Raw genomic sequence first — 111,823 nt, forward strand, 5'->3', positions numbered from 1 at the left:
GGCCTTGGTCGCGGGCTTGGTGGGCTGCAGCAGCGTGGCCTCCAGCGTGGCCGCCACCAGCGTCTCCAGGTTGCGCCGGCCGATCTCCGGGTTGGCATATTTGGAGGCGATCACCTCGCCCTGCTCGGTCAGGCGGATCTGTCCGCGCACCGTGCCCGGGGGCTGCGCCAGGATGGCCTGGTAGCTCGGGCCGCCGCCTCGCCCCACCGTGCCGCCGCGCCCGTGGAAAAGCCGCAGGCGAATGCGGTGGCGCGCCTCCAGCGCGTCGAACAGTTCCACCAGGGCGATCTCCGCGCGGTAGAGCTCCCAGTTGCTGGTGAAGATGCCGCCGTCCTTGTTGCTGTCGGAGTAGCCCAGCATGATGTCCTGCTCGGCCCCGCCGCGCTGCACCATGGCCGCGAAGCCCGGCACCTCGTAGAGCTCGCGCATGATGGGCTGGGCGTTGCGCAGGTCGCCGATGGTCTCGAAGAGCGGCACCACGATCAGGTCGGCGCGCGCATCGGCCCCGTCCAGCGTGCCGCGCATCAGGCCCACCTCTTTCTGCAGCAACAGCACTTCCAGCAGATCGCTCACCGTCTCGGTGTGGCTGATGATGTAGTGCCGGATGGCCTGGGCGCCGTAGCGGTCGCGCATGCGCCGCGCCGTCTCGAAGATGGCGATCTCGCCGCGCGTGTGCTCCGAATACTCCGCTCCCACCACGCGCAGCGGACGGGCATCGCACAGCAGGCGCACCAGCAGCGCCTGGCGCGCGTCCTCCGGCAGGGCCGCGTAATCGGCCTCGATCCGCGCCGTGGCCAGCAGTTCCGCCACCACGCGCTCGTGCTGGTCGGAGCTCTGCCGCAGGTCCACCGTGGCCAGGTGGAAGCCGAACACCTCCACGGCCCGTACCAGCGGATGCAGCCGCTGCGCCGCCAGCGGCGCCCCGCGGTGCGACCGCAGCGAGGCCTCGATGACGCGCAGGTCCGCAAGGAATTCCGAGGCGTCGCCGTACGGGTTCTGGGGCGCCACGGCATGGCGCGCCGCCTCGCCGCCCGTCAATTCGCGCAGCGTCGCCGCCAGCCGCGCATAGATGCCGGTGAGCGCGCGGCGGTAGGGCTCGTCCTGCCGGTGCTCGCTGGTGTCGGGCGAGCGCTCGGCGAGCTGCTGCATCTCGGGGGAGACCTGCACCAGACGGGCCGACAGCGACAACTCGCCCCCCAGGTAATGCACCTCGGTCAGGTAGTGGCGCAGGGCCACCTCGGCCTGGCGGCGCAGCGCCAGCTCCAGCGTCTCGGCACTCACGTTGGGGTTGCCGTCGCGGTCGCCACCGATCCACTGGCCCATGCGCAGGAAGCTCGCCACCGGCTGGCTGCCCAGCGCCCGCTCCAGGTCCTCGTACAGGCGCGGGATCTCGCGCAGGAAGGTCGATTCGTAATAGGAAAGCGCGTTCTCGATCTCGTCGGCCACCGTGAGCTTGGTGTAACGCAGCAGCCGGGTCTGCCAGAGCTGCGCGACGCGGGCGCGCAGCCGCGCCTCGTTGGCCGCCAGCTCGCGCGGCGTGAGCGCATCGCGCGCGGACTTGTAGAACAGCCCCCGCGCCTGGATCTCGTCGCGCTCGGCCAGCAGTTCGGCGATGTCGCGCTCCGCGTCCAGGATGCTCTTGCGCTGCACCTCCGTGGGGTGCGCGGTCAGCACCGGCGACACGTAGCTGCGCGCCAGCGTCTGCGCCACGGCGCGCGGCGCGATGCCCGCCCAGCGCAGCCGGGCCAGCGCCACCTCGATGCTGCCTTCCTGCGTGCTGCCGGCCCGCTCGTGCACGGTGCGGCGGCGGATGTGGTGCCGGTCCTCGGCGAGGTTCGCCAGGTGGCTGAAATACGTGAAGGCGCGGATCACGCTCACCGTCTGGTCACCCGACAGGCCCTTGAGCAGCTTCTTGAGCGCCTTGTCCGCCTCCTGGTCCGCATCGCGGCGGAATGCCACCGACAACTTGCGCACCTGCTCCACCAGGTCATAGGCGGCTACGCCCTCCTGCTCGCGGATCACATCGCCCAGGATGCGCCCGAGCAGGCGGATGTCCTGGATCAGCGGCTGGTCCTTGTCGGCACGTCGTCCGGGCGATGGGGCGGCCTGCGGCTCGGACACGGGATCGGTCTTGCGGGAAGGCGTCGCATTCATGCGGAAAAGTCTCCTGGAGGCGCCCCGGCGGAAGGACGGGTGCTGCGGCGCAGCATGCTAGCATCCCCGCCAGGTCCGCCGAGCCTTCCGCCCGTCCGGCCTGGAACACCCCCGATGCATCCCTCCTCCCCGCCCACGACCTCCGCCGCCTCCGGCCTTCCCCCCATCGTCATCGCCACGCGTGAAAGCCGCCTCGCGCTGTGGCAGGCCGAGCATGTGCAGGCCCTGCTGCGCGCGCGCGGCCACGCCGTCGAACTGCTCGGCATGACCACCCAGGGCGACCAGATCCTCGACCGCACCCTGTCCAAGGTGGGCGGCAAGGGCCTCTTCGTGAAGGAACTGGAAGTCGCCCTGGAAGAAGGCCGCGCCCACGTAGCCGTGCATTCGCTCAAGGACGTGCCCATGGAGCTGCCCGAAGGCTTCGAGCTGGCCTGCGTGATGGAACGCGAGGATCCGCGCGACGCCTTCGTCTCGCCCCGCCATGCCTGCCTCGCCGACCTGCCCGAGGGCGCCGTGGTCGGCACTTCCAGCCTGCGCCGCCAGGTGCTGTTGCAGGCGCTGCGCCCCGACCTCGTCATCCAGCCGCTGCGCGGCAACCTCGACACCCGCCTGCGCAAGCTCGACGAAGGCCAGTACGACGCCATCGTGCTGGCGGCCGCGGGCCTCAAGCGCCTGGGGCTGGAAGGCCGCATCCGCGCCCTGTTCGAGCCCGACGACATGCTGCCGGCCGCCGGCCAGGGCGCGCTGGGCCTGGAGATACGCTCCGAACGCCATGACCTGCTGCAGGCGGTGGCGCCGCTCGCCCACCAGGCCACCTGGCTGTGCGTGGCCGCCGAACGCGCCGTGAGCCGCGCCCTGGGCGGCAGCTGCTCCGTGCCGCTGGCGGCCCACGGCCGGTGGACGGACGCCGGCACGCTCCGCCTGGACGGTGCCTGGGGCGATCCCGAGGGCATCCGCCCCCTGGTGCGCGTGCAGATATCCGCGCCGGTCGCCTCCCTGCCCGAAGCCGAAGCGCTCGGCTCCGCCGTCGCGGCGCGGCTGCGCGCGGACGGCGCGCAGATCCCGGCCTGACCGCCGCGCCCGCCCACAGAGCCCCATCCACCCCGTGCACCGCGCCCCCCCGCCTTCGGCCCCGCGCCGCGCCATCGTCACCCGCCCGGAGCGCGACGCCACGCAATGGGTCGTGCACCTGCATGCGCGCGGCATCGACGCCGTGGCCCTGCCCCTCATCGCCATCCGCGGGTGCGCCCATCCCGAGGCCCGCGCGGCACTGCAGGCAGCCCGCGAGGCGTGGCCCCGCTGGCGCGCGGTCATGTTCGTGAGCAGCAACGCGGCCCACTATTTCTTCGATCCGCCAGGAACGGGCGCCGCGCTGTTCGCCGGCGATCCGGCCGCGCTGCCGCGGATCTGGGCGCCGGGCCCCGGCACCGCCCAGGCGCTGCGGCAGGCCGGCGTGCCCGCGGAGTCCATCGACCGGCCCGCGCCCGACGCCGCGCAGTTCGACTCCGAATCCCTGTGGGCCCAGGTAGCGCCGCAGGTGCGGCACGGCGACCGCATCCTCGTCGTGCGCGGCGCGCAAGCCGACGCCGACGCCGACGGCGCGGACACCGTCGCGGGCACGGGCCGCGAATGGCTCGCGCAGCAGATCGCCGCGGCCGGCGGGCAGGCCGAATTCGTCGCGGCCTACGAACGCGGCGCCCCCGACTTCAGCGCAGAGCAGCTGGCCCTCGCCCGCGCCGCGGCCACGGACGGCTCGCTCTGGCTCTTCAGCAGTTCCGAGGCGGTGGCGCACCTGGATGCAGCGCTGCCCGGACAGAACTGGTCCGGTGCGCGCGCGCTCGCCACCCATCCCCGCATCGCGCAGGCCGCGCAGGACGCCGGCTTCGGAGCCGTGCGCCAGTGCCGCCCGGCCCTGAACGACGTGGTCGCATCGATAGAATCCCACCCATGAGTTCCGAGCCCCACCACGCACCTTCCGCGCCTCCCGCAACCCCGGCGCCCCAGGCTTCCGGCGTGCAGCGCGCCGTGCTGACGCTGCTCGGCGTCGTGGCCGTCGCCGGCCTCGCGACCAGCGTCATGCTGTGGCAGCGCCTCGGCAGCATCCAGGAACAGCTCGCACGCCAGTCGGCCGATGCGGGCGCGCAGTCCATCGAGGCCCGCACCCTCGCCAACCAGGCACTGGACATGGCGCGCGACGTCTCGGCGCGCATCGCGGTGAACGAAACCCGCGTGAGCGAAGTCGCCCTGCAGCGCAGCCAGCTCGAGGAACTCATGCAGAGCCTCTCGCGTTCGCGCGACGAGAACCTCGTGGTGGACATCGAATCCGCGCTGCGCCTCGCGCAGCAGCAGGCCCAGCTCACCGGCAGCCTGGAGCCCGTCATGGCCGCGCTCAAGAGCGCCAGCCAGCGCATCGAGCGGGCCGCGCAGCCGCGCCTGGCCCCCGTGGCGCGCGCCATCGGCCGCGACCTCGACCGCGTGGGCTCGGCACAGGTCACCGACACGGCCGGCCTGCTGGCCCGCCTGGACGACCTCATGCGCCAGGTGGACGAACTGCCCCTGCAGAACGCCGTCGCGCAGGCCGCGGCCACGCGGCGCATGAATGCCGCCGCCCGCCCGTCCGAGGGCCCGGCCGCGCCCGGTGCCGACGGCCCCCTGCCCTGGTGGCAAGCCACGCTGCAGCGCGGCTGGGAAGTCGTGCGCGACGAGGCCCGCCAGCTGCTGCGCGTCACCCGCATCGACCGTCCGGAGGCCATCCTCATCGCCCCCGACCAGGCCTTCTTCCTGCGCGAGAACCTCAAGCTCCAGCTGATGAACGCCCGCCTCGCGCTGCTCGCGCGCCAGTACGAATCGGCACGCGCCGACCTCTCCGCCGCGAACAACGCCCTGGGCCGGTACTTCGATCCCGCATCGCGCCGCACGCAGACGGCCGCCACGGTGCTGCAGCAGGCACAGGTCCACCTCAAGGGCGCGGCCCTGCCCACGCTGGACGAAACCTTCGCCGCGCTGGCCACCGCCGCCGCCGGCCGCTGAACCGCGCAGGAGACCACCGACCCATGCGCGCAGCACTCTGGTTCCTGGTACTTTTCGGCACGGCCGTGGCGGCCGCCCTGTTCGCGGGCAACAACCAGGGCACCGTGACCCTGTTCTGGCCACCCTACCGCGTGGACCTGTCGCTCAACTTCGTGCTGCTGCTGTTCTTCGGCGGCTTCGCGATCCTCTATGCCGCGCTGCGTGCCCTGTCGGCCCTGCTCGAGCTGCCGGGCCAGGCACGGCGCTGGCGCGTGCAGCAGAAGGAGCGCTCCATGCACGCGGCCCTGCTCGACGCGCTCTCGCAGCTGCTGGCCGGGCGCTTCCTGCGCTCGCGCAAGGCCGCCATGGCCGCCCTCGCCCAGGAAAACGCCCTGGAAGCCGCCGGAGAAACCGTGCCGCACGGGCGCCAGCTGCGCACGCTGGCCCACCTCGTCGCCGCCGAAAGCTCCCACGCCCTGCAGGACCGCGCCACCCGCGAGGCCCACCTGCGCAACGCCCTGGACAACATCCCGGCCCGCGCGCCCGTGAGCGAACTGGAACTGCGCGAAGGCGCCCAGCTGCGCGCCGCCCGCTGGTCGCTCGACGAACGCGACGCGGCCACCGCCCTGGAGCACCTCGCCGCCCTGCCCCAGGGTGCGGCCCGGCGCACGCTGGCCCTGCGGGCGCGCCTCAAGGCCACGCGCCTCTCGCACCAGACCCAGGAGGCACTGGAGACCGCCCGCCTGCTCGGCAAGCACCGCGCCTTCTCTCCCGCCGCGGCGCAGAGCATCGTGCGCGGGCTCGCCATCGAACTGCTCAACGGCGCGCACGACCCCGCCCAGCTGCAGCACACCTGGATGTCGTTCGAGCCGGCGGAGCGCGCCATGCCCGAACTGGCGATCCATGCCGCGCAGCGCCTCACCGAACTCGGTGGCGACCACGGCCAGGTCCGCACCTGGCTGCTGCCCGCGTGGGAGCGCATGGTGGACGCCGCCAACCCGCTGCCCGACGCCCACGCACTCAAGCTCGTGCGCGTGCTGGAAAGCAACCTCGACGCGCTCGACGCCGCCTGGCTGGCTCGCATCGAATCCGCCCAGCAGGCCAATCCGCGCGACGCGCGCCTGCAATACCTGTCCGGCATGGCCTGCCTGCGCCGCCAGCTCTGGGGCAAGGCCCAGCAGCTGTTCACCCAGGCCGCCCAGCAGCTCGACGAAGGTCCGCTGCGCTGCCGTGCCTGGCGCCACCTCGCGGAGCTCGCGGAACAGCGCGGCGACACGGAAGCGGCCGCCACGGCCTGGAAGCACGCCGCGCTGGCCTCCTGAGCCGCCTCGCCCTGCTCAGCCCGGCGGCTCCAGCGGTCCATCGAGGTTCCAGCCCCCGCCCTCCCAGGTCCAGGCCACCTGCGGCACCAGCGCCTGCAGGAAATGCCGGTCATGCGACACCACCACCATCGCCCCGGTGAACGACGACAGCGCCTCCTGCAGCGCCTCTACCGCGCGGGCATCCAGATGATTGGAAGGCTCGTCCAACAGCAGCAGCTGCGCAGGCGCGCCACCCCAGAGGGCACAGGCCAGCGCCGCCCGCACCCGCTCGCCTCCGCTGAGGCGGCCGGACGGGCACAGCACGCGGTCCGCATCCAGGCCGAGCTGCGCCAGGCGCGTGCGCAGTTCCGCCGTGGGCAGCGGCGACTCCGCCAGCGCGAGCACCTCCATCACGCTGCGCTCCGGCGGCAGCAGCGCCCGGGCATCCTGGTCCAGCCAGACCGGACGCACCGGGCAGACAACGCGGCCGGCCGCGGGCGCCAGGTGCCCCGCCAGCATGCGCAGCAGGGTGCTCTTGCCGCAGCCATTGGGTCCGGTCACGGCGATGCGCACCGGGCCGCTCCAGAGCCCGTCGAGCGGCGTCTTCGGTCCGAACGGTGGCACCACCCCCTCCAGCCGCAGCACCGGCTTGCCTGCCGGAACGGCACTGGCAGGCAGCGGCAGCGCCACGGCCGCCTCCGGCCCCACCCTGGCGAACGCGTCGCGCACGGTCTCCTCGATCCGGTCACGCACCTGCTGCCGGCGCATGCTCTCCCGTCCCGCGTGCGCTTCGGCCTGGTCCTTCATGCGGTCCAGCACCAGGGGCGACTGGTTCGCGTCCCGGCGTGATGCACTCCCGCGCGCGGTGCGCCGGGCCTGGGCCTGCTGCTGGCGGCGCAGTTCGCGCAACGCCCCATCGCGCTGCGCACGCGCCTGCCGCAGCGCCTCGTGCGCGGCCCGGGTTTCGGCAGCCTTCTGGGCCGCATACGCGCTCCAGCCGCCACCATACAGCCGCAGGCCGCGCGGCGACAGTTCAGCGATGCGGTCCGCACCCTCCAGCAGCGCCCGGTCATGGCTCGCCACCAGCACGGCACCCGGGCCGCCACGCACGCCATCCAGCGCCTGCTGCAGCCAGCGCCGTGCTTCGCCATCCAGGTGGTTGGTGGGCTCGTCCAGCAGCAGCACATCGGCCTGCGAAAAAAAGGCCCCGGCGAGGGCCACTCGCACACGCTCTCCTCCGCTGAGGCGGCTCGCATCGGCATCGCGGTGCAGGTGGCCGAGCCCGGCGCGTTCCAGCGCCTGCCGCCAGCGCGCAGGCCAGTCCCAGCGGCCGTCCGCCAGAAGCAGGTCCTCGGCACCGCCCAGGCCGCACTCCAGCCTCTGCAATGCCTCCAGTTCGCGGTCGAGGCCCGCCAGCGCGGCCAGGGTCGCGCCGGGCGGATGCTGGCCCACGGCCCGCAACGTTCCCGTGCACAGCACATTGCCGGAAGACGGCAGCAACGCGCCGGCCGCGATCGACAGCAGCACGCTCTTGCCCACGCCGTTGTCGCCCACCAGGCCGGTGGTGCCGGGCGGCAGGCTCAACGTCGACGGCTCCCCCCACAGCGGTTCGCCGCCGGGAGGACACCACTGCACTAGGCGCAGCTGCAGCCGGGAGGCCGCCCCCTCGGCGCCATGGGAGGGCAACGTGTGATCGGAAAAGGAAGAAGCAGCGCGCGGTGCGCCGCGGGAAGAAAGCGGACGGATGTCCGCGTTGAAGGTCGCCATGCCGGGCCACTCCAAGCCATCGTGATCGGCCACCCCGCAACAAAAAGGGTGGAACGGATGGGAGGGGGCTCACAGGCGCATCGGCGGATACCTCGAAGAAAAAGTGGGGGGGACGACAGATGGCCAGGAAAGGCCTCGGTGCCGACTATACGTCCGCTCCAGGGGCTTCCGCAAGTTGCTCTATATGAAATTGATTACGGATAGTACAATCACCCCATCCATCCCCAGGAGACAACCATGAGCGCACTGCCCCGCCCCGACCTGGCCACCCTGCCCGCACCCGCCGCCGTGCAGCAACTGCACCACTACGCCTACCGCGCACGCGACGCCGAAGAAACGCGGCACTTCTACGAAGACATCCTCGGCCTGCCGCTCTACCACATCATCCAGAGCGACTACGTGCCCAGCACCGGCGAATACTGCCCCTACACGCACTTCTTCTTCCGCCTGCGGGACGGCTCCTTCATCGCCTTCTTCGACCTGGGCGACGACGTGAAGCCCGAACCCTCGCCCAACACCCCGCAGTGGGTCAACCACATCGCCTTCCGCGTCGATACGGTCGAGGAACTCGAGAACACCAAGGCCCGCCTGCAGGCGCACGGCATCGAGGTGCTCGGCGTGACCGACCACCACATCTTCAAGAGCATCTATTTCTTCGACCCCAACGGCATCCGGCTCGAACTGGCCGCCCAGCTGGCCGACGAGGAGCACATGGCCAAGGACAGCCAGGTGGCCCACCAGCGCCTCGCCGAATGGACGGCCCGCAAGGAGCAATGGCGCCGCGAGCGCGCCGAAGGCAGGTCGGCCGCCCCGCTCAAGCCCCAGGCCAACGACCGGCCGGAGTACGTGCCGGGTACTCCCGACTGAGACAGGTAACCAGGCTGTCCGACCTGCCTGGCGCAGGTCCGGAAGCGGCAGCCGGGCTCAGCCCCCGGCCTGGTGCATGCGCATCACCTGGTGGCGCTGCCAATAGGCATTCACCACGGCCTTGAACCGGTCCTTCTCCGACCGCATGCCTGCCAGCGCGATCCTGGTGGTGCGGTGCCGCAGCATTTGCTTTTCCGGATGGGTGACCACCAGCGCGTTCGTGAACGCGCTCTCGCTGAACTGCAGCGCCTTCACGGCGTCCCAGGGCACGTGCTGGTCACCCCGAGTGGCCCGGATGCCGTCGATGCCCACCTCCACCGCATGGCCACCCTTGACCTCGAACGACTGCGGGGGAAAGTACTGCAGCACGATTGCCCGCTCAGCGTCATTCGCGGGCTCGTAACGGTAGGCCAAGCTGCGCTCGTGGTTCTCCGCGAAAGCCGCCTCGTATTCCGACCACAGCCGCGACTCGATCGCCCCGGCCGTGAGGATGTCCTGCGCCCAGGTGGATGCCGGCGCGCGGCGCACGATGGCACCATAGTCGGCTTCGGCCAGCGACACACCCACGCGCCCGATGCGCTCGGGCATGGGCGGGTGCGAATCGAAGGGATGCGGCACGTGGGCCGAGCGCATGGCTTCGGCGAAACCGGGCGACTCCGCATAGGGCCCGAGCCCCTGCGCGATGAAGCCCGCGATGCCCAGCGCCTGGCCGTGGCGCTGGTCCCGGCCGAACAGGTCTTCCTCGATGCGGTGCCGGTACTGCGCGTAGGCGGCGATCTTCACGAGCGACCGGGCGATGCCCTCGGGCGACACCGCCTCCGCGGCCGTGCGGTCGGCCCGGAATTCGCGCTCGCGGCTGTCCCGCGCGAGGGCGATCTCGAAGATGGTGCGGTAGAGCGTGAGCAGCGGCGACGCCAGCGCCGACAGGCCACCCTCGCGCACCGCATGCAGGTAGTGGTCGAACTGCACCAGCTTCGGGCCCAGGCGGGCGCTGCTGCGCGTATCGCCGCCGCCCAGGTGGGCCAGTTCGTGCGCCAGCACCGCGTCGGCCTCGTGCTGGTCCAGCACCCGCAGCAGCGGGAGGCTGACGAACAGCGTGCGGCCCGTGAGTTCGCGCCCCTGCACGGTCAGCGGCGCCTCGGTGACGAAGAAATTGGCATCGATGCCGCCCACGATATGGCGCGGAGGCTCCGTGCCCAGGCGTGCGGCCAGGGCGCGCACCCGCTGCCAGAGCTGCGGTGCGTCGGCTTCCGCGATGGTCTCGCCCGTCACCGCGTTGTCCCGTGGCAGCCTGCGGAAGATCGCCGCCACGGCCAGGACCACGGCCACGGCCATGCCCAGCGCCACCACCAGGATGAGCTTGGGCGAGTACCGGTGGAAGAAGAACGCCGGCACCCAGAACGCGAGCCACGTCAGCATGGCTCCCTGCACGACCAGCGAGATCGCGCTCGCCCAGGTGGTGATCCGCCATCCCGCCACGAAGCTCGCGTACTGCAGCGGCCGGTTCACGAACGCCAGCGCCCCCAGCCCGAGCACCGAGAGCAGCAGCGCGGCGCCGCCCAGGAGCGTCGCGGCCGACAGCCGGTGGGCCAGGTCGAACTGCCACGCGGGCGAGAAACGGCCGCACAGGCGCTCGCGCACCGCGGCGACGCGTGGATGCGTGTCCTGGCAGGCGCCGGACGGTGGATGGCTGCGGAAGAACGCGCGCTGGGCCTCTTTCTCGGCCGCGGGCATCGACGGCTCGGCATCGATGCGGCGCTCGATGTCCGCCAGGAAGCGGGCATCTTCCGTGCCCTGCACGTGCCGCGCGAACAGCATCGTCGCGGCGGGGACCAGAAAAAGGGAAACCAGGGTGAGCAAGGCCACTCTCAGGAGGCCCTTGCGGAATTCGGAAGATGCGTTCATCGGCACTGCGCCTTGTTGGAATGGTTTTTCATCACCGGCGCGGCCTGCCCCCTCCGGGCGGCCCGCGGTGGCGGAGCCGCGAATTATTCGCAGCCGGCGCAGCGCGGTCCACCACCGGTACGTAACAAAACGAGACACCGCCTGCGGCATGCCCCCCGGAGCCGCGCCCGTAGAATCCCCCGTTCAGCCCATTTCCCACGCGACAGCGCCTCTTTGCGGAGGCGCCGCACCTGCCCGTTTCCACGCCCATGAGCTCGCCCCTGCACCAGCCCGGCCTTGAAAGCCTGTCCAAGTCCTTCGAACCCTCCGCCCTGGAAGCCCACTGGGGCCCCGAGTGGGAGCGCCGGGGCTACGGCGCGGCGGGCTACCGCGGCACCGGCGCGCCGGATGCCGGCGCCGCCGCGCGCGGCGAGAACTTCGCCATCCAGCTGCCGCCGCCCAACGTGACCGGCACGCTGCACATGGGCCATGCGTTCAACCAGACCATCATGGACAGCCTCGCGCGCTACCACCGCATGCGGGGCCACAACACGCTGTGGGTGCCCGGCACCGACCACGCCGGCATCGCCACGCAGATCGTGGTGGAGCGCCAACTGCAGGAACAGGGCGTGAGCCGCCACGACCTGGGCCGCGAGGCGTTCACCCGCAAGGTCTGGGAATGGAAGGAAAAGAGCGGCAACACCATCACCACGCAGATGCGCCGCCTGGGCGACAGCGTGGACTGGAGCCGCGAATACTTCACCATGGACGACAAGCTCTCGAAGGTCGTCACCGACACCTTCGTGCGCCTCTACGAGCAGGGCCTGATCTACCGCGGCAAGCGCCTCGTGAACTGGGACCCGGTGCTGCAGTCCGCCGTGTCCGACCTGGAAGTGGAAAGCGAGGAGAAGGACGGCTCGCTCTGGCACATCGCCTATCCGCTCACCGATGGTTCCGGCAGCCTCACGGTGGCCACCACGCGGCCCGAGACCATGCTGGGCGACGTGGCCGTGATGGTCCACCCCGAGGACGAGCGCTACACGGCCCTGGTCGGCAAGACCGTCACCCTGCCCCTGGTGGGCCGCGAGATCCCCATCATCGCCGACGCCTACGTCGACAAGGAATTCGGCACCGGCGTCGTCAAGGTCACGCCCGCGCACGACCCCAACGACTACCAGGTGGGCCAGCGCCACGGCCTGCCCATGATCGTGGTGCTGACCCTGCAGGCCACCATCAACGAGAACGCCCCCGAGAAATACCGCGGCATGGACCGCTTCGTGGCCCGCAAGGCCATCGTGGCCGACCTGGAGGCCGCCGGCGCATTGGTCGAGACCAAGAAGCACAAGCTCATGGTCCCCATCTGCACCCGCACCGGCCAGGTGGTCGAGCCCATGCTGACCGACCAGTGGTTCGTCGCCATGAGCGAAGTGGGCAAGGGCGACCCGACGGGCAAGTCGATCGCGCAGAAGGCCATCGACGCCGTGGCCTCCGGCCAGGTGCAGTTCGTGCCCGAGAACTGGGTCAACACCTACAACCAGTGGATGAACAACATCCAGGACTGGTGCATCAGCCGCCAGCTCTGGTGGGGCCACCAGATTCCCGCCTGGTACGACGAGGCCGGCAAGGTCTATGTGGCCCGCAGCGAGGCCGATGCCCAGGCCCAGGCCGGTGCGGGCGCCAAGCTCACGCGCGACGCCGACGTGCTGGACACCTGGTATTCCTCCGCGCTCGTGCCCTTCTCGTCGCTGGGCTGGCCCGAAGCGCTGGAAGATGCTTCGTCCACCAAGGACTACGACCTCTACCTGCCCTCCTCCGTGCTGGTCACGGGCTACGACATCATCTTCTTCTGGGTGGCCCGGATGATCATGATGAGCACCCACTTCACGGGCCGCGTGCCGTTCAGGCACGTGTACATGCACGGCCTCGTGCGCGACGCCCAGGGCAAGAAGATGTCCAAGTCCGAAGGCAACGTGCTCGACCCGGTGGACCTGATCGACGGCATCGCGCTCGAGCCCCTGCTGGAAAAGCGCACCACCGGCCTGCGCCGCCCCGAAACCGCGCCCCAGGTGCGCAAAAACACGCAGAAGGAATTCCCCGAAGGCATTCCCGCCTACGGCGCCGACGCGCTGCGCTTCACCTTCGCCGCGCTCGCCAGCCTGGGCCGCAGCATCAACTTCGACAGCAAGCGCTGCGAGGGCTACCGCAATTTCTGCAACAAGCTCTGGAACGCCAGCCGCTTCGTGCTCATGAACTGCGAAGGCCACGACTGCGGCCTCTCGGACCACACCCAGGCCGACTGCGACGGCGGCTACCTCCAGTTCAGCCAGCCCGACCGATGGATCGTCTCCGCCCTGCAGAAGGTGGAGGCGGAAGTCGCCAGGGGCTTCGAGGACTACCGCCTCGACCACGTCGCCCAGGCCATCTACGAATTCGTCTGGAACGAGTTCTGCGACTGGTACCTGGAAATCGCCAAGGTGCAGATCCAGACCGGCGGCGAAGCGCAGCAGCGCGCCACGCGCCGCACGCTGATCCGCACGCTGGAAACCATCCTGCGCCTCGCGCACCCGCTGATCCCGTTCATCACCGAAGAGCTCTGGCAGAAGGTCGCCCCGGTGGCCGGCCGCGAGGGCGCGTCGGTCAGCGTCGCCCCCTATCCGCAGGCCCAGCCCGAACGCATCGACGAGGCCGCCATCGCCCATGTCGGCCGCCTCAAGGCCCTGGTCGATGCCTGCCGCACGCTGCGCGGCGAAATGAACGTCTCCCCCGCCACCCGGCTGCCGCTCTACGCCGTCGGCGACGCCGACTTCATGCGCGCGGCCGCGCCGGCCCTGCAGGCCCTGGCCAAGCTCAGCGAAGTCAAGGTGTTCGACGACGAAGCCACCTGGGCCGCCGCCGCGCATGCCGCGCCCGTGGCCGTGGTCGGCGAGGCCCGCCTGTGCCTGCACATGGAAATCGACGTGGCCGCCGAGAAGGCCCGCCTCGCCAAGGAGATCGGCCGCATCGAGGGCGAGATCGCCAAGGCGCGCGGCAAGCTCGCGAACGAGGCTTTCGTCGCCAAGGCGCCGCCGGCCGTCATCGAGCAGGAGCAGAAGCGCGTCGCGGACTTCGGCGCCACGCTCGAGCGCCTGCGCGACCAGTTGGCGCGGCTGGGGTGAACCACCCTCAGGGGTGTAACCAGGTGCAGTTTCAGTTGAAGGCCTACGGTGGTGCCCCCACCCTCCTTCGACAATGATCCAACTCAGAACCGAGGAATCTTCAATGAGCGACAACTCCGCGATCCGCAAAGCCGTCTTCCCCGTGGCCGGCCTGGGCACCCGCTTCCTGCCCGCCACGAAGGCATCCCCCAAGGAGATGCTGCCGGTGGTGGACAAGCCGCTGATCCAGTACGCCGTCGAAGAGGCCTACGCGGCCGGCATCCGCCACATGATCTTCGTCACCGGCCGCAGCAAGCGCGCCATCGAGGACCATTTCGACACTGCCTACGAACTGGAAAACGAACTGGAAGCCGCCGGCAAGAACGACCTGCTGCAGCTCGTGCGCTCGGTCGCGCCCAACGACATGGACTGCGCCTTCGTGCGCCAGCCGCGCTCCCTGGGCCTCGGCCATGCCGTGCTCTGCGCCGAGCCGCTCGTGGGCCGCGAACCCTTCGCCGTGCTGCTCGCCGACGACCTCATGGTGGGCCCCCCCGGCGGGCAACCCGTCATGGCCCAGATGGCAGCCGCCTTCCGCAAGCAGGGCCGCTCGCTGCTGGCCGTGCAGGAAGTGCCGCAGGACCAGGTGCGCCGCTACGGCATCGTGGCCGGCGAACCTGCCGGCGGCCCGCTGATCCGCATCGAGCGCATCGTCGAGAAGCCGGCGCCCGAAGACGCCCCCTCGCGCATGGGCGTGGCCGGCCGCTACATCCTCACGCCGGGCGTGTTCGACGAGATCCGCAACCAGCCCCAGGGCGTGGGCGGCGAGATCCAGCTCACCGACGCCATCGCCCGCCTCATGGCCCGCGAAGCCGTCTATGCCTTCCGCTACGAAGGCAAGCGCTACGACTGCGGCAGCAAGGAAGGCTTCCTGGAAGCCACCGTGGAACTGGCCCTGCAGCATCCCCAGGTGGGCGCCGCCTTCCGCGAATATCTCAAGACCGTGGAAATCTGATCTGCATATTCGGCAAGCACCCGCTGCCATCGAAAAAAGGCGCTCCCCGGGAGCGCCTTTTTGCTGGCCTCGCCCCGTCCGCGGAGCATGGCAGCATGCCTGTGCGGCCGGGGCCTAGCGCCGCCGCAGCACGTGGGTGTATTCCTCGCCCGCCGTGCTCTGGTCCAGCAGTTCGTTGCCGGTCTGCTTCGCGAACGCCTGGAAGTCGCGCAGCGAGCCGTTGTCGGTGGACACCACCTTGAGCACCTCGCCGCTGGCCATGGCGGCGAGCGCCTTCTTGGCCTTCAGGATGGGCAGCGGGCAGTTGAGCCCGCGGGTGTCGATTTCCTTGTGGATGTGCATCGTCGTCGGCTTCCTGGCGAAGAGAGAAAGAATTCTAGAGCGGCCCGGGCCGCGCCAGCCCTGCTGCCGGGTCTGCAGTGGCGCCTGCCTGCCCCGGGGCAACGGGTGCGGGCGCCTCGCTGCGCTGGCCCGGCCACTCCATGAACGTGGGTTCGATGCCGCGGCCGCGCAGCCAGTCGGCCAGCGCCTGCCCCGTGCCGGCGGGCCAGCACCGCAGGTTTTCCGGCGAGATCAGCCGGTAGTCCACCAGTTCGGGCGACAGCTGCACCGTGCCGTGCGCCACCGCATGGTAGGCCACGATGACCTGGTTCATGCGCTGGAAGTCGTACACCCCGATCAGCGACAGCGCGCTTACGTCGAGGTTCGTCTCTTCCTTCACCTCGCGCACGATGCCTTCCTGCGGCGTCTCGCCCGCCTCCATGAAGCCCGTGATGAGCGCGAAGGCCTTGTGCTCCCACGCCGCGTTGCGCGCCAGCAGCACGCGTCCGTCCAGCTCGACGACCGCGGCCAGCACGGGCGTGGGATTGTTCCAGTGCGTCCAGCCGCAGGCCGGGCAGCGCAGGCGCTGCCGCTCGCCGCCGTCTTCCAGGGCCGTGACCCATGCCAGCGGCGTGGCGCACTGGGTGCAGAAACGCGGTTCGGAATGCATCGTGCCGCTGCCAGCCCCGCCGCTCAGGCGGGAAACACCCCGGTGGACAGGTAGCGGTCGCCCCGGTCGCACACGACGAAGACGATGGTCGCATCCCGCTCGCGCCGCGCGATCTCCTGCGCAGCCCAGCAGGCGCCGGCGGCGGAGATGCCCGCGAAGATGCCCTCTTCGCGCGCGAGGCGGCGGCACATGTCCTCGGCATCGTCCTGGCCGACATTGATCGTCTCGTCCACCGCGCGCGGATCGTAGATCTTGGGCAGGTACTCCTGCGGCCACTTGCGGATGCCCGGAATGCGCGACCCGTCCTTGGGCTGCGCACCGATGATCTGGATGGCGGGATTCTTTTCCTTCAGGAAGCGCGACACGCCGGTGATCGTGCCGGTCGTGCCCATGGCGCTCACGAAATGCGTGATGCGCCCGCCCGTCTGCTCCCACAGCTCGGGCCCGGTGGTCTCGTAGTGGATGCGCGGATTGTCCGGGTTGGCGAACTGGTCGAGCACCACGCCCTTGCCCTGTCGCACCATGGTCTCGGCCAGGTCGCGCGCGTACTCCATGCCGCCGCTCTTGGGCGTGAGGATCAGTTCCGCGCCGAAGGCCTTCATCGTCTGCGCCCGCTCCACCGACAGGTCTTCCGGCATCACCAGCACCATCCGGTAGCCCTTGATCGCCGCCGCCATCGCGAGCGCGATACCGGTATTGCCCGACGTCGCCTCGATCAGCGTGTCACCCGGCTTGATCTCCCCACGCTCCTCCGCGCGCCGGATCATCGACAGTGCGGGCCGGTCCTTCACGGAGCCCGCCGGGTTGTTGCCCTCCAGCTTGCCCAGCACGACCGTGCCGCGCTCGGCGTTCTCCCGCGCGCCGATGCGCTGCAGGGCGACCAGCGGCGTGCGGCCGATCGCGTCTTCGATGGTGGGATACGTGGGGGAAGGGGTGGTAGCCATAGCCCCCTACTGTGCCATAATCCCGGGCTTCCTTCTTCGCGTCGCCCGGGTGGTGAAATTGGTAGACGCAGGGGACTCAAAATCCCCCGCCGCAAGGCGTGCCGGTTCGATTCCGGCCCCGGGCACCATGGCTGCAACGCCATGGTTTAGGAATAATTTCCTCATCGTTTCCTCGGCCGGTTCCGCAAGGACGCCCAGAGAAGCGCATGGTTTCCGCCCTGTCTGGCAAGAATCCCCATAGGCGCAAGAGCGACGCGACGGTCCACTATCCAATAGCGGAAGCAGCGGGATGCCAAGTTCCCCGCGCCATCAGTACCTGGACACGCCTCCGGTATTCAACAGGTCCTGGCGCACGATCAGCGCGGCCGAGGTGACTGCGGTTGTTGCACCAATGGCAGGCCCCCCGCAATATTGACAGGGTGATCAGGCCCGGCATCAATGCATCATTGCCACCGTTTTCACAACGAGGCAACCTCATGCATTTGTTTTGCTTACGGGGCTTTACTCCGACCGCCGCTTGCCTCCTCGGCTTGGCGGGATGCGCCACATCGCCGTACATGTCACCGACCAGCGGCCCCACGGCAACGATCCAAGTTGCCTCTGTACACGGCGCAGACATCGGCACCCGCAGCGCCACGGGCGCCTGCGAACGCCAAAGCTTCCGAGCAGACCGTGGAGAACGACATGCGAATCTGGCCCTGATACCGGCGTCCCGGCCTGTTTGGCTGGGCATGGGGAGCACTAATGGTGCATGGGCCTGTACTGCGTCCTTCAGTTTTATGCCCGAGCCGGGAGGGCACTACAGTGCCGCTTTCGCGATCACTCCGATAGGCGACAGCCGCTGCGTCCTCTCGGTGACGCAACGGCTGCCATCCGGGGAGGAGGTGCGCGTCAAAACCAGGAAGACCAGCTGGAATAGCTTCTGCCAAGGCGCAGACCAGGGACCTTGAGCATGTGACCGTTGGCGCTCCATGGCATCGACATGCTGCTGTAGAACGCAAACAGGACTATGCGATGTGCGCCACCCGCGCAGCAGCCAGGTGCCACAAGATCACTGGATTGAAGCAGCGCTCACCGCGACCACTTCCGCTCGGCTTTCGGCTCCACCGTGATGTCCACGTGCTTCTGCACTTCGGGCCGGCCGGTACGGGGATTGGTGTCCACCACATCCTCCAGCGTGATCTTGCTCACCTCGGCCTGGGTGTCTGCCTCCAGATCCTCCAGCACCTCGCCCACCCGCTTCTCTGCGGCATCCACCTGTTGCTGCGTGGCGGGAGACGGGGTGGTGCGGGACAGCATGGCGGAGTTCCTTGGAGGAGTGGCGGAAGGGATCGAGGCCGTCAGGGCCGGGCCCGTGCAATGGCCAGACAGCCCGGCAGCCCCGCGCAATGGGGAGGCATATCGGCCGGCTCCGGCGGAGGCGCCGGAACATCGGGCTCGACGGGCTGGTCGCCCTTGTCGGCGGGGGAACGGTGCGGGGAAGGCATGGGGAGCGGGAATGAGGGAGAGCGGCGGCGCAGGGGCCTGGCTCAGAAGCCGCTCATGACGGATGCGGCGAAGTAGGCAATACCCAGGCTGGAAAAAAGCACGAATCCGGCCACGACAGTCAGCATTTCTTTCATGTTCGTCCTTCAATGGGGAACATTGCCCGGCCGGGGTCGATGCGCAACGCATCGAAAATGGCGCCACGGCCGGCGCGGAATTCCTGGAAAACAGCCGGGGGCCACGCCGCCCGGACCACCTTCACGAGAGCCCGCCGCGGGACGATCCGTCACCGGGCCTGGCCACTTGTTTTCAATCCTCGGGCACCTGCCGGAGGAGGGGAACAATTCCCGTCTCCTGCAGGCGCAGCCGCTACTGTATGAAATCCCCGAATTCCGCGGTGTAGGACGAATGCCGGACCGGTGTCGGACGGTCGGGCGGCGGAAAATAAAAAGCCGGGGCGCAACCCCGGCCTGGCGCGCGGCGGCGGGTCAGCCTTCCTGGCGGCGGATGACGGCGCGGCCGCTGTCCGTGATGACCAGGTCGCCGGTGGCGTTCTTCGCGATGTAGCCACGCTCGTAGAGGCGGCCCGACAGGTGGTGGCGCAGGGCCTCCGGCACGCTGATGGCGCGGCCGATTTCCAGTTGCTTGAGGGCTTCGAGTTCATCGACCGTGGGATCGAAGTGGGGGGCGTGGTAGGTGCCGCTCGTGTGGTTTTGCATGTGCCGGTACTCCTTGTTGTGACGATAGGCAGGGAAACAGAGCCTGCAAGCGCCTGCTCTACAGCAGGTAGGTACAGCCTAGCCCCGGGTGGCGGCCGATGCAACCGGACAGGGCGCCGTCACGGTCAAGACGCGGCCATGTCCTGCAGCCAGGCAGCGAAGGCCGCGACGACCGGCGGCTGGGACTGCGCGGGGGTGACGAAGTAGTAGCCCCGCCCTCCCCGCGGGGGAAGGTCGCAGGCCGGCACCAGTTCGCCCCGTGCGCGCTCGGGCTCGATCAGCATCAGCGGCACCAGCGCCACGCCCAGGCCGTGGGCGGCCGCCACGGCGGACATGGAAAAGAGTTCGTAGCGCGGGCCGTCCAGGGCATGCTGGGGGGCATGCACCCCCATGGACTCGAACCACTGGCGCCAGGCCAGCGGCCGCGTCGTCTGCTGCAGCAGCGGCAGTTCAGCCAGCGCTTCCGGCGGCAGGGGCTGACCCTCCGGCAGCAGCGCGGGGCTGCAGACCGGCGCCACGTCCTCCTGCATCAACCGCAGGGCCTGGGTGCCGGGCCAATTGGCCACCTGCTCCGGCGTGCCGGCGTAGAGGGCCGCATCGAAGCCCGCGTCCGCGAAAAGGAAGGGCCGCACCTGGGTCTCGATGTGGACGACGATGTCGGGATGCCGCTCGGCCAGACGGGGCAGGCGGGGCACCAGCCAGCGGGTGGCGAATGTGGGCACGGCGGCGAGGCGGATGGAGCCGCCCTGCCCCTGGTGGGCCATGACGTCGAGCGTGTCGCGCTCCAGGCCTTCGAGCCAGCGCCCGACCTGGGCGGCGTAGTGCGTGCCGGCAGGCGTCAGGGCCACGCCGTGGCGGGTGCGGCGGAACAGGGCCACGCCCAGGAATTCCTCCAGCGCCATGATCTGCCGCGACACGGCGCTTTGCGTAAGGAACAGTTCCTGGGCGGCGCGGGTGTAGCTTTCGTGGCGGGCGGCGGCTTCGAAGCAGGCCAGGGCCTGGGTGGACGGCAGGGTGCGGCGCATGGGAAGATGCTACACAGGTATTCCAGAACCTCATTTCTGGATGCAACTTCATCGCTTGCCGATGCCCTTCCGCAAGGCATAGCATCCACGCATCCCGAGTGACATGCCGAAGCGGCAAATCACATCTTCCGCCCGATTTTCAGGAGACACACCATGGCCCGCCCTGCCGCCTTCCACTGGGAAGACCCCTTCCTGCTCGACCAGCAGCTCAGCGACGACGAGCGCATGGTGCGCGATGCCGCTGCGGCCTACTGCCGCGACCGGCTGGCGACCCGCGTGCTGGAGCAGTTCCGCCACGAGAAGACCGATACGGCCATCTTCCGCGAGATGGGCGAACTGGGCCTGCTGGGCCCCACCATTCCAGAGCAGTACGGCGGCCCGGGGCTGAACTACGTAGCCTACGGCCTGATCGCCCGCGAGATCGAGCGCATCGATTCGGGCTACCGCTCCATGGCCAGCGTGCAGAGTTCGCTGGTCATGGTGCCGATCTTCGAGTTCGGCACCGAGGCGCAGAAGCAGAAGTACCTGCCGAAGCTGGCGAGCGGCGAGTGGATCGGCTGCTTCGGCCTGACCGAGCCCGACCACGGCTCCGACCCCGGCAGCATGGCCACGCGCGCCTACAAGACCGCGGGCGGCTACAAGCTCAAGGGCAGCAAGATGTGGATCACCAACAGCCCCATCGCCGACGTGTTCGTCGTGTGGGCCAAGGAGGTGAGCGAGGCCGGCGCCGTGGGCCCGATCCGCGGATTCGTGCTGGAAAAGGGCATGCAGGGCCTCACGGCGCCGGCCATCCACGGCAAGGTGGGCCTGCGTGCCTCCATCACCGGCGAGATCGTGATGGACGACGTGTTCGTGCCCGAGGAAAACGCGTTCCCCGAGGTGCAGGGCCTGAAGGGCCCGTTCACCTGCCTGAACAGCGCGCGCTACGGCATCGCCTGGGGCGCGCTGGGCGCGGCCGAGTTCTGCTGGCACACGGCACGCCAGTACACGCTGGACCGCAAGCAGTTCGGCCGGCCGCTCGCCGCCAACCAGCTCATCCAGAAGAAACTGGCCGACATGCAGACCGAGATCGCCATCGGCCTGCAGGCCTGCCTGCGCCTGGGCCGCATGAAGGACGAGGGCACGGCCGCCGTGGAGGCCACCTCCATCATCAAGCGCAACAGCTGCGGCAAGGCGCTGGACATCGCCCGCATGGCGCGCGACATGATGGGCGGCAACGGCATCAGCGACGAGTTCGGCGTGGCGCGCCACCTGGTGAACCTGGAGGTGGTCAACACCTACGAGGGCACCCACGACGTGCATGCGCTCATCCTGGGCCGCGCCCAGACGGGCATCGCCGCGTTCGCGAACTGACGGCGCCATGGACGCGGCTCTCCCGCCCTCTCCCTCGCCCTCCCATCCAGCCTCTGCCGCGCCCGGCGCGCTCGCCGGCATCCGGGTGCTCGACCTCTCGCGCGTGCTGGCCGGGCCGTGGTGCACCCAGGTGCTGGCCGACCTGGGCGCCGACGTGGTCAAGGTCGAGCGCCCCGGCCTGGGCGACGACACCCGCCAGTGGGGCCCTCCGTTCCTGAAGGATGCCGAGGGCCGCGAGACGGACCAGGCGGCCTACTTCACGGCCTGCAACCGCAACAAGCGCTCCATCACCATCGACATGGCCCACCCGGGAGGCCAGGCGCTGATCCGGGACATGGCGCTCCGGGCGGACGTGGTGGTGGAGAACTTCAAGGTGGGCGGACTGAAGCAGTATGGCCTGGACCACGAGAGCCTGCGGGCCCTGAACCCGCGGCTCATCTACTGCTCGGTGACGGGCTTCGGGCAGGACGGCCCCTATGCGGCGCGGGCCGGCTACGACCTGATGGTGCAGGCCATGACCGGGCTCATGGACATCACCGGCCGGGCGGACGGCGAACCGGGCGGCGGACCGCTGCGGGTGGGCGTGGCGGTGATCGACCTGTTCACGGGCCTGTATGCCAGCAACGCCATACTGGCAGCGCTGCATGCCCGGGACAACGCCGCCACGGGCACCGGCCAGGGCCAGCACATCGACATGGCGCTGCTGGACGTGGGCATGGCCGTGCTGGCCAACCAGGCCGCGGGTTTCCTGGCCACCGGGGAATCGCCGCGGCGCCAGGGCAACAGCCACCCGAGCCTGGTGCCCTACCAGGACTTTCCCACGGCCGACGGCGCCATGCTGCTGGCCATCGGCAACGACGGCCAGTTCGCGCGCTTCTGCACGGCCGCCGGACAGGCTGCATGGGCATCGGATCCACGGTTCAGCACCAATACGCTGCGCGTGCGGCACCGAGCGGAACTGGTGCCGCTCGTGGAGGCCGTGACCCGCACGCGCACCACCGCGCAGTGGGTCGCGTTGCTGGAAGACAAGGCCGTGCCCTGCGGGCCGATCAACAGCATTGCGCAGGCCTTCGACGATCCCCAGGTACGAGCACGGGGCCTGGCAGTGGAACTGCCGCGCCGGCCCGACGGCAGTGCGGGTGCCGACGGCATCGCCACCGTGCGCGGCGTGGCCAGCCCGATGCGGCTGTCGGCCACGCCGCCAGTGCTGCGCAATGCGCCGCCCGCCCTGGGGCAGCACACCGAAGAGATCCTGGAGGACCTGGGGCTGGACGCGGCGGCCGTGGCACGGTTGCGCCTGGCGGGGGTGGTGTAACCTGGGCGGGTGGCGTCGGCCTGGGCACCCGGTGGATCGGGGCCCGCGCCGACAGACAGCGCGGCGGCAGGTCAACCAAAATGCAGGCTGACGCGTCATTTTGCTGTCATCCTTCGCCCGGCCGGCGGTCTGCCGGCCAGGCGCCCTTTCACCGCGGACCGGCCCGCCCCCGGGCTCCGGAGCCGCACCTCCAGCGAGAGCCCATGCGCCTGCCCGCCCTCCTCCTCAAATCCCTGGCCGCCACCGCCGTGTGCGCCATGGCTGCGGGTTGCGCCGTGCCGGGCGACCCGTACTACGACTACGGCTACGCCTCCGGCCCGACCTACGGCAACACCTATCCCGCCAGCCCGTCCTACCCCTACGGCGGTGCGGTCACGGTGTACGAACAACCCACCTACGTGGTGCCCCGGCCCGGCTATCCCGTGGTCGTGCCGGCTCCCGGCTATGCCGTGCGGCCCAATCCCTGGGACGACGGCTGGCGCGATCGCCGGGACCGAGACGACCGGGATCGCGCATGGCGTGAGCGGCGCGACCGCGAGGCCTGGGAGGCACGCGAGCGTGAACGGCAGCGTGAACGTGACCGGGACCGGGACCGCGCCCAGCCGCCGGGACCATCGCTGAGCGGCACCCTGCAGCAGGAATCCCGTCGCAAGGCGGACGAGCAGCGCTGGCGGGACGAAATGCGCTCCCAGGGCCGTCTGCCTCCGCAGGAGGGCCCCGGTCGCCTCTTCCAGAGGCCCTGAACCTGCCGCATGAAAGGCCCCCTTCCATGACCGGGTTGACCTCCCATGCGCGCGCCTTGAGGGGCCCGCAGGCGGGGCTTCTGCGCAGCGCCGCCTGCGTGGCCGTGCTGTGCCTGGCGGGCACGTTCGCCCAAGCCCAGGTCGTGCGCTGCACGGACCCCTCGACCGGCCAGGTGACCTATACGGACGGACGCTGCGACCGGGGAGCATCGGTGCGGGAGGTCGAACCCCGCAGGACCCCGGAAGAGATCGCGCAGGAACGCGAGCAGGCGCGCGAGGCGCTGGAAGCGAAGCGCCAGCGCCAGCAGGCCGAAGCGCAGGCAGAGCAGCAGCAGGCCCGGCGGGAAGCCCAGGAGTCACGTGCCCGGGGCCGGGAAATCTCCACCGATCCGGCGCGTTCGCCGGAGTGCGCGCGGTCCCGCCGGCAGCTCGACCGCGTGGCCGCCGAGAGCGGCCAGGGCAGCTACGAGGCCCAGGCCCGCCTGGCAGCGGCGCAACGGCAGATGGAACTGGACTGCCTGGGCTCCGCGGGCTATGCGCAGGTGGAGCGCTCGCGCGGCGGAGGTACCACCTACGGGACGCAGGACGTCTATGTGCCGCCCGTGGTGGTGGTGCCGCGGCATCCCGTGGTGGTACAGCCGGCCGTGCCGGTGCCCAGGCCTCCGGGCACGCAGTGCAACGTGTTCCGGTGCTATGACGGCAACGGGAACGTCTATCCGCGGTGACAGCCTGCGAGGCCCCTCAGAGGCTGCGCAACCCTTCGGCCACCGTCGGATAACGCAGCCGCACGCGCAACTCCTGCGCGAGCCGGGTGGCATCGAGCCGGCGCGATTCGCCCATGAAGCTCAGCAGCATGGGCGATAGCTCTTCGCGGGCCTGCTCCCGCGTGATCCTGCGCGGGCGGGGCAGCCCGTACAGGTCGGCGGCGAGGTCGAAGTAGTCGCCCATCTTCAGGCCGCTCGCGTCGCTCACGTGGTAGATGCGCTGCGCCCGCCCCCGCCAGAGGGCGGCGATGCAGGCGCGCGCGAGGTCGTCGGCGTGGATGTGGTTGGTATGCACATCGTCCCCGGGCACCAGCGCGGGCGTGCCGCGGCGCAGCCGCGCCTCGGGCGTGCCGCCCTCGCGGTCGGGCGCATAGATGCCGGGAATGCGCAGCACGCTCGCACGCACGCCGGCCCGGCCCAGCTGGCGCACGGTACGTTCGGCATCGATGCGCCTGCGGGCGCGCGGCGTGGCCGGCGCGACCGGCCGGGTTTCCGGCACGAGGGCACCGGCGCAGTCGCCATAGACCCCGCTGGTCGAGCCGTACACCAGCGCGCGCGGCAGGCTGCGCAGCCTCAGCACGCGCGCCAGGCCCGCCGTGCGCGGGTCGGCCCACCAGGCAGCGCCGACGTCGCGCTCCCCGGGCGGCGGGGCCAGGTGCAGGACGCGCGTGGCCAGTCCCGCGAGGCGGCGCAGCGTGCGCGCATCGTCCAGGGTGCCCTGCAGCGGCACGATGCCGGCCGCGCGCAATGCCGCGACGCGCCCGGGGCTCGAGGTGAGCGCCAGCACGCGCGGGCGCGGCGATCCCTGCGCGGCCCGCAGGGCGCCCACCGCGCGCAGGCCCACGTCGCCGCAGCCGACGACCAGCACACGTTCACGGCGGAAACGCGCTGGCAGCGCGCCGAGGGGGGTCAGGTTTGAGGGCAAAATCCAGATCCGGCAACGAAGAGACACGCAAGGATAACGACCCCATGAACACCGCAGCGACGGCCGCAGCCTCCCACCAGATCACCGTGCAGCCCAGCGGCCGCGCCTTCACCGCCCAGGCCGGCGAAACCCTGCTGGGCGCCGCCATCCGCAGCGGCGTGGGCCTGCCCTACGGCTGCAAGGACGGCGCCTGCGGCTCCTGCAAGTGCCGCAAGCTGAGCGGCTCGGTCGTGCACGGCGAGCACCAGTCCAAGGCCCTGACGCCCGAGGAGGCCGACGCGGGCTTCGTGCTCACCTGCTGCGCGCAGCCGCTCACCGACGTGGTGCTGGAGTCGCGCCAGGTGACCGACGAGAGCGCCTATCCCGTCAAGAAGATGCCGGTGCGCGTTTCCACGCTCACGCGCGCCTCGCACGACGTGATGGTGGTTCGCCTGCAACTGCCCGCGGCCGACACGTTCCGCTACCACGCGGGCCAGTACGTGGAGTTCATCCTCAAGGACGGTGCGCGCCGTGCCTATTCCATGGCCAGTGCGCCGCACACGCAGGAGGGCAACCCGGGCGTCGAGTTGCACATCCGGCACATGCCGGGCGGCCGCTTCACCGACCACGTCTTCGGCGCCATGAAGGAAAAGGAGATTCTTCGCGTGGAGGGGCCTTTCGGCAGCTTCTTCCTGCGCGAGGACAGCGCCAAACCCATCATCCTGCTCGCATCGGGCACGGGTTTCGCGCCGGTGAAGGCCCTCATCGAGCACCTGCGCTTCAAGGGAATCGACCGGCCGGCCACGCTCTACTGGGGCGGCCGCCGCCCGGCGGACCTGTACATGGACGCCTGGGTGCGCGAACGCCTGGCGGACATGCCCCAGCTGCGCTACGTGCCGGTGGTGTCGAACGCGCTGCCGGAAGACGGATGGACGGGCCGCACGGGCTTCGTGCACCAGGCCGTGATGGACGACCATGCCGACCTGTCGGGCCACCAGGTGTATGCCTGCGGAGCGCCTGTGGTGGTGGAGTCGGCGCGCAAGGCCTACAGCGCAGAATGCGGCCTGCCGCCGGAGGAGTTCTATGCCGACGCCTTCACGTCGGAGGCCGACAAGCACGGCGATACCGTCGCCGCGTAACGGGACCGGCCTCCCTGCCCCGCTGCCGGCGGCGGGCCGTCAGTCAGGCCATCGCCCGGCACAGTTCCGCGCAGCGGCGGCACATGGCCTCGCAGGCCTGGCAGTGCGCCATGTCGTGCCGGCCGCATTCATTCGCACAGGCATCGCACAGGCGGGCGCAGAGCGCGCAGATCTCGTAGGCGTGGGCGCTCTCGCGCGCCATCGCCGCCGCGGCCGTGCGGCAGATGTCCGCACAGTCCATGTCGAGCGCAATGCAGCGCACCATGTGCCGCGGGTCCGGCTCGCGCAGGCAGGCGGCGGCGCAGTAGTTGCACGCATCCGCGCAGTCGTTGCAGGCGCTGATGCAATCCGCATAGCGGGAAGGGGGAAGCGTGTCCTGGGAAGTCTGCATGGGGAAGTCCTTGACGAAGGGGGCGGGCTCCGGGCGGAGCGGGCTTTGCCAAGGCGCCGCGGAGACATGGTTTTGTTTATAGAAATCACCGCTCCGTGACGCTGTAGGACATCACAGCGAAGCCTGGCCGATGCGTTGCCATGTTTTTTTTGCACAATGGCGGACATGACGCATCGCAGACATTTCCTCCTTTCGGCGGCCGCGGCCGCAGCGGCCTGTGCTTCGCCCCTGGCACAGGCCCAGGACAGCACCATCCGGCTCATCGTTCCCTACGCCCCCGGAGGTCCGCTGGACGTCACCTCCCGCGTGCTCGCCGAGCGCGTGCGCGATGCGCTGGGCACGGTCATCATCGACAACAAGGCCGGCGCAGGCGGCAACATCGGTGCGGACGCCGTGGCCAAGGCGGCCCCGGACGGCCTGACCATCGGCCTGGCGGCCACCGCCACGCATGCCGTGAACCCGTGGCTCTACACCCGCATGCCCTACGACGCCGCGAAGGATTTCGCGGGCATCACGCAGATGGTGCGCGTGCCCAACGTGCTGGTGATGAACGCGGCCAAGGCCGAGCAGCTCAAGATCCACACCGTGGCCGACCTCATCGCCTACGCCAAGGCCAATCCGGCCAAGCTGAACTACGGCAGCGGCGGCAACGGCAGCGCGGGCCACCTGGCCGGCGAAATGTTCAAGCAGCGCGCGGGCATCTACGCGCTGCACATTCCCTACCGCGGCGCCAGCCCCGCCCAGCTCGCGCTGCTGGCCGGCGAAGTGGATTTCAACATCGACAATCTCGCCGCCGCCGCGCCCAACATCCGTGCCGGCAAGGTGAAGGCGCTGGCCGTGACCTCGCTGCAGGCCTCGCCGATGCTGCCCGGCGTGCCGCCGCTCTCGGATACGTTCAAGGGTTTCTCGATCGACACCTGGTGGGGCCTCGTCGCTCCGGCAGGCACGCCGAAGCCCGTGATCGCCAAGCTCAACAAGGCCTTCGTGGCGGCGCTGAACGCCCCCGAGACCCGGACGCGCTTCACCGCCCTCATGGCCGAGCCGGTGTCCTCCACGCCCGAGCAGTTCGACGCCTTCATGGCATCCGAGCGCGCCAAGTACCAGCAGGTGGTCAAGGCGTCCGGCGCGAAGGTGGACTAAAAGCGCTCCAGCCGGGGCCGGCGGCCACTTCCACGCGCTGGCCGGCCACGCTTTCGAGTGCGGCGGCCGGCACCCGCTGCGGCGCCACCTCCGCCAGGGGCCGCAGCACGAAGGCCCGCTCGTCCGCACGCGGATGCGGCACCAGCAGGCGCGGCGAAGCGATGCGCGCGCCGCCATAGAACAGCAGGTCGAGATCCAGAGTGCGCGGCGCGTTGCGGTAGGGGCGCTCACGCCCCGCGCCGGCCTCGATGGCCAGGAGCGCATCCAGCAGGGCCGGGGCTGTCAGCCCGGTGGACACCAGCACCACGGCATTCAGGTAGTCCGGGCCCTGTGCGTCCACCGGAGCGCTGGCATACAGGGACGACACCGCCTGCAGCTGCGTGGACGGCAGCCCGGCCAGAGCGGCCACGGCCCCCGACAGCGCGGCCCGGGCATCCCCGAGGTTGGCGCCCAGCCCGATGCCGGCCAGTACCGGCTCCCGGGGCAGGACCATGGCCGTCCCGCGCATCAGGCGTCGGGGGCGCCCTGCGGGGCGCCGTCGCCTCCGCCTGCAGGCTTGCGGCGGCGGCGGCGGCGCTTCTTCACGGCACCGGAATCGCCGGCACCGCCTTCGGCGCCATCGGCGTCGGCGGGCGCCTGCGGCGCGTCATCGGCAGCGGCCGCGCCGTCCTGCGGGACCGGCTTGGGCACGCGGCGCACCACGGGCTGGTTCTTGCGCTGCCGCTGCTTCTGCTCCTCGCGCACCTGGTCGATCATGTCCTCCCGGCGGGCCTCGTCGGCCAGCTGGAACTCCTGCCACCAGTCGGCCAGGGCCTCGTCGATCTCGCCCACATCGGCGCGCAGCCGCAGGAAGTCGAAGCCCGCCCGGAAGCGCAGGTGCGTGACCATGCTGAACGGCGTGGTGCCCACGCGCTTTTCGAAGCGCGGCTGCATGACCCAGATCTCGCGCATGTCGGCGGCCAGCTTGCCGCGGCCGGACACATCGCCGATGCGCTGGTCGAACACGTCGTCGATCGCCCCCTGCAGCGCCGGGAACGGATGCTCGCGCTGCGCGAGGCGGCGGTCCCATTGCGTCTTCACGTCCTGCCAGAGCACGCAGGCGAGCAGGAAGCTCGGCGCGACCGGCTTGCCCTCGCCCACGCGGCGGTCGGTGTCGGCCAGCGCGGCGCTCACGAAGGAGGTACCGGCCCGCTCCACCACCACGTCCAGCAGCGGGTAGATGCCGGTGGCGAGGCCCAGCTTCTTGAGCTGCTCGATCGTGGCGATGGCATGGCCCGTCTGGAGCAGCTTGAGCATCTCGTCGAACATGCGGCTCTGCGGCACGTCGGCCAGTAGCGCCTGCGACTCCACCAGGGGCGCCGCGGTCTTGGGCTCGATCGTGAAGCCGACACCTGCGAGCTTGGCCGCGAAGCGCACCGCGCGGATGATGCGCACCGGATCCTCGCGGTAGCGCGTGGCCGGGTCGCCGATCATGCGGATCACCTTCTTGCGCGCGTCCTGGATGCCCTTGTGGTAGTCCACCACCACCTGCGTTGCCGGGTCGTAGTACATCGCGTTGATGGTGAAATCGCGGCGCGTGGCGTCCTCGTCCTGCGGGCCCCAGACGTTGTCGCGCAGCACGCGGCCGCTGGCGTCCACGGCGTGCTGCATGCCCGCCAGCGCGGCCCTGGAGGTCTTCTCGTTGCCGCTGACCTGCTCGGCCGCGGCATTGTCGAGGTAGGCGCGGAAGGTGGAGACCTCGATCACCTCGTGCTCGCGGCCGCGGCCGTGCACCACGTGCACGATGCGGAAGCGCTTGCCGATGATGAAGGCCCGGCGGAACAGGCCCTTGACCTGTTCCGGCGTGGCGTTCGTGGCCACGTCGAAGTCCTTGGGCTTGAGGCCCAGCAGCAGGTCGCGCACGGCGCCGCCGACGATGTAGGCCTCGTAGCCGGCCTGCTGCAGCGTGCGCACCACCTCGGTGGCGCGGCGGTCCACGAGTTCCGGGTCGATGCCGTGCACGGAGGCAGGCACGTCCTCGCGCTTGCCGAAGCGGTGTTTTCCACGGCCCGTGCCCGGAGCGGCCTTGCCGAGCAGCTTGTCGATGAACTTCTTGATCATGGTGTTGGCGTAGAAAACAGGTCCAGGATGCGCCAGCCGCGCTGCTGCGCCAGTGCGCGCAGGCGGGGGTCGGGGTTGGTGGCGACGGGATGGTCGACTTTTTCGAGCAGGGGCACGTCGTTCATGGAGTCGCTGTAGAAAGTGCTTTCCACGTCGCTCCAGGTCCAGCCGCGGGCGGACAGCCATTGTTCCATGCGCAGCACCTTGCCTTCGCGCATGGAGGGCACGCCGCGGATGCCGCCGGTGATCCAGCCACCCTCGTCGCGCTCGAGCTCCACGGCCAGCAGCTGCTCCACGCCCAGGGCCCGCGCGATCGGTGCGGTGACGAACTCGTTGGTAGCCGTGATGATGACGACCTCGTCGCCTGCGCCCTGGTGGGCGCGCAGCAGGTCGAGTGCCTGCGGCAGGATGGCCGGGCCGATGACCTCGTCCATGAACCGTGCATGCGCCGCCGCGGCCGCCTCGGGCCCGCGCCGGCGCGCCGCGTCCACCGCGAAGCGCACATAGTCGTGCACATTCAGCGTGCCGGCCACGTAGTGGTCGTAGAACTCCTTGTTGCGGCGCCCGAATTCGGTGCGGTCGGTCCAGCCGATGCGGATGGTGAACTCGCCCCATTCGTAGTCGGAGTCGAGCGGCAGCAGCGTGTGGTCCAGGTCGAAGAGCGCGAGCCGTGGGCGGGAGGCCGGAAGGTCGGAGGTCATGCGGATGTGCGTGCGGTTCGGGAAAGGCGGTTCGGCAGCGGCAACCCCGCTATTCGGACTCCAGCATGGTCTTGAGCAGGGGAATCGTGATGGCCCGCTGCGTGCGCAGCGCGAAGCTGTCGAGCTGGTCGAGCAGTTGCATGAGGCTGCCCAGGTCGCGCGAGAAGCGGCCCAGCATGTAGTTCATGACATCGTCGCCCAGGGCGATGCCGCGGGCGTCGGCCTCCTGCCGCAGCACCGCGCGGCGCTCGGTCTCGTCCAGCAGGTGCAGCTGGAATATGTGGCCCCAACCCAGGCGCGTGCGCAGGTCGTCGCGCAGCGGCAGGTCCGCTGGCGGCAGTTCGCCGGCAGCCAGCACCCAGCGCGGCGCGCCCACGGCGGGGCTGATGGCGTTGATGAACCAGTTGAACGCCGCGGCCTGCTGGGCGGTGGAATACAGGTGCACTTCGTCGAGCAGCACGGCAGACCAGCGCTCGTCGAAGGCCGTGGGCAGCATCACCGACGCGTCGAGCCAGCCCACCGTGCAGCCCTGTTCGCGCAGCGCCTCGCGCACGGCTTCGAGCAGGTGGGTCTTGCCGCTGCCCGACTCACCCCAGAGGTAGGTGGGAACCGGCGAGCGCACCGGCGCCGCGCCCGAGGCCGCGTCCCCCTCCCCCACCGCGATGCGCAGGTGCTGCAATGCCTGGGCGTTGGCTCCGGGAAAGAACCGCGCCAGCGTAGGGCCGGTGGACAGGCCGATGTCGAGCGCGAGCTGCTTCATGGAAGCCCTTGCGTACCGCCGGACTCGGACACCGGAGCGCGGCGATCCGGCGGCACGGGTGCGTGCACGGCGGTGGCGCGGAACGGGGAAAGCGGCAGCGGCATGGATGGAAAACGGACGAGGATCAGGGGCGGCAGGGGTGCATGGCCGGCGGCCGTGCACACGCCGCAGGCCGTCCCGGCGACGCGCGCCGGGGAAAGCGGCGAGGCCCGGGCAGCCCAGGCAACCCGCGATTTTAGTCTGCTGAAGGGGCTGGCGCCGCCACACTCCGGCCATCCGCGGCGTGCACGGCCGAGGGGGCATTGGGCCGCGATGCCTGCGCGGCCTTAGAATCCGCGCGATCCGGCCCGCCCCGCGGCCCCCGCACCACACCATCGAGCCCATGAGTTCCTCCGCTTCCTCCACCCCCATTTCGTACAAAGACGCCGGCGTCGACATCGACGCGGGCGACGCGCTGGTCGAGCGCATCAAGCCGCTGGCGAAGAAGACGATGCGCGAAGGCGTGCTGGCCGGGATCGGCGGCTTCGGCGCACTCTTCGAGGTACCCAAGCGCTACAAGGAGCCGGTACTGGTCTCCGGCACCGACGGCGTGGGCACCAAGCTCAAGCTGGCCTTCGAGTGGAACATGCATGACACGGTCGGCATCGACCTCGTGGCCATGAGCGTGAACGACGTGCTGGTGCAGGGCGCCGAGCCGCTCTTCTTCCTGGATTACTTCGCCTGCGGCAAGCTCCATGTGGACACCGCCGCCGCCGTGGTGGGCGGCATCGCCCGCGGCTGCGAGCTGTCGGGCTGCGCGCTGATCGGGGGCGAGACCGCCGAGATGCCCGGCATGTACCCCGACGGCGAATACGACCTCGCAGGCTTCGCGGTGGGCGCGGTCGAGAAGTCGAAGATCCTCACCGGCCGCGAAGTGGCCGCGGGCGACGTGGTGCTGGGCCTGGCCTCCGCCGGCGTGCACTCCAACGGATTCAGCCTGGTGCGCAAGTGCATCGAGCGCGCCGGAGACTCCGCTCCCGCCACGCTGGACGGCAAGCCCTTCAGGCAGGCCATCATGGAACCCACGCGCCTGTACGTGAAGAACGTGCTCGCCGCGCTGGCGCAGCACCCCGCCGACGCCGGCGGCATCAAGGCCCTGGCCCACATCACGGGCGGCGGCCTGCTGGAGAACATCCCGCGCGTGCTGCCCGAGGGCCTCGCCGCCCATCTCAAGGCCGGCAGCTGGCCGCAGACCGAACTCTTCGCCTGGCTGCAGAAGACGGCCGGCATCGACGACATCGAGATGAACCGCACCTTCAACAACGGCATCGGCATGGTGGTGGTGGTGTCCGCCGCGCAGGCCGAAGCCGTTGCCGCCACGCTGCGCGCGCAGGGCGAATCCGTGCACACCATCGGCGTGATCGCCGAGCGCGGCACGGGCGCACCGGTCGTGGTGGCCTGATCCGCCAGCACGCTTCACGACGCGCTAGCGCCACCCCATGGAGCCGCTTCCGACGGCCGACCTGCCCCCCGCAGCGCCGACGCGCGGCGTGCGTACGGCCAGCTACCTGCTGATGGGCGGCGCCCTGCTGCTCGTGATGTGGCAGGGCCTGCTGCCCGGCCTGATCTGCGCGTGCCTCGGCTTCCTGCTCACCCGCTGGCTCGCGCCGCGGCTGGCGGGCGTGCTGCCGCGCAGTTGGCAGGCCGGTGGCCGCGCCATGCGCACGGGACAGGTGGCGGCCGCCACGCTGGTGGGCATCGCGCCGCTGGCGCTGCTGGCGCTCGCGGCCACGCATTCGCGCACCTACGTGGTGGAAGCGCCGCAGCAGTACCGCGAACTGCTCGATTTCCTGGCCCGGACGGTGCTGGAGCTGCGGCTCAAGCTGCCGCCGGACATCGGCGCGCACCTGCCCGAGGGCGCGGCGGAGATTCAGCGCACCATCGCCGGCTACCTGGGCGCCAAGGCCGGGGCGCTGGCCATGGCCGGCCGGGCATGGCTCGGCGGGCTGCTGCATGCCTACGTGGGCCTGCTCATCGGCGCGCTGGCCGCCGTGCGGGCGACCGGCGGGCTGCGCGGGCCGCTGGCCGTGGCGCTGGCCGACCGCATCACCTACCTGGGCGAGGCGTTCCGCCAGATCGTGGCGGCGCAGTTCTGGATCGCCACGTTCAACACCCTGCTCACCGCGCTGTTCCTGCTGGCCATCCTGCCGCTGTGGGACCTGCGCCTGCCCTACACCCCGGCCCTCATCACGCTGACCTTCCTCGCGGGGCTGGTGCCGATCGTGGGCAACCTGCTGTGCAACGCGGTCATCACCATCGTGGGCCTGTCGGTTTCGCCGACGGCCGCCATCGCGTGCCTGGCCTTCCTGGTGCTGATCCACAAGGCCGAATACGTCATCAATGCCAAGGTGGTGGGCCAGCGCACGCACATGGGGGTGTGGGAACTGCTTTCGGTGATGTTCGTGGCCGAGGCGGTGTTCGGCCCCGCGGGCCTGGTGGCGGCCCCGCTCTTCTACGCCTACCTGAAGAAAGAGCTGGAAGCCGTGCGGCTGGTGTGACGGCCGCATCCACGGCACTTGTCCGGAATTGATCGATGCAGGTCCGCCCACGGCCGGACTTTCCTTCGCCCCGGCGGCAACATCAAGGCAATCCAACCACCCACCCGCCCAAGGGAGATTGCCATGAAAACCTGTCTGTTAGTGATCGACGTGCAGGAGTCGTTCCGCCACCGCCCCTTTTTCTCGGAAAGCGGCCTGCCCGCCTACCTCGCGGCGCAGAACGCGCTCGTCGAGGGCTGCGAGGCCCGCGGCATTCCCGTCGTGCGGATACTGCACAGCGACGGCCCCGAAGAGGCATCGAACCCCTTCGCGCTCGCATCCGGGCATGTACGCCCCCTGGCCGGTCTGGCCGGGTTCACGCCCGCGGCGGAATTCACCAAGCATCGCCACAGCGCCCTGGTGGGCACCGGCCTGGATGTCTGGCTCACGCGCCAGGGCATCGGCCGGCTGATCGTGAGCGGCATCCGCACCGAGCAATGCTGCGAGACCACCACCCGCCACGCCAGCGACCTGGGCTGGGAAGTGGACTATGTGGGCGAGGCCACGCTGACCTGGGACATGCGCCATCCCGACGGCCGGCTGCTGACGGCAGCGGACATCCGCACCCGCACGGAGACGGTGCTCACGGGCCGCTTCGCCACCCTGTGCACGGTCGACGAGGCGCTGTCCCGCGCCACCGCGGCCGCGGCAACGGCGCAGGCCCTGGAGGCCGCATGAGCGCCGCGGCCTTCCGCGTGGACATCCTGGCGTTCGACGACGTGGAGGCGCTGGACCTGGCCGGCCCCTACGAAGTCTTCACCACCGCCGCACGCATGCAGGCGCGCCAGCAACCCGGCACACCACCGCTGTTCGACGTGCGCTGCGTGGCCCGCCCGGCCGCAGGCGGAGCCGTCGTGCGGGCGCGCGCCGGGCTGCGCATCGTGCCGGACGGCGATTTCAGCGGCGCGGCCCTGCCGGATGTGCTGATCGTGCCGGGCGGCGTGGTGGACGGCGCGATGGGCTGCCCCGACACCCTGGCCTGGATCGCGCGCGCCGCCGCGGCCGCCCGGGTGACGGCCTCGGTCTGCACGGGCGCCTTCCTGCTCGCGGCCGCGGGTGTGGTGCGCGAGGGTGCGGTCACCACGCACTGGGAGGATGTGGACGACCTGCGCAGGCAGTTCCCGAAGCTCGACGTGCGCACGGGCGTGCGCTGGGTTCAGCACGGCGATGCGGGCCGGCTGTTCACCTCGGCAGGCATCAGCGCCGGCATCGACCTGTCGCTGCACCTCGTGGAACGCCTTGCGGGGCGCGCGCTCGCCGAACGCACGGCCCGCCAGATGGACACCCCCTGGCATCCCGATCCGCAAGGGGTACCGCCCGCATGAACGGCGACCGGCCCGGCCCGATCCACGTCGTCTTCGCCTTGCTGCCCCACAGCCTGGTGCTGGACTGGGCCGGGCCCGCGGAAGCGCTGCGCATCGCCAACCAGTGCCTGCGCGCACAGGGGCTGCCCGAGCGCTTCGTGCTGCGCTTCGCGAGCCCCACGCCGCAGTCGGTCACATCGGTCGGCGCAGTGCTCAGCGGGCTGGAGCCCCTGCCCACGGCATGGCCTGCCGCCGCCTGGGTGGTGCTGATCGGCCTGCCCGGCGCGGCGATCGACGTGGCGACCGCAGAGGCCCGCGCGCTGCTGCACTGGCTGCGCGGCCTGCGGCCGGAACGCGGGCGGCTCGAGCTGCTGACCATCTGCGCGGGTTCGGTGCTCGCGGCCCATGCCGGGCTGCTCGCGGGCCGGCGCGCCACCACGCACCACCAGCACCTCGCTGAGCTGCAGCAGGTGGAACCGCGCTGCGACGTGGTGGCCAACCGGGTCTTCGTGCCGGACGCCCCGCTCTACAGCAGTGCGGGCGTCACCACCGGCATCGATCTCGTGCTGCACCGCATCGCGGACGAATGCGGCCCGGCCATCGCCGCGCAGGTGGCGCAGACCATGGTGGTGGCACTGCGGCGCGGCCCCCACGACCCGGAGTTCTCGCCATTTCTCGCCCATCGCGACCACCTGCACCCGGCGCTCCACCGTGTGCAGGACGCGGTGTCGCAGCATCCGGCCGGCGACTGGAGCGTTCCGACCATGGCCGAGGTCGCGCATGCCTCGCCCCGCCATCTCACCCGCCTGTTCATCGACCACGCGGGCATCGCTCCACTGGCCTGGCTGCGCACCATCCGGCTGGCCACGGCCGAGGCGGCATTGAACACCGGCCACACGGTGACGCAGGCGGCGGCCCTGGCCGGCTTCAGCTCGGACACCCAGTTGCGGCGGGCATGGCACCGGTTCGGGCGCGGCGGCACGCCGTCCGGGGCGGCGCGCGCCTGATCCGCAGGCATCGCGGCAGCGCCGTCAGTCGTCGAAGAGCCGCCCCGTCTCCGGCATGCGGGCCGCCGCCTCGGCCTCGCGCGCCTCCTCTTCCGTGAGCAGGTTGCCCACGCGCACGCCGAGCAGCCGCAGTCGCTTGTCCAGCGGCACGCGCTTGAGGCATTCGCCCGCCGCGCGCCGGATGGCAGCGGCGTCCCGCGTGTGGGCGGCGATGGTCTGGTCGCGCGTGGCGATCTTGAAGTCGTCGTAGCGCAGCTTGATGCCGATGGTCTTGCCCACGTAGCCCTTGCGGCGCAGGTCCTCGGCCACGCGCTCGCACAGGTCGGTGAAGATGCGGCCGAGTTCCGCGCGGTCGCGCACGGCATGCAGGTCGCGGTCGAAGGTGGTCTCGCGGCTCATGGAGACAGGCTCGCTCTCGGTCACCACGGCCCGGTCGTCGCGCCCCCAGGCGGCCTCGTGCAGCCAGGCGCCATAGGCCTTGCCGAAAGTCTGCACCAGCCAGCCGCGCGGCCTGGCCGCGAGGTCGCCGATGGTGCGGATGCCGTACGACTGCAGCTTCGCATCCGCCTTCGGGCCGATGCCGTTGATCTTGCGGCAGGCCAGCGGCCAGATGGCATCCTGCAGGTCGCCCTCGTGCACGATCGAGATGCCGTTGGGCTTGTTGAATTCGCTCGCCATCTTGGCGATGAGCTTGTTGGGCGCGACACCGATCGAGCAGGTCAGGCCCGTGGCGTCGAAGATGCTTTTCTGGATGAGCCGCGCGAGCACCCGCCCGCCTTCGCGCTGGCCGCCGGGCACCGCGGTGAAGTCGATGTACACCTCGTCCACGCCGCGGTCTTCCATGACGGGGGCGATGGAGAGGATCATGTCCTTGAACATGCGCGAGAAGCGCCGGTAGGACGCGAAATCCACCGGCAGCAGGATGGCCTGCGGGCACAGCCGTGCCGCCTTCATCAGGCCCATGGCCGAGCCCACGCCGAACTGCCGGGCCGGGTAGGTCGCGGTGGTGATCACGCCGCGGCCCACGTAGTCGCGCAGCAGCGGGAAGGCCTCCACGGGGATTTCGGATTCACGCCCGGCATAGGCCCGGGCGAGCGCGTCGTCCTCGCTGCGGCGGCCACCGCCGATGACGGCCGGCAGGCCCTTGAGCTGCGGATAGCGCAGCAGCTCGACCGAGGCGTAGAAGGCATCCATGTCCAGGTGCGCGATGCGGCGCGGCAGGGGCGCCGCGCTGCTGGCAGGGGCCGCGGCCTGCGGCTGCGCTGACGTGTCAGGGGATGCGCTCACGGGATGCATTGTGCCGCGCGCGCCCGGCGCCTGCAGCGCACCGCGGCGTGCCCCGCCGCGGCCCGGGCATTCGTTCAGCGGACGGTGATGATGTCGCGGTGCATGGGGGCCAGGAGCGCCAGCAGCCGGCTCTGCTGCGCGAAGGCAATGCCCTCGGCATCCATGGCGTCCTGCAGCAGTTCCACCAGCACGTTGAAATCGCTCCGGCGGATGCGCAGGTCGGCATGGGCGTCCTTCATGCTCACGCCTTCGTATTCGCAGGGGCCGCCGGCCACCACGCACAGCTGCGCGGCAATGCTGTCCTTGAGCGCCCGCGGGCGAACCCCCTTGAAGATCGGGCCGATCTGCGGATGCACGATGGCGGCATCGATGAGCCGGTCCACCACACGGGCGATGCGCTCGCGCCCGCCCAGCGCTTCGTAGAGGCCGGCGGGCGCCGGCAGCACCGAGGTATCGACCGGCTGGCGCGGGACCGGTGGCGGAATGAGGCGGGCCTGGGTGGGCGGCGCATCCTGCGCATGGGCCGGCACCAAGGCGCCCGGCAGGCCGCCGCAGGCGAGAAAGGCCGCACCGGCGGCCACGGCGTACCGGAGGAAGGTCATGGGGTGGCTCCTGCCGCGCATCTCAGTAGGCCGCCTGCAGCGACAGGTAGGCCCCGCGCTGGCGCCGGTAGGCGGTCACGCCGGGCACGACGCGGCCCAGATCGACATAGGCCAGCGTGACGGAGAGATGCTTGCTGGGCACCCAGACCACGAAGATGTCGCGCCAGTCATCCTCGCGCAGCGCATCGCCGAGCCCCGCGGCGCGGCCCAGCGCCCGCAGGTTGTCGGGCTTGAAGCGCCATTCCGCGCCCACCGCCAGGTCGCGGCGCAGCAGATACGCCACGGAGAACTCCGGCTGCAGCGAGCGCCCCGACCTGGCCGGCCCGCGGCCACCGAAACCCAGCAGGCCGTTCTGGTTGGCGTTGGTGGAGCGCAGCGTGGCGTGCACCAGCAGGTTGCGGTCGAGCAGCAGCTTGGTGGCGCTCACATAGACATCCGTGCCCTCGGTGTCCGCGCCGAGGAACTGGATCACGCTGCCCGCGGACGCCGGGTGCAGCCGCTTGTGCTCCACTCCCACGGAAATCTGCGGCATGGGCGAATCGGTGTCGAGGATGGCGTCGCCGGCCAGGCGCACCTTGGCACCGATGATGTCCATCTTGAGGTGCAGGTCGGGCTCCACGCCGAACGGCGCGACCGCATTGAGCGCGGAGGCGGGCGCCGCGCCGAAATCCTGGCGCGCCACGGACAGCTCCACCCGGTCGTACAGGCCGAGCGCGAGGCCCGTGCTGGTCAGGCCGTAGTCCCGCGTGCGCAACCGCGTGGCGAAGGCGCTCACGCCGATCTCGCCGTCCGTCGCGTTGGTGCCGATCACGGCCCAGGGCGTGAGCCCTCCGCCTGCGGCGCCGGAGATGGAACTCACGCCGCCGGTGAGCGGCAGCTTGCCTGTGTCCGCACCGCCGGGGGCGGACAGCGCCATGCCGAGCATGGCCAGCACGGGCGCGCGGAATGTCCGCATCGCAAGCCTGCGACGAAACCTCATGGGACCCACCTCCTGGAGCCGCAGTATGCCAGCGCCTCCCTCGGCGCGGTACCCCCGGATCCTCCCGTCCCATCACTACGGGAAATCCCGAAGTAGCGAATCCATCCGCGCGGGCCGAACGTACAGGCGGCAGCTTTCCAAAAACCAGAACTCCAGTCCGGGAAAGCCGTCCGGTCCGCAGGATCTTCCAGTGCGCGCATCCCGCCGCGCCCCTGCCCTTTCCCATCACCACCAAGGAGTGTTCCCATGCGAATCCATCTTCCCCTCGCGATCGTCGCCACCCTGGGCCTGGCGGCCTGCAGCCACATGGGAGGCTCCCCCATGGCAACGTTCTCCCAGGCGTCCCTGCCCGCGGCGGTGCAGGTGCCCGCCGGCCACAAGGTCGCCCTGGAAACCGTGGGCAAGGGAGAAATCACGTACGAATGCCGCGCCAAAAAGGACATGCCAGGCGACTTCGAATGGGCGTTTGTCGGCCCGGACGCGAAGCTCTGGGACCGCAAGGGCGCGACGGTGGGACGCTACTGGGGCCCGCCCGCCACCTGGGAAAGCAGCGACGGCTCCAAGGTGACCGCCACGCAGGTGGCCGTGGCGCCCGCCGGCACCGGCAACATCCCGCTGCAACTGGTCAAGGCGAACCCCGCCACGGGCATGGGGGCGATGCAAGGCGTGGCCTACATCCAGCGCGTGGCGACCCAGGGCGGCGTGGCGCCGGCCATGCCCTGCGCGGCGGGCAACGCCGGGCAGAAGCAGATCGTGAAGTACCAGGCCGACTACATCTTCTGGCGCGCCGCCTGAGGCGCCCCGGCCCGGCGCGGCCGGATGAAGAAAGGCCCCGGGCATCGCGGCACCGGGGCCTTTGGCTGAGCGACGATCAGGCTCCGGCGTTCAGCCGGAACATGGCCACGGTATCGACCAGTTGCTGGGCCTGCGACTTGAGGCTGCTCGCGGCCGCGGCACTTTCCTCCACCAGCGCCGCGTTCTGCTGGGTGGCGTTGTCCATCTGGCTCACGGCCTCGCCCACCTGGGCCACGCCCTCGCTCTGCTCCACGGTGGCGGAAGTGATCTCTCCCACGATGTCGCTCACCTTGCGGATCGAATCCACGATCTCGGTCATGGTGGATCCGGCCTGATCCACCAGCGCCGTGCCGCTCTGCACCTGGGCGACGCTGGCCGTGATCAGTTCCTTGATCTCCTTGGCGGCGCTGGCGCTGCGCTGCGCGAGGCTGCGCACCTCGCCCGCGACCACCGCGAAGCCGCGGCCCTGCTCACCCGCACGCGCCGCCTCCACCGCCGCGTTCAGCGCCAGGATGTTGGTCTGGAACGCGATGCCGTCGATCACGCCGATGATGTCGCCGATGCGCGCCGAGCTGGTATGGATGCCGCGCATCGTCTCCACCACCTGCTGGACCACGGTACCGCCCTGCGCGGCCACGCCGGCCGCGCTGCGCGCGAGCTGGTCCGCCTGCCGCGCGTTGTCCGCATTCTGCCGGACGGTGGAGCCCAGCTCTTCCATGGACGCGGCCGTCTCCTCCAGTGAGCTGGCCTGGCTTTCGGTGCGCTGGCTCAGGTCGGTGTTGCCCTGCGCGATCTGCACGCTGGCGCTGGCGACGTTCTCGGCATTGAGCCGCACCGTGCCCACCACCGTGCCGAGCTTGCGGGTCATGGCGGCCAGCGCGTGCAGCAGCCGGGCCACCTCGTCGCGGCCCTGGGGCTCGACCTGCGTGGTCAGGTCGCCGTCCGCCACGGCCTCGGCGATCCGCACGGCCTCGCCGATGGACCGCGTGGTGGCGCGGGTGACCATGGCCATGATCCAGAGCGCCGCCGCCGCCAGCGCCGCCAGCACCACGCCCAGCACCAGCATGTTCTCGCGCATCTGCGCGATCTGGTCGTCCAGCGATTGTTCCAGCACGTCGAACGACGCGGCCACCAGTTCGAACTGGGTGTCGATGATGCGGGTCATGCGTGCGACCCAGTCGGTGGACGGCATGCTCAGCACGTCGGCCTTCACGATGCTGTCGTCGGCCAGCTTGAACCCTTCCTGGGCCGCGGCCAGCGCCGCGTCCCGGGCCTTTTCGACGGAGGGCGGGAGGCTGCCGCCGGCCGCCAGTTCGAGCGCCTTGCGGGCATCGCCGTAGTACTTGCGCACGCGGTCGGAAAGGGACTCGATGCGTGCCCGCTCTTCCGGGGCCACTTCGCCACGGGCCAGCACCAGCGCGCCGCGCGCCCGCATCTGGCCCAGCGACTCCGTCAGCTGCGGCAGCTGCCCGAGGACGGCCTTCTGCAGGTAGTGGGTGCGGATGTCGGTGTCGCGGGCGAGTCCGGAGCTGTTGGCCACGTCGTCGATGAGCCCGAGCACCCGCTCGATGAGCGCCACGTGCAGCCGGTTGCTGTCCGCGCCGCGCAGGGTCTTGCCCGCCACGCCGGAAGCCAGCGTGTTCCAGTCGCCCTGGATGCTGTCGAGCCGCTGGCCCAGGGTGTTGTCGCCCAGCCCCGCGAGGGTCTGCTTCGCGCGGCCGAAGGAAGCCTCGACCTCCGCCTGCTTGGCCTGCCGCGGCGCAGCGGCCGATTCCGTACCGCCGAGCATGGAGGCGGACAGTCCCCGGTGCTGCTGCGTCAGCTGCAGCAGCTTGAGGAGTTCCCGCGCCGGGGCGAGGCCCCTGCGCTCCTGCAGGGCCGTCTGGACATCGGCCAGGGTACTGCGCATCAGCAGGGTGGTGGGCAGCAGGAACATCGCGAAGGCGATGCAGCCGATCAGCACGAACTTGCGTGAGAACTTCAGGTTGCCGATCCAGTGGGTCATGTTTTTGAAACTTTTAGTAATTGGCTGGGCTTTTGCCGTAGGCGGCAAAAATAGAACGCAGTTAAGTTGCATTCCCCAAAAAAGTGAAAAAGCGCCCCACAACGGAGCGCTCATGCACCAATTTTAAGCGTTTCTAGAAAAAAAACGCTGTAGGTCAATTACTCAATCCAAAAACATCAAATTCATGAAGATACTTTTTGTTTCATATTAATTATTTTTCCAACTTAGAGAATTTTCATTGGCAACATCAATCCGGCCTGCTCAACCGGGCAGCGTGCCCGGCAGCAGGATCGACCGGTCCACCCGGTGGATGTCGGTATGGCCGCAGAAGGCCATGGTGATGTCCAGTTCCTTGTGGATGATCTGCAGCGCCCGGGTGACGCCGGCCTCGCCGAAGGCGCCGAGCCCATACAGGAAGCTGCGCCCGATCAGCGTTCCACGTGCCCCCAGTGCCCAGGCCTTGAGCACGTCCTGCCCGCCGCGGATGCCGCCGTCCATCCACACCTCGATGTCCCTGCCCACGGCATCGACGATGGGTGGCAGCGCATGGATGGACGATGGGGCTCCGTCGAGCTGCCTTCCGCCGTGGTTGCTGACTACGATGGCGTCCGCGCCCGTCTCCACCGCGAGCCGCGCGTCGTCCGCATCCATGATGCCCTTGAGAATGAGCTTTCCGCCCCAGCGCTTCTTGATCCACTCGATGTCGCGCCAGTTCAGCCGGGGATCGAACTGCTCGGCCGTCCACGACGACAGCGACGAAAGATCGCCCACGCCCTTGGCGTGGCCCACGATGTTGCCGAAACTGCGCCGCTTCGTGCCGAGCATGCCGGCGCACCAGCGCGGCTTGGTCGCCAGGTCGAGCAGGTTGGCCAGCGTGGGCCGCGGCGGCGTGGACAGGCCGTTCTTGATGTCCTTGTGGCGCTGCCCGAGGATCTGCAGGTCCAGCGTGACCTGCAGCGCCGACACGCCTGCCGCCTTGGCGCGGTCGATGAGGCGCTCGACGAAATCGCGGTCGCGCATCACATAGACCTGGAACCAGAAGCCCGGCCCGGCGTGCTCGGCCACGTCCTCGATGGAGCAGATGCTCATCGTGGACAGGGTGAACGGCACGCCGAAAGCCCGCGCTGCGCGTGCGCCCAGGATTTCGCCGTCCGCATGCTGCATGCCGGTCAGGCCCGTGGGCGCGATCGCCACCGGCATGGCCACGTCCTGGCCCACCATTGTCGTGCGGGTGGTGCGGTTCTCCATGTTTACGGCCACGCGCTGCCGCAGCCTGATCCTCTGGAAATCCTCGGAATTGGCGCGGTAGGTGCTCTCGGTGTAGGAGCCGGAATCGGCGTAGTCGTAGAACATGCGCGGCACGCGCCGGCGGGCGACGGTGCGCAGGTCTTCGATGCATGTCATGCGGGAGAGATGGGCCACGGTGGATGCTCCTGGTCATTGTTGTTCTGCCGCGTGGCGGCCGCTGGCCACCGGAATGCGGATGCAGGGGGCATCGTACCGGCGCATGCACCCCGGCGGCGCTGAAGTTTTCTGTGCGGGGTTGAAGCTTTTTCCGTGCATCGCGGGGGCTCGTGCCGCCATGGGCAAGCGTTTCGCGGCAATCAGCAGGCCTTCGCACCGCGGCAGGAGTCCGGCACCGCCCAGCCGTAGATTCAACCCGTGAGAAGCAGGGAGGGATTCCGCCTGGCTTTTTGCGCGCCTTCTTTCCACTCACTCGATGTCATAACGCAATGCAAACCACCCGTCTTCCGAAAAAGCTGCTCTCCGTCGCACTGGCCGCACTGGCGGTCTTCGCTGCCGCGCCGGTATCCCAGGCCCAGGCTGGCGTGCTGGGCCAGGTCAGCTTCATGTTCACGTTCCAGGCCGGCCACCAGCCTTCCCAGCAAGAGGTGTTCAATGCCACCTGGAACACCGCATGGGCCGCCTGCCGCCAGCGGTCCTCGCGCACCCGCTCCCTGAGCCTGATCGGCACCAGCGGAGCCTGGCTGCAGAACCGCCAGGGCCTCACGACGGAAGTCGCCTGGAACTGCCACGACAATCCCTGAGCCCGGGCGGCCCCTACCGCCGCGCCAGCGCCACGCCCGCGATGGCCACGGCGAATCCCACCACCTGCAGGGCCGTGAGCGTCTCGCCGAAGATGGCCCACGCCTGCAGGGCCGAGAGTGGCGGCACCGCGAGCACCAGCGCCGCCGTGCGCGTGGCCTCGCCATGGCGCATCAGCCAGATCAGCAGCGTGGCACCGCCGATCGACAGCACCAGCACCGAATAGGCCAGATAGCCCCAGAGCAGCGGGGAGCCGTCCCAGCGCGCCTCGCCCAGGCACAGCGCCATCAGCACCAGCACCGCGATGGAACCCAGGTTCTGCACCGCGCTGGCACTGCGCAGATCGCCGGCGGCCAGGGGCGACTTCTGCGCCATGGACCCCACGGTGAGCGCGAGGATGCTGCCCGCCGCAGCCAGCAGCACAGGCAGCGGGAGCGCGGCCACACCGGCGCTGGCCGACAGCCGCGGCCAGAGCACCATGGCCACCCCGCCGAAACCCAGCGCCAGCCCCACCCAGGTGGACGGCCCCAGCCGGCGGCGCAGCACGGCCACGGCGATGAGGGCCGTGAACAGGGGCTGCAGCGCCCCGATGAGCGCCATCACCCCGGCCGGCAGGCCGCGCGACATGGCCCACCAGCTCGGCCCCACGTAGAGACCGTTCATGAGCGCCCCCGCGGCGAGATGCAGGGCGATGCGGCGCGGCCCGCGCGGCCATTCGACACGCGCCCACCAGGCCGCGGCGCCGAACAGCACGGCCACGGCCACGAAACGCGCGGCCAGGAACCAGAACGGATCGGCATGCGCAGACACGCCCCGCCCCACCAGGAAGCCCGTGGACCAGATCACGACGAAAAGCAGCGGAGCGATGGCATGCATGCCGGTTCCTTCCTCAAGGGGACGCAGTATCCCTGGAACCGGGGGCGGCCGGGCGCGGCAGTTGCCACGCGCGGGCCACCGCCACAGGGACTCGCGTCAGCGGCGGGGCCCTTTCACCACGCCCGCTCCGCGCACCTCGATGCGGATCTCGTCCACCACCTGCCCTCCGGCATCCACCAGCTCCACCCGGTGGCGTCCGGGCCAGGGCAGCCAGGCCCATTCCGCCCCCCGGCCCTGTACCTGGCCATCGATGCGCCAGCGCAGATTTCCCGGCACGCCGCCGCCCGCCGCCGCGAACTGCAGGCGCTGATGGGCGGGAGGGATGTCGGGATCCAGCGCCACGATGGTGCCCGGGGCGGGCGACACGATGCGCGGCTGCGGGGCCTGCAGGCCGTCCGGCACGCCGCCCTCGCCCGCCGCCGGCTCCGGCGCTCCGCGCCCCCGCCGGACGGCACCGGGGCCTGCATCCACGGCGAAGAGCGGCTGCTGCGTGCCGGCGAGGAACCATTCCTGGCGCGCGCTTTCCAGCAGGCGCGTGCCGCCCGGTTCCGGGCCGAAGCGCACGGCGGCGCGGACCAGCCCGGGCGGTGGCTCGGGCGGGCGGCTGCGCACGCCCCGTCCGTGCAGCCAGCCCATGATCTCGGCCCACACGGGCGCCGCGCCGCTGGTGCCGCTCACGTCGTGCATGGGCGCGCCGCCCGCATTGCCCACCCACACGCCCACGGTGTAGCGCTGCGACCAGCCCAGCGCCCAGTTGTCGCGCATGTCCTTGCTGGTGCCGGTCTTCACCGCGCTCCAGAACCGCGTGGCCAGCACGCTGTCGGTGCCGAAAGTGCGCGCGCGTGCGTTGCCGTCCGAAAGGATGTCGCCCACGATGAAGGCCGCGCGCGGATCGACCGCGGGCGGCGCCTCCGCCGCAGCGGCCGGGGCCGCCTTGTGGCCCGTGCGCCGCGTGCCCGCGGCAGCAGGGCGGAACACGGCGGGACCGGCCCGTCCGCCATTGGCGAGCGCGCGGTAGGCATTGGCCAGGTGGAGCAGCGGCACCTCGGCGCTGCCCAGCGCGAGGCTGTAGCCGTAGTAGTCGCCCGTCTCCCGCAGCGGCAGGCCCAGGGCCAGCAACTGGCGGAAGAACGCATCCGGGGTAACCATGGCGATGGTCCGCACCGCCGGCACGTTGAGCGAGGCCGCCAGGGCGGTGCGCACGGACACCCAGCCCTTGAACTGCCGGTCGTAGTTCTGCGGTATGTAGAGCCCCGAGGCGGTGGGTATGTAGGCGGGCGAATCCTCGATCAGCGACGCGGCGGTGATGCGGCGCTGCGCGATCGCCTGGGCGTAGAGGAACGGCTTGAGCGTGGACCCCGGCTGGCGCGCGGCCAGCACCCCGTCCACTTCGCCCGCCTGGCTCAGCATGCCGGACGATCCCACCCAGGCCAGCACCTCGCCAGTGGCGTTGTCGAGCACGACCACGGCCCCATCCTCCACGTTGCGGCCGTGCAGTTCGCGCAGGTGCTGGTGCAAGGACTGCACGGCCACGCGCTGCAGCGGCGCGCTGAGGCTGGACACCACGGACGCAGGAGCCGGCCCCTCCATGCGGGCGAGCAGCTGGCGCGCGAAATGCGGCGCGAGGCCTTCGCTGGCCGCGTAATCCCGGCGCTGCAGCGCGGCCGTGGTGAACAGGTCCAGTGCATCGCAGTCGGCTGCCGGCCCGGCACCCTCCGCGCGCGGCCCGGCCATGGAACGCAGCACGCCGCAGGCACGCTGCGCCACCAGGGCGGGCCGCGCGTTCGGAGCCCGCACCAGCGCCGCGGCGACCGCGGCCTCGCGGTCGTCCAGTCCGTGTGGCGCCTTGCCGAAGAGCGTGCGGGACAGTGCGTCGATGCCTACCAATTCGCCCCGGAACGGCACGAGGTTGAGGTAGGCCTCCAGGATCTGGTCCTTGCGCCAGCGCCGCTCCAGCACCTGCGCGGCCACGGTCTGCCCGAGCTTCTGGGCCACCGACCGGCCGCCGGGCCCCTGGCGCCAGTCGCCGTCCAGCAGGCCGGCGAGCTGCATGGTCAGGGTGGAAGCGCCGCGCGTGCGCTGGTTCCAGAGATTGCCCCAGGCGGCGGCAGAGACGGCACGCCAGTCCACGCCGCTGTGCTCGTAGAAACGCCGGTCCTCGCTGAGCACCAGCGCCTCCCGCAGCGCGGGCGATATGTCGTCCAGCCCCGTCCACTGGCCGCGCCGCACGGTGGCATCGGTCCGCAGCCGCTGCACCACCTCCCCTTCGCGCGAGAGCACCAGGGTTTCGGACGAACGGTAGTCCGCGCGCACCTCGGCGTAGGCCGGCAAGGCTGTCGCGGACAGCGGCGCCCAGAGCGCGAGGCACAGCGGCAGGACAGTCAGTGCTTCAGTGCCGGGACGGCGCGCCCGGTGGCGCAGGAAAGCGAGGGAAGGCATGGGAAAGCCGCCGGGGGAAGCACCCCGGCGGCGCGAAGAGGGCTGGAGGCCCCGATTCTGGCGCAGCGGCGACCAGCCGCCGCAGGGGTGCGCTCAGAAAGACTCCCAATCGCCCTGCCCGCCCTGTCCCGCCATGGCGGGAACCGCCATGAGGCCGGCGCCCGCGACAGCAGGCCGCAGGGAAGGTGCGCGGGCAGGAGACGGCATCTTGGCCGGAGACTTTCTGCGGACGGGCCCGGACGTCCGCGGCGCCGCAACCGCGGCAGACGGCGATGGAGCAGCGGGTGCAACCCTCACCGCGGCGGGAGCCCTCGCCTCGACGGGCTCGGCACGCGGGGCATCCGACGCCAGCCGGAACACGCTGACGGCCTGCACCAGGTCCTGCGCCTGGGACCGGAGGCTGGAGGCCGCTGCCGCCATCTCCTCCACCAGGGCGGCGTTCTGCTGCGTGGTCTGGTCCATCTGGGTGACGGCCTCGCCCACCTGTGCGACGCCCGCACTCTGCTCGCTGCTCGCCGCGCTGATCTCGCCCATGATGTCGGTCACGCGGCGGATGCTGCCCACCACCTCGGTCATGGTGCTGCCGGCCCGGTCGGCCAGTTGCGCGCCGCTTTCCACCCGCTCGACGCTGGCGGTGATGAGTTCCTTGATTTCCTTCGCCGCGCCGGCGCTGCGCTGCGCCAGGCTGCGCACCTCGCCCGCCACCACGGCGAAACCACGTCCCTGCTCGCCGGCACGCGCGGCTTCCACGGCGGCATTCAGGGCCAGGATGTTGGTCTGGAAGGCGATGCCGTCGATGACGTTGATGATGTCGGAGATGCGCCGCGAGCTTTCCGAGATGCCCTTCATGGTGTCCACCACCTGCGACACCACCGTGCCGCCCTGCTCCGCCACGCCGCTCGCGGCCTGGGCCAGCTGGTTGGCCTGGCGTGCGTTGTCCGCGTTCTGCGCCACCGTGGAGCCCAGTTCCTCCATGGAGGCGGCGGTTTCCTCCAGCGCGCTGGCCTGGCTTTCCGTGCGGGACGAGAGGTCGGAATTGCCCTGCGCGATCTGCATGCTGGCCGAGGCGACCGATTCGCTGCCCTGGCGCACGCGGGACACGACGGTGGCGAGCGCCGTGTTCATGTCGCGCAGGCTTTCCAGCAGCAGGCCGACTTCGTCGCGGGCATGGATCTCGATGCGCCGGGTCAGGTCGCCCGCAGCCACCGCCCGGGCCACATCCACCGCCCGGGCGATGGGACGGGTGATGGAGCGGGTCACCCACAGGCCGAGCAGCACGGCCACCACCACGGCCAGCGTGGTCCCGCCGACCTCCACCGCCAGGGCCGTGGCACGGGCGTCTTCCGCCTCGGCCTGGCGTACATCGAGCAGGTCGCGTTCGGCCTTGGAGAACTCGGCCTGCATGTTCCGGAAGCCGTCCATCGCGGCTTTGTCGCGTGCCTTGCCGAACTCGCTGACGAAGGCCTCCATCGGGATCTTGCCGGCATCCACATCGCGGCGCATGTCCTGCAGCGACTGCATCACGGCGGCGAAGTCCGCCTGGCGGGCACGCAGCACGTCGAGCCGTTTCTGCTGCTCCGGGTTGTCCGCGGTGAGCGTGCGCAGCGATTGCCAGGCGGAGTCGAAAGTCTCGCGTCCCTGGTTCCACGGGCCGAGGAAGCCCGTGCTGCCCGACAGCAGGTAACCGCGGGCGCCGGTCTCCATGTTGACCACGCCCAGCAGCATCCGCTGGGCCTCCTCCAGCACCTTGTAGGTGTGGATGTTCATGCTGGTGGCGGCCTTGATGTGGTTCTGGCTCTGGATGGCCACGCCGATCACCACCAGGAAAATCGCGATGACGCCGCCGAATGCCAGCGCGAGCCGTCGGCCCAGGGGCCAGTGGGAAATGTTCATGGAAGTACCGCTTTCGTGCAGGAACGCCGCGCCATGCAGGAAGGGCCGGCCCCGGCCCTCGCCACGCGACATCCGTGGCCAACATCCGTCATGGGAGCACGATCGGGATACTAAAGTTACAAATTAACGCGATTTGTAGGCATTCGGCGTACGTCACTGTCGCGTTCAGACGCACAGAAGGCGTACGCCGATGGCCCTTCTCTTCAGTTCTTCGTGGCCGCGTCCCAGTGTTCGGCGATCTGTCCGTCCTGGATGCGGAACATGTCGAACCATGTGGTCGTATAGGTCTGCCCCGCGTTCTGGGGATCGGGCAGGCTGCGGGCGAAGACCAGGGTGACCATGTCGCCCTCGGCGAGGATGCGCACCAGCGGGGCCCTCACCCGGGGCTGGATGGGCGAGCGCGGCGTGACCTGCGCCAGGAATTGCTTGAAGGGCTCGCGGCCCGTGGCCACCAGCGGGTTGTGCTGGATGTAGTCCTCCTTCATGTAGCGGTCGGCCAGCTCCACCTGGCCGGACTCGAACACTTCCCGCCAGAAGTCGTACACCAGCCGCTTGTTGTGCGCGAGGATCGGGTTATGGGACCACAGCAGCTTGTCGTGGTTCGGTTCTTCCGCCACGGGTACCTGGGCGTGGGCGGAAAGGCACACGGCGGCCGCGCAGGCCAGCGCGGCGCGGGAGAGCAGCAGTCTCACGGTCATCTCATCTCCTGTCGGGTTGAAACGGCCGGGTTATACGGAACATTCCTCCTAACGGAAAGATGATGTCTGCAAACCATGTCAGCAGGTGTGCCGGCTTGATGCAGGGCAAGGCACGTTCCGGCCGGAGGAGCAGACTGCCCCGGTACCTCTCCATCGACCATGGCCCGGAAATTTCCCGAACATCCCGCCCGCCCGGAACGCATCTGCTGGGGCTGCGATCGCTACTGCCCGGCCGAGGCGCTGGCGTGCGGCAACGGCTCGGAGCGCACGCCGCACCCTGCGGAGCTGTTCGGCGAAGACTGGCTCGCATGGTCGCCTGCGGGCGTGCCGCCGGACGGCGATGCCACGCCGGACCCGGGCCAGGCACCGGTGCGATCGCCAGAGACTCACGAATAGCGGGGCCGTTGCGCTGGAACCAGCGCACCGGCCCGCCCCTGCCCGTCAGCGCGCCGCTTCCACCTTCATGCGGGGGTTCGGCGTTTCTCCGAACATCTCGGGCGCGTACATGGCCTCCACCCGCGTGGGCGGGAGCGCGAACTCGCCGACGTTGTTCAGCCGCACGGTGTACTCGGCGGTGAGCGATCCCTTGGACACGTACTCGTAGTAGCCGCGCCAGGCCTCGAAGCTGCGCTCCTCGTAGGCCAGCCAGCCGCTGCCACGCTTCTCGCCCTGCGTCGCGATCTCGGAGTCGCGCCCCAGGCCGTTGCCCAGGATGGTGGCGCCGCCGGGCACCGGGTCGGTGAGCACCACCCAGGTCATGTCGGCAGTGGAGGTCACCTCGAGTTTCACGCGCAGCACGTCGCCGCGGGTGTACCGGCCGGCCACCGCCTGCTCCACGGGCGTGATGGTCTTCTTGACGGTGTAGCCGGCGGAGAACGGCGCCTTCAGCTGCACCGCGGCCACCGACTGCAGCGTGAGCCAGGGCTTGCCGGTGCCTTGCTGCGTCACGGTGAGCGTCTCCTTGCCGCCCGAGGTGCTCCAGGGCAGGAACATGCCGTTGTTGGTCAGGTTGCCGGGCGACGCGGGGGCACCGAACCACGTGGTCTGGTGCGGGGCGCCCGCGGCATCGGCGGTGGAGACGCGGCCTACCTTGCTCCAGTCCACGCTGGCGGTGTTGCCGCCCATCGCCGCGCGGGTGAACCCGGTGACCGGCGTGGCCTCGAACTTCGCGCTGAATTTCTCCAGCGCCAGGCCGCCCCAGAGGTTGGCCGTGGTGGTGTGCCAGGCACCGCCCTGCTGCCGCGCGATGAAGCCGTTGGCCAGGCGGCCCATGTCGTCCTTCCAGGCCGGATCGTCCATCACGGCCAGCATGAGCCGCGCCGTGTTCACGTCACCGTTCTGCATGAGCCACCACCAGTAGTCGTCCTGCTCGGAGCTGAAGATCAGCTTGGTGCCCTGGTAGGACAGGCGGGACTTGAGGATCTGGGTGGCCTCCGCCATGCGCTGCTCGCGCTGCGGTGCATCGGTCACGCGCCGCAGTATGTTCAGCCAGTCGATCACGCTGTGCGTGGGCCACTGGTTGGGCGCCACGGTGATGGACGACAGCATGCGGCCCGTGGCCTTGCCGTAGCGCGACAGCGCCTCGATCGCGGCGAGCTTGCGCATGTCCAGGTCCTTGCGCGGGCTCCAGAAGTCGCGCTGGATGCGGCCTTCCACGAAGGCGATCAGGCCGCGTTCCATCGGCGCACGCACTTCCGGAGAGAGCGCGAAGGCCGGGTCGATGGACGAGGCCTCGTGCGTGGCCGCGAGCAGGTAGGCGGTGAGCGTGTCGCTGCCGCGGTTGCCGCTGCCCGCCTGCGGCGGGAAGTAGCTGGCGAGCCCGTCGCCGTCCAGGTAGGTGGGCAACTGGCCCACCACGGTCTGCCACAGCTTGCCGTCGCGCAGGCCCACGGCCTTGCTGGTCTTCTGCTCCAGGCAGAGGAACGGGTAGTTGGCGAACCAGTCGCGCACGCCCGGCAGGCCCTCGGCGAGCTTGGGCTGCACGGACATCTTCAGCCCCCCGCGGCCGGGGATGGCGTCGGCGGGCGGCTTCACGTCGATGCCGAAGCTGCCGTCCACCTGCACGAGGGTGGCCTGCTGCACCGTCAGCGGCACGGCCGGCACGAGCCGCTGCGTGGCCTTGAGCGCATCGCGCGCGCCGGCGGCGCCGGGCGTGGTGTCGCGCGCCTCGATCTCCCACAGGATCGCCTCGGCCCGCGTGCGGGCGAGCTGCGCGGGCGCGGTCACGTTCCAGGCCACCTCGCGGGATTCGCCGGCCGGGATGTCCACGGTCTGCTTGTCCAGCGAGAGCAGCGTGGCGCGCGGTGCCACCTCGACCTTCATGGCCGCCTTGGTGGTGTTGCGCAGCGTGAACTGGGCGCGGAACTGGTCGTCCTCGCGCACCAGCGGCGGCAGGCCGCTGATGATCTGCAGATCCTGCGTGGCCCGTATGCTGGTGGAGCCGGTGCCGAACTGGCCCGTGCCCGCATCCGCCACCGCGACGATCTTGAAGGTGGTGAGGGCATCGTTCAGCGGCACGGTGACCTGCGCGCGGCCATTGGCGTCCAGGCGCACCGCAGGCTGCCAGAGCAGCAGGGTATCGAGCAGCTCGCGCGTCTGCGCGCGCCCGCCACCGCCGCCTGCCGGCACGGCCTTCTTGCCGTAGTGGCGCCGCCCGATGATCTCCATCTGGGCAGTGGAGGTTTCCACGCCCCAGGCACGCCGCTGCAGCATGGCGTCCAGCAGGTTCCAGCTGGTGTTGGGCATCAGTTCCAGCAGGGCCTGGTCCACCGCGGCCACGGCCACCTCGGCGTTCGCCGCGGGCTTGCCGTCGGGCAGCGTGGCGGCGATGGTGACCAGCGCCTTGCCGCGCACCGGGTAGCTCTCCTTGTCGGCCGTCACCTTCACCTCGATGCGGTGCGCCTTGGCGCCCACCTTGATCTCGGCCAGCCCCAGCCGGTAGGCGGGCTTGGACAGGTCCACCATGGCCGTGGGCGCGACGTATTCCTTGCCCTCGTACCAGAAGGCCGTCCACCACTCGCGCGGCGCCTTGAAGCCCCACGTGAAGAAGCTGTACCAGGGCACCTCGCGCAGCCGTCCGCGCAGCGCGAGCACGCTCACATAGACGTTCGGGCCCCAGCCTTCCTCGATCTTGAGCTGCACCGTCGGATCCTGGCCATTGAGCTGCACCACGCGCATGTCGATGATGCCCTCGCGCTCCACGCTCACCAGCGCCGTAGCCTGGCGGAACGGCATGCGCACCTGCAGCCGGGCGGTCTCGCCGGGCTGGTAGCTCTTCTTCTCGGGCAGCAGGTCGATGCGGTCGTGGTCTTCGCCGCCGAACCACAGCTCGCCCTGCCGCGTCACCCAGACCGATGCGGCCGCCTCGGACTGGTTGCCGTCCTTGTCGCGCGCGGTGGCCACCAGTTCGACCTCCCCGGCCTCATCGAGCCTGGCCTCGCACAGCACCAGCCCGCGGCTGTCGCTCTTGCCGGTGCACACCGTTCCCAGGTCCTTGGTCTCGGTCTTGTTGTCGTAGCTGTAGAAGCCGCCCACCATGCGCTTGCGGCTCGTGGTGGTGATGCGGGCCACGGCCTGCACCTGCACGGGCACGCCCTCCTGCACCTTGCCGTCCAGGCCGAGCGCCAGGGCCTGGAAGCGGATCTTCTGCGCGGCGGACACCCAGCCCTCGGTCTTGATGCCGGCCACCACCGCGGCCGGCCAGACCGTCTGCGTGCTGCGCAGGGTCTGCACTTCGCCGTTGGGGTCGGAATACGTGGCTTCGAGCACGAGGTCCTGCGCGCGGCGGGAATTGGGAATGTTGTCGATCGCCACCTTGCCCGCGCCGTTGCGGTCGAGCGTCACGGCCAGCTTGTCGGCGATCACGCGCGCATCATCGGCCGAGGCGGGCTCCTCGTCGTCGCCGCTGTTTCCGCCCTGGGGCTGCGCGCCCTTGCGGCGCGGCGGCTCGAAGCTGAAGGCGTCGAAATCGGGGAACTGCAGCGGCTTGCCGCGCACCATTGCCGATACGCGCACGGGCAGGTTGGCCGCGCCGCCACCGGACACGTAGTTCACCTGCACGTCCGTGGGCACCGAACGGGGGCGCACCAGCGGCTTCTTGTCGGCCGGCGCGATGCGGCCTTCCAGCACGGGCAGGCGGAACTCCTCCACGCGGAACTCGCCGGAGGTGAAGCTGCGGCCACGGCGGACGTCGTCCCCGCGCAGTTCCACGCTGTACACGCCCAGCTTGGCCGCGGGCGGCAGCGCGAAGGTGCTCTCGGCGCTCAAGCCCCCCGTGGGCGTGCGGCGCCACTGCAGCGGCTGGGTGAATTGCTGGCCGCTGCCCACGTGGGTGATGGCCAGCGTGTGCGGCTCGGCATCAGGCAGGCCGAAGCCCTGGCGGTTCTGCGTGCGCAGGATGTGCTTCATCGACACTGTCTCGCCCGCACGCAGCAGCGTGCGGTCGAAGATGGTGTGCGCTATCTGGTCCGGCTCGGGCTGGCTGCTCGTGGGCACGTTGAAGCGCCATGGCTCGATGCCGCGCTGCCAGTCGCTCCAGGTGAAGGCCATGTCCTGCACGCCGTCGGCGCCCTGGGCGCGCGCGCTCACGAAGTAGGCATTCATGCCCTCCAGGCCGTCACGGCCCGTGCACGAGGGCGGCTGGGGCGACAGGCCGTCGAAGCGCGCGATGCCCTGGGCATCGGTGGTCGCGGTGGCCAGTTCGCGGCCGTCGCAGCCCGACACGCGCACCACCGCACCCGGCACCACCTGTCCCTTGTCGAGCGTGGTGACCCAGGCCGCGGCATTCTCGCGCCCCAGCTTGAAGTGCACGCCCAGGTTGGTCACGAGCGCGGAGGTGCGCACGTACATCGTGCGCCCCGCACCGTGGCGCTCGTCCAGCAGCGAGCGGCCCAGCATCGGCGAGGCGATCTCCACCACGTGGAAGCCCGGCGGCAGCGGAATGCCGACCACCTCGAACGGGCGGGGATCGCCGCTCGCCGGGCGCGGCAGGTCCAGCACCTTGGCACGGGGCTGGCCGCCGAGCAGCGACACCATGCGCGACTGCACCGTGTCCTTGCCCTCGTCCTGCAGCACCTGGGGCAGCGGTCCGCGCACGTCACGGCTCGCCTCCCGGCGCGTCACCAGGTAGTCGTCGTACCGGCGCACCCGGCGGTACCACGCGATGATGTCCGCATCGGCCGTGGGCTGGAAGGTGCTCACCTTGCCCGCTGGCGCCGGCGCGGCCGCGGGTGCGGAGGCGCCGGGGGCGGCTCCGGCCGCCAGGCCCTGCACGCGCAGGTCCGCCTCGACATTGCGCAGGGTGACGGGCAGCAGGGCCGGCCCCTTGTCCCCTTCCGCGAAGCGCTCGACCACGCCGAACGGCGAAGCAGCGAACTTCGCCAGCGGCGGCATGGGGCCCGTGGACACGGCCAGCGGGAAGCTGTCTGCATTGCGCAGCGGCCGGCCCGACGCATCCTTGAAGTCCTTGGGCAGCTCCAGCCGCATGGCGGTCTGCGGCGCGAAAGGCGGCATGAACTGCACGCTGTTGACCACCGTGTCGCCGTCGCCCTCGCCGTCCAGGCGCGGCTTGAGGGTTTCCTTGTCGGACTTCAGCCGGATCGCCTCGGCGAGCTTGCGCGGCACGGGCGCGTTGAACGACAGGCGCATCGGCCGGATCGGCAGACAGGCCGCCTGCGCGTTCTCGCGCTCGCAACCGAACTCGGCGCTGAAGGGCTCGCGCACGGTGTAGCCGTAGCGGCGCTCCACGGTGTTGGGCACCCCGTTGGGGGTGGCCACGCCCTGGCCGTACACCAGCTGCACTTTGGAGCCCGACGTGAGCCGGCGGTTGCAGGCCAGCGACGCATAGCGCAGGGGAGCCTGCTTAGCCGCGTTCTCCAGGCCCAGCGAAGTCAGCAGCGCGGCGCGCTCCGTGCCTTCGATGAGGCGCACCGGGATGCGCTCGCCCACGTCCTCGGCCACGCACCAGACGTTGGCCTTCACGCTCTCCAGGGTGGCCGGGCCGCTCAGCTGCAGCAGGAAGAACTGCTCCTCGTCGATGGGCTGGTAGGTACCGGGGCGCACGCTTTGCACGAAGGGGCCGCCGGTATTGAACTGGTAGCGCACCGTGCCCGACAGGGCGGAACCGCTGGCGGACTTGAAGCCGGCGCGGGCCGTGGCCGTGCAGCGCGTGCCGGGCGGCAGGTCCGCAGCGAAGTCATACACCCACTCGCGCTCGCCGGTCCAGCGGCCCGTGCCCTTGGACGCATCGCCGCCGCAATCCACGGAGAACGGCGCGGGAGCCTTCGGATCGCCGAAATTCACGGCGGCGGCGTCGAACTTCACCACCACCTGCCGCACGCGGGCCACCTCGCCCTGCGGCGAAAAGCTGGAGACGGACAGGGCCTGCGCGGCCCCGGCCGAGGCCAGGCCCAGGAACGCGGCCAGCGCCGCGCGGACGAAATGCGTCGTTGTTGTCATGGATATGCGAGCAATGGCGCGGCCCCGGGGGCGCAGCGGCCCCCAAACGGCGGCTGCGGGAGCGGCAAACCCCGGGAGGTTAGCCCATCGCCGGGGGACGGGGCACGCTGCCGTCCGCTGAGTTGTAAACGGCCTACACACCCCGTCCGCGGGATGCCCGCACAATGGCGCGGCGCCCGGAGCGCCCTCCACTCCATGCCCGAAACCTCCACTTCCCGCCGCTGGGAGATCGATGCCGTCCGGGGACTCATGCTGGTCCTCATGACGGTCACCCATCTGCCCACCCGGCTCACGATGCCGCTCGGCCAGCCCTTCGGCTTCGTCTCTGCGGCCGAGGGGTTCGTGCTGCTGTCCGCCTACATGGCAGGCATGGTGTACGGACGCACCGCCGCGCGCCGCGGCATCCCGGCCATGCGGCAGGCCTTCCTCCGCCGGGCCACCAAGATCTACGCCTGCCAGGCCACCACCCTGCTCTTCCTGTTCACCGTGATCACCTTCATCGGCATCCGGGTGGACGAGCCGGCCATCAAGGGCCTCATCACCTTCTACCTGGCCAAGCCGCTCGAGGCACTCGTGGGCGGCCTGCTGCTGGTGTACGAGCCCCCGCTGCTCGACATCCTGCCCATCTACGTCCTCTTCATGCTCGCGAGCCCCTGGGTGATGTCGGTCGGGCTGCGGCGCGGCTGGGCACCGGTGCTGGCCGTGAGCACCGGGCTGTGGTTCCTGGCGCAGTTCGGGCTCTCGAAATGGTTCTACGACGCCATCGATGCGGTGGTGCGCAACCCCATACCCTTCCACGAGACGGGTACCTTCTCGATGTGGGGATGGCAGTTCCTCTGGGTACTGGGCCTGTGGATGGGCGCGTCGCGCAACGACCCCGAGGCACCGCCCTTCGTCTTCCCGCGCCGGGCAGTGTGGGCGGCGGCGGGCATCGCCGTGGTGGGCTTCTGCTGGCGCCACGCGATCGGGCAGGTCCCCTTCGGCGACGGCCTGCCCGAATGGAACCTGGTTTTCGACAAGTGGCAGCTGGGGCCGCTGCGGGTGCTGAACCTGTTCGCGCTGCTCGTGCTGGCGATCCGGTTCGGCCCGCCCCTGGCGGCGCGCATGCCCCGGCCCCGCTGGCTGGAAACCCTGGGAGCGGCCTCCCTGCCGGTGTTCTGTGCGCACCTCGTGGTGGTGCTGCTCGCCATCAGCCTGATGGGAGCTCGCTACGACCGGCCCTGGTGGCAGGACATCGCCCTGCTGGCCGTCTGCTTCGCGGCCCTGCACGCCGTGGCGCGGATCAGCCTGTGGTGGGACAAGGGGCCGGACGAGGATGCGCCGGGCACCCCGCGCAAGCTGCTGCGCCTGCGGCGGCCGCTGCCCCCGGCGCTGTAGCGCGGGGAAAAGTCAGGGCCGGGCGCTGGCCCGGATGAGCCCGTCCGTACCCGGCTGGGCGGCCGTGGCGCTGCTCGCGGGCACGGCGCCGTCGCCCACGTAGCTGCCGATGATGGTGCGCCAGAGGTCGTAGCCCGCATCGTTCATGTGCAGGTGGTCGGCCCCGAACAGTTCGGTGCGCGGCAGGCCCTGCGCATCCAGCATGGGCGTGAAGATGTCGATGAAATCGCTGTTGGGCACCGTGCGCACGTATTGCGCCAGCAGGGCGTTGGCCTCGCGCATGCGCGGCAGCAGCGACAGGCGCAGCGGGCTGGGCTTGATGGAGATGTAGCTGATGCGCGTCTCGGGCAGCGCCTCGCGCACCGAGCGCACGAAGGACTGGAAGCTCTCGAGCACCTGCTCGGGCGTGCGCCCTTCCGCCAGGTCGTTGTCGCCCGCATACACCATCACATGGCGGGGCTGGTACTGCAACACGAGGTTCTTCACGAAGTACTGGCAGTCGGCCATGGTCGAGCCGCCGAAACCGCGGTTGATGACCACGGGCAACTGCCGGAAATCCTCGCGCAGATCGGTCCACAGGCGAATGGTCGAGCTGCCGACGAAGAGCACGCCACCCGTCTTCGGCAGGCCTGCCTTGTCCGCCGCCGCGAAGGCGTCCATGCTCGACTGCCAGCGCGCGTAGGGCGCCGGGAGCGCGGCGGCGGCCGAAGGGGCCGCCGTGGGCGCGGCCCAGGCGGCACCGGCCGGCAGAAGCGCTGCGCACAGCACGGCCGCAGCAACACGACCAGGACGGAAACGGCGGGAAAGGCTCAGGGACATGAACGGGTCACTCCGAGAAAACAGCAGCGTGTGATCGATTGTCCGCCGCAGCATTCCCCGCAGAACACAATTTTTACAATTTGAACCTTATTCGTTACAAATTACCAAGCCATTTCCGCATCGCGGTCCGGCCGGGGCTTCGCCAGGCCGCCGGATGTGCCAGGCAGCTTATCCGTGGGCCCATGCCGTCGGCCGTACCGTGGCCGCCCTGCCCAGCGCCGCCGCAGCCGCGAGGCCCGCCAGCGCGATGCCACCGGTCAGGCCCGCCACGGCCGGCCAGCCGCCGTGCTGCCAGAACCAGCCGCCCACGGAGCCGGTCACGCTGGAGCCGAGGTAGTAGAAGAGCAGGTAGAGCGACGCCGCATGGCCCTTGGCCTCGCCCGCTTGCGGCCCGACGGAACCGCTCGCCACGGCATGGCCGATGAAAAAGCCGGTGGTGACCAGCGCGATGCCGGCCACGACGGCGGCCAGCGGCGCGAACAGCGTCAGGCCCACGCCCGCGAGCATGAGGGCAAACCCGGCGGCCAGCAGCCGGTGGCGGCCGAAACGGTCGGCCAGGGCGCCTGCGACCGACGAGGACACGATGCCGAAACCGAAGGCCAGGAAGATCAGGCTGGCCTGCGTCTGGCCCAGGTGGTAGGGCGCGCCAGACACCCGGAAGGTGGCGTAGTTGAACACCGTGACGAAGACGCTGGTGAGCAGGAAGCCGATGGCATAGATGCGCAGCAGCCCCGGATTGCGCAGGTGCCCGGCCCAGGCGCGCAGGTGGAACCGCGCGTTGATGCCGGGCCGGCGCACGAAGCGACGCGACGGCGGAAGCAGCCGCAGGAAGCCTGCCGCCGCGGCCAGGCACAGCAGGCCGAGCCCGCCGAGCGCCAGGCGCCACGAGGTGAACTCGGTGACCAGCCCCATGCCCACGCGGCCCACCATGCCGCCGAAAGCCGTGCCGCCCACATAGAGGCCCATGGTGCGTGCAAGGGCCGCGGGCTCGATCTCCTCGGCCAGCCAGGCCATGGCCACGGCGGGCACGCCGCCCAGCACCAGCCCTTCCAGCGCCCGGGCCACGAGCAGGCCGTGCCACGTGGGCGCGAGGGCCGCGCCGATCTGCAGCAGCGCCGCGAGCGCCATGGATGCGCACATCAGCCCGCGGCGGCCCAGGGCCTGCGAGAACGCGCCGGCCAGCACGATGGCGAAGGCCAGCCAGCCCGTGGTGAGCGACAGCGCGAGCGAACTCTCCGCCGGGCTGACGCCGAAACCCGACGCGAACGCCGGCAGCAGGGGCTGCACCGAATAGATCAGTGAAAAGCTGGCCAGGCCGAGCAGGAACATCGCCAGGCCGGCGCGGCGGTACTCCGGCGTGCCGCGGCGCACCCAGTCGGATTCCGGCGCACTGCCTTGCGGGAGGGAGGAGGACTCAGCGGAAGAAGGAGAGGAGGAAGCCATGGACGGTGAACAGTGACGCAAGTCAATGTAGGACGCACGGCTCCATCTGTCCAATATATGACACGCCATGAAGCCATATGCCCTATAAATGGCAGCATGGAATTGCGACACATCCGCTACTTTCTCGCCGTGGCCGAGGAAGGCAACTTCACCCGGGCCGCGGCACGCCTGGGCATCGGGCAGCCCCCGCTGAGCCTGCAGATCCGCGACCTGGAAGCCGAAGTCGGCGCCCCGCTCTTCCACCGTGTCCCCCATGGCGCCGAACTGACGGAGGCCGGCAGGGCCTTCCAGGAAAGGGTGCAGCCACTGCCGGTGCAGGCCGCCCAGGCATTGCAGGCAGCCCGGCGGGCGGCCCGCGGCGAGACCGGTCAACTGCAGCTGGGCTTCACCGGAACCGCGGCATTCAATCCCCTGGTTCCGGCCTGCATCCGGGCGTTCCGCCATGCCTTCCCCCAGGTGGAGCTGCGCCTGGTGGAAGCGAATTCGGTGGCGCTCGCCACCGCACTGCTGGAAGGCCGCCTCGATGCCGCCGTGCTACGCCCTTCCCTCTCCGATCCGGCCGCGCTCGCGGTGCAACCGCTGGTGGACGAGCCGCTCGTGGCCGCATTGCCTGCCGACCACGCCTGCGCCCGCGGGCGCGGCGGACTGGCACTGCAGGCATTGCGGGACGACCCGTTCATCCTCACCCCGCGCGCGGTGGGCATCAGCCTGCACGACGCCGTGCTGGACGCCTGCCGCGCCGCCGGCTTCGAACCCGCGCAGGGCCAGCCCGCGCCGCAGATCGCATCCATCCTGTCGCTGGTGTCAGCGGAAGTGGGGGTTTCGCTGGTGCCCGCCTGCATGCGCCAGCTCAGCGTGCGCGGCGTGGCCTTCCGCACGCTGCGCGCTCCCGCGCCGCGCGTGGGCCTGGCCGTGGCGCACCGTGCCGCGCGGCCGCCGCAGCCGGCCCTGCAGTTCGCGGCCGTCGCCCGGCGCGTGGCGGCAGGGCCGGGGCGCCCGGAATGAGGCACGCCAGCGGAGGCACCCTGCCCCGCGCCGCGCTCATTGCGGCTGGAAGCCGCTCTCGCGGATGATGCGCGTCCAGGCCTGGGTGTAGGCGCGCTCGCGCGCCGTGAGCTGCTGCGGGGTCATCGGCGTGACCGTGAGGCCCATGGCCACCAGTTGCTCCCGCACGTCGGCACGGGCCAGCACCCTGGCAAGAGCGTCGGAGAACTGCTGCACCGCCTTCGCGGGCGTGCCGGCCGGTGCGTAGAAGCCGTAGTAGGGAAGGTCCTCGAAGCCCTTCAGTCCCAGTTCGCCGAAGGTGGGTACATCCGGCAGCGCGGCCTGCCGCCGGTCGCCCAGCACGGCCACGACGCGGATCTTGCCGGCCTTGTGGTTTTCCAGGAAGTCCGGCACCGATCCGACGCCCGCCGCGATCTGGTTGCCGAGCATGTCGCCCATCATGGGCGCGCTGCCCCGGTAAGGAGCGGACACCAGGTCGAGCCGGTAGCGCTCGCCGAGCAGCTTCACCAGGAACTCGGGCGTGGAGGCCGGCGCGGGAATGCCCACCGCGCTCTTGCCGCCCTGCGATTTCACCCAGGCCACGTACTCGTCGAAGCTGCGGGCCGGCGTGCCGCCCGATACGGCGAAGGCGTTGACGAAGGTGGCCACGCCGCCCACGGCGATGAAGTCGTGCACAGGGTCGAAACCCGGGTGCTTCACCACCTGCGGCAGGATGGAGATGGTGTGGTCGTGCGTGAGGAAGACGGTGCTGCCGTCGAGCGGGGACGTCTTGAGCACCTGCGCGGCGATCTGGCCGCCCGCGCCGGGCCGGTTCTCCACCACCACCGGCACGCCGAGCACGTCCTTGAGCTTGTCGGCCAGCAGCCGCGCGATCGCGTCCGAGCCGCCGCCGGGCGGGAAGCCCACCAGGATGCGCAGCGTCCTGCCGGCCTGCGCCCGGGCCGCGAGGGGAAGGCCCGCTGCCAGCGCGGCGCCGGCAAGGGAGGCATGGGAGAGCAGGCGGCGGCGGGACAGGGTCATGGCGGGGCTCCGGTCAGGAAGAAAACGACGTGTTCAGCCCAGGCGCGCGCGGTGGCACGCCAGCTGGCTGCGCACCTGGGCCGGCGCCGTGCCGCCCAGCGTGTTGCGGGCGTTCAGCGATCCGCGCAGGCTCAGGGCGTCGAACACGTCCTTCCCGATGGCCGGATGGAAGCCCTGCAGCACCGTGAGCGGCAGCTCCGACAGGTCCACGCCGTGCGATGTGGCGGCCTTCACGGCGTGGGCCACGGTTTCGTGGGCATCGCGGAACGGCAGGCCCTTCTTGACGAGGTAGTCGGCCAGGTCGGTGGCCGTGGCGTAGCCCTTCTGCGCGGCCTGCTCCATGGCCTGCGGGTTGACGGTGATGCCGCCCTCCTTCCTGCCGGTGGCCGGATCGGGCTGGCCACCGACCATCTCGGCGAAGATGCGCAGCGTGTCCTTGAGCGTATCGACGGTGTCGAACAGCGGCTCCTTGTCTTCCTGGTTGTCCTTGTTGTAGGCCAGGGGCTGGCCCTTCATCAGCGTGATGAGGCCCATCAGGTGGCCCACCACCCGCCCGGTCTTGCCGCGCGCCAGTTCGGGCACGTCGGGGTTCTTCTTCTGCGGCATGATCGACGAGCCGGTGGTGAACCGGTCGGCGATGCGGATGAAGCCGAAGTTCTGGCTCATCCAGATGATGAGTTCCTCGGACAGGCGGCTCACGTGCACCATGCACAGGCTGGCAGCGGCCGTGAATTCGATGGCGAAGTCGCGGTCGCTCACGGCGTCCAGGCTGTTCTGGCAGACACCTTCCATGCCCAGCGTGCGGGCCACGCGCTCGCGGTCCAGCGGGTAGGTGGTGCCGGCCAGCGCGGCGCTGCCCAGCGGCAGCACGTTCACGCGGCGGCGCACGTCCTGCATGCGCTCGGCGTCGCGGGCGAACATTTCCACGTAGGCCAGCATGTGGTGGGCGAAGCTCACGGGCTGGGCCACCTGCAGGTGGGTGAAGCCGGGCAGGATCACGTCCACGTTCTGTTCGGCCACGTCCACGAGGGAACGCTGCAGTTCCCTGAGCAGGTCGGCGATCAGGTCGATCTCGCCGCGCAGCCAGAGGCGCACGTCGGTGGCGACCTGGTCGTTGCGGCTGCGGCCGGTATGCAGGCGCTTGCCGGCATCGCCGACCAGCTGGGTCAGGCGGGCCTCGATGTTCAGGTGCACGTCTTCCAGGTCGAGCTTCCACTCGAAGGCGCCGGACTCGATTTCCTGGGTGATCGTGGCCATGCCGCGCTGGATGGCGGCGTGGTCCTGCGAGCCGATGATGCCCTGGGCCGCCAGCATGTCGGCATGCGCCAGGCTGCCGGCGATGTCGGCCTGCCAGAGCCGCTTGTCGAAGAACACGCTCGACGTGTAGCGCTTGACCAGATCGCTCATGGGTTCGGAAAACAGGGCCGACCAGGCCTGGGCCTTGGTGGCGAGCTGGTCTTGGGAAGGTTGCGCGGAAGGGCTGGAGGACATGGAGGGCAATAATCCGGAGGTTTCGGCCACCCGGAACGCCCGGATGCCGCAATGCAAGAGACGCAAATTTTATCGACCCGGCCCCAGCCCCTGGCAGAGCCCCCTCCGGAGGGGCTCGGCGGGCGTGCGCTCGTCTTCGACGCATGCCACGTCGGCGTGGTGCTGCGCGCCGTGCTGTTCGTGGAGATCGTGCTCGGCGTGGGCGCGATGTACGGGGCCGACGGCCCGGCCGCCTGGCTGGCCCGGCTGTCGCTGCTGACCGGGGGCGCGCTGCCGGCCACCCTGGCCTGGCTGGTCACGGCCTGCAGCCTCAAAACCCTGCTGCAGCGCCTGCCCGTGGCGCTGCAATCCGCGGCCGGCGTGGGGCTGGGGGCGCTGGCCGGCCTCTACGCCTGCGGCATGCTGGTGCTGGTCGGCGTGCCCGTGGAGGCACCGTGGCTGGCCAGCGCCGCGAGCGGGGCGCTGCTGTCGGCACTGCTCGTGGCGGCGCTGGTGCTGCGCGCCCGGGCGCGCACGCCGGCCGCCACCACCGCCCGGCTCAGCGAACTGCAGGCCCGCATCCGGCCGCACTTCCTCTTCAACACCCTCAACAGCGCCATCGCGCTGGTGCGCGACGAGCCGGCCAAGGCCGAGGCGCTGCTGGAAGACCTGAGCGACCTGTTCCGCCATGCCCTGGTGGAACAGGGCGACTCCGCGACGCTGGGCGAGGAGATCGTGCTGGCGCGGCGCTATCTCGCCATCGAGGAAGTGCGCTTCGGGGACCGCCTGCGCGTGCAATGGCTGCTCGACCCGCGCACCGACAGCGCCCGGCTGCCGCCCCTGCTGCTGCAGCCGCTGGTGGAAAACGCCGTCAAGCACGGCGTGGAGCCCTCCGCCCAGGGCGGCAAGCTGCGCGTGACGACCGAGCTGCGCGGCAGCCGCGCCGTGGTCACCATCACCAACACCGTGCCGCCCGGCGGGACCCGCGCGGAAGACGACGCCCCCCGCGGCCATGGCATCGCCCTGGCCAATGTGCGCGACCGGCTGCGCCTGCTGCACGATGTGCAGTGCGATTTCTCGGCGGGCATGCACAATGGCTTCTACCGGGTGCGCATCTCCCTGCCGGCGCATGCCTGACGCCCGCCACCGCGACCGACACCACCTCCTTGCGGCTCCCATGCACATCCTCATCGTGGACGACGAAGCCCTCGCCCGCAGCCGCCTGCGCACGCTGCTGTCCGACAGCGGCGGACACACCCTGGCCGAGGCCGCGAATGCCGCCGAAGCGCTGCAGTTGCTGCGCGCGCCGGGCGGGCGGCCCTTCGACACCGTGCTGCTCGACATCCACATGCCCGGCCAGGACGGGCTCTCCCTCGCGCATGCGCTGCGCGCTTTGGCCAACGCTCCCGCCATCGTCTTCGTGACGGCGCATGCCGACCATGCCGTGAGCGCCTTCGAACTGGACGCGGCGGACTACCTCACCAAGCCCGTACGCGCCGAGCGCCTGCAGCAGGCGCTGGCCAAGGCCCGGCGCGCCGCCGCCCAGCCCCCGGCCGCCCCCCCTGCCCCGCAGGACGCGGAGGCGCTGCTGATCCAGGACCGGGGCCGCACCGAGCGCGTGCCGCTGGACGAGGTGGTCTATGTCAAGGCCGAACTGAAGTACCTCACCGTCCGCACGGGCACGCGCAGCTACATCCTGGACGGCGCGCTGAGCGAGCTGGAAGCGCGCTACCCGTCCCGCCTCCTGCGCGTGCACCGCAACGCGCTGGTCGCCCGGCGCGCGCTGCGCTCCATCGAGAAGCACTACGACCCGGTGGAAGGCGAAGGCTGGGCCGTGCGCATGCATGGCCTGCCGGAACTCCTGTCCGTGTCGCGCCGCCAGGTGTCCGCGGTCCGCGAGGCGCTCGCAGGCTAAGCCCGTCCCATCAGAAATACACAGGAGACAAGCATGACGATTCCACGAGGACACCCTCGGAAGCCACCGCGGGTGCGCGCCGCACTGCACGCCCTCGCCTGCGCCGCCGCGCTCTGCGCGGGCACCACGGCGGCAGCGCAAACCACCGCACCGCAGGCCGGGGCGCCTGCACCGGCAACGGCAACGGCAACGGCTTCCAGCCCACCGTCCGCAGCCCCGGCCCGGCCGGCCGCGGCCCCGCCCCGCGATGAGTTCTTCTGGCTCGGCGAGATCAACAAGGCATCGGCCGTCATCAACATCGACCAGGGTTTGCTCGACAGGTCCCTCGCGCCGCTGGTCCACGGCGGCATCAGCAAGGTGCTGGCCGACGGCAACCGGCCCGGCGGCAAGCGGCCCCGGCTGGTGATCACCTTCGAGCCCCTGCTCATCGAAGCCGCGGGCCCGCAGATCACGCTGCTGCACGCCGGCCGCTCCAGCCAGGACATGCTTTCCACCGTGCGCGCGGCCATGCTGCGCGACCAGATGCTGCAGCTGGCCGAAGCACTGAACCAGACGACGGTCACCATGGTCCGGCTGGCCGACAGGCACCAGGCCACCGTGGTGCCCAACTACACGAACGGCGTGGCCGCGCAGCCCAACAGCTACGGCCACTACCTGCTGGGCCTGGCCAGCGGCCTGGACCGCGATGCCCAGCGCATCCGCGAGGCCTACGCCCGCATCGACCGCTCGCCCATGGGCACGACGGTGCTCAACGGCACGAGCTGGCCGCTCGACCGCCAGCGCATGGCGGATTACCTGGGCTTTTCCGCCACGGTGGACAACGCCTACGACGCGGCGCAGGTCTCGGCCGTGGACCAGCCGGTGGAGGCCGGCGCCATCGTCATGGCGATCGCCCTGCACGCCGGCACCTTCATCGAGGACGTGATGACGCAGTACGCGCAGCCCCGCCCGTGGATCCTGCTGCAGGAAGGCGGCGGCAACACCTACGTGTCGAGCGCGATGCCGCAGAAGCGCAATCCCGGCCTGCTCAACGCCACGCGCCGCGACGCCTCGCAGGCCCTGACGCTGGGCATGGGAGCGGCCATCCAGGCGCACAACATCCCGCCCGGCATGCAGGACCCCAAGGAAGAACGCAACAACACCGCCATGGTGCAGAGCGCGATCGACGTGCTGCGCCAGTGGGACCGGATCCTGGGCGCGCTGGTCATCGACCCGCAGCGCGCGCTCGAGGAATTGAACAGCGACTGGACCGCCTCGCAGGAGCTGGCCGACGTGCTGATGCGCAAGTACCGGCTGCCCTTCCGCGTGGGCCACCATTTCGCATCGGAGGTGGTCGGCTACGCCAAGGCCAAGGACATCAAGCCGCTGGACTTTCCCTACGCCGAGGCCCGCCGCATCTATGCGGAATCGGTGCACGGCTCGGAATTCCCCGCGCAACTGCCCATGGACGAGGCCGAGTTCCGCGCCACGCTGGACCCGGTGGCCATCGTCCGCAACCGCGCGACGGCGGGCGGCCCCCAGCCAGCGGAAATGGCCCGCATGCTCAAGGCCGCCCAGGGCCGCGTCGAGCAGCAATCGGCCTGGATAGCCGCACAGCGCGCCCGCATCGGCGGCAGCCTCGCCCGCCTGGACCGCGACTTCGACCGCCTGGCCCCCCGCTGACCGACGAGCAAAGCCGCCGGCCCATGCCATGTCGCGGCCCAGGCCAGCAGCAGCCAAGCAAGGGCCGCCCCGCAGCGAGGGCTGCGTCCCTCCCCCACCCGCCATGCGCAGCATGGCGAGAGAGGGGAGGGAAGCGGCGAAGCCGCTCAGGGAGGGCTCTCCTCTAGTGCGCGTGCGCCATCCCGCTCACCAGCGTGACCACCACCATGCCCGCCAGCAGCCAGGCGATCTGCGCCAGGGTCTGTTTGGCCGTCAGGCGCTTCTGCAGCTGGGGGATGAGGTCGGCCAGGGCCACATAGACGAAGCTGCTGGACGCGATGGCCAGGAAATACGGCAGCCAGTCCTGCAGCTCCCCCACCAGGAAGTAGCCCACCACGCCCCCGAGCGCGGTGACCGCGCCGGCCAGCGACACCTTGACCAGGGCCGCGCGCCGGTCGCCGCTGGACTGGCGCAGCACCACCAGGTCGCCCATGTGGTGCGGCACTTCGTGGGCCAGGACGGCCAGCGCGGCGATGGCGCCCAGGCGCAGGTCGGCCAGGAAGGCGGAGGCGATCAGGACACCGTCGCCGAAGCAGTGGACGCTGTCGCCGGTGAGCAGGGCCCAGCCGCCGGAGCCGCGATGGGAGTGGGAATGGGCATGCCCGCCGCCGCCATGTGCGTGGGCATGGTGCCCGTGGCCGTGCCCATCATGGGTGTGTCCATGGGCGTGCGCGTGCCCTCCTCCGGCGCCCGGCTCGTCGTTGGCCGGCCCCACGCCGTGCTCGTGGCCGTGGTGCCAGAGTTCCGCCTTGTCCAGCAGGAAGAAGAAGACCAGTCCCACCAGCAGCGTGGCGAAGAGTTCGTGCGCGCCGGCCTGGCTTTCGAACGCCTCCGGCAGCAGGTGCATGAAGGCCGTGGCCAGCAGCGCGCCGGCCGCGAAGCTCAGCAGGTGCCGCGGGCCGATGCCCGAGCGGCCGTCCCCCCAGCCGGCCCGCATGAGCAGGGCCGCCACCCACACGCTGCCGATACCCGCGGCCAGGGTGGCCAGGATGATTGCGATCAAAGTCATAGCTGTACGCGCTCGATTCTCGAAAACGAAAAAAGCCCCGAAGGGCTTTGCTGCGGAACGCGGCGCCCGGCGGGGCGGCGCGTCAGCCCACGCCGTGCGCCTTGAACCACGCCAGCGCGCGCTTCCATCCGTCCTCGGCGGCTTCCTTGCGGTAGCTGGGCCGGTAGTCGGCATGGAACGCATGCGGCGCGTCAGGGTACACCACGAACTCCGACGCCTTGGCGGCGGCGGACCCGTTCTTGAGGGCCGCTTTCATCTTATCAATCGTGTCAAGAGGGATTCCGGTATCTTTTTCGCCATAGAGGCCGAGCACCGGCGCCTTGAGGATGGGAGCGATGTCCACCGGGTGCTTGGGCGTGAGCTCGCTCGCCTGGCCCACCAGCCGGCCGTACCACGCCACGCCGGCCTTGACCGGACCGTGCGCCGCATAGAGCCAGGTGATGCGCCCGCCCCAGCAGAAGCCCGTGATGCCCACCTTCGAGAGATCGCCGCCGTGGTCGCCGGCCCACTTCACGGTCGCGTCGAGGTCGGCCAGCACCTGGGCATCGGGCACCTTGGAGACGACCTCGCTCATGAGCCTGGAGATTTCGGTGTACTGCGAGGGATCGCCCTGGCGCACGAACATTTCCGGTGCGATGGCGAGATAGCCCGCCTTCGCGAAGCGGCGGCAGGTGTCGGCGATGTACTCGTGCACGCCGAAGATCTCCTGGATCACCAGCACCACGGGCAGCCCCGTCTTGCCGGCGGGAGCGGCACGGTAGGCCGGCACCTTGAAGCCATTGACGTCGATCTCGACCTTGCCTGCCAGCAGCCCGTCGGAGGGCGTGTGGACAGCCGTCTGCGCCATCACCGGCATGGCCCCGGCGGCGTAGCCTACGCCGAAGCCCGCACCCAGCGCCACGCGCATGGCGGTGCGGCGGCTGGCGCCGGCTTCGCTGGACTGGCCGGGCAGCAGGGCATCGAAATCTTTCCTGAGGTCGTCATGCAGCATGGAAGCTCCTGTGAAAAGAGGAAATGGAGGAACGCAGGGTAAGGAAGACTGGGCAGTCTATGTGAGGGCGCGGATGGTTGCACGGGCAGGGTTACGGGATGGGTGATGGCCTTCTAATTTCTGTATTGACAGAAATTACCGAAGCAATAGACTCACGACCATGCAACTGACCGACACCGCCCGCCGCTTCATCGTCCACTGGGGCGAAATGGGCACCGCCTGGGGCGTCAACCGCACCGTCGCCCAGATCCACGCCCTGCTCTTCTTCCATGGACGTCCCTTGCACGCGGAAGACATCTGCGAAACCCTCGGCGTCGCCCGGTCCAACGCGAGCAACAGCCTCAAGGAACTGCTCAACTGGCACCTGATCCGCGTCACCCATGTCCTGGGCGACCGGCGCGACTATTTCGAGACCTCCACCGACGTCTGGGAGCTGTTCCGCACCATCGTGCGCGAGCGCAAGGAGCGCGAGTTCGAGCCGACGGTGCGCATGCTGCGCGAACTGGCGAGCCGTCCCGAGATGGCGGACGAAGCCCCCGATGCACAGGACCGCGTCCGGGAAACCCTGCGCCTGATGGAATCGCTGGACCTCTGGACGGAGGAGATGCTCCGCCTCACCCCTTCCACCCTCGAGAAGGTGCTGCGCCTGGGTGCCAGCGTGCAGAAATTCGTGCGCGGCGACGACGCCGCGTCCCGTGGCAAGCGTTCCCCCGCCGGCACGCCGCCTCCGGACAAGCCCGCGGCCTGAGTGCGCCACGCCATCGGCTCCCGCACCCCTTTGCGCCCCGTCATTTCGTTTCGTACAGAAATTTAAAAATCAGAGAAAACCCAACGGCAGCCAACCATTTCCAAGGAGCCCGCCATGACCACCGATCCGCAAGCCCTCTATCCCCTGACCCTCTACTTCGATTCCCGCTGCCAGCTCTGCCAGGCGGAGATGACCAACCTGCGGCTGCGCGACCGGGCCGGGCTGCTGCGGTTCGCGGACGTCTGGGCACCCGGCTTCGAAGGCCCGCCGGGTACCACGCACGAGGAATTGCTGACGCTGATCCATGCCCGTACCGCGGATGGACGGGTGCTGCGCGGCGTGGAGGTGTTCCGCCGCGCGTACGAAGCCGTGGGCCTGGGCTGGGTCATGGCAGCCACGCGCCTGCCCGTGCTGGGGCCGCTCGCGGACCGCCTGTACCCGGTGCTGGCGCGCAACCGCTACCGCCTGCCGCGCTGGCTGGTGGGCGGCCTGTTCGAACGCGCGAGCCGGCGCGCGGCCCTGCGGCGGTGCACCCCCGGCGACCGTTGCGACCTGTGAGGAGATCCACCATGCAAGTCCTCGTCACCGGCGCGACCGGTTTCATCGGCCGGCACGTCGCCGCCCGGCTGCGTGCGGACGGCCACACCGTCCACGAAGGCGTTTCCCCGCGCCACGGCCGGCGCGATGCCGGGCAGGTGCCCATGGATTTCGCGCACGACACCGACCCGGGCGCCTGGCTGCCCCGCCTCGCGGGCATCGACGCGGTGGTCAACGCCGTGGGCGTGCTGCGCGACAGCCCCGGCCGCCCCATCGACGCCCTGCACCGCGATGCCCCGATCGCGCTGTTCCAGGCCTGCGCCCAGGCCGGCGTGCGGCGCGTGGTGCAGGTCTCCGCGCTCGGCGTGGACCGCAGCGAGACCCGCTATGCCCGCACCAAGCGCGGCGCGGACACGTTCCTGCTGGGCCTGGCGCAGGGCGCGGCCCCGGTGCCTTCCACCTGCGTGCTGCGGCCCAGCATCGTGTTCGGCCGCGGCGGCGCGAGCAGCGCGCTGTTCATGAACCTGGCGCGGCTGCCCGTGGTGGTCCTGCCGCGCCCCGTGCTGCAGGCCCGCGTGCAGCCCGTGGCCGTACATGACCTCGCCGATGCCGTGGCCGCGCTGCTGGGCCCGGCCCACGACCGCCAGGGCATCATCGAATGCGCGGGCCCGGAGGCCGTGCCGATGGCCGGGCTGGTGGCCAGCCTGCGGGCCCAGTGCGGACACGGGCCGGCCCATGTGGCGACGCTGCCGGACGCGCTCAGCCGCCTGAGCGCACGCCTCGGAGACCGCGTGCCGGCCTCGCCCTGGTGCAGCGAGAGCCTGGCGCTGCTGGGCAGCGACAACACCGCCGATCCCGCGCCGCTGCGCAGCCTCCTGGGCCGCGAGGCCGTGCACTACCGCGATCTGGTCGCCCGCGCCTGGAGGCAGCCATGACAGGGCGCGCACCGCCATCGTCCGCAGGACCGCGCGAACGGGGCTGGCTGCGCGCGAGCCTCGTGGCCGTCTGGCTGGGCACCGCGGTCGCCAGCGCGGCGGAGTTCCACGGCCAGAGCCGCGATCTGCTGGTGGCCGCCGGGATGCAGAACACCCTGCTCATGCAGGCCATCATCGCCGCCGGCATCGCGGCCGACCTGGCCGTCGGCGCCTGGCTGTGGTGGCGGCCGGGCCGTCCCGCCTATGCCGCGGCCCTGCTGCTCATGGGCGCGATGACCGTGATCGCCACCCTCCTGCTGCCCGGACTGTGGCTCGACCCGCTGGGCCGGCTGCTCAAGAACATTCCCATCGCGGCCATCCTGCTCGTGCTCTGGCATACCGAAGAAAGGCGCCCATGAACTCGTACCTGGTCCTCAAGTGGGTGCACATCCTCTCCAGCGTGCTGCTGGTGGGCACGGGATTCGGCTCGGCCTTCTACCTGTTCTTCGCCAACCGCAGCGGCAGCGTGCAGGCCCAGGCCGTGGTGGCGCGCCTCGTGGTGCGCGCGGACACCTGGTTCACCACGCCCGCCGGCATCGTGCAGCCGGTCAGCGGCGTGGCGCTGGCCCACATGGCCGGCTGGCCGCTGTCCACGCCGTGGATCGCCGCCTCGCTGGGGCTGTACGTGGTCGCGGGCCTGTGCTGGCTGCCCGTGCTGTGGCTGCAGTGGCGCATGGCCGCCATGGCGCGCGACGCGGCGGAGCGCGGCGCCGCGCTGCCGGAAGACTACCGCCGCCATGCGCGCTGGTGGGAGGCGCTGGGCTACCCGGCTTTCATCGCCATGCTCGCGATCTACTACATGATGGTGGCCAAGCCTGCGCTCTGGCGCTGAGAACGGTTCAAGGACGATTGCCGTCGATCGGCTCCGGATACGCTTCGCGGGCCAGCGCGCCGGCCAGCACGCGGGCCGGGTCCAGCAGCGCGCTGCCCGCGCCGGCCTCGTCCAGGGCCAGCGGGATTTCCGTGCAGCCCATCACGAGCACCTCGGCGCCGCCGGCATCGCGCAATGCCTGCGCCACCTCGCGGAAGCACTCCCGCGCCAGCGCCATGTCGCCGGCCTTCACGCCCTCGTAGATGCCCTGCATGAGCCGCTCGCGGCCGCCCTCTTCCGGTTCCACGCAGTCGATGCCGGCCTGATCCAGCGCCCGCCGGTACAGACCGCTGCGGTAAGTGCCCTGGGTGGCCAGCAGGCCCACGCGCCGGAGGCCCTGGGCGTGCAGCAGCGCCGCCACTTCGCGCGGCATGTGCAGCACGGCGAGCTGCGGGAACCGCTCCTGCAGCAGGCCATGCCAGGCGTGCGCGGTGTTGCAGGCGATCGCCACCGCCCGGGCGCCCAGCGCGGCCAGACGGCCGGTGGCCTGCAGCAGGGCGTCGCCCGGCTGGTGGGCGCCGGGCCGCGGGTCGTCCAGCGCCGCCGTGCGGTCCGGCACCGGCACCTGGGCCAGCCAGTGCTCCGGATAGGCCTGGTCGCGCACGGCAATGCCCAGCGCCTGCATGCGCGCCGTGCAGGCCTCGACGAACAGGCGCGCGAAGTCCGCGCCGGCCGCCGGTCCCATGCCGCCCAGGATGCCGACGGTGCGCGGCGGCTCCATGTCCGCCGCCAGCCCTGCCGGCTGCGTCATACCGCGGGCTTGTCGCTCTGCGCCGTGAGGTTGTCGCGCAGTTCCTTCGACATGGGCAGGCCCAGCGCCTGGCCCTTGGGCGGAATCGGCGAGAGGAACCACTTGTTGTAGAGCTTCTCGAATTCGCCGGACTTCATCATGCCGCCGATCACGCCGTTCACGAGGGCCTGGAACTGCGGGTCGTCCTTGCGCAGCATGCAGGCATAGGGCTCGACCTGCAGCGCATCGCCGACCACGTCCCATTCGGCCGGGTTGGTGGCGTTGGCCTTCAGCCCGAAGAGCAGGATGTCGTCCATGGCGAAGGCCAGCGCGCGGCCCGTGTCCACCAGCAGCATGGAGTCGTTGTGGTCCTTGCCCAGCACGATGTCCATGTCGAGGTTGTTGTCCCGGTTGTACTTGCGGATCACCTGCGCGTTCGTGGTGCCGGTGGTGCTGGCGACGGTCTTCTTCGCGAGGTCGGCGTAGTTCTTGATGCCGGAGGATTTTTTCACCAGCAGCCGCGTGCCCGTGTAGAAGTAGTTGACGGCGAACTGCACGTCCTTGGCGCGGGCGGTGTTGTTGGTGGTGGAGCCGCACTCCAGGTCCACCGTGCCGTTGGTCACCAGCGGGATGCGGTTCTGCGAGGTGACGGCCTGCAGCTCGACCTTGATGTCGGGCTTGTTCAGCTTTTTCTTCACCGCTTCCACCACCGCGTTGGAGATGTCCACCGAGAACCCGATGGGTGCGCCTGCGCCGGCCAGGTAGCTGAAGGGCACCGACGATTCGCGGTAGGCGAGCGTGATCTTGCCGCTGTCCGCGATCTTCTTCAGGGTGTCGGCCTGCGCGGCGGCGCCGGCCATCAGGCCGCAGGCCAGCAGCGCGGCGGAGCAGAGGGTGGTTTTCATGGGAACTCCTTCTCGGATAGCGGATGGGTAAAGGGCTGCACGCCCCCGCACGGTGCGGCGGTGCAAGCACTGTAGGAAGGCGGCGGCGCATTGAACAATTCATTCCACGCGCCATGCCATGCCTGAAAGTTATGCCCGCGTAGGGGTCAACCCGGATAAGAAGCAAGAGCCGCGCCCGCTCTCCCGGCCCGGCCGGCTCCGTTCCGGTGCATAACCTGGCGGCATGGGCGGCCATCCGATCGGCATTGTCCAAGCAGCTTGGGCGCTTCTACAGTGCCCGCGGATGGAACGGAACAGATCGGAATCGATATGCATGCATGTGTGATGGGTGCCGGCATCGCGGGCCTGGCCACGGCCTATGCGCTGGAGCGGCAGGGGTGGCAGGTGACGGTGATCGACCAGGGCCCCGTGGGTGGCGGCGCCAGCGGCGGCAACGGTGCGCAGCTGAGCTACAGCTATGTGCAGCCCCTGGCCGACGCATCGGTCTGGGGCCAGCTGCCCAAGCTGCTCTTCTCGCCCGATTCACCGCTCAAGCTGCGGCCGCAGTGGAGCCTGCGCCAGTGGCGCTGGGGCGCGGCGTTTCTCGCGGCCTGCAACGACGCGACATCCCGCCGCACCACCGGCACGCTGCTGGAACTGGCCGCGCGCAGCCGGCGGGCCTTCGAGCACATGCGCGAGCGCGAGGGCCTGGATTGCGATTTCAGCCGCACGGGCAAGCTCGTGGTGTACCGGTCGCGCGAGGCGCTGGCCGGCGGTGAACGGCAGATGGCGCTGCAACGCTCCTGGGGCTGCGAGCAGGAGTCGGTGTCCGCCGCCCGCTGCGTGGAGCTGGAGCCCGCCCTGGCCCACGACGCGGACCGCATCGCCGGCGCCATCCACACGCCCAGCGAATGCGCCGCCGACTGCCAGAAGGTCTGCGACGGCCTGCACACGCTGCTTGCCGCGCGCGGCGTGCGCTTCCTGCTGGGCGCGCGGGTGGCGGGATTCACGCGCGGCGCGGACGGCGCCGTCACCGCAGTGCATGTGCGCTCCGGCGCATCGGACGCGGAAACCCCGGTGGCCGCGGACCAGTTCGTGCTGGCCCTGGGCAGCGCGAGCGCGGCCTGGGCAGCCCGCCTGGGCATCCACGTGCCGGTCTATCCGCTCAAGGGCTACAGCATCACGGTGGACGCGCCCGAGACCGCGGCATGGGCACCGCGGGTGAACGTGACCGACGCGGCCCGCAAGGTGGTGTTCGCGCGGCTGGGGAACCGGCTGCGCGTGGCCGGCATGGCGGAACTCGTGGGCGACGACCGGAGCATTCCCGCAGACCGCATCGAGCGCCTGCGCGCCACCGTGGCCGCGGTGCTGGGCCACGATCCCGGCGCCGGCCTGCGTCCCTGGACCGGCATGCGGCCCGCCACCCCCACCGGCCTGCCGGTCGTGGGCCGCAAGCCCGGCGGTCCGCGCAACCTGTGGCTGCACACCGGGCACGGGGCACTGGGCTTCACCCTGTCCTTCGGTACGGCGGAACAGCTGGCGCAGGCCATGGCCGGCGAGCGCCAGGCCGCACAGGCCGTGCGAAGCGCCTGAAGCCGTCAGGTGCCGGGCGCCGGGGCCGGCAACCCTCCCGCCCTGCCCTGCAGCGTTTCCACGGCGGCATCCCGCATGCAGCGCACCATCGCGTCAGCCAGGAGGGATGCCGGGCGGTGGGGCATGCGCAGCGCCTTGACCGGCACGGCGATGCGCGGCAGCAACTCCAGCACATCCACCCGCCCCGGGTCGGCGGAAGCGGCGGTGCAGGCATCCACCAGCGCCACACCCAGCCCGTGGTGCGCGAGCGCCAGCGCGGCATGGTAGGTCTGCACCGTGATGGCGGAAGCCAGCCCCACTTCCGCCTCCCGGCACGCGTGGTTCACCATGGCGCCCAGCGGATCGTTCAGCCCCAGCCGCACCACCGGCACGCCGGCCAGATCGGCCAGGTGCACCGAACCCCGTGCCACGAGCGCCGCGTCGAGCAGGCCGCGCGGCGCGATGCACACCATGCAGCCCTCGGCCAGGGTCTCCTGCTCCAGCGAGGGATGCGACAGCGCGGAGAACACGAAGCCCACGTCGGCCTCCTGCAACACCAGGGCGGAGACGATCTGTGGCGAATGCAGGGACTCGATCGTCACCTGCACGCCGGGATGCAGGGCATGGAAGGCGCGCAGGGCCCGCGGCATCACCTCGTGGCTCAGCGCCAGCACGCTGAGGATGTGCAGTTCGCCCTCGCGCTGCCGGCCGCGCAGGCTGCCCGCGAGGCGCTGCACTTCGTCGAGCTGCGTGAACAGGCGCTCGATGTGCGGGAAAAGCGTCTGCGCCTCCCGCGTGGGAACCAGCCGCCCCTTGTGGCGGTGGAAGAGCGCGAAGCCCAGCTGCAGTTCCGCATGGGAGAGGATGCGGCTCACCGCCGGCTGCGTGACGTTGATGAGGCGCGCGGCAGCGCTCACGCTGCCCGTGAGCATGACGGCGTTGAAGACTTCGATATGGCGCAGGCGCATGGACGGGGATGGGAACAGACGGGAACGCCCGGAGGGCGGTCGAGGCGCGCATATTGCATCAAAAGGTATCCCGGCGGCGCATTTCGCAGCAACTGCGCGGCAATTGGAAACAACCCTGCGCGGCCCCTGTGCCCCAGCCGATAGAGTGGCGCGCCCGTCTCTTCACCCGGATGCCCCGGTCCCACGATGGCCTGCGAATCACTGCCTGCACCGCACCACGCCGTGCGCCCCACCTTTCTGTGCTGCGTCGCGCTGGCCTGGGGCCTGGCGCATGCACAACCGCCCCGCCGCGGGGACACCACCGGAGTTCCGGTCTCGCCCCTCGCCGCGCGGGTCGCCGTACTGGATGCACGCTCTCCCGCAACCGCCCGCCTCGCCACGATGGATGCAGCGGATCCGACGGTCCCGCCCGGCGATGGTGCGCCCCTTCCGGAACTGCGCTTTCTGCGCCTGTCTCCGGCCACGGAGTCATCCACGGAATGCTGCGTGCAGCCCCTGGCCCCCGTCGATCCGCAGGAAGCGTCCACCCTGCGCTATGAAGGGGAGTCTCCCCAGCCGGCCGCTGAACGCGAAGCCCGTTTCACGCCTGCCCCGCGGGAGGGCTTTGTCGGACTGGCGCTGGAGGGCCGTCCTGCCGTGACGCGGATGCCGGGCCGCCGGATCCTCCTGCAATGGCCGGACCGCAAGGCATCGCTGCGCGTGGAACATTGCCTGTCGGCGGAAGGCCTGCACCTGAAGATCTCCGAAGGCACCGGCGCTGGCCGCTGGAAGCCCGCGGCCCACTACTACCTTCCCCTGGCCACCGATGTACAACCTGACTGCCTGCAGGACCGGTAGGCAGCAAGCCGGCCGCCCGCCACGCGAAAAACGGGCCGCAGCGGTATGCACATCTTTACGGGAACGCCCGGAACTCCGCCCATACTTCGCCCCTCAGCCTTCCGGTGGTGCGCGCTGCGCGCACCTGGCACCGCCCGGCTCTTTCCCTTTTCCCGACGATGGCCACTGAACGACGACACCGATCCCCTTTCCGTACCGGCACCCTCTTCTTCCTGGCTTTCTCCCTGGCGCTTGCCTGCGGCGAGGCGCCCGCGAAGCCCAAGGCCGCAAGCAAGCCGCGGGCTGCCGCCAAGGCCCGCAAAGCCACCAAACCCCGCACGCCGGCGCCTGCCGCAGCCTCGCAGGGCGAGCCCCTGTCCTCGCGCGTCGGCGTGGTGGACGCCGGCACCCCCAGCGCCGTGCGGCTCGCGCTGTCATCGGACACCTTGGCGGTGCCTTCCGGAGGCTTGCACTACCTGCCCCTGGCCCCCGCCGCGAAAGCCCCCGAGTGCTGCGTCCGCCCCCAGGCCGCCGTGCCGCCCCGGGATGTCGCCATCCTGCGCTTCGATGGCGACAATTCGCAGCTGGCAGCCGAACACACGGCCCAGTTCACGCAGGCGCCGGGTGAACCCTTGATGGGGCTGGCGCTGCTGGGCAAGGCCACGGTCACCCGGGCTTCCGACCAGCGGCTGTTCCTGCAATGGCCGGACCGCAAGGTGTCGGTGCGCGTGGACCACTGCGTTTCCGGGGAGGCCATGCATGTGCGCGTCGCCGACAGCGCAGGCCCCGGCCAATGGCAGCCCGCCGCGTACTACTACCTGCCGCTCGCGGTGCCGGCCCAGCCGGACTGCCCGGTGGACGAGGCGCCCTGAGGCCGCGGTATCTCAGCCCGCCTCCTGGAAGCACCCCACTCCGCCAACTGCCGGTTGAGCCACATGGACTCCTGCAGGGGCGTGGCCTTGCGCAGGGAAGCGCACGCCGCCATGGACATGGTCCGCCCCTGCCGCGCGTCCGCTACCCTGCGGCGCGGCGCGATGCATGCCAGGAAGGACTCCCGCGCTGCCGCCGGCAGGGACGGAGCGGTGGCCAGATACGCCTCCGCCCCCTGGTAGCGGTCGCGCCGCTGCCAGGCCACCATGTAGGCCGAGCTGTTCGACAGCTGCAAGGCCTGCCTGTCCGGCAGGTGCATCACGAGCGGGGCGATCGGCGCCAGCGCCGGCCACACGTCGTTCACGTAGAACTCCGCCCCCCAGTAGGCCTGGCCGATCCGCACGAAATGCTCCAGGCTGGAAATGTTCACCAGCCCGGAATCCGCCATCGGCAGGATTTCGATCGAAGGCTTGCGCACGTCCACCGTGTCGTTGGAGACATCCACGTACAGGCTGCCGAACTGGAACGCGTTCTGGAAGTAGCGCTCGCGCAGCGCGCCCCAGACGGAGCCCACGTAACCGCCCTCGCCCATGAAGGCCCGGATGGCGTCCAGCCCGGGCAGCGCGGTGTCCGAGGCCACCGCCGCGCGGAGCTTCTTCTCGAACGCCTCCGAGATCTCCAGGCAGCAGCCGTAGGGATAGGGCTTGCGGTACGCGGGAATGCAACCTGGCAGCTCCTGGTCGATTTCACGGCGCACCGCATACAGGTAGTGCTCCACCTCGGCCAGCCGGCCCTGCAGGTGGCGCTCGGTCAGGCGTTGCTGCGCCTGGTCGGCAGGGCGGATTTCCTGGGGGAGAAAGACGGAACGGGACACGGCGGCAGATGCCCCCGGCGCTGCCAGGGCATGACATTACAAAAACTTACATTCTAGCCGCCACGGCCCCGGTCAGTGCGCCTTCTCCCAGTTCGGCCCGGTGCCCACCTCGGCCAGCAGGGGGACCTTGAGTTCAGCCACGCCCGCCATGAGCCGCGGGATTTCCGTGCGCAGCCAGCCCGCCTCGTCCTCGGGCAGTTCGAAGACCAGTTCGTCGTGCACCTGCATGATCATCAGCACCTGCGGCTTGTCCGCATCCAGCACCGCCTGCACGGCCACCATCGCCTTTTTGATGAGGTCGGCCGCCGTGCCCTGCATGGGCGCGTTGATGGCGGCGCGCTCGGCCGCGCCGCGCCGCGGGCCGTTGGGCGAATTGATCTCCGGCAGGTAGAGCCGGCGGCCGAACACCGTCTCGACGTAGCCGCGCGCCTTGGCCGAGGCCTTGGTCTCGTCCATGTACTGCTTCACGCCGGGGTAGCGCTGGAAATAGCGGTCGATGTAGGCCGCGGCGGCCTTGTTGTCGATGCCCAGGTTGCGCGCGAGGCCGAAGCTGCTCATGCCGTAGATGAGCCCGAAATTGATCACCTTGGCATAGCGGCGCTGCTCGCTGCTCACCTGGTCCACCGCCACGCCGAACACCTCGGCCGCGGTGGCGCGGTGCACGTCCAGCCCCTCGGTGAAGGCGCGCAGCAGCGCGTCGTCGCCGCTCAGGTGGGCCATGATGCGCAGTTCGATCTGGCTGTAGTCGGCGCTGGCGATCACGCGGCCCGGCGGTGCCACGAAGGCCTCGCGCACGCGCCGGCCCTCGGCCGTGCGGATGGGGATGTTCTGCAGGTTGGGCTCGTTGCTCGACAGCCGCCCCGTCACCGCCACGGCCTGCGCGTAGTGCGTGTGCACGCGGCCCGTGCGCGGATCGGCCAGCTGGCCCAGCTTGTCGGTGTAGGTGCCCTTGAGCTTGGAGAGGCTGCGGTGCTCCAGGATCTTGGCGGGCAGCGGATAGTCCTCCGCGAGCTTTTCCAGCACCTCCTCATCGGTGCTGCGCGCGCCGGTGGCGGTCTTCTTCACCACCGGCAGGCCGAGCTTGTCGAAGAAGATCTCGCCGAGCTGCTTGGGACTGCCGAGGTTGAAGGGCTGGCCGGCGATGTCGTAGGCCTCCTGCTCGAGCTTGAGGATGCGCTGACCCAGGTCGTGGCTCTGCTGCTGCAACGTGGCCGGGTCGATCAGCACGCCGTTGCGCTCGATGCGGAACAGCACCTCGCTGCTCTCCATTTCGAGGGCGTAGATGCCACGCAGCTTCTCGTCGGCCTCGATCAGCGGCCAGAGCACGCGGTGCACATCGAGCGTCTGGTCCGAGTCCTCGCAGGAATAGGCGGCGGCCTGGTCCACCGGCACCTGCGCGAACGGAATCTGCTTCGCCCCCTTGCCGCAGAGGTCTTCGTAGCTGATGCCGGTGCGGCCCGTGTGGCGCTCGGCCAGGCTCGCGAGGTTGTGCGGGCGATGCACTTCCAGCACGTAGCTCTGCAGCATGGTGTCGTGCGCATAGCCGTGCACGTCGATGCCGTGGTTGGCAAACACGTGGCGGTCGTACTTGACATGCTGGCCCAGCTTCGGGCTCGAGGCATCCTCCAGCCAGGGCTTGAGGCGCTCCAGCACGGCGTCCAGCGGCAGTTGCTCGGGCGCGTCGGGGCCGGAATGCGCGAGCGGAATGTAGGCGGCGGCACCGGGCTCCACGCTGAAGCTCAGTCCCACGATCTGGGCGCGCAGCTCATCGAGCGAGTTGGTCTCGGTATCCAGCGCGACCAGGTCGGCTGCCTGGATGCGGGCGAACCAGCGGTCGAACTCCTCCCACGTGAGGATCGTGTCGTAGGCCACCTCGCGCCCCTGCGCGGCCTCGGCCACGAAGGTCGGGCCGCTGTCGGCGAACAGGTCGCCGCTCGCGCCGGGCAGCGTGGCCGTGGCATTGGCGGGCGTGGTGTCTTCCAGCGCGCGGGCCAGCCCCTTGAAGCCGAACTTTTCGTAGAACTCGCGCAGCTGCGCCGTCTCCAGCGCGCCGGCCGTGATGCCGTCCAGCGCCGGCAGGCCTTCCACGTGGCCGGCCAGGTCGCAATCGGTGCGGATGGTCACCAGTTCGCGGCCCTTGGGCAGCCAGTCGAGCGCGTTGCGCAGGTTCTCGCCCGCCACGCCCTTGATCTCGCCCGCCCGTGCCAGCAGCGCGTCGAGCGAACCGTACTCGTTCAGCCACTTGGCGGCCGTCTTGGGCCCCACCTTGGGCACGCCGGGCACGTTGTCCACCGCGTCCCCCACCAGCGTCTGGTAATCGACCATGAGCGTGGGCGGAACACCGAACTCGGCCGTGACGCCCGCCACGTCGCGGCGCTTGCCGCTCATGGTGTCGATGATGGTGATGTGCTCGTCCACCAGTTGCGACAGGTCCTTGTCGCCGCTGGAGACGATGACCTCGATGCCCTGGCGCGCCGCGCAGGCCGCGAGGGTGCCGATCACATCGTCGGCCTCGACGCCGGGGACGCAGACCACCGGCCAGCCCAGCAGGCGCACGACCTCGTGGATGGGCTCGATCTGCGCGCGCAGGTCGTCGGGCATGGGCGCGCGGTGCGCCTTGTATTCGGGGTAGAGCGTGTCGCGGAAGGTCGGTCCGCTCGCATCGAAGACGCAGGCGGCGTAATCGGCGGGATAGTCCCTGCGCAGCGCCTGCAGCATGTTGATCATGCCGCGGATGGCCCCCGTGGCGGGGCTGGCCGGGTCGCCGGGCACGGCGCGCAGGTCCGGCATGGCATGGAAGGCGCGGTAGAGATAGCTGGAGCCGTCCACCAGCACCAGGGTCTTGGGTTTGCTCATGGTCCGGGATTGTGCCCGCGGGCGGGTGCGCGCGCCCGCGCGGGCCTACAATCCGCCCATGCGCGCCGCCACCACCCTCCTCCTTCTGGCGCTGGCCTCCGGGCCGGCCCTTGCCCAGACTACCGCCCCCTCGCCCGCTCCGCAGGCCGCGCCCGCGGCCGACGCGCAGCCCGGTGCCGCGGCGGATGCCGAGCCGGGCCGGCGCAACCAGCGCGTGGAGCGCATCCGCATCGAGGACGAAGGCAGCCGCGTGGACGAACTGCGCGTGGGCGGGCAGACGCAGAGCATCACGGTGCAGCCCAAGGCCGGCACCACCATGCCCGAATACGAAGTGCAGCCGCCCGACGGCGTGCGTGCGCGGCCTGGCAGCCGCAACGGTGCGGAAACCATCACCAGCCCGCGGGTCTGGAACGTCATGAAGTTCTGAACCCCGGCCCGGGCGCATGTGCCCGGGCCCCCGGCGCCCGCGGCGGGCACGGCGTCCGCCCCGCAGGGCGTCTGCCGCGCCATTCCGCCCGGCTGACCGCCCGCCCCCTTTTTCCTTCCGTCTTCCTGTTCTTCTCCCGCCAAGCGATGGCCGTTTTCACCGAAGTCTCCAAGAAAGAGGCGCGCGACCTGCTGCGCCGTTTGCAGCTCGGCACCCTGGAGTCGCTGCGCGGCATCGAAGGCGGCATCGAGAACACGAACTACTTCCTCACCAGCGACCAGGGCGAGTACGTGCTCACGCTGTTCGAGCGCCTGACCGCCGAGCAGTTGCCGTTCTACCTGCACCTGATGAAGCACCTCGCGCAGGCGGGGATCCCCGTGCCGGACCCGCGCGGCGACCGCCATGGCGGTATCCTGCACTCCGTCGCGGGCAAGCCCGCCGCCGTGGTGAACAAGCTGTCCGGCAGGAGCCAGCTCGCGCCCGAACCGGTGCACTGCGCGGCAGTGGGCGGCATGCTGGCGCGCATGCACCTGGCCGGGCGGGACTACGAGCGGCAGCAGCCCAACCTGCGCGGCCTGGCCTGGTGGAACGAGACGGTGCCCGTGGTGCTGCCGCACATCGGCGAGGCCCAGCGCACCCTGCTGCGCTCCGAGCTGGCCTACCAGAACCATGTCGCCGCATCCGCCGGCTACGCCGCCTTGCCGCGCGGCCCGGTCCATGCCGACCTGTTCCGCGACAACGCCATGTTCGACGGCGAGGCCCTGACCGGCTTCTTCGACTTCTATTTCGCGGGCGTGGACACCTGGCTGTTCGACCTGGCGGTGTGCCTGAACGACTGGTGCATCGACTGGCCGACCGGCATCCACGAGCCCGGGCGCGCCACGGCCATGCTGGATGCGTACCAGGCGGTGCGGCCGCTGTCGGCCGACGAGCGGACCCTGCTGCCGGCGATGCTGCGCGCGGGCGCACTGCGCTTCTGGATCTCCCGCCTGTGGGATTTCCACCTGCCGCGCGAGGCCAGCCTGCTCACGCCGCACGACCCCACCCACTTCGAGCGGGTGCTGCGCGGCCGCATCGCCCGGCCGCTGCATGCGCGCGCAGGCGGCGGATTCGAGGAGTGAGCCCCCCGGCCGACGGCCACCGTGGCGGCGCGGCCACATGCAACCCGCCGGCGCGCCCGGAAACCCGTGCCGCACCGGCCCGTTCGTCCCTTCGGCGCGACAATCCTCCTGAACCACGCGCCGCGGCATGCCCTGGAGCCATGCCCGACGGAGCGACCGCGCCTCCCGCGAAGCGCCCAGCCACTGCCCGACGGGCGTAACACGCACACTGCACCGCCATGAAACTGCACATCGTCCCTGCCCGCGCCGGCCTGGAATGGGTCCGCCTGGGCATCCGCATCTTCTGGCGCCAGCCGATGGCGCTGGCGGCCCTGTTCTTCCTGACCATGGCGGCGATGTCCATCGCCACGCTGCTGCCGCTCGTCGGGCCAGCCGTGGCCCTGGCTCTGCTGCCCTCCGCCACGCTGGCCATGATGGTGGCCGCCGGCGACGCCACGCAGGGCCGCTTTCCCACCCCGGCCCTGCTGCTGGTGGCCTTCCGCACCGGCCGGCAACGCCTGCGCTCCATGCTCGTGCTCGGTGCGCTCTACGCCGTGGGCTTCCTCGCCGTCATGGCCATCTCCGCCCTGCTGGACGGCGGACAGTTCGCGCGCGTGTACCTGGGCGGCGAGGAGCTCACGCGCGAAATGGCCGAACTGCCGCAGTTCCAGGCAGCGATGTGGCTCGCGCTGGCGCTCTACGTGCCGCTGTCGCTGCTGTTCTGGCACGCGCCCGGCCTGGTGCACTGGCACGGCGTGCCACCGGTGAAGGCGCTGTTCTTCAGCATCGTCGCCTGCCTGCGCAACATCGGGGCGTTCACCGTGTACGGCCTGGCGTGGACGGGGGTCTTCCTCGGCGCGGGCATCGCCGCCAGCGTGTTCGTGACGCTGCTGGCCCTCATGGGCCTGGGCAGCGCGATCGCGGCGGGCATCATGGTCGGCACGGCCATGCTGCTGGCGGCGATGTTCTTCACCTCCGTGGTGTTCTCCTTCCGCGACTGCTTCGAGCCGCCGGAACGCCCGGCCGCGCTGCCCGAGAGCCCTGCCGCCGCCTGAGGCCCCTGCGGTCACGCTCTCGTCACGAAAGCGTCAAATCCCCGTCATCTCGGATTCCTAGCATCCCGGTCCGGAGACAGGCCCGGGTACGCCCGGCCTGCCCATCGAAAGGCCCGCTGCACGCTCACGCGACGGCGGCGCCCATACAGCAGACCGACCCATCCGGAATCCAAGATGTCCCACACCCCGATGCCCTCCCGCCGCAAGGCCCTGCAATTCCTGGCCGGCATGCCCCTGCTGCCCCTGGGCGCCACTGCATCCGCCACCTCCGTGCTGGCCGCCTGCGGCGGCGGCAGCGGCGGCATCACGCCCCCGAACTTCGCGTCCGCCAGCTTCACGTCGATGGCCGCGCCCACGCTCGCCACGCCCGCCGCCATGGCGACGACCACCGTCGGCTCGACGCTGAACGTGAAGTTCAGCGACGACTCCACCCAAAGCTACCAGCTGGCCTACCAGCCGTTCTTCATCACGGGCGACCGCGTGTCCGACGGCAAGGGCGGCACGATCCTGGCCGGCGGCTACGTGAACATCAACAACCAGCCCATCATCGACACGACCGTGGCCGGCAAGGAACGCCAGTTCTTCTCCGATTCGCCCGACGGCACCTCGCTGCTCACCGTGCCCAACGCCAAGGTGGACGGCGTGAAGGGCAACCCCGTGTTCGCGGTGGTGCAGTTCGAATACACCACCTGGGCGCAGGACGGCAAGACCGACATGTACGGCAAGCTGCCCTCGCCCATCGCCGTGCTCTCGCTGGACCAGGACCCCGCCACCGGCAAGCTCACCCTCGTGAAGTACCACAACGTGGACACCTCCAAGGTGCACGGCCTGTGGATCACCTGCGGCGCGAGCCTCTCGCCCTGGGGCACGCACCTCTCCAGCGAGGAGTACGAGCCCGATGCGTTCACCGCTGCCTCGAACGCGCAGTTCAAGGCCTACAGCAAGAACCTCTACGGCAGCGAGACGGCCGCCAATCCGTACCACTACGGCCACATGCCCGAAGTGACGGTGAATGCCGACGGCACCGCTTCCATCAAGAAGCACTTCTGCATGGGCCGCATCTCCCATGAGCTGGTGCAGGTGATGCCCGACCAGCGCACCGCCCTGATGGGCGACGACGCCACCAACAGCGGCTATTTCGTCTTCGTGGCCGACAAGGAGAAGGACCTGTCCTCCGGCACGCTGTACGCGGCCAAGGTGGGCTCCGGCTTCTCGATCGACCCGGCCGCGAACTCCGCTGCCCCGCTCACCTGGATCAAGCTCGGCTCGGCCACCAGCGCTGAAATCGAGAAGCTCGCCAGCTCGCTCAAGCCCACCGACATCATGTCCGTGACCTCCACCGACCCGAAGGACGCGAGCTACACGAAGATCGTCGCCAACGGCAAGACCGAGTGGATCAAGATCAACCCCGGCATGGAAAAGGCCGCCGCCTTCCTCGAAACCCACCGCTACGCCGCATTCGTCGGTGCGAGCCTGGGCTTCACCAAGATGGAAGGCACGACGGTCAACGCCAAGGACAAGATCGCCTACTCGGCGCTGCAGAACGTGCAATCCTCGATGGTGGCCGGCAACGCCGCCAACGTGCCAGGCAACGGCATCTCGGTGCCCAAGCAGCTCGTCGCCGGCGCGGTGATGGCGCTCAACCTGCGCGGCGGCCAGAAGGACACCCAGGGCAACACCATCAACAGCGACTGGATGCCGGTGGACACCAAGGCCCTGCTGGCCGGCGAGGACATCGCCGCCGATGCGCTGGGCAACACCGCCAACCCCAACAACATCGCCAACCCGGACAACCTGAAGTTCTCCGAGAAACTGCGCACCCTCTTCATCGGCGAGGACAGCAGCCAGCACGTGAACAACTTCCTGTGGGCCTACAACGTGGACACGAAGCAGCTCTCGCGCATCATGTCGGTGCCGGCGGGCGGCGAATCCACCGGTCTGCATGCGGTGGACGAGATCAACGGCTTCACCTACATCATGAGCAACTTCCAGCACGCCGGTGACTGGGGCAGCATCCACTCCAAGGTGAAGGACCAGCTCGACCCGATGATCCGCGCCAACTACAAGGACAAGTTCGGCTCCGCCGTGGGCTACCTGACCGGCACGCCCCGGCAGATGAAGCTGGGCGCCTGACCCGCGCCGTCCGCGGGGCGCGCGCCGCGGATTTCTCCCTGACAGCGGGGCCCTTCCGGGCCCCGCTTTTTTTCGGCCGCGGCATGCGGCCCCTGCGCGGTCCGAAGCCCCGAACCGCCTCCCGGAGCGGTTGCCCCTGCGGGACGATTTGCTATTTTTACAATAGCGCCAAACCACCAACAGATTTGATGCTCCGGGCATCTTCAGCGTCCATTCATGGGCGCATTGGCATCGCCCGGAGATGATAATTAATCTCATTCCTATAATGCCAGCGCCCGCCGTGCTGCACCGCGGCGCGGACCGGGAGGGGTCTGCGCTGCCGGAAAGCGCAGGGGGTACGCCCGGGCGACTCCATGTCCCCGGCCTCACCGGGTTCCGTACGCCGCGGCGCGCCATGCGCCAGGCCGACCGCACGGACGCCGTGGATACCTCGCTGTATCCGCCCCGCCTTTTTCCCATCGTTTCAGGAGATGCCATGACAACCGCTTCGTTCCAAACCACTGTTCTCTCCGGGCTGCTGGCCATCGCCTCGCTCGGCTCCACGGGGGTGGTCCTGGCACAGGCGGCTCCGCACGGCACGGGCGCGCCCGCTGCGGCGCCTTCGGCGGCGGCGGTCACTCCCGCCACGGTGGCGGCGCACTACGCCGTGCTGGTGCACGCGAACTACGAGGACACGCTGAACGCCGCCAGGACCATGCAAACCGCCATCAAGGCCTTCACCGCCAGGCCGTCCGTGGAGACGCTGGCCGGGGCGCGCAAGACCTGGCTGGCCGCGCGCGAGTTCTACGGGCAGACCGAGGCGTTCCGCTTCTACGGCGGCCCCATCGACGACGACAAGGGCCCCGAAGGCCAGCTCAACGCCTGGCCCATGGACGAATCCTATGTGGACAGCGTGGAAGGCAAGCCCGATTCAGGCCTGGTGAACGACCGCAAGTTCGCCATCACCAAGAAGAACCTGGCTGCGCAGAACGAGCGCGGCGGCGAGGAGAACGTCGCCACGGGCTGGCATGCCATCGAATTCTTCCTGTGGGGACAGGACCTGTCCGAGACGGGCCCGGGGGACCGCAATTTCGAGGACTTCGTGGACGGCAAGGGCAAGAATGCCGACCGCCGCCGCCAGTACCTGAACGTGGTCACGGACCTGCTCATCGACGACCTGGCTTCGCTCGTCAAGGCCTGGGACCCGAAAACACCGAACAACTACCGCGCGAAATTCGTGAAGGGCGGCCAGGAATCGGTGCGCAAGATGCTGGTGGGCCTGGGCTCTCTGTCCCGTGGCGAACTGGCCGGCGAGCGGCTGGAAGTGGCCCTCAACAGCCAGGACCAGGAGGACGAACACTCCTGCTTCTCCGACAACACCCACCGCGACGCCGTGACCAATGCCCTGGGCATCCGTAACGTCTGGCTCGGCGAATACCGGCGCGCCGACGGCAGCCTGGTGCAGGGTGCCTCGCTGCGCGACCTGGTCGCCGCGAAGGACGCCGCGCTGGCCGAACGGACCACGCAGCAGATCGCCGCCTCCGTGAAGGCCGCCGAAGGCATCCAGGCGCCCTTCGACCGCGAGATCATCGGCGGCAAGGACGCCCCGGGCCGCCTGCGCATCCAGAAGACCATCGACAGCCTCACGCAGCAGAGCAAAGACCTCGTGGAGGCCGCCAACGCCATCGGCATCACCAAGCTGACCCTCGTGCAACCGTGAGGGCGATGCGCGACATGACCTCTTCGCGAAACGCGCGGCGGCGCGGCGCGCTGTGGCCTGCCGCGGCCCTGGCAGGCACCGGCCTGGCCGCCGCGGGCGCCCTGCTCCTGGCCGGCGGCGCCGCGGCCGGCGACCCGCCCGACCCGCTCGGGGAGAAGACCGGCGGCGACACCACGGTCTATGCCACCGGCCGCAATGCCTTCTCGTTCCCCGCGGCCAACCTCGAGGACGCGGAACGCACGCGCTTCGTGATCGGCAACTCGTTCTTCAAGCGCAACTGGGTGGAAGCCGGCGCCTCGACCAAGGCGCGCGACGGCCTGGGCCCGCATTTCATCGCCCGCTCCTGCGGCGGCTGCCACGTGCAGGACGGCCGCGGCGAGCCGCCGGAGATCTTCAACCGCCTGGGCGAAACCCGCGACCCGATCGTCTCGCTGCTCATCCGCCTGTCGATCCCCGGCACCGATCCGCACGGCGGGCCCAACCCGGAACCGGTGTACGGCGACCAGCTCAACACGGCGGCCGTGCAGGGCGTGAAACCGGAGGGCACGGTCACGCTGCGCTACGAGACGGTCGGGGGCAGCTTCGCCGACGGCACGCCCTATACGCTGCTCAAGCCCCACTACGGCGTGCGCGACCTCGGCTACGGCCCGCTGCACGCCGGCACCATGCTCAGCCCGCGCATCGCGCCGCAGGTCATCGGCGTGGGGCTGCTGGAGGCCATCGGCGAGGCCGACATCCTGGCCAACGCCGCCGACCAGGCGGCCGCGCCCGGCCCGATCAAGGGACGGCCCAACCATGTCTGGGACGCGCCGTCGGGCCGCAAGATGCTGGGCCGCTTCGGCTGGAAGGCCAACGTGGCCACCCTCGCCCACCAGACGGGCGGCGCCTTCGTCGGCGACATGGGCATCACCTCCCGGCACTTCCCCAGCGAGCACTGCACCACCACGCAGGTGGACTGCGGCGCAGCGCCCAGTGGCCGCAGCGCGGGCGCGCGCGGCCAGGAAGGCGTGGAGATCGACGACAAGACCTTCGACGACGTGGTCTTCTACCAGGCCACGCTGGCCCCGCCTGCACGCCGGGACGTGAACGACGCGGCCGTGCTGCGCGGGCAGGCGCTGTTCGCCCGGGCCCAGTGCGCGACCTGCCACCGCCCGAGCTACGTCACGAAGGAAGGCCCGTTCCCCCGCCTGACCAGCAAGGCCCTGTCGGGCCAGCGCATCTGGCCCTACACCGACCTGCTGCTGCACGACATGGGCGAGGGCCTGGCCGACGGGCGGCCCGACTTCCTGGCCAGCGGCCGGCAGTGGCGGACGCCGCCGCTGTGGGGCATCGGCCTCATCAAGGACGTGAACGGCCACACCCGGCTGCTGCACGACGGCCGCGCACGCGGCGTGCTGGAGGCCATCCTCTGGCACGGCGGCGAGGCGGAAGAAGCGAAACAGAACGTGCTGAAGATGGACAAGGCCGAGCGCGACGCGCTGGTCCGATTCGTGGAGTCCCTATGACCGCATCCGCTCATTTCATGGCTGCCCTGCGGCGCCGCGGCACCCCTGCCCTGGTGGCCGCGGGCGCTGCGCTGCTCGCGGCAGGCGCGCAGGCCCAGGCCCCGCTCGACTGGCGCCACGATGCCGTGCCGTTCTACGACACCACGCACGCGCTGCAGGGGCTCTATGCGCACTGGGGCCTGCAGCGCGCCACGGAGTTCGCCCAGGCATCGGGCGCACTGCCCCCGGCGCTGCGCACGCTCTGCGCCGCCGGGCCCGATCGCTCGGCCGCGGCGCTGGCCGACGCGCGCCAGGCGTGGCAGCGCGCCATGCTGGCCTGGGAAGGGCTCTCCGCGGTGGCCGTCGGCCCGGTGGTGGCGCGCCGCGCACAGCGACAGATCGACTTCATGCCCACGCGCCCGCAGCTCATCGAGCGCGCGGTCAAGGCGCAGCCGCAGGGTGCCACGGCCTTCGAGCGCGTGGGCACGCCGGCCAAGGGATTGCCGGCGCTCGAATGGCTGCTGTGGACCCAGCCGGCGCAGCCCGCCTCGCCCGCCTGCGGCTATGCGGTGGAAGTCGCACTCGACGTGGAGCGCGAAGCCGTGGCCCAGCAGGCTGCGTTCCGCGAAGCCGCGCAGACCGACTGGGCCGCCGAGGAACAGCAGGAGCGCTCCGCCCAGGCCATGGGCGAATTCATCAACCAGTGGGTGGGCGGGATCGAACGCCTGCGCTGGGCGCACATGGAAAAGCCCCTGCGCGCCGCCCAGGGCACGCGCTCGCCCGATTACCCGCGCGCTGCCAGCGGCCAGGTCGGGACGGCCTGGAAAGCCGAATGGGCCGCCCTGCGCGCCCTCACCGTGCAGGCCGACGGCACGCCGCCGGTGCAGCCGGGCCAGGGAGCGGTGCCGCTGGAAACCTACCTGCGCGGGAGGGGACTGAACCCGCTTGCCGACCGCCTGCGCGAAGCGGCCCTGCGCATCGACGCGGCGATGGCAGCGGCCGCCGGTACGGATGCCGCAGCACCCGACGGCCCGCGGGTGCTGCAGGCGGCAAAAGAACTCAGTGCGCTCAAGCGGCTCGCCGAAGCCGAGGTGGCACCGGCCCTGCAGGTCAGCATCGGCTTCTCGGATGCCGACGGGGACTGACGCGGTGGGCATGTCGCACAGGAACGATGGCGTAGCCCGGGGCGGGCCTTCGCGGCGCGCGGCCCTGCGCGCGCTGGCCGGTATCGGCCTCGCCGTACCGTTGTCCGGTACCTGGAACAGTGCCAGCGCATCGGGCACGCCCCTGCGGCTCGCGGCCGCCTGGCAGCAGGAGGATGGCAGCTACCGCGTCGGCCTGCTGGAGGCGCAATCCGGGCCCGGCACCGCGCTGCGCGCGCTGCACGCGCTGGAGATCCCCACGCGTGCGCACGGCCTGTGCCCGCTGCCCGACGGCAGCATCGTGGCCGCATCGCGCCGCCCGGGCGACTGGCTGCTGCGCTGGTGGCCGGGCACGGCACGCGAACCCGTCTGGCAGTGGTCCGACGGCCAGCGTTCTTTCAACGGCCACGTGATCGCGTCACCGGACGCGCGCCTGCTGCTGTCCACGGAAACCGAGGCGGACACGGGCCGCAGCCTCGTCGTGCTGCGCGATGCCGCCAGCCTGGAAATGCGCGCGGAGTGGCCCACCCAGGGCATCGATGCGCACGAACTGATCTGGGACCGGCGCGTGCGGGTGGACGGCATGCCGACCCTCATCGTCGCCAATGGCGGCGTGCCGACGGCCCCCGAGACCGGCCGCGTGAAGCGGGCGCTGGACACCATGGATTCGTCCATCGTGCGCCTGCACGGAGGCACGGGCGAAACCCTGGGGCAATGGCGCCTGCAGGACCGCCGCCTGAGCCTGCGGCACCTCGCCTGGAATCCCGGCGCGGACGTGCTCGGCATTGCGCTGCAGGCCGAACACGACGGGATGGACGCGCGCGCCGGGGCCCCCGTGCTCGCGCTCTTCGACGGCAAGGCGCTGCGGACCGCCGACCCGGCGCCGCAGGTGCTGCCCGGCGGCCTGCGGGGTTATGGCGGCAGCATCGCAGGATTGGCGGAAGGCTGGACCGTGAGCTGTCCCCGCGCTCAGGGCATCGCCGCCTTCGATGCCCGTGGTGGATGGCAACGGCTCATCGCGCTGCCCGAGGCCTGCGCGCTGGCAGTGCGGGGTTCCGGGCTGTGGGCTGCCGGGGTGGACCACACGCTGGAGAACGCCCAGGGCGCGGCGCCGCTTCGCCACCCCCACGGCCTGTCGCTCACGGATGCGCGGGTGGACAACCACTGGTACCCCGCCTGATCCACCCATCAAGGCCAAGCTACATTCGGAGACACTCAAACGGAAAGTTATACAAGGCATTACAACAGCACCCTATTGCGTAAGGTTTTACTTACACTCCGGCGATTCTGCGAGGTCGCCAATGCCTTTTTCCCCACCCCATCGCATCCGTTTCGCCGCGCTCTGCTGGGCGGGCGCATTGCACTGCCATGCCGTGCTGGCCGCGGACATCCTGCTGGCGCCTCCGCCCAACGGTGGCTTCTCGGTGACCAGCAGCGACAAGACGCAGATCCGGCTGCGCGTGGACGAGGCCTCGGGCACCGTCACGCTGCCCGGGCTGGCGTCGGTGCCGCAGCAGGGCACGCCCGTGTGCCACGGTCCGGGCGGCGTGCTCGGTGATTGCAATGCCGGAGTGGTTGGGGCCACCGGAGCGACAGGCGCCACGGGTGCGACCGGCCCGGCAGGGGCGACCGGCCCCACGGGCAGCGCAGGGCCCACCGGGGCGACGGGCGCCGCGGGCCCCACGGGCGCATCCGGGGCCACCGGAGCCGCCGGCCCGGCGGGCGCGACCGGGCCCGGCGGGCCCGCAGGCCCGGCCGGGCCCACCGGAGCAACGGGAGCGACAGGCGCCCAGGGCAGCGTCGGTCCCGCCGGCCCCACGGGCGCGACCGGCTCCGTGAGCGCGGCCGTCGCGATCCGGACCTTCACGCTGCCCAACGTGGGCAGCGACACCTGCGCAGTCGCGTCCTGCTGCAATCCCGGCGAGAAAGTGCTCGGTGGCGGGCATGTCGCGAACACCGGCAGGGCCTCGCCCGAAGATGCGGCGGTCTATGTCGGCGAAAGCCGCCCGGTCGACAACTGCGGAGGCACCGCAGGTACTCTCGGCTGGTCGGTGAAGATACTCAACTCGTACCGCGCGAACCTGCAGAGCTGCTCCGCCTACGCCATTTGCTCGCCATAGCGCCAAGCCATCCGGTTGCCACGATGACCGAGACCACGCACACCCCCCAGGCCCGGCACGGCGCCGCCACGGCAGAGCTTCCGCATGCACGGCGCATTGCCTGCGGCATCGACATGGCCGCCGCGCTGGCGGAGATCGATGCGCTGCCGGACGCCCAGTGGGGCCCGCATTTCAATCTCGCCAAACACAACGGCGGCTGGCACGTGGCCGCACTGCGCGGCACGCCCCGCTCCCCCCTGGCCGCCGCGCCGGGAGAGTTCTCTGCCGACCTCTACCAGGACGGCGCCGCGATGGCGCAGTGCCCGACAGTGCGCTCGCTGGTGGCCGCCATCGCGGGCGGCGCGCCCCTGAAATCGGTGCGGGTGCTGCGGCTGGCGCCCGGGGGCACCATCCTCGAACACACCGATCCGGGCGTCGGCCTGCGGCACGGCGAGGTCCGCCTGCACCTGCCGCTGCGCACGCACGACGCGGTGTTCTTCTACGTGGGCGGCGAGCGCGTTCCCATGCGTGCAGGGGAATGGTGGTACGCCGATTTCTCCCTGCCCCACCGCGTGGCCAACCGGGGCGCCCGCGAGCGCCTGCACCTCGTGGTCGATTGCGCGGCCACGCCCGCGCTGCGGGAAGCCATTGCCTCGGGAGATGCGGGTGACCCGCTGCCCGAAGCGCACGATCCGCAATGGCAGTTCGCGCGATTCCGCCAGGAGGTCTTCGGCGATCCGGCGCTGCAGGAGTGCCTGATCGGCATCCGCTCGCGCGAGGATTTCGCGCAGGCCTGCGTGCAACAGGGCCGGGCCCTGGGCCGGGACTTCACCGAGGCGGAGGTCCTGTCCGCCATGGCCTGCGGGCGCGATGCATGGATGCGGCAATGGATCGTCTGAATTTCGAGGGCTGGTCGCCCATCCGGATCTACCGGGAACCGGGCGGCGAACTGCTCGTCGACTGGATGCGCGCACCGCCGGAGGTCACGCGCACGCCCTTCTTCGCCGATGGCGTGCAGAATGCGATGCAGTGGCCATTCCACCAGGCATTCCGCCGGCAGACGCCCCTGGCCGACCTGATCGGCTGGGCGCAGGCCTCGCCGGGCATGCAGCCGTCGGGCATCGTCTTCCATGTCTCGCGCTGCGGCTCCACCCTCGTCACCCAGGCCTTCGCGGCGCTCGATGACCACGTGGCCCTGTCGGAGCCGCCGCCGCTGGACGACCTGCTGCGCGCGGAACACCGGCTGCCGGGCCTGGACCCAGCCCAGGCGCTCCTGGCCACCCGGGCCTTCGTGAGCACATGGGCCCGGCCATCGCCGCCCGGCCGTCGCGGCCACCTCGTCATCAAGTGCGACTGCTGGGCCATGGCCCTTGCCGGCCGCATCGCTGAAGCCTGGCCCGATACGCCGTGGCTTTTCCTGTACCGCGATCCGCTGGAAGTGCTGGTGTCGCAGATGCAGCAGCGTGCGGCCTACCTGGTCCCCGGCGGACCGCTCGGCGTCAACCCCTCAGGCATCCCCTTCGACGAAGCGCTGCGCATGGGCCCGGAGGCGTATTGCGCGCGCAGCCTGGGGAGCATCTACGCGGCGATGGTCCGGGAATTCCGGCCGGAACGCACGCTGCTGCTCGACTACCGGCAACTGCCCGCGGCGATCCCCGGAGACATCGCGCCGCATTTCGGCATGCAGCCCGGCGCGCAGGCCATCGAGCGCATGCAGGCCACCTTCGGCGTGCATGCGAAGAATCCTTCACACCCCTTCACGCCCGACGCCGGGCGCAAACACCGCGAAGCACCGCAGCGGCTGCGCGAACTGGCCCAGGAATGGATCGCCCCGCACTACGATGCGCTGGAGCGGCTGCGTACCGGGCAGGACAGCGGCGCCGCGGCGAACAGCGTCGAGGCCGGCGCGCGTGCCGAAGGAGCGACACTCCCATGACCCTTCCGACCCCCACCCTCGCGCGGCCCGGCCGCCGCGGCTTCCTCGGGGCCTCGGCCTCCACGGCCGCAGCCGCCGCCACGGCAAGCGCCCCGGCAGTTGTCCTGGCGGCCGCTTCCGCGGGAACCGCCGGGCCATCCGCCTCCACGACGCAACGCACGGTCGGCGTGCTGCTGCCGGAATCGTCCCGCTACCCCACGCTGCCCTCGGAATTCCTCGCGGGCCTGGAAGCCGGGGCCGCAGCGTCCGGCCTGCCCTCTCCGCGCTGGCTGCCGCTGCCCTACGGCCGCAGCGTACGTACGGCATTGCGGCAGGCATGCGCCGCCGTGGAAACCGGCACCGTGGACGCCCTGGCGGGATGGCTGCCCCTGGAAACCGCGATGGAGCTCGCGCCGCTGCTGCAGAAGCACCGCGTGCCCTTTCTCGCAAGCGATACGGGCGCCGACCGGCTTCCGGACCACTCCTCCGCGCGGTCGTCCTGGCTGGTTGCACACACGCTTGCGCTGTGGCAGTCCTGCGCCCGCATGGGGCAGGAGGCGCCCCGGCGCTGGGGCACGCGGGCGGTGCTCTGCATGGGCCTGCTCGAAAGCGGATACGACTTCCCGCACGAGTTCCGCGCGGCGTTCGAGGCCGCCGGGGGCACGGTGGCCGCCACCCATGTCTCGGGCCTGCCGGACGGACGGCCCGAATTCGACGGGCTGCGGGCCGTGCTGAAGGGAACGTCCGCCGATTTCGCGGTGGCGCTGTACTCGGGCCGACAGGCAGAGCGCTTCCACGAGGCATGGCTGCGCCTCGGCATGGACCGCCAGCGGCCCCTGGTGGGCAGTCCGTTCGTACTCGGAAGCCCGCTGTCCACCGCGGTTCTGCAGTTGGGTACCGATGCAGGGGAGCGCCTTGCCCGGTGGCAAGCGGCAGCCTCTGAGGGGGCGCATGCAGCCATGGCCCGGCTGCAGGCCGCCGCCAAGGAGTCGCCATCCTGGCCCGAGCCAGCACGCCCGCGCCTACGCAGCGGCTGGACCAACCCTTATCTCGTGACTTGATGAAGGATACAAAGACATGGCCCTGGATCCATTCCTCGGTGAAATCAGCATTTTCGCCGGCAATTTCCCTCCCAAAGGCTGGGCGTTCTGCCAAGGGCAGCTGCTGTCCATCTCGCAGAACAGCGCGCTTTTTTCCCTGCTGGGTACGACCTATGGAGGCAACGGCGTAACGACGTTCGCGCTGCCCGATCTGCGGGGGCGGATCCCGCTGGGCCCGGGGCAGGGCCCGGGATCGCCGACGAACTATGTGCAGGGAGAGGTGGGCGGGCAGGAAACAGTGACATTGCAGAATGCCCATATGCCGGCGCACGTGCACACCGCCTCGGTCGCCGTGAGCAGCAATCCAGGGAATTCCGCGGCCCCCAGCGGACGCTACCTCGCCGCGTCCGACCAGCGCAATGACCAATACACCGACCAGAGTCCCGATGGCACCCTGGCTGGTGTCACGACCAACATCGCCGGGAACAGCATGCCCCACGCGAACATGCAGCCCTACCTCTGCCTCAATTTCATCATCGCCCTGCAGGGCGTCTTCCCGTCGCGCAACTGACCGGCCGGGCCGGCACGGAAGGCACCGTCCTCCTCGTCACTCCACCACCGTGAGCTTGGCCACCGACAGCGCCAGCCACTTGGTGCCGTGCCGCGGGAAGTTCACCTGGGCGCGCGCATCGTCGCCCGCGCCTTCGAGCGACAGCACCTTGCCCTCGCCGAACTTGGTGTGGAACACCGCCAGCCCCACGCGCAGCCCATGCGCGGGCGGTGCCTTCTGTGCCGGCACGGGCGGGCTCGCGAAGGTCTCCGACTTCGCCCCCGACCCGAAGCCGCCCCACGGCGTCCCCGCACTCCCGCCCCGCCCGCCGGACTGCGGCGCGAAGCTGCCGAAGCCCTGCTGCCTGGGCGTGATCCATTTCAGCGCCGCCTCGGGCAGCTCGTCGAAGAACCGGCTCTTGATGTTGTAGCGCGTCTGCCCGTGCAGCAGGCGCGTCTGGGAATGGCTCAGGTAGAGCCGCTTGCGCGCCCGCGTGATCGCCACGTACATCAGGCGGCGCTCTTCCTCCAGGCCGTCCCGGTCGCTCATGGAGTTCTCGTGCGGGAAAAGGCCCTCCTCCATGCCGCCGATGAACACGGCATCGAACTCCAGCCCCTTGGAGGCATGCACGGTCATGAGCTGCACGGCATCCTGCCCGGCCTGGGCCTGGTTGTCGCCGGCTTCCAGTGCGGCGTGCGTGAGGAAGGCGGCCAGGGGTGACAGCGTCTCGCCGGTATCGGCATCCACGCCGCCGGGCAGCGGTTCATCCACCACGGGCAATGAGGTATCGATGCCCTGGCTCGCCGGGCTCTGGCGCAGGCTGGCGCCGTGCTCGTCCACCGGCAGCGCGACGGCGTCGCGGCCGAACCCTTCCTGCGTGACGAAGCTCTCGGCGGCATTGATCAGTTCATCCAGGTTCTCCAACCGGTCCGCGCCTTCCTTTTCGGCGCGGTAGTGCTCCACCAGTCCGCTCGATTCGAGCATCTGGCCGATGATGCCGCGCAGCGTCTGGCCCTGCGTCTGCTCGCGCATCACATCCACCATGGCGACGAAGGCGCCCAGGTTGGCGCCCGCCTTGCCGGGCACGGCACTCACGGCATCGTGCAGCGAACAGCCGGCCTGCCGCGCCGCATCCTGCAACACCTCGACCGTGCGCGCCCCGATGCCGCGCGGCGGGAAGTTCACCACGCGCATGAAGCTCGTGTCGTCGTGCGGGTTCTCCAGCAGGCGCAGGTAGGCCAGCGCATGCTTGATTTCCGCGCGCTCGAAGAAGCGCAGGCCGCCGTACACGCGATAAGGCACCGCGGCATTGAAGAGCGCCGATTCGATCACCCGGCTCTGCGCGTTGCTGCGGTAGAGCACGGCGATCTCGCGCCGCTCGAAGCCGTCATTGCGCGCGAGCTGGCGGATCTCGTCCACCATCCATTGCGCCTCCGCCAGGTCGGTGGGCGCTTCGTAGACGCGCACCGGCTCGCCCGGCCCCTGCGTGGTGCGCAGGTTCTTGCCCAGGCGGCGGCTGTTGTGGCTGATGAGGGCGTTGGCCGAATCGAGGATGTTGCTGTAGCTGCGGTAGTTCTGCTCCAGCTTGATCTGGTGGCGCACGTCGAACTCGCGCACGAAGTCCTGCATGTTGCCCACGCGCGCGCCGCGGAAGGCATAGATGCTCTGGTCGTCGTCGCCCACCGCCAGCACGCTGCCGTGCGTGACGAGGCGGCCATCCACCACGTCGCCCGCGAGTTGCTTGAGCCAGGCGTACTGCAGCTTGTTCGTGTCCTGGAACTCGTCCACCAGGATGTGCTGGAAGCGCCGCTGGTAGTGCGCGCGGATCGGGTCGTTGTCGCGCAGCAGTTCGTAGCTGCGCAGCATCAGCTCGCCGAAATCCACCACGCCCTCGCGCTGGCACTGCTCCTCGTACAGCTGGTAGAGCTCCACCTTCTTGCGCCCGTCCGCATCGCGCGCATCCACGTCGCCTGGCCGCAGTCCCTCTTCCTTGCAGCCGCTGATGAAGTAGGCCATCTGCTTCGGGGGAAAGCGTTCCTCGTCGATGTTGAACTGCTTGCACAGCCGCTTCACGGCCGAGAGCTGGTCCTGCGTATCCAGGATCTGGAAGGTGGCGGGCAGGCCCGCCGACTTGTGGTGGGCACGCAGCAGCCGGTTGCACAGGCCGTGGAAGGTACCGATCCACATGCCGCGCACGTTCACCGGCAGCATGGCCGAGAGGCGCGCGGTCATTTCCTTGGCGGCCTTGTTGGTGAAGGTGACGGCCAGGATGCCGCCGGGCGAGGCATAGCCGTTCTGCAGCAGCCAGGCGATGCGCGTGGTGAGCACGCGGGTCTTGCCGGAGCCCGCACCGGCCAGGATCAGGGCGTGGCCCGCGGGCAGCGTGACGGCGGCAAGCTGCTCGTCGTTCAGGTTCTGCAGCAGGGGCGACGCGGCGGCCGATGCGGCAGCGGGGCCCGGCTCGGCAGCGCCGAAAGGCGCTGGCGCGCCGGAAAACAGGTCGTGTGGGAGCATCCCGCCATTGTAGGAACCCGGCCGCCTCCGCCCGGCGCGCGGGGTCAAGGCCCTGGGCAGGCGCTCAGGTCAGCAGGCCGTCCAGCGCGTCGGACTCGAACTGCTTCCAGAGCGCATCGCGCCGCTCCAGCGCCTCCTGCACTGCGCCGTGGCGCAGCTGCGCCACCGCCGACACCAGGGCATTGCACAGGAAGAAGGCCGCGGTGTAGGAATCGAACGGCGATGCATTGGCCGTGCGCGCCACCAGCGTGTGCTGCGCATGCTGCACGACGGGCGCCACCGGGCTGTCCGTGAGCGCCACGACGGTGGCGCCCTGCGCCCGGAAATGCTGCGCCGCCAGCAGGCCGCCGCGCGAATAGCGGCGGATGGTGAACACCAGCAGCACGTCCTGCGGCTGCACCCAGAGCATCCGGTCCACCGCGAACGGTGCGCCCGCCCCCAGGTCCTGCACGCCCGGGCGGCACATGTTCAGGTGCGTGGCCAGGTGGCTGGCGACGGGCGCGCTGTTCTTCTCGGCCAGCAGGTACACCCGGCCCCGGGCCTGCGCCAGTTGCCGCACCACGGCTTCGAAGGCGGACATGTCCAGGCCCTGCCGCGTGGCGGCCAGGTTGTGCTGGTCATGCAGCAGCGCATCGTCCACGCATTCGGCCAGGCTGCGCCCGGCGCCCAGCGTAGCGGGCGCGCGCTGCGCGGCGGTCTGCAGGCGCGAGGTGACCTCGGAACGCGCCTCGCGCCGCACCTCGGCCAGGCTGCCGTAGCCCAGCTTGGAGAACATGCGCACCACCGTGGAGGCACTCGTGCCCGTGCGCGCCGCGATCGCGCTGGCGGAATCCAGCAGCCCGTCAGGGTAGTGGCGCAGCAGGTCGTCGGCCAGGGCGCGCTCGCTGGCGGTCAGGGAGGCGGCATGGGCGGCGAGCCGTTCGGTCAGGAGCATGGGGATGGCCAGGGGATGCAGATAGCGCGCGGGCAGCGCGCCGTTCGCGCCGATTGTGCACGGCGCGTCACGCCGGATGCACACCGTTATTGCAACACTCATTGCAAGGCAATATGATTTATGAAATTTTCGTTTCAATCATTCCCCGTTGCCGCAACACTGCCCGACCATGACCGCCACTTCCTCCGCGCCAGCCGTCCCCGCCTCCGCCCAGCCCCTGCTCGACTGGCTCGCCTCGCAGGAGCAGGCGATGGCCGACCTGCTGGCGCAGGTCGTGAACATCGACAGCGGCAGCGGCCATGAAGAGGGCGTGCGCCAGGTCGCCGCGGTGCTGCGCGGCCGCCTGGAGGCCGCCGGCATCCCCGTGCAGACCCTGCCCGAGCCGGGCTGGGGCGAATGCATCCTGGCCAGGGTGCCGGGCAGCAACGCGGCCGCCCCGGGGCACTACCAGCTCATGGGGCACATGGACACGGTCTTCCCGCTGGGCACGGCGGCGCAGCGCCCCTGGCGCGTGGAAGGCGGCAAGGCCTTCGGCCCCGGCGTCGCCGACATGAAGTCGGGCCTGGTGATGAACGTCTTCGTGGCCGAGGCGCTGGCACGCTTCGGCGGCAACGCCACGCCTGTGCACCTGCTGTTCACCGCCGACGAAGAGGTGGGTTCGCCCGCCTGCCGCACCGTCATCCGCGAGCACGTGCAGGGCGCCCGCGCCGTGCTCAATGCCGAACCCGGCCGCATCAGCGGCAACGTGGTCAACGAGCGCAAGGGCTCCTACCGCATCGACTTCGAGGTGCAGGGCGTGGCCGCGCACGCCGGCATCAACCCCGCCCAGGGCGCGAGCGCCATCGACGCGCTGGCCCGCAAGATCCTGGCGCTGCACGCCCTCAACGGCTGCGAGCCCGGCATCACGGTGAACGTGGGCTTCATCCAGGGCGGCATGGCCTCCAACGTGGTGGCCCCGCTGGCCTCGGCACACGTGGACCTGCGCTACACCGCCGGCAACGACCTGGAAGGCGTGCTCGCGCGCATCCAGGCCATCATCGAGGAAGAATCTCTGCCGCGCACCAGCGGCCGCATCGTCGCGAAGACCGGCACCCTGCCCATGGCCCGCACGCCCGACGCGCTGCTGCAGACCTACCAGCGCTGCGCGCAACAGATCGGCTTCACCGTCGAGGGCGAGGCCACCGGCGGGGCGGCCGACAGCGGCATCACGTCGAACATGGGCATTCCCTCGCTCTGCGCCCTGGGCCCCGTGGGCGGCTATGCCCACAGCGAACGCGAGTTCTGCGACCTCACCACTTTCGTGCCCCGCGCCCAGGCGCTGGCGCTCACGCTGCTGGCGCTGGGCTGAGCCAGCGTTCACCCTTTTTGTTTTCCTGACCTTTCCGAGACCTATGTCCTTCGAACGCACCCCCGCCACCCGCCGCCAGATCCTCGCCACCGGCCTGGGCCTCGCCGGCGCCGCCGCCCTGCCCGCCTTCGCGGCCGGTGACAAGTACCCCAGCCGCCCGATCACGCTGGTCGTGCCCTTCCCGCCCGGCGGCTCCGTCGATGTGATGGCGCGCCAGTACACCGAATCGCTGGGCCGCATCCTGGGCGTGCCGATCGTGGTGGACAACAAGCCCGGCGCCGGTGGCTCCATCGGCACGCAGTTCGTGGCCCGGGCCCCGGCCGACGGCTACACCCTCGTGGCCTCCTCGCAAAGCAGCCACCTGGCCAACCCGCTGGTGCAGCCCAAGCTGGGCTACGACCCGATCAAGGACTTCGAGAACATCGCCATCCTGGGCCGCCAGCCCAACGTGCTGGTCGCCCACCCGAGCGTGCCCGCGAAGAACTTCGCCGAATTCGTGGCCTACCTGAAGGCCAACCCCGGCCAGGTCAATTTCGCCACGGCCGGCGCCGGCAGCATGGGCCAGATCAACGCCGAGGCGTTCCTGCAGGCCGTGGGTGCCACGGGCGTGCACATTCCCTATCGCGGCGGCTCGCCCTACGTCACCGCCATCCTGGCGGGCGAAGTGCAGTTCGCGCTGGACAACCTGGTGGTGTTCCTGCAGCACATCCAGGCCGGCAAGCTGCGCGCCCTGGCCGTGGCGTCGGACACGCGCGTGGCCCAGCTGCCCGACGTGCCGACCTTCAAGGAACTGGGCTTCCCCGCCCTGAACCAGCCGTCGTGGACCGGCATCGCCGCGCCGGCCGGCACGCCGGCCGCCGTCGTCGCCACGCTGCACAAGGCCATCCGCAAGGCCGCGACGGAGCCCGCCATGATCGAGAACCTCAAGGCCCGCGGCGTGATCCCACCCGAAGAGATGTCGCCCGCAGCCTTCGAGAAGATGATGTCCGAGCGCCTCGTCTCCTACGGCGAGGTGGTGCGCAAGGCCAACATCAAGCCCGAGTAAGGCAGATCCTGCGCTGCGGCGCGTCTTGTGGGAACATGTGCGGCGCCGCCACCGCACAGCCCCAGGACCCGCCGATGCGCACTTTCCTCCCCGCACTGCTCCTCTGCCTCGCCCCGGCCTGGATGGCCACGGCGCCGTCTTCCGCAGCGGCCCAGTGGACCGCGTGCAGCAGCGACGGCAAGGCCGCGCCACGCGTGCTCTACGAGCGCTTCCTCAGCGCCGACTGCGCCGCCTGCTGGGCCGATGCGCCGGCCACGGTCCCCGGCGGGCGGGCCCTCGTGCTGGACTGGATCGTGCCGGGCCGGCAGGGCGACGACGCCCCCCTGTCCGCCGCGGCCACGCGCGATGCGCTGGAGCGCCTGCAGGCGCTGCGCCGCGACCCGCCCATGGCCACCGACACCGCCATCACCGACGTCACCCCCACGGCCCCGCTGCCGGGCCGGCTGCGCGTGGCCCTGGGCCCGCCCGTCAACGGCTACGTCGGCGCCACCATCGCCCTGGCGCGGCCCGGGGGCAAGGCCTCTGCCCCGCATGCCCTCGCCGGCACCCGCCATACCTTCACGCTGCTGCTGGTCGAGACCGTGGCCGCCGGAGCGGAAGGCAATGCCGCCGAGCGCCACATCGTGCGCAATGCGCTGCAGGGCCCCTGGGAAGCCGGCACGGCAGCGCCGCGCACCGGGTGGTCTGAACTGCGGCCCATGCGCATCCCCGACGGTGCCGACCCGGACCGGCTCGGCGCCGTGGGCTGGCTGCAGGACGCGGACGGCACGGTGGTCGCGGCGGCACGGGCCCATTGCCCCGCCCGCGATGCCGGCAGGCCGCAGTAACCCTGCGCTCCGTCCGCCAACCCCCTGGTGCGCCCCGGATGCGCGCGGCAGGGGTAGAATCAGTCACCGGGCCCAAGTTTCTTGACGTCCGGTTTTTTTGTGCCTGCGCACAGCAGGGTTCGGCAGAGGCCTCCACGGCCCGCCAGCACGACCGGCCTCCAAGCCAAGCGCCCCATCGCGGGGGAAAACGGTCCTCCGCGACCTTTCACAGGAGCTTGGAAATCTCATGGAAATCTTCGACTACGACAACGTCCTGCTGCTGCCGCGCAAATGCCGCGTGGAGAGCCGGTCCGAGTGCGACGCCAGCGTCACCCTCGGGCAGCGCAGCTTCCGCCTGCCGGTGGTGCCGGCGAACATGAAGACGGTGGTGGACGAGAAGATCTGCCGCTGGCTCGCCAGCAACGGCTACTTCTACGTCATGCACCGCTTCGACCTCGACAACGTGCAGTTCGTGCGCGACATGCACGCGGCCGGCTGCTTCGCCTCCATCTCGCTGGGCGTGAAGCAGCCCGACTACGACACGGTGGACCGGCTCGTGGCGGAAGGCCTCTGCCCCGAATACATCACCATCGACATCGCCCACGGCCATGCCGACACGGTGAAGGCCATGATCGGCTACCTCAAGCAGCACCTGCCGCAGGCCTTCATCATCGCCGGCAACGTGGCCACGCCCGAAGCCATCATCGACCTGGAGAACTGGGGCGCGGACGCGACCAAGGTGGGCGTGGGCCCCGGCAAGGTGTGCATCACCAAGCTCAAGACCGGCTTCGGCACCGGCGGCTGGCAGCTCTCGGCGCTCAAGTGGTGTGCCCGCGTGGCCACCAAGCCCATCATCGCCGACGGCGGCATCCGCAGCCACGGCGACATCGCCAAGAGCATCCGCTTCGGCGCCACCATGGTCATGATCGGCTCGCTGTTCGCGGGCCACGAGGAGTCGCCCGGCAAGACCGTGGAGGTGGATGGCGAGCAGTTCAAGGAGTACTACGGCTCCGCCAGCGACTTCAACAAGGGCGAGTACAAGCACGTCGAAGGCAAGCGCATCCTCGAACCCATCAAGGGCCGCCTCGCGGACACGCTGGTGGAGATGGAGCAGGACGTGCAGAGCTCCATCAGCTACTCCGGAGGCCGCAAGCTCATGGATATCCGCAAGGTGAACTACGTGATCCTGGGCGGCGACAACGCGGGCGAACACCTGCTGATGTGAGGCTTCGAAAAATTTTTTGCCCACCTGCTTGCAGACCGGGAAAAAAGTAGTGCATAATTCGAGGCTCTGCAGCGCTGCAGACACAGTTTCAAAGGTTACTGTGGGTTCTTAGCTCAGTTGGTAGAGCAGCGGACTCTTAATCCGTAGGTCGAGTGTTCGAGTCACTCAGGACCCACCACCACAAAGCCGCAAGGCTCAGAAGGCCGGTGCTATCGTAAGGTAGTACCGGCCTTTTTCCATTAGGGCTCGAATGGGATGTCTTGCGAGGTGCGCCCCCAGTCCCGCGCGTACCTTGAACACCTTTTCCAGCAATGGCTTTCCAGGCGCGCGCAGCCAAAGCTAAGAACTTAGCCACAGACAGATCTGGTCCACATCAGTTCGCCGTCATGAGGGCGACGCAGACCGAGCACTGCGCGCGCGCCGCCGGTGCAGCGCATAGCCGATCAGCGCGCCAGCGAGTGCGGAAGCTGGAAGAACCACGAACACGAGCACGGCGGCCAGGGTATTGGACCGCTCTTCGCCCAGGGGATAGCTGGCACCGAAGACGCGGCTGAATGCCGCAGAAGCCAGAACGCCGAGAAGCACGCCCAGGATCACCCCGGCAATGATGTGAAGTGTGGCTTTCATGCGAGTTGCCAGAACCATACCGCCTGGGCTTTTTCCATATCTGAAACGTCGCTCAGGATGCTGTGAATCCCGTAGCTACCGATGCGCGCATGGATGCGCAGCCAGGAGCCGCGATCGGTCAGTCGGCTACCATTCCAAAGGTCGATGTGGTCCCCCTGCATGCCGGGGCCCCAGTAGTTCTGGAAGAACACCAGGCCGGTACGGTTTTTCATGCCCGCGCTACCCTCCGTACGGCCGAATGCCTGTGCGCCGGTGAACTTCTCGATACTGATCGGCAGGCGCGTCCCGCCAGCAGCGACCCAATTGGCCACCTCTTGCGCCCGGATAGGGTATTTCGTGGCGCCCTGTTGCCAAGACCACGCGCCGCGGAACGTGCGGAAGTCCACGCCGGTACGCATGAGCGCTGCGGAGAAGTTGATGGCGCATTGGTTTTCGTAGGCTGCTTTATTCAGCAGTGGCGCATCACCTCGCACATTGGGATGGTTTTTCCAGATGTCTTGGAAGTTTGGCATTTGCTTATATGCGGGAATGAGCAACAGGCGTGGAGCATGACCTTTGCGATGGGCTGGCCTCCCGCCAGCACTCGGCATTACCGCGGTTATTCCTTACCAAATTCTTACGCAGCAGACTGTGAATTGTTGGGTTTGGCAACAGCGCAGAAGCTTGCGACTTTCCACACACCGGCATGCACACATCCCCTGCCCGCCAGCCCGCCCGCCCCGCGAAATACGCTTGCAAGGCGTTTTTACCGCAAGAAATCCTTTCCGGCATACGGCCTTCACCCATGAAAAAGGCCCGCCATGAAGGCGGGCCCGGATGCCCCCGGAGCCGGCGATGCCGGCACCGGCACGCACACCTCAGGACGAGGCAGCACCTGCGCTGGCCCCAGCGCCACCGCCGCTGGAGGCCGTGGACTTGCGATGGCTCTTGCGGCCAGCCTCGCGGGCTTCTTCCGACGTGAACTGGTGGGCGTTGCCGCTGGCGTGGGCCGCGCGCCCGCCCAGGGACGCGATCTCGCGCTGGCGGGCCGGGTCCATGCCCGCGAACCCCCGCCGGGCCGGACCGGCACGGCGGGCTCCCTGCTTCAGCGCCTCTTCCGCCTGTGCTTGCTTGCCCGTATCGCGTTCGTTCGTTGGGTCATTGGCCATGTACCGCTCCTCTCAACAAAATGGGAAATGGATGGAATTTGCAGTCCGGCGCCGCAGCGGCCGGGCCTACGCAATGACCCAGGGCAAACGGCGTGCCCGACGGTGCAGGCAACCCGGCCGGCAAAAAAAGAGCCCGCCTTGGTGGCGGGCTCAAGAGGGGCGCGCCTGGCGGGGCGGCCAGGCGAAAAAGTACAGGGCAATCGGCGTGCCCAGAAACCCGTAACCCGGCCTCGACCTGCGCGTTCAGCGCGTGGAGGAGGAGTCTGCAGCCGTGCTCTCGTAGGCCTTGAGCTTGTTGTAGAGGGTCTTGAGGCTCACGCCGAGGGCCGCCGCGGCGCGCTCCTTGTGGTTGTCGAAGTGCCGCAGGGTGCGCAGGATGAGCTGCTGCTCCACGTCCGCGATCGAGGTGCCCACGTCCACGCGCAGCTGGCCTGCAGATTCGGCGCCGTCGTCCTCCACGGGCACGCGCGCGGCCCTGGCCTCGGGAACCGCCGGGGCATCGGCGTCGGCGCCGTTGGTCGGGAGCCACTGCGCCGTGATCGCATCGCCCTCCGCCATCACGTAGGCGCGCTGCATCACGTTGCGCAGCTCGCGCACGTTGCCAGGCCAGCGGTAGCGCTCCAGGCGCTCGAGGGCCTCGGGCTCCAGCCGCTTGGGCCGGCCCTCCTTCTGCCCGATCGCCGCCAGGAAATGGGTGCTCAGCAGCCCGATGTCCTCGGCGCGCTCGCGCAGCGGCGGCAACTCGATCGGGAATACGTTCAGCCGATAGAACAGGTCCTCGCGCAGGGCCCCGCCCGCCACGGCGGACAGGGGATCGCGATTGGTCGCGGCCACGATGCGCACGTCGGTGGCCCGCTCCACGGTGGAGCCCACGCGCATGAAGGTGCCGGTTTCCAGCACCCGCAGCAGCTTGACCTGCAGTTCCATGGGCATTTCGGTGACCTCGTCCAGGAACAGCGTGCCACCATGCGCGCGCTCGAAGAACCCCTGGTGCTGCCGCTCCGCGCCCGTGAAGCTGCCCTTCTCGTGGCCGAAGATCTCGCTTTCCATCAGCTGGGGCGATATCGCGCCGCAGTTGATGGCCAGGAAAGGCTGCGAACGCCGCCGGCTCAGGTCGTGCACCGTCCGCGCCACGAGTTCCTTGCCGGTCCCGCTGTCGCCGGTCACGAACACCGTGACCGAGGTGCCGGCCACGCGCGCGATCTGCTCGTACACCCGCCGCATGCAGGCCGAGCGCCCCACCAGGTGGCCGAACCGGCCGGTATCGTCCACCGTCTTGCGCCAGGATTCGATCTCCGCGGCGATCGCCGCAGGAGGCATCACGCGCGACAGCACCCCGCGCAGCTGCGGCAGGCTCACGGGCTTCACGAGGTAGTCGGCCGCACCGAGGCGCAGCGCCTGGATCGACGTTTCCAGCGTGGCATGCCCCGTGACCAGCACCACCTGCGTGTTCGATCGCAGCGATTGCTCATTCATGAACGACAGGCCGTTGCCATCCGGCAGGTGCAGGTCGAGCAGCACCACGTCCGGCGGCTGCAGCACCATCTTCTTGCGCGCCGCCTCCAGCGTGTGCGCCGTGGCGGCGTGGTAGCCCTCGGCGCTGCACAGCGCCGCCAGCATGTCCGCCGCATCGGCGTCATCGTCCACGATCAGAGCCAAACCCATGAGTCCTCCAACAAACCTCTCGCAATGCTGCCGTCGGCCCACCGCGTCGGTATAGATGCGTGTGGACTCTGCACCCGTCAAGGCGTGCGGTCCATTGCGTTTTGTAATTGTTCCATCGTGATCGGTTTGATCAGGTATTCATCAAAACCGGCTTTCCGCGCCTTGGAAATGTCCTGCGCCTGGCCGTAGCCCGACACGGCCACCATCCGCCCGGCATACCCCGCCGCACGGGCGCGCAGCGCGATCTCGTACCCGTCCACGCCCGGCAGCCCGATATCGACGATGGCGACGTCCGGCCGCTCTGCGATGATCAGTACCAGCCCGTCGAGCCCGTCCTCGGCCGCATGCACCGTGTGCCCCCTGCCGCGCAGGTAGGCGCTCACGGAGCGCAGCATGTCCGCATTGTCCTCCACCAGCACGATGCGCCGCGAAGGACCGTGCGGGCGCATCGACATGGCATCCGCGGGCGCCGCGGCGCTGCCGGGCGCCACGCGCGGCCAGCGCACCGTGAACACCGTTCCGTCCTCCGACGTGGAGACGTCGATCGTGCCGCCATGCTGCTCCACCAGGTGCTGCACCAGTGTCAGCCCCACGCCCAGGCCACCGTCCTGCCGGTCGAGCATGCGCTCTCCCTGGCGGAACAGGTCGAAGATGTGCGGCAGCAGGTCCTCGTCGATGCCGTCGCCCCCGTCCGCCACGCACAGCACGGCCTCGTCGCCCTCGCAGGCCACGCCCACGTCGATGCTGCGGCCCTCGGGCGTGTACTTGATGGCGTTCTGCAGCAGGTTCACGATCACCTGCTCGATGCGCGTCGCATCGCCGTTGATCCAGGCCGGTTGCAGCTCGAACGTCCAGGCATGGCGCCGCATCGTGCCCCCGACGGACAGGGATTCGCGCACGCTGCGCACCCGCTCGGCCAGGTCGGTGGGCCGGCGCGCGAGCACGGCGCTGCCGCGCAGCACGCGGCTGACGTCCAGCAGGTCGCGCATCATGCTCGCCAGGTGCTGGGTCTGGCGCTGGATGATGCCCAGGGCCTGGTTCGTCGTCTCCTGCCCGCCCGCACCGGTGGAAAGCACGTCGGATGCCGCCGCGATGGCCGCCAGCGGATTGCGCAACTCATGGCTCAGCATGGTCAGGAACTCGTCCTTGGCACGGCTGGCGGCCTCCGCCTGCCGCCGCGCCGCCTGCTCCTGCTCGGACTGCAGCGCCCGCCGTCGCTCCGCGTTCTTCTGCTCGGTGACATCGACCGTGATGCCCACGACCTGCTCGGGGCGTCCGCGGACGCCGTAGCGCAGCAGCAGCCGGCTGGACAGCCAGCGGGGTGCGTCGTCGGGCGCGGCGGCGATGCGGTACTCCAGCTGGGCCCGGGGGCTGCGCGCGCGCAGCGCACGCGCCAGCGAACGGCGCAACCGGGCACGGTCGTCCACATGCACGAGCGCGCTCCAGGCCCTCAGCCCGCGCGCCCCCCCGCCATGCGCCGCCGAGGCTGCCGGGTCGCACCCGAACAGCCCCTCCTGGCCCGCCGTCCACACCAGCTCCGACGGCCGGAAACGGTATTCGAAGAACCCCACGTAGCCCGCTTCGCAGGCCAGGTCGATCAGGCTCTGCTTTTCCTGCCGCTTGCGGTCCGCAGCCAGCCAGAGCGCCATCACCTGCAGCAGCTCGGTGATGTCCGTCACCGCGCTCAGGGCTCCGCGCGGCCTTCCCTGCTCGTCGAGCAGCGGCACGGCACTGGCCACGACCGACATGGGCGCCCGCCCCGGCACGCGGATCTCCAGCTCCATGGGGCCGACGGGCTGCGCCAGGCGGCATGCCAGCATCAGGGGCTGCTCCTCGGGCGCGAGTTCCTTTCCGCCGCGGAAGATCCGGGCCGGCATCTCCCGCCCATCCTCTTCGTCCGCCACGCCCAGCAGGCCGCGCATCACGGGATTGAGCACCACATGGCCGCAGTGCGCCCCGTCGGCGAAGGCCAGCCCGATGGGCGTGTTCTCGAACAGGGCCTCGAATTCCGCGGCCTTGGCCTGCAGCCGCTGCCGCGTGGTGGCATCGCGCCGCTGCGCGGTCCAGAGCGCATCGCGCAGCAGGGCGATTTCCCGCACGGGAATGCGCAGGGACGGCGGCAGGCGCTGGGCCCGTGCCAGCATCTGCAGCGGCTGGGCGATGCGCCATGCCAGCAGGAATGCCAGTGCCACGCCCAGCACCAGGCAGGCACCCATGGTGGCGATCGCGGACAGCACGGTGCGGCGCTCGGCCGCCTCGATGGGCGCCGCAGGCACGCCCACGCTCACCTGCCAGCCGTAATGCGCCACCGGCCGCCAGGCCGCCACCGCGGGCTCGGCGATGCCCTCCTCGCCCATGCGGGCCTGCACGCGCTCCACGCCCGTGGGCAGGAGCTGCCGGCCGCGCGCCAGATGGCCTGCCGCGGCCACCACGTTCTGGCGCGCGTCCACCAGCGCGATGAAGCCCCCTTCCGGCGGCGTGGCCGTGGACAGCAGCCGCTGCCACGCATGCACGTCCATGCGTGCACCGAGCACGTAGCCATCCACGCCCGCGAGGCGCACCGGCACGGCCAGCGCCACTTCGGCCCCGGCGGAGCCCGCGTCCACGGCCTCCGACAGCGCCGCGCGGCGTTCCGACGACGCCCGGCGCGCCAGCGCTTCGATGGCGGCGTCCTGCGCCGGGTTGCCCTCGGGCCGGGCGGTGTCGAACACGATGCGCCCGTCCGCCCCCGCGAGGAACACGCTGTGCCACTGGGGTTTCATGGGCGGCCGCTGGCGCAGCCAGCGCTCGAGAGCGGAAGCCTGGCCGGACCGCAGCGCATCCGTGCGCTCCAGCGCCAGCAGCGCATCGACCGTGGACGCCGTGTCCAGCGCCACGGTCTGCGCCAGCCCGGCGGCGCTGTGGCCCAGCACGGACTGCAGGCGGCTGCGGGTCTGCACGAGTTCCGCCGAGACCTTGTACGTCAGCAGCAGGGCGATGGGCAGCGTCGCGGCCAGGATCATGGCCACCAGATAGGTCCGCAACGATGCAGAGGGCCAGGCGCGCTCGGACCAGCCGGGCAGCCCCTGCGTCCGTCCGGAGCCCCCTTGCGCCTCCCGGACGTCCGCATCCTCGTCGGGGTCGGATGTCGGAATCGATGATTCGGTGTGTTGGGCCATGCAATAGTTTCCGCAATTAATACCGTCCCCCAGCAGCGTCCGTTGCCAGGACGGCGCGTTCGCCGCGCCTGCGGAACCGCATGGCAATCCGCACTCCCTGCCGGCCGTCCACTGTTACAGGACATCGCTCGACGGGCTGCAGGATTGTTGCAAAGGTATCCATACGTACACTGTCGGACAAGGGCGGCATGGTGTTTGCACGAAGCGTTCGAAGGCCACACATGGCTGGCCTGCCCGAGGAACCCTTCGCCCGATGCCGACACTCGCTCTTGGAGCCCGACAGAACCAGTCCCCGCACCTTTCGCCGCGCCTGCAGAAGGCCGTGCAATTGCTGCAGATGCCGACGGCGGAGTTCATCCAGAGCGTGATGGCTGCGGTTGACGAGAATCCGTTCCTGGAGGAAGACGAACCGGCGGCGCCTGCCGCCCCGGGCCCGGAAGACGGGCCCGCCTGGACCGCGGCACCGGGATCCCGGTCGCCCCATGGCGGCAGTGGCGATGGCCTGTCCATGCTGGAACGCGAACCGGCGACCGCCACGCTGCACGAACACCTGCACGCGCAACTGCGCCTCTTGCGGCTGCCCGACCGCGCATTCCTCCTGGCGAGCCTGGTCGTCGAGGAGCTGTCCGAAGACGGCTACCTCGCCACCCCCCTGGAGTGCCTCTGCGGCGACTACGGCGTGGAGCCCGAGGCC

95 protein-coding genes and 2 tRNA genes (2 of these 97 only partly in view) are annotated in these 111,823 nt (G+C 70.3%); 54 read left to right on the forward strand and 43 right to left on the reverse strand.

The window, feature by feature from the left end:
- A protein-coding gene (gene ppc, locus ACGHC0_RS16600) for a phosphoenolpyruvate carboxylase (protein WP_415266199.1) crosses the window boundary here: on the reverse strand, positions 1-2,154 show its 5' portion. 702 nt of this gene lie to the left of the window's left edge; 2,154 of the gene's 2,856 nt are visible here — the first part of the coding sequence; the start codon lies at positions 2,152-2,154; the stop codon falls past the left edge of the window.
- A gap of 114 nt (positions 2,155-2,268) precedes the next feature.
- On the opposite strand from ppc, the gene hemC reads away from it, so the two are divergent.
- From hemC to ACGHC0_RS16620, 4 genes are read left to right on the forward strand one after another with little or no spacing between them, the layout of a single operon-like run.
- Positions 2,269-3,225 carry a hydroxymethylbilane synthase gene (hemC, locus tag ACGHC0_RS16605; protein WP_368352023.1) on the forward strand — a complete coding sequence of 319 codons (957 nt, stop codon included), beginning with the start codon at positions 2,269-2,271 and terminating at the stop codon, positions 3,223-3,225.
- Positions 3,226-3,259: 34 nt separating this feature from the next.
- Positions 3,260-4,105, forward strand: coding sequence for a uroporphyrinogen-III synthase (locus ACGHC0_RS16610; RefSeq protein WP_415266200.1), 846 nt, complete (start codon positions 3,260-3,262; stop codon positions 4,103-4,105).
- Positions 4,102-5,184 (forward strand): uroporphyrinogen-III C-methyltransferase, encoded by a 1,083-nt coding sequence (locus ACGHC0_RS16615; protein WP_368352025.1) that lies wholly within the window; start codon positions 4,102-4,104, stop codon positions 5,182-5,184. The genes ACGHC0_RS16610 and ACGHC0_RS16615 overlap by 4 nt, the downstream gene beginning before the upstream one ends.
- A 23-nt stretch (positions 5,185-5,207) precedes the next feature.
- Positions 5,208-6,485 carry a heme biosynthesis protein HemY gene (locus ACGHC0_RS16620; RefSeq protein ID WP_368352026.1) on the forward strand — a complete coding sequence of 426 codons (1,278 nt, stop codon included), beginning with the start codon at positions 5,208-5,210 and terminating at the stop codon, positions 6,483-6,485.
- Between the two features lie 15 nt (positions 6,486-6,500).
- Here ACGHC0_RS16620 and ACGHC0_RS16625 read toward each other — a convergent pair whose 3' ends face one another.
- A complete protein-coding gene (locus tag ACGHC0_RS16625; protein WP_415926590.1) occupies positions 6,501-8,231 on the reverse strand; it encodes an ABC-F family ATP-binding cassette domain-containing protein in 1,731 nt (576 codons plus the stop codon).
- A 237-nt stretch (positions 8,232-8,468) separates the two neighbouring features.
- Between ACGHC0_RS16625 and ACGHC0_RS16630 the strand changes: the two genes are divergently transcribed.
- Positions 8,469-9,098 (forward strand): VOC family protein, encoded by a 630-nt coding sequence (locus tag ACGHC0_RS16630; protein WP_415266202.1) that lies wholly within the window; start codon positions 8,469-8,471, stop codon positions 9,096-9,098.
- Between the two features lie 57 nt (positions 9,099-9,155).
- Here the strand turns inward: ACGHC0_RS16630 and ACGHC0_RS16635 are convergent, their stop codons facing one another.
- Positions 9,156-11,003: a M48 family metallopeptidase gene (locus tag ACGHC0_RS16635; RefSeq protein WP_368352029.1), complete on the reverse strand. Its 1,848-nt coding sequence runs from the start codon at positions 11,001-11,003 to the stop codon at positions 9,156-9,158.
- A 248-nt stretch (positions 11,004-11,251) separates the two neighbouring features.
- On the opposite strand from ACGHC0_RS16635, the gene ACGHC0_RS16640 reads away from it, so the two are divergent.
- Positions 11,252-14,137 carry a valine--tRNA ligase gene (locus ACGHC0_RS16640; protein WP_415266203.1) on the forward strand — a complete coding sequence of 962 codons (2,886 nt, stop codon included), beginning with the start codon at positions 11,252-11,254 and terminating at the stop codon, positions 14,135-14,137.
- 103 nt (positions 14,138-14,240) lie between these two features.
- Entirely contained in the window at positions 14,241-15,128 is an 888-nt protein-coding gene (gene galU, locus ACGHC0_RS16645) for a UTP--glucose-1-phosphate uridylyltransferase GalU (RefSeq protein WP_368352031.1), read from the forward strand.
- A gap of 114 nt (positions 15,129-15,242) precedes the next feature.
- On the opposite strand, the gene ACGHC0_RS16650 is transcribed toward galU, so the two are convergent.
- The 3 genes from ACGHC0_RS16650 to cysM are packed head-to-tail and all read right to left on the reverse strand — an operon-like array spanning position 15,243 to position 17,063.
- Complete coding sequence (locus tag ACGHC0_RS16650) at positions 15,243-15,470, reverse strand: sulfurtransferase TusA family protein (RefSeq protein WP_415266204.1); 228 nt, start codon at positions 15,468-15,470, stop codon at positions 15,243-15,245.
- 34 nt (positions 15,471-15,504) lie between these two features.
- The gene (locus ACGHC0_RS16655) at positions 15,505-16,119 is read right to left on the reverse strand and encodes an NUDIX hydrolase (protein ID WP_415266205.1); all 615 of its coding nucleotides are present in this window, start codon (positions 16,117-16,119) and stop codon (positions 15,505-15,507) included.
- A gap of 23 nt (positions 16,120-16,142) precedes the next feature.
- The gene (gene cysM / locus ACGHC0_RS16660) at positions 16,143-17,063 is read right to left on the reverse strand and encodes a cysteine synthase CysM (RefSeq protein WP_415266206.1); all 921 of its coding nucleotides are present in this window, start codon (positions 17,061-17,063) and stop codon (positions 16,143-16,145) included.
- A 43-nt stretch (positions 17,064-17,106) separates the two neighbouring features.
- Between cysM and ACGHC0_RS16665 the strand changes: the two genes are divergently transcribed.
- Positions 17,107-17,191, forward strand: a tRNA-Leu gene (locus ACGHC0_RS16665).
- 943 nt (positions 17,192-18,134) lie between these two features.
- Here ACGHC0_RS16665 and ACGHC0_RS16670 read toward each other — a convergent pair.
- The 3 genes from ACGHC0_RS16670 to ACGHC0_RS16680 all read right to left on the reverse strand — a co-directional run bounded on the left by ACGHC0_RS16670 (position 18,135) and on the right by ACGHC0_RS16680 (position 20,292).
- Positions 18,135-18,362: a hypothetical protein gene (locus tag ACGHC0_RS16670; RefSeq protein WP_011795111.1), complete on the reverse strand. Its 228-nt coding sequence runs from the start codon at positions 18,360-18,362 to the stop codon at positions 18,135-18,137.
- Positions 18,363-19,036: 674 nt separating this feature from the next.
- Positions 19,037-19,267, reverse strand: coding sequence for a hypothetical protein (locus ACGHC0_RS16675; protein ID WP_013595569.1), 231 nt, complete (start codon positions 19,265-19,267; stop codon positions 19,037-19,039).
- A gap of 125 nt (positions 19,268-19,392) precedes the next feature.
- Entirely contained in the window at positions 19,393-20,292 is a 900-nt protein-coding gene (locus ACGHC0_RS16680) for a LysR substrate-binding domain-containing protein (RefSeq protein WP_415266207.1), read from the reverse strand.
- Positions 20,293-20,445: 153 nt separating this feature from the next.
- Here ACGHC0_RS16680 and ACGHC0_RS16685 point away from each other — a divergent pair, with 153 nt between their 5' ends.
- The 4 genes from ACGHC0_RS16685 to ACGHC0_RS16700 all read left to right on the forward strand — a co-directional run bounded on the left by ACGHC0_RS16685 (position 20,446) and on the right by ACGHC0_RS16700 (position 24,428).
- The gene (locus tag ACGHC0_RS16685) at positions 20,446-21,645 is read left to right on the forward strand and encodes an acyl-CoA dehydrogenase (RefSeq protein WP_415266208.1); all 1,200 of its coding nucleotides are present in this window, start codon (positions 20,446-20,448) and stop codon (positions 21,643-21,645) included.
- A 7-nt stretch (positions 21,646-21,652) separates the two neighbouring features.
- Entirely contained in the window at positions 21,653-22,960 is a 1,308-nt protein-coding gene (locus ACGHC0_RS16690; RefSeq protein ID WP_368352035.1) for a CaiB/BaiF CoA transferase family protein, read from the forward strand.
- Positions 22,961-23,163: 203 nt separating this feature from the next.
- Positions 23,164-23,703: a hypothetical protein gene (locus tag ACGHC0_RS16695; RefSeq protein ID WP_415266209.1), complete on the forward strand. Its 540-nt coding sequence runs from the start codon at positions 23,164-23,166 to the stop codon at positions 23,701-23,703.
- A 26-nt stretch (positions 23,704-23,729) separates the two neighbouring features.
- Positions 23,730-24,428: a DUF4124 domain-containing protein gene (locus ACGHC0_RS16700; RefSeq protein ID WP_415266210.1), complete on the forward strand. Its 699-nt coding sequence runs from the start codon at positions 23,730-23,732 to the stop codon at positions 24,426-24,428.
- 16 nt (positions 24,429-24,444) lie between these two features.
- Here the strand turns inward: ACGHC0_RS16700 and ACGHC0_RS16705 are convergent, their stop codons facing one another.
- The gene (locus tag ACGHC0_RS16705; RefSeq protein ID WP_415266211.1) at positions 24,445-25,392 is read right to left on the reverse strand and encodes an NAD-dependent epimerase/dehydratase family protein; all 948 of its coding nucleotides are present in this window, start codon (positions 25,390-25,392) and stop codon (positions 24,445-24,447) included.
- Between the two features lie 44 nt (positions 25,393-25,436).
- Between ACGHC0_RS16705 and ACGHC0_RS16710 the strand changes: the two genes are divergently transcribed.
- Complete coding sequence (locus ACGHC0_RS16710) at positions 25,437-26,510, forward strand: CDP-6-deoxy-delta-3,4-glucoseen reductase (RefSeq protein WP_368352039.1); 1,074 nt, start codon at positions 25,437-25,439, stop codon at positions 26,508-26,510.
- Positions 26,511-26,553: 43 nt separating this feature from the next.
- On the opposite strand, the gene ACGHC0_RS16715 is transcribed toward ACGHC0_RS16710, so the two are convergent.
- The gene (locus ACGHC0_RS16715; RefSeq protein ID WP_288495747.1) at positions 26,554-26,901 is read right to left on the reverse strand and encodes a four-helix bundle copper-binding protein; all 348 of its coding nucleotides are present in this window, start codon (positions 26,899-26,901) and stop codon (positions 26,554-26,556) included.
- A gap of 156 nt (positions 26,902-27,057) precedes the next feature.
- On the opposite strand from ACGHC0_RS16715, the gene ACGHC0_RS16720 reads away from it, so the two are divergent.
- Positions 27,058-28,041, forward strand: coding sequence for a Bug family tripartite tricarboxylate transporter substrate binding protein (locus tag ACGHC0_RS16720; protein WP_368352041.1), 984 nt, complete (start codon positions 27,058-27,060; stop codon positions 28,039-28,041).
- Here the strand turns inward: ACGHC0_RS16720 and folK are convergent.
- From folK to hda, 4 genes are read right to left on the reverse strand one after another with little or no spacing between them, the layout of a single operon-like run.
- Positions 28,013-28,534: a 2-amino-4-hydroxy-6-hydroxymethyldihydropteridine diphosphokinase gene (gene folK, locus ACGHC0_RS16725; protein WP_415266212.1), complete on the reverse strand. Its 522-nt coding sequence runs from the start codon at positions 28,532-28,534 to the stop codon at positions 28,013-28,015. The two genes, ACGHC0_RS16720 and folK, sit on opposite strands and share 29 nt — an antisense overlap.
- 14 nt (positions 28,535-28,548) lie before the next feature.
- Positions 28,549-30,141: a polynucleotide adenylyltransferase PcnB gene (gene pcnB, locus ACGHC0_RS16730; RefSeq protein ID WP_368352043.1), complete on the reverse strand. Its 1,593-nt coding sequence runs from the start codon at positions 30,139-30,141 to the stop codon at positions 28,549-28,551.
- Positions 30,138-30,842, reverse strand: coding sequence for an HAD family hydrolase (locus tag ACGHC0_RS16735; protein WP_415266213.1), 705 nt, complete (start codon positions 30,840-30,842; stop codon positions 30,138-30,140). Before ACGHC0_RS16735 ends, pcnB begins: the two co-directional genes overlap by 4 nt.
- Before the next feature lie 49 nt (positions 30,843-30,891).
- On the reverse strand, positions 30,892-31,602 hold the full coding sequence (gene hda, locus ACGHC0_RS16740) for a DnaA regulatory inactivator Hda (protein ID WP_019701134.1): 711 nt from the start codon (positions 31,600-31,602) through the stop codon (positions 30,892-30,894).
- A gap of 382 nt (positions 31,603-31,984) precedes the next feature.
- On the opposite strand from hda, the gene purM reads away from it, so the two are divergent.
- The 5 genes from purM (at position 31,985) to ACGHC0_RS16765 (ending at position 36,489) form a co-directional block, all read left to right on the forward strand.
- Positions 31,985-33,043, forward strand: a complete 1,059-nt coding sequence (purM, locus tag ACGHC0_RS16745; protein WP_019701135.1) for a phosphoribosylformylglycinamidine cyclo-ligase — start codon at positions 31,985-31,987, stop codon at positions 33,041-33,043.
- Positions 33,044-33,080: 37 nt separating this feature from the next.
- Entirely contained in the window at positions 33,081-34,139 is a 1,059-nt protein-coding gene (locus ACGHC0_RS16750; RefSeq protein WP_415266214.1) for an AI-2E family transporter, read from the forward strand.
- A 123-nt stretch (positions 34,140-34,262) separates the two neighbouring features.
- Positions 34,263-34,856 (forward strand): cysteine hydrolase family protein, encoded by a 594-nt coding sequence (locus ACGHC0_RS16755; protein WP_368352047.1) that lies wholly within the window; start codon positions 34,263-34,265, stop codon positions 34,854-34,856.
- A complete protein-coding gene (locus tag ACGHC0_RS16760) occupies positions 34,853-35,503 on the forward strand; it encodes a DJ-1/PfpI family protein (RefSeq protein WP_415266215.1) in 651 nt (216 codons plus the stop codon). Before ACGHC0_RS16755 ends, ACGHC0_RS16760 begins: the two co-directional genes overlap by 4 nt.
- Positions 35,500-36,489, forward strand: a complete 990-nt coding sequence (locus ACGHC0_RS16765) for a GlxA family transcriptional regulator (RefSeq protein ID WP_415266216.1) — start codon at positions 35,500-35,502, stop codon at positions 36,487-36,489. Before ACGHC0_RS16760 ends, ACGHC0_RS16765 begins: the two co-directional genes overlap by 4 nt.
- A gap of 24 nt (positions 36,490-36,513) precedes the next feature.
- Here the strand turns inward: ACGHC0_RS16765 and ACGHC0_RS16770 are convergent, their stop codons facing one another.
- From ACGHC0_RS16770 to ACGHC0_RS16780, 3 genes are all read right to left on the reverse strand, one after another.
- The gene (locus ACGHC0_RS16770) at positions 36,514-37,785 is read right to left on the reverse strand and encodes a DNA polymerase Y family protein (protein ID WP_415266217.1); all 1,272 of its coding nucleotides are present in this window, start codon (positions 37,783-37,785) and stop codon (positions 36,514-36,516) included.
- A gap of 65 nt (positions 37,786-37,850) precedes the next feature.
- The gene (locus ACGHC0_RS16775) at positions 37,851-38,378 is read right to left on the reverse strand and encodes a group I truncated hemoglobin (protein WP_415266218.1); all 528 of its coding nucleotides are present in this window, start codon (positions 38,376-38,378) and stop codon (positions 37,851-37,853) included.
- Between the two features lie 22 nt (positions 38,379-38,400).
- Positions 38,401-39,357, reverse strand: coding sequence for a DUF3034 family protein (locus ACGHC0_RS16780; RefSeq protein ID WP_415266219.1), 957 nt, complete (start codon positions 39,355-39,357; stop codon positions 38,401-38,403).
- 246 nt (positions 39,358-39,603) lie between these two features.
- On the opposite strand from ACGHC0_RS16780, the gene ACGHC0_RS16785 reads away from it, so the two are divergent.
- Positions 39,604-40,152 (forward strand): DUF3455 domain-containing protein, encoded by a 549-nt coding sequence (locus tag ACGHC0_RS16785; protein WP_368352053.1) that lies wholly within the window; start codon positions 39,604-39,606, stop codon positions 40,150-40,152.
- A 76-nt stretch (positions 40,153-40,228) separates the two neighbouring features.
- Here the strand turns inward: ACGHC0_RS16785 and ACGHC0_RS16790 are convergent, their stop codons facing one another.
- Both ACGHC0_RS16790 and ACGHC0_RS16795 read right to left on the reverse strand, forming a co-directional pair.
- Positions 40,229-42,157: a methyl-accepting chemotaxis protein gene (locus ACGHC0_RS16790; protein WP_368352054.1), complete on the reverse strand. Its 1,929-nt coding sequence runs from the start codon at positions 42,155-42,157 to the stop codon at positions 40,229-40,231.
- A 261-nt stretch (positions 42,158-42,418) separates the two neighbouring features.
- The gene (locus tag ACGHC0_RS16795) at positions 42,419-43,579 is read right to left on the reverse strand and encodes an alpha-hydroxy acid oxidase (protein WP_415266220.1); all 1,161 of its coding nucleotides are present in this window, start codon (positions 43,577-43,579) and stop codon (positions 42,419-42,421) included.
- Between the two features lie 311 nt (positions 43,580-43,890).
- On the opposite strand from ACGHC0_RS16795, the gene ACGHC0_RS16800 reads away from it, so the two are divergent.
- Positions 43,891-44,205, forward strand: a complete 315-nt coding sequence (locus ACGHC0_RS16800) for a hypothetical protein (RefSeq protein WP_368352056.1) — start codon at positions 43,891-43,893, stop codon at positions 44,203-44,205.
- A gap of 13 nt (positions 44,206-44,218) precedes the next feature.
- Here the strand turns inward: ACGHC0_RS16800 and ACGHC0_RS16805 are convergent, their stop codons facing one another.
- The 4 genes from ACGHC0_RS16805 to ACGHC0_RS16820 form a co-directional block, all read right to left on the reverse strand.
- Positions 44,219-45,079, reverse strand: a complete 861-nt coding sequence (locus ACGHC0_RS16805; RefSeq protein ID WP_415266221.1) for a DMT family transporter — start codon at positions 45,077-45,079, stop codon at positions 44,219-44,221.
- Between the two features lie 96 nt (positions 45,080-45,175).
- A complete protein-coding gene (gene pbpC / locus ACGHC0_RS16810) occupies positions 45,176-47,518 on the reverse strand; it encodes a penicillin-binding protein 1C (protein WP_415266222.1) in 2,343 nt (780 codons plus the stop codon).
- A gap of 93 nt (positions 47,519-47,611) precedes the next feature.
- The gene (locus ACGHC0_RS16815) at positions 47,612-49,411 is read right to left on the reverse strand and encodes a methyl-accepting chemotaxis protein (protein WP_415266223.1); all 1,800 of its coding nucleotides are present in this window, start codon (positions 49,409-49,411) and stop codon (positions 47,612-47,614) included.
- A 203-nt stretch (positions 49,412-49,614) separates the two neighbouring features.
- A complete protein-coding gene (locus ACGHC0_RS16820) occupies positions 49,615-50,109 on the reverse strand; it encodes a nuclear transport factor 2 family protein (RefSeq protein WP_415266224.1) in 495 nt (164 codons plus the stop codon).
- A gap of 159 nt (positions 50,110-50,268) precedes the next feature.
- Between ACGHC0_RS16820 and ACGHC0_RS16825 the strand changes: the two genes are divergently transcribed.
- Complete coding sequence (locus tag ACGHC0_RS16825) at positions 50,269-50,505, forward strand: DUF3079 domain-containing protein (RefSeq protein WP_368352061.1); 237 nt, start codon at positions 50,269-50,271, stop codon at positions 50,503-50,505.
- A gap of 45 nt (positions 50,506-50,550) precedes the next feature.
- On the opposite strand, the gene ACGHC0_RS16830 is transcribed toward ACGHC0_RS16825, so the two are convergent.
- Positions 50,551-56,565 carry an MG2 domain-containing protein gene (locus ACGHC0_RS16830; protein WP_415266225.1) on the reverse strand — a complete coding sequence of 2,005 codons (6,015 nt, stop codon included), beginning with the start codon at positions 56,563-56,565 and terminating at the stop codon, positions 50,551-50,553.
- Between the two features lie 195 nt (positions 56,566-56,760).
- On the opposite strand from ACGHC0_RS16830, the gene ACGHC0_RS16835 reads away from it, so the two are divergent.
- Positions 56,761-57,942 carry an OpgC domain-containing protein gene (locus ACGHC0_RS16835; RefSeq protein ID WP_368352063.1) on the forward strand — a complete coding sequence of 394 codons (1,182 nt, stop codon included), beginning with the start codon at positions 56,761-56,763 and terminating at the stop codon, positions 57,940-57,942.
- Between the two features lie 12 nt (positions 57,943-57,954).
- Here the strand turns inward: ACGHC0_RS16835 and ACGHC0_RS16840 are convergent, their stop codons facing one another.
- Both ACGHC0_RS16840 and ACGHC0_RS16845 read right to left on the reverse strand, forming a co-directional pair.
- Positions 57,955-58,761, reverse strand: coding sequence for an SGNH/GDSL hydrolase family protein (locus ACGHC0_RS16840; protein WP_208941538.1), 807 nt, complete (start codon positions 58,759-58,761; stop codon positions 57,955-57,957).
- A 168-nt stretch (positions 58,762-58,929) separates the two neighbouring features.
- Complete coding sequence (locus ACGHC0_RS16845) at positions 58,930-60,204, reverse strand: MFS transporter (protein WP_415266226.1); 1,275 nt, start codon at positions 60,202-60,204, stop codon at positions 58,930-58,932.
- Positions 60,205-60,300: 96 nt separating this feature from the next.
- On the opposite strand from ACGHC0_RS16845, the gene ACGHC0_RS16850 reads away from it, so the two are divergent.
- A complete protein-coding gene (locus ACGHC0_RS16850; protein WP_415266227.1) occupies positions 60,301-61,209 on the forward strand; it encodes a LysR family transcriptional regulator in 909 nt (302 codons plus the stop codon).
- A 36-nt stretch (positions 61,210-61,245) separates the two neighbouring features.
- On the opposite strand, the gene ACGHC0_RS16855 is transcribed toward ACGHC0_RS16850, so the two are convergent.
- Positions 61,246-62,229, reverse strand: coding sequence for a Bug family tripartite tricarboxylate transporter substrate binding protein (locus tag ACGHC0_RS16855; protein ID WP_415266228.1), 984 nt, complete (start codon positions 62,227-62,229; stop codon positions 61,246-61,248).
- Positions 62,230-62,262: 33 nt separating this feature from the next.
- A complete protein-coding gene (gene argH, locus ACGHC0_RS16860) occupies positions 62,263-63,720 on the reverse strand; it encodes an argininosuccinate lyase (protein ID WP_415266229.1) in 1,458 nt (485 codons plus the stop codon).
- A gap of 51 nt (positions 63,721-63,771) precedes the next feature.
- Here argH and ACGHC0_RS16865 point away from each other — a divergent pair, with 51 nt between their 5' ends.
- From ACGHC0_RS16865 to ACGHC0_RS16875, 3 genes are read left to right on the forward strand one after another with little or no spacing between them, the layout of a single operon-like run.
- Complete coding sequence (locus ACGHC0_RS16865; RefSeq protein WP_415266230.1) at positions 63,772-64,836, forward strand: sensor histidine kinase; 1,065 nt, start codon at positions 63,772-63,774, stop codon at positions 64,834-64,836.
- Positions 64,837-64,876: 40 nt separating this feature from the next.
- Positions 64,877-65,614: a LytR/AlgR family response regulator transcription factor gene (locus tag ACGHC0_RS16870; RefSeq protein WP_415266231.1), complete on the forward strand. Its 738-nt coding sequence runs from the start codon at positions 64,877-64,879 to the stop codon at positions 65,612-65,614.
- A gap of 33 nt (positions 65,615-65,647) precedes the next feature.
- Positions 65,648-67,276 carry a lyase family protein gene (locus ACGHC0_RS16875; RefSeq protein ID WP_415266232.1) on the forward strand — a complete coding sequence of 543 codons (1,629 nt, stop codon included), beginning with the start codon at positions 65,648-65,650 and terminating at the stop codon, positions 67,274-67,276.
- A 163-nt stretch (positions 67,277-67,439) separates the two neighbouring features.
- Here the strand turns inward: ACGHC0_RS16875 and ACGHC0_RS16880 are convergent, their stop codons facing one another.
- Positions 67,440-68,324 carry a ZIP family metal transporter gene (locus ACGHC0_RS16880; protein ID WP_107129970.1) on the reverse strand — a complete coding sequence of 295 codons (885 nt, stop codon included), beginning with the start codon at positions 68,322-68,324 and terminating at the stop codon, positions 67,440-67,442.
- Between the two features lie 82 nt (positions 68,325-68,406).
- Positions 68,407-69,315, reverse strand: a complete 909-nt coding sequence (locus ACGHC0_RS16885; protein ID WP_415266233.1) for a dienelactone hydrolase family protein — start codon at positions 69,313-69,315, stop codon at positions 68,407-68,409.
- A gap of 160 nt (positions 69,316-69,475) precedes the next feature.
- Between ACGHC0_RS16885 and ACGHC0_RS16890 the strand changes: the two genes are divergently transcribed.
- The 5 genes from ACGHC0_RS16890 (at position 69,476) to ACGHC0_RS16910 (ending at position 72,406) form a co-directional block, all read left to right on the forward strand.
- Complete coding sequence (locus tag ACGHC0_RS16890) at positions 69,476-70,063, forward strand: GbsR/MarR family transcriptional regulator (protein ID WP_368352073.1); 588 nt, start codon at positions 69,476-69,478, stop codon at positions 70,061-70,063.
- A 114-nt stretch (positions 70,064-70,177) separates the two neighbouring features.
- Positions 70,178-70,621: a thiol-disulfide oxidoreductase DCC family protein gene (locus ACGHC0_RS16895; RefSeq protein WP_415266234.1), complete on the forward strand. Its 444-nt coding sequence runs from the start codon at positions 70,178-70,180 to the stop codon at positions 70,619-70,621.
- Between the two features lie 11 nt (positions 70,622-70,632).
- Positions 70,633-71,535, forward strand: coding sequence for an NAD-dependent epimerase/dehydratase family protein (locus tag ACGHC0_RS16900; RefSeq protein ID WP_415266235.1), 903 nt, complete (start codon positions 70,633-70,635; stop codon positions 71,533-71,535).
- Positions 71,532-71,933, forward strand: coding sequence for a DoxX-like family protein (locus tag ACGHC0_RS16905; protein ID WP_415266236.1), 402 nt, complete (start codon positions 71,532-71,534; stop codon positions 71,931-71,933). Before ACGHC0_RS16900 ends, ACGHC0_RS16905 begins: the two co-directional genes overlap by 4 nt.
- Complete coding sequence (locus ACGHC0_RS16910; RefSeq protein WP_415266237.1) at positions 71,930-72,406, forward strand: DUF2269 family protein; 477 nt, start codon at positions 71,930-71,932, stop codon at positions 72,404-72,406. The genes ACGHC0_RS16905 and ACGHC0_RS16910 overlap by 4 nt, the downstream gene beginning before the upstream one ends.
- A gap of 7 nt (positions 72,407-72,413) precedes the next feature.
- Here ACGHC0_RS16910 and ACGHC0_RS16915 read toward each other — a convergent pair whose 3' ends face one another.
- Both ACGHC0_RS16915 and ACGHC0_RS16920 read right to left on the reverse strand, forming a co-directional pair.
- Entirely contained in the window at positions 72,414-73,196 is a 783-nt protein-coding gene (locus tag ACGHC0_RS16915) for an aspartate/glutamate racemase family protein (RefSeq protein WP_415266238.1), read from the reverse strand.
- The gene (locus ACGHC0_RS16920; RefSeq protein ID WP_415266239.1) at positions 73,193-74,080 is read right to left on the reverse strand and encodes a transporter substrate-binding domain-containing protein; all 888 of its coding nucleotides are present in this window, start codon (positions 74,078-74,080) and stop codon (positions 73,193-73,195) included. Before ACGHC0_RS16920 ends, ACGHC0_RS16915 begins: the two co-directional genes overlap by 4 nt.
- Before the next feature lie 309 nt (positions 74,081-74,389).
- On the opposite strand from ACGHC0_RS16920, the gene ACGHC0_RS16925 reads away from it, so the two are divergent.
- Entirely contained in the window at positions 74,390-75,652 is a 1,263-nt protein-coding gene (locus ACGHC0_RS16925; protein WP_415266240.1) for an FAD-dependent oxidoreductase, read from the forward strand.
- Between the two features lie 5 nt (positions 75,653-75,657).
- Here ACGHC0_RS16925 and ACGHC0_RS16930 read toward each other — a convergent pair whose 3' ends face one another.
- Entirely contained in the window at positions 75,658-76,599 is a 942-nt protein-coding gene (locus tag ACGHC0_RS16930; protein ID WP_415266241.1) for a LysR substrate-binding domain-containing protein, read from the reverse strand.
- A 222-nt stretch (positions 76,600-76,821) separates the two neighbouring features.
- Between ACGHC0_RS16930 and ACGHC0_RS16935 the strand changes: the two genes are divergently transcribed.
- Complete coding sequence (locus ACGHC0_RS16935) at positions 76,822-77,436, forward strand: hypothetical protein (protein WP_415266242.1); 615 nt, start codon at positions 76,822-76,824, stop codon at positions 77,434-77,436.
- Between the two features lie 158 nt (positions 77,437-77,594).
- Complete coding sequence (locus tag ACGHC0_RS16940; RefSeq protein ID WP_415266243.1) at positions 77,595-78,287, forward strand: hypothetical protein; 693 nt, start codon at positions 77,595-77,597, stop codon at positions 78,285-78,287.
- Here the strand turns inward: ACGHC0_RS16940 and ACGHC0_RS16945 are convergent.
- Entirely contained in the window at positions 78,230-79,159 is a 930-nt protein-coding gene (locus tag ACGHC0_RS16945) for a hypothetical protein (protein ID WP_415266244.1), read from the reverse strand. The genes ACGHC0_RS16940 and ACGHC0_RS16945 overlap by 58 nt on opposite strands.
- Before the next feature lie 72 nt (positions 79,160-79,231).
- A complete protein-coding gene (polA, locus tag ACGHC0_RS16950) occupies positions 79,232-82,015 on the reverse strand; it encodes a DNA polymerase I (protein WP_415266245.1) in 2,784 nt (927 codons plus the stop codon).
- A gap of 58 nt (positions 82,016-82,073) precedes the next feature.
- On the opposite strand from polA, the gene ACGHC0_RS16955 reads away from it, so the two are divergent.
- The 13 genes from ACGHC0_RS16955 to ACGHC0_RS17015 all read left to right on the forward strand — a co-directional run bounded on the left by ACGHC0_RS16955 (position 82,074) and on the right by ACGHC0_RS17015 (position 96,680).
- Positions 82,074-82,442 carry a hypothetical protein gene (locus tag ACGHC0_RS16955; RefSeq protein ID WP_368352085.1) on the forward strand — a complete coding sequence of 123 codons (369 nt, stop codon included), beginning with the start codon at positions 82,074-82,076 and terminating at the stop codon, positions 82,440-82,442.
- 146 nt (positions 82,443-82,588) lie between these two features.
- Positions 82,589-83,563: a homoserine kinase gene (locus tag ACGHC0_RS16960; RefSeq protein ID WP_368352086.1), complete on the forward strand. Its 975-nt coding sequence runs from the start codon at positions 82,589-82,591 to the stop codon at positions 83,561-83,563.
- 218 nt (positions 83,564-83,781) lie between these two features.
- Positions 83,782-84,597: a BPSS1780 family membrane protein gene (locus ACGHC0_RS16965; RefSeq protein ID WP_368352087.1), complete on the forward strand. Its 816-nt coding sequence runs from the start codon at positions 83,782-83,784 to the stop codon at positions 84,595-84,597.
- 174 nt (positions 84,598-84,771) lie between these two features.
- Positions 84,772-86,730, forward strand: coding sequence for a PhoX family protein (locus ACGHC0_RS16970; RefSeq protein ID WP_368352088.1), 1,959 nt, complete (start codon positions 84,772-84,774; stop codon positions 86,728-86,730).
- 475 nt (positions 86,731-87,205) lie between these two features.
- Positions 87,206-88,429: an imelysin family protein gene (locus tag ACGHC0_RS16975; protein ID WP_415266246.1), complete on the forward strand. Its 1,224-nt coding sequence runs from the start codon at positions 87,206-87,208 to the stop codon at positions 88,427-88,429.
- A 14-nt stretch (positions 88,430-88,443) separates the two neighbouring features.
- Positions 88,444-89,934, forward strand: a complete 1,491-nt coding sequence (locus ACGHC0_RS16980; protein WP_405045298.1) for a di-heme oxidoredictase family protein — start codon at positions 88,444-88,446, stop codon at positions 89,932-89,934.
- Positions 89,931-91,058, forward strand: a complete 1,128-nt coding sequence (locus tag ACGHC0_RS16985; RefSeq protein WP_415266247.1) for an imelysin family protein — start codon at positions 89,931-89,933, stop codon at positions 91,056-91,058. The genes ACGHC0_RS16980 and ACGHC0_RS16985 overlap by 4 nt, the downstream gene beginning before the upstream one ends.
- Positions 91,042-92,235, forward strand: a complete 1,194-nt coding sequence (locus ACGHC0_RS16990; RefSeq protein WP_415266248.1) for a DUF1513 domain-containing protein — start codon at positions 91,042-91,044, stop codon at positions 92,233-92,235. Before ACGHC0_RS16985 ends, ACGHC0_RS16990 begins: the two co-directional genes overlap by 17 nt.
- 121 nt (positions 92,236-92,356) lie before the next feature.
- Entirely contained in the window at positions 92,357-93,175 is an 819-nt protein-coding gene (locus ACGHC0_RS16995; protein ID WP_415266249.1) for a hypothetical protein, read from the forward strand.
- 23 nt (positions 93,176-93,198) lie between these two features.
- Positions 93,199-94,053, forward strand: a complete 855-nt coding sequence (locus ACGHC0_RS17000) for an aspartyl/asparaginyl beta-hydroxylase domain-containing protein (RefSeq protein WP_415266250.1) — start codon at positions 93,199-93,201, stop codon at positions 94,051-94,053.
- A complete protein-coding gene (locus tag ACGHC0_RS17005; RefSeq protein WP_415266251.1) occupies positions 94,041-95,090 on the forward strand; it encodes a sulfotransferase family protein in 1,050 nt (349 codons plus the stop codon). Before ACGHC0_RS17000 ends, ACGHC0_RS17005 begins: the two co-directional genes overlap by 13 nt.
- Entirely contained in the window at positions 95,087-96,130 is a 1,044-nt protein-coding gene (locus ACGHC0_RS17010) for an ABC transporter substrate-binding protein (protein ID WP_415266252.1), read from the forward strand. Before ACGHC0_RS17005 ends, ACGHC0_RS17010 begins: the two co-directional genes overlap by 4 nt.
- A 16-nt stretch (positions 96,131-96,146) precedes the next feature.
- Complete coding sequence (locus ACGHC0_RS17015; RefSeq protein ID WP_415266253.1) at positions 96,147-96,680, forward strand: phage tail protein; 534 nt, start codon at positions 96,147-96,149, stop codon at positions 96,678-96,680.
- A gap of 36 nt (positions 96,681-96,716) precedes the next feature.
- Here the strand turns inward: ACGHC0_RS17015 and ACGHC0_RS17020 are convergent, their stop codons facing one another.
- Together ACGHC0_RS17020 and ACGHC0_RS17025 are read right to left on the reverse strand one after the other, a co-directional pair.
- Positions 96,717-99,173, reverse strand: a complete 2,457-nt coding sequence (locus tag ACGHC0_RS17020; RefSeq protein ID WP_415266254.1) for a UvrD-helicase domain-containing protein — start codon at positions 99,171-99,173, stop codon at positions 96,717-96,719.
- Positions 99,174-99,237: 64 nt separating this feature from the next.
- Entirely contained in the window at positions 99,238-100,107 is an 870-nt protein-coding gene (locus tag ACGHC0_RS17025) for a MurR/RpiR family transcriptional regulator (RefSeq protein ID WP_368352099.1), read from the reverse strand.
- Between the two features lie 169 nt (positions 100,108-100,276).
- On the opposite strand from ACGHC0_RS17025, the gene ACGHC0_RS17030 reads away from it, so the two are divergent.
- The 5 genes from ACGHC0_RS17030 (at position 100,277) to ACGHC0_RS17050 (ending at position 104,709) form a co-directional block, all read left to right on the forward strand.
- Complete coding sequence (locus tag ACGHC0_RS17030) at positions 100,277-101,455, forward strand: M20 family metallopeptidase (protein WP_368352100.1); 1,179 nt, start codon at positions 100,277-100,279, stop codon at positions 101,453-101,455.
- 43 nt (positions 101,456-101,498) lie between these two features.
- Positions 101,499-102,500: a tripartite tricarboxylate transporter substrate binding protein BugE gene (locus ACGHC0_RS17035; RefSeq protein ID WP_368352101.1), complete on the forward strand. Its 1,002-nt coding sequence runs from the start codon at positions 101,499-101,501 to the stop codon at positions 102,498-102,500.
- A 74-nt stretch (positions 102,501-102,574) separates the two neighbouring features.
- Positions 102,575-103,327: a hypothetical protein gene (locus ACGHC0_RS17040; RefSeq protein ID WP_415266255.1), complete on the forward strand. Its 753-nt coding sequence runs from the start codon at positions 102,575-102,577 to the stop codon at positions 103,325-103,327.
- Between the two features lie 226 nt (positions 103,328-103,553).
- Positions 103,554-104,531 carry a GMP reductase gene (locus ACGHC0_RS17045; protein ID WP_208941558.1) on the forward strand — a complete coding sequence of 326 codons (978 nt, stop codon included), beginning with the start codon at positions 103,554-103,556 and terminating at the stop codon, positions 104,529-104,531.
- Between the two features lie 102 nt (positions 104,532-104,633).
- Positions 104,634-104,709: transfer RNA gene (locus tag ACGHC0_RS17050), tRNA-Lys, on the forward strand.
- Between the two features lie 206 nt (positions 104,710-104,915).
- Here the strand turns inward: ACGHC0_RS17050 and ACGHC0_RS17055 are convergent.
- The 5 genes from ACGHC0_RS17055 to ACGHC0_RS17075 form a co-directional block, all read right to left on the reverse strand.
- Positions 104,916-105,158, reverse strand: a complete 243-nt coding sequence (locus ACGHC0_RS17055; RefSeq protein WP_415266256.1) for a hypothetical protein — start codon at positions 105,156-105,158, stop codon at positions 104,916-104,918.
- Positions 105,155-105,670, reverse strand: a complete 516-nt coding sequence (locus ACGHC0_RS17060) for a type VI secretion system amidase effector protein Tae4 (RefSeq protein WP_415266257.1) — start codon at positions 105,668-105,670, stop codon at positions 105,155-105,157. Before ACGHC0_RS17060 ends, ACGHC0_RS17055 begins: the two co-directional genes overlap by 4 nt.
- A gap of 345 nt (positions 105,671-106,015) precedes the next feature.
- Complete coding sequence (locus ACGHC0_RS17065; RefSeq protein WP_368352104.1) at positions 106,016-106,306, reverse strand: KGG domain-containing protein; 291 nt, start codon at positions 106,304-106,306, stop codon at positions 106,016-106,018.
- 243 nt (positions 106,307-106,549) lie between these two features.
- The gene (locus ACGHC0_RS17070; protein WP_107130004.1) at positions 106,550-107,971 is read right to left on the reverse strand and encodes a sigma-54-dependent transcriptional regulator; all 1,422 of its coding nucleotides are present in this window, start codon (positions 107,969-107,971) and stop codon (positions 106,550-106,552) included.
- Positions 107,972-108,048: 77 nt separating this feature from the next.
- Positions 108,049-111,129, reverse strand: a complete 3,081-nt coding sequence (locus ACGHC0_RS17075; RefSeq protein WP_415266258.1) for an ATP-binding protein — start codon at positions 111,127-111,129, stop codon at positions 108,049-108,051.
- A 253-nt stretch (positions 111,130-111,382) separates the two neighbouring features.
- On the opposite strand from ACGHC0_RS17075, the gene rpoN reads away from it, so the two are divergent.
- Positions 111,383-111,823, forward strand: the beginning of a protein-coding gene (gene rpoN / locus ACGHC0_RS17080) for an RNA polymerase factor sigma-54 (RefSeq protein ID WP_415266259.1). Its footprint extends 966 nt past the window's final position; the window shows 441 of its 1,407 coding nt (coding positions 1-441); its start codon is at positions 111,383-111,385; its stop codon lies off the right edge, out of view.

The organism is Acidovorax sacchari (assembly GCF_042847045.1).
Taxonomy (GTDB): domain Bacteria; phylum Pseudomonadota; class Gammaproteobacteria; order Burkholderiales; family Burkholderiaceae_C; genus Paracidovorax; species Paracidovorax sacchari.

What these genes read in the sequence shown, in the direction of transcription:
- galU (WP_368352031.1), top strand. Translation starts at nt 14,241, where the DNA reads ATGAGCGACAACTCCGCGATCCGCAAAGCCGTCTTCCCCGTGGCCGGC.
- ACGHC0_RS16925 (WP_415266240.1), top strand. Translation starts at nt 74,390, where the DNA reads ATGCATGCATGTGTGATGGGTGCCGGCATCGCGGGCCTGGCCACGGCC.
- ACGHC0_RS16955 (WP_368352085.1), top strand. Translation starts at nt 82,074, where the DNA reads ATGCGCGCCGCCACCACCCTCCTCCTTCTGGCGCTGGCCTCCGGGCCG.
- ACGHC0_RS16670 (WP_011795111.1), bottom strand. Translation starts at nt 18,362, where the DNA reads ATGCTGTCCCGCACCACCCCGTCTCCCGCCACGCAGCAACAGGTGGAT.
- ACGHC0_RS16895 (WP_415266234.1), top strand. Translation starts at nt 70,178, where the DNA reads ATGACCACCGATCCGCAAGCCCTCTATCCCCTGACCCTCTACTTCGAT.
- ACGHC0_RS17025 (WP_368352099.1), bottom strand. Translation starts at nt 100,107, where the DNA reads ATGCTCCTGACCGAACGGCTCGCCGCCCATGCCGCCTCCCTGACCGCC.
- ACGHC0_RS16655 (WP_415266205.1), bottom strand. Translation starts at nt 16,119, where the DNA reads ATGCATTCCGAACCGCGTTTCTGCACCCAGTGCGCCACGCCGCTGGCA.
- ACGHC0_RS16790 (WP_368352054.1), bottom strand. Translation starts at nt 42,157, where the DNA reads ATGACCCACTGGATCGGCAACCTGAAGTTCTCACGCAAGTTCGTGCTG.
- ACGHC0_RS16775 (WP_415266218.1), bottom strand. Translation starts at nt 38,378, where the DNA reads ATGACCTTCCTCCGGTACGCCGTGGCCGCCGGTGCGGCCTTTCTCGCC.
- argH (WP_415266229.1), bottom strand. Translation starts at nt 63,720, where the DNA reads ATGTCCTCCAGCCCTTCCGCGCAACCTTCCCAAGACCAGCTCGCCACC.
- pbpC (WP_415266222.1), bottom strand. Translation starts at nt 47,518, where the DNA reads ATGCCTTCCCTCGCTTTCCTGCGCCACCGGGCGCGCCGTCCCGGCACT.
- ACGHC0_RS16635 (WP_368352029.1), bottom strand. Translation starts at nt 11,003, where the DNA reads ATGAACGCATCTTCCGAATTCCGCAAGGGCCTCCTGAGAGTGGCCTTG.
- ACGHC0_RS16875 (WP_415266232.1), top strand. Translation starts at nt 65,648, where the DNA reads ATGACGATTCCACGAGGACACCCTCGGAAGCCACCGCGGGTGCGCGCC.
- ACGHC0_RS17010 (WP_415266252.1), top strand. Translation starts at nt 95,087, where the DNA reads ATGACCCTTCCGACCCCCACCCTCGCGCGGCCCGGCCGCCGCGGCTTC.
- ACGHC0_RS16760 (WP_415266215.1), top strand. Translation starts at nt 34,853, where the DNA reads ATGAGCGCCGCGGCCTTCCGCGTGGACATCCTGGCGTTCGACGACGTG.
- ACGHC0_RS16845 (WP_415266226.1), bottom strand. Translation starts at nt 60,204, where the DNA reads ATGGCTTCCTCCTCTCCTTCTTCCGCTGAGTCCTCCTCCCTCCCGCAA.
- hemC (WP_368352023.1), top strand. Translation starts at nt 2,269, where the DNA reads ATGCATCCCTCCTCCCCGCCCACGACCTCCGCCGCCTCCGGCCTTCCC.
- ACGHC0_RS16735 (WP_415266213.1), bottom strand. Translation starts at nt 30,842, where the DNA reads ATGACCTCCGACCTTCCGGCCTCCCGCCCACGGCTCGCGCTCTTCGAC.
- polA (WP_415266245.1), bottom strand. Translation starts at nt 82,015, where the DNA reads ATGAGCAAACCCAAGACCCTGGTGCTGGTGGACGGCTCCAGCTATCTC.
- ACGHC0_RS16915 (WP_415266238.1), bottom strand. Translation starts at nt 73,196, where the DNA reads ATGACGCAGCCGGCAGGGCTGGCGGCGGACATGGAGCCGCCGCGCACC.
- ACGHC0_RS16940 (WP_415266243.1), top strand. Translation starts at nt 77,595, where the DNA reads ATGGCCACTGAACGACGACACCGATCCCCTTTCCGTACCGGCACCCTC.
- ACGHC0_RS16970 (WP_368352088.1), top strand. Translation starts at nt 84,772, where the DNA reads ATGTCCCACACCCCGATGCCCTCCCGCCGCAAGGCCCTGCAATTCCTG.
- ACGHC0_RS16930 (WP_415266241.1), bottom strand. Translation starts at nt 76,599, where the DNA reads ATGCGCCTGCGCCATATCGAAGTCTTCAACGCCGTCATGCTCACGGGC.
- ACGHC0_RS16675 (WP_013595569.1), bottom strand. Translation starts at nt 19,267, where the DNA reads ATGCAAAACCACACGAGCGGCACCTACCACGCCCCCCACTTCGATCCC.
- ACGHC0_RS16865 (WP_415266230.1), top strand. Translation starts at nt 63,772, where the DNA reads ATGCAAGAGACGCAAATTTTATCGACCCGGCCCCAGCCCCTGGCAGAG.
- ACGHC0_RS16620 (WP_368352026.1), top strand. Translation starts at nt 5,208, where the DNA reads ATGCGCGCAGCACTCTGGTTCCTGGTACTTTTCGGCACGGCCGTGGCG.
- ACGHC0_RS16700 (WP_415266210.1), top strand. Translation starts at nt 23,730, where the DNA reads ATGACCGGGTTGACCTCCCATGCGCGCGCCTTGAGGGGCCCGCAGGCG.
- ACGHC0_RS17060 (WP_415266257.1), bottom strand. Translation starts at nt 105,670, where the DNA reads ATGCCAAACTTCCAAGACATCTGGAAAAACCATCCCAATGTGCGAGGT.
- ACGHC0_RS17070 (WP_107130004.1), bottom strand. Translation starts at nt 107,971, where the DNA reads ATGGGTTTGGCTCTGATCGTGGACGATGACGCCGATGCGGCGGACATG.
- ACGHC0_RS17055 (WP_415266256.1), bottom strand. Translation starts at nt 105,158, where the DNA reads ATGAAAGCCACACTTCACATCATTGCCGGGGTGATCCTGGGCGTGCTT.
- ACGHC0_RS16780 (WP_415266219.1), bottom strand. Translation starts at nt 39,357, where the DNA reads ATGAGGTTTCGTCGCAGGCTTGCGATGCGGACATTCCGCGCGCCCGTG.
- cysM (WP_415266206.1), bottom strand. Translation starts at nt 17,063, where the DNA reads ATGGCTACCACCCCTTCCCCCACGTATCCCACCATCGAAGACGCGATC.
- ACGHC0_RS16685 (WP_415266208.1), top strand. Translation starts at nt 20,446, where the DNA reads ATGGCCCGCCCTGCCGCCTTCCACTGGGAAGACCCCTTCCTGCTCGAC.
- ACGHC0_RS16855 (WP_415266228.1), bottom strand. Translation starts at nt 62,229, where the DNA reads ATGACCCTGTCCCGCCGCCGCCTGCTCTCCCATGCCTCCCTTGCCGGC.
- ACGHC0_RS16805 (WP_415266221.1), bottom strand. Translation starts at nt 45,079, where the DNA reads ATGCATGCCATCGCTCCGCTGCTTTTCGTCGTGATCTGGTCCACGGGC.
- ACGHC0_RS16785 (WP_368352053.1), top strand. Translation starts at nt 39,604, where the DNA reads ATGCGAATCCATCTTCCCCTCGCGATCGTCGCCACCCTGGGCCTGGCG.
- ACGHC0_RS17030 (WP_368352100.1), top strand. Translation starts at nt 100,277, where the DNA reads ATGACCGCCACTTCCTCCGCGCCAGCCGTCCCCGCCTCCGCCCAGCCC.
- ACGHC0_RS16850 (WP_415266227.1), top strand. Translation starts at nt 60,301, where the DNA reads ATGGAATTGCGACACATCCGCTACTTTCTCGCCGTGGCCGAGGAAGGC.
- ACGHC0_RS16650 (WP_415266204.1), bottom strand. Translation starts at nt 15,470, where the DNA reads ATGCACATCCACAAGGAAATCGACACCCGCGGGCTCAACTGCCCGCTG.
- ACGHC0_RS16900 (WP_415266235.1), top strand. Translation starts at nt 70,633, where the DNA reads ATGCAAGTCCTCGTCACCGGCGCGACCGGTTTCATCGGCCGGCACGTC.
- ACGHC0_RS17075 (WP_415266258.1), bottom strand. Translation starts at nt 111,129, where the DNA reads ATGGCCCAACACACCGAATCATCGATTCCGACATCCGACCCCGACGAG.
- ACGHC0_RS17045 (WP_208941558.1), top strand. Translation starts at nt 103,554, where the DNA reads ATGGAAATCTTCGACTACGACAACGTCCTGCTGCTGCCGCGCAAATGC.
- pcnB (WP_368352043.1), bottom strand. Translation starts at nt 30,141, where the DNA reads ATGATCAAGAAGTTCATCGACAAGCTGCTCGGCAAGGCCGCTCCGGGC.
- ACGHC0_RS16765 (WP_415266216.1), top strand. Translation starts at nt 35,500, where the DNA reads ATGAACGGCGACCGGCCCGGCCCGATCCACGTCGTCTTCGCCTTGCTG.
- ACGHC0_RS16800 (WP_368352056.1), top strand. Translation starts at nt 43,891, where the DNA reads ATGCAAACCACCCGTCTTCCGAAAAAGCTGCTCTCCGTCGCACTGGCC.
- ACGHC0_RS16870 (WP_415266231.1), top strand. Translation starts at nt 64,877, where the DNA reads ATGCACATCCTCATCGTGGACGACGAAGCCCTCGCCCGCAGCCGCCTG.
- ACGHC0_RS16985 (WP_415266247.1), top strand. Translation starts at nt 89,931, where the DNA reads ATGACCGCATCCGCTCATTTCATGGCTGCCCTGCGGCGCCGCGGCACC.
- ACGHC0_RS16680 (WP_415266207.1), bottom strand. Translation starts at nt 20,292, where the DNA reads ATGCGCCGCACCCTGCCGTCCACCCAGGCCCTGGCCTGCTTCGAAGCC.
- ACGHC0_RS17000 (WP_415266250.1), top strand. Translation starts at nt 93,199, where the DNA reads ATGACCGAGACCACGCACACCCCCCAGGCCCGGCACGGCGCCGCCACG.
- ACGHC0_RS17005 (WP_415266251.1), top strand. Translation starts at nt 94,041, where the DNA reads ATGGATCGTCTGAATTTCGAGGGCTGGTCGCCCATCCGGATCTACCGG.
- ACGHC0_RS16715 (WP_288495747.1), bottom strand. Translation starts at nt 26,901, where the DNA reads ATGCAGACTTCCCAGGACACGCTTCCCCCTTCCCGCTATGCGGATTGC.
- ACGHC0_RS16625 (WP_415926590.1), bottom strand. Translation starts at nt 8,231, where the DNA reads ATGGCGACCTTCAACGCGGACATCCGTCCGCTTTCTTCCCGCGGCGCA.
- ACGHC0_RS16825 (WP_368352061.1), top strand. Translation starts at nt 50,269, where the DNA reads ATGGCCCGGAAATTTCCCGAACATCCCGCCCGCCCGGAACGCATCTGC.
- ACGHC0_RS17035 (WP_368352101.1), top strand. Translation starts at nt 101,499, where the DNA reads ATGTCCTTCGAACGCACCCCCGCCACCCGCCGCCAGATCCTCGCCACC.
- purM (WP_019701135.1), top strand. Translation starts at nt 31,985, where the DNA reads ATGAGTTCCTCCGCTTCCTCCACCCCCATTTCGTACAAAGACGCCGGC.
- ACGHC0_RS16910 (WP_415266237.1), top strand. Translation starts at nt 71,930, where the DNA reads ATGAACTCGTACCTGGTCCTCAAGTGGGTGCACATCCTCTCCAGCGTG.
- ACGHC0_RS16905 (WP_415266236.1), top strand. Translation starts at nt 71,532, where the DNA reads ATGACAGGGCGCGCACCGCCATCGTCCGCAGGACCGCGCGAACGGGGC.
- ACGHC0_RS16885 (WP_415266233.1), bottom strand. Translation starts at nt 69,315, where the DNA reads ATGCTGCATGACGACCTCAGGAAAGATTTCGATGCCCTGCTGCCCGGC.
- ACGHC0_RS16720 (WP_368352041.1), top strand. Translation starts at nt 27,058, where the DNA reads ATGGCGGACATGACGCATCGCAGACATTTCCTCCTTTCGGCGGCCGCG.
- ACGHC0_RS16990 (WP_415266248.1), top strand. Translation starts at nt 91,042, where the DNA reads ATGCCGACGGGGACTGACGCGGTGGGCATGTCGCACAGGAACGATGGC.
- ACGHC0_RS16980 (WP_405045298.1), top strand. Translation starts at nt 88,444, where the DNA reads ATGACCTCTTCGCGAAACGCGCGGCGGCGCGGCGCGCTGTGGCCTGCC.
- ACGHC0_RS16960 (WP_368352086.1), top strand. Translation starts at nt 82,589, where the DNA reads ATGGCCGTTTTCACCGAAGTCTCCAAGAAAGAGGCGCGCGACCTGCTG.
- ACGHC0_RS17065 (WP_368352104.1), bottom strand. Translation starts at nt 106,306, where the DNA reads ATGGCCAATGACCCAACGAACGAACGCGATACGGGCAAGCAAGCACAG.
- ACGHC0_RS16690 (WP_368352035.1), top strand. Translation starts at nt 21,653, where the DNA reads ATGGACGCGGCTCTCCCGCCCTCTCCCTCGCCCTCCCATCCAGCCTCT.
- ACGHC0_RS16840 (WP_208941538.1), bottom strand. Translation starts at nt 58,761, where the DNA reads ATGTCCCTGAGCCTTTCCCGCCGTTTCCGTCCTGGTCGTGTTGCTGCG.
- ACGHC0_RS16975 (WP_415266246.1), top strand. Translation starts at nt 87,206, where the DNA reads ATGACAACCGCTTCGTTCCAAACCACTGTTCTCTCCGGGCTGCTGGCC.
- ACGHC0_RS16890 (WP_368352073.1), top strand. Translation starts at nt 69,476, where the DNA reads ATGCAACTGACCGACACCGCCCGCCGCTTCATCGTCCACTGGGGCGAA.
- folK (WP_415266212.1), bottom strand. Translation starts at nt 28,534, where the DNA reads ATGGTCCTGCCCCGGGAGCCGGTACTGGCCGGCATCGGGCTGGGCGCC.
- ACGHC0_RS16640 (WP_415266203.1), top strand. Translation starts at nt 11,252, where the DNA reads ATGAGCTCGCCCCTGCACCAGCCCGGCCTTGAAAGCCTGTCCAAGTCC.
- ACGHC0_RS16630 (WP_415266202.1), top strand. Translation starts at nt 8,469, where the DNA reads ATGAGCGCACTGCCCCGCCCCGACCTGGCCACCCTGCCCGCACCCGCC.
- ACGHC0_RS16965 (WP_368352087.1), top strand. Translation starts at nt 83,782, where the DNA reads ATGAAACTGCACATCGTCCCTGCCCGCGCCGGCCTGGAATGGGTCCGC.
- ACGHC0_RS16820 (WP_415266224.1), bottom strand. Translation starts at nt 50,109, where the DNA reads ATGACCGTGAGACTGCTGCTCTCCCGCGCCGCGCTGGCCTGCGCGGCC.
- hda (WP_019701134.1), bottom strand. Translation starts at nt 31,602, where the DNA reads ATGAAGCAGCTCGCGCTCGACATCGGCCTGTCCACCGGCCCTACGCTG.
- ACGHC0_RS16880 (WP_107129970.1), bottom strand. Translation starts at nt 68,324, where the DNA reads ATGACTTTGATCGCAATCATCCTGGCCACCCTGGCCGCGGGTATCGGC.
- ACGHC0_RS16815 (WP_415266223.1), bottom strand. Translation starts at nt 49,411, where the DNA reads ATGAACATTTCCCACTGGCCCCTGGGCCGACGGCTCGCGCTGGCATTC.
- ACGHC0_RS16615 (WP_368352025.1), top strand. Translation starts at nt 4,102, where the DNA reads ATGAGTTCCGAGCCCCACCACGCACCTTCCGCGCCTCCCGCAACCCCG.
- ACGHC0_RS16835 (WP_368352063.1), top strand. Translation starts at nt 56,761, where the DNA reads ATGCCCGAAACCTCCACTTCCCGCCGCTGGGAGATCGATGCCGTCCGG.
- ACGHC0_RS16770 (WP_415266217.1), bottom strand. Translation starts at nt 37,785, where the DNA reads ATGCATCCCGTGAGCGCATCCCCTGACACGTCAGCGCAGCCGCAGGCC.
- ACGHC0_RS16710 (WP_368352039.1), top strand. Translation starts at nt 25,437, where the DNA reads ATGAACACCGCAGCGACGGCCGCAGCCTCCCACCAGATCACCGTGCAG.
- ACGHC0_RS17020 (WP_415266254.1), bottom strand. Translation starts at nt 99,173, where the DNA reads ATGCTCCCACACGACCTGTTTTCCGGCGCGCCAGCGCCTTTCGGCGCT.
- ACGHC0_RS16755 (WP_368352047.1), top strand. Translation starts at nt 34,263, where the DNA reads ATGAAAACCTGTCTGTTAGTGATCGACGTGCAGGAGTCGTTCCGCCAC.
- ACGHC0_RS16920 (WP_415266239.1), bottom strand. Translation starts at nt 74,080, where the DNA reads ATGAAAACCACCCTCTGCTCCGCCGCGCTGCTGGCCTGCGGCCTGATG.
- ACGHC0_RS17040 (WP_415266255.1), top strand. Translation starts at nt 102,575, where the DNA reads ATGCGCACTTTCCTCCCCGCACTGCTCCTCTGCCTCGCCCCGGCCTGG.
- ACGHC0_RS16830 (WP_415266225.1), bottom strand. Translation starts at nt 56,565, where the DNA reads ATGACAACAACGACGCATTTCGTCCGCGCGGCGCTGGCCGCGTTCCTG.
- ACGHC0_RS16695 (WP_415266209.1), top strand. Translation starts at nt 23,164, where the DNA reads ATGCGCCTGCCCGCCCTCCTCCTCAAATCCCTGGCCGCCACCGCCGTG.
- ACGHC0_RS16750 (WP_415266214.1), top strand. Translation starts at nt 33,081, where the DNA reads ATGGAGCCGCTTCCGACGGCCGACCTGCCCCCCGCAGCGCCGACGCGC.
- ACGHC0_RS16995 (WP_415266249.1), top strand. Translation starts at nt 92,357, where the DNA reads ATGCCTTTTTCCCCACCCCATCGCATCCGTTTCGCCGCGCTCTGCTGG.
- ACGHC0_RS17015 (WP_415266253.1), top strand. Translation starts at nt 96,147, where the DNA reads ATGGCCCTGGATCCATTCCTCGGTGAAATCAGCATTTTCGCCGGCAAT.